At 51.0% G+C, this 115343-nt stretch carries 102 protein-coding genes, 1 tRNA gene and 2 pseudogenes (2 of these 105 running past the window's edge); 85 read left to right on the forward strand and 20 right to left on the reverse strand.

Going from position 1 to position 115343, the window contains the following annotated elements; all coding sequences use genetic code 11:
• The 3 genes from gyrA to BHK98_RS08435 all read left to right on the forward strand — a co-directional run.
• Window positions 1-1203 carry the 3' end of a DNA gyrase subunit A gene (gene gyrA, locus BHK98_RS08425; RefSeq protein WP_075713333.1) on the forward strand. It extends 1281 nt beyond the left edge of the window, so only the last 1203 of its 2484 coding nucleotides appear in the window; its start codon lies beyond the left edge, outside the window; the stop codon is at window positions 1201-1203.
• Between the two features lie 121 nt (window positions 1204-1324).
• Window positions 1325-1723 (forward strand): ATP-binding protein, encoded by a 399-nt coding sequence (locus tag BHK98_RS08430; protein WP_075713335.1) that lies wholly within the window; start codon window positions 1325-1327, stop codon window positions 1721-1723.
• Entirely contained in the window at window positions 1720-2460 is a 741-nt protein-coding gene (locus BHK98_RS08435; protein ID WP_075713337.1) for a SigB/SigF/SigG family RNA polymerase sigma factor, read from the forward strand. Before BHK98_RS08430 ends, BHK98_RS08435 begins: the two co-directional genes overlap by 4 nt.
• 58 nt (window positions 2461-2518) lie before the next feature.
• On the opposite strand, the gene BHK98_RS08440 is transcribed toward BHK98_RS08435, so the two are convergent.
• Together BHK98_RS08440 and BHK98_RS08445 are read right to left on the reverse strand one after the other, a co-directional pair.
• On the reverse strand, window positions 2519-3154 hold the full coding sequence (locus BHK98_RS08440; protein ID WP_075713339.1) for a DUF47 domain-containing protein: 636 nt from the start codon (window positions 3152-3154) through the stop codon (window positions 2519-2521).
• A 56-nt stretch (window positions 3155-3210) separates the two neighbouring features.
• The gene (locus BHK98_RS08445) at window positions 3211-4233 is read right to left on the reverse strand and encodes an inorganic phosphate transporter (protein ID WP_083628177.1); all 1023 of its coding nucleotides are present in this window, start codon (window positions 4231-4233) and stop codon (window positions 3211-3213) included.
• Window positions 4234-4548: 315 nt separating this feature from the next.
• Here BHK98_RS08445 and BHK98_RS08450 point away from each other — a divergent pair, with 315 nt between their 5' ends.
• On the forward strand, window positions 4549-4803 hold the full coding sequence (locus BHK98_RS08450; RefSeq protein WP_075713343.1) for a glutaredoxin family protein: 255 nt from the start codon (window positions 4549-4551) through the stop codon (window positions 4801-4803).
• Between the two features lie 89 nt (window positions 4804-4892).
• Here the strand turns inward: BHK98_RS08450 and BHK98_RS08455 are convergent, their stop codons facing one another.
• Both BHK98_RS08455 and BHK98_RS08460 read right to left on the reverse strand, forming a co-directional pair.
• On the reverse strand, window positions 4893-5450 hold the full coding sequence (locus BHK98_RS08455; RefSeq protein WP_075713345.1) for a hypothetical protein: 558 nt from the start codon (window positions 5448-5450) through the stop codon (window positions 4893-4895).
• 37 nt (window positions 5451-5487) lie between these two features.
• Window positions 5488-6039 (reverse strand): RNase H family protein, encoded by a 552-nt coding sequence (locus tag BHK98_RS08460; protein ID WP_075713347.1) that lies wholly within the window; start codon window positions 6037-6039, stop codon window positions 5488-5490.
• Window positions 6040-6176: 137 nt separating this feature from the next.
• Here BHK98_RS08460 and BHK98_RS08465 point away from each other — a divergent pair, with 137 nt between their 5' ends.
• The 14 genes from BHK98_RS08465 to BHK98_RS08530 all read left to right on the forward strand — a co-directional run bounded on the left by BHK98_RS08465 (window position 6177) and on the right by BHK98_RS08530 (window position 17263).
• Entirely contained in the window at window positions 6177-6977 is an 801-nt protein-coding gene (locus BHK98_RS08465) for an MBL fold metallo-hydrolase (RefSeq protein ID WP_075713349.1), read from the forward strand.
• 3 nt (window positions 6978-6980) lie between these two features.
• Entirely contained in the window at window positions 6981-7460 is a 480-nt protein-coding gene (gene rlmH, locus BHK98_RS08470; RefSeq protein ID WP_075713351.1) for a 23S rRNA (pseudouridine(1915)-N(3))-methyltransferase RlmH, read from the forward strand.
• 126 nt (window positions 7461-7586) lie between these two features.
• Window positions 7587-7961, forward strand: coding sequence for a hypothetical protein (locus BHK98_RS08475; protein WP_075713353.1), 375 nt, complete (start codon window positions 7587-7589; stop codon window positions 7959-7961).
• The gene (atpB, locus tag BHK98_RS08480) at window positions 7958-8743 is read left to right on the forward strand and encodes a F0F1 ATP synthase subunit A (RefSeq protein ID WP_075713355.1); all 786 of its coding nucleotides are present in this window, start codon (window positions 7958-7960) and stop codon (window positions 8741-8743) included. The genes BHK98_RS08475 and atpB overlap by 4 nt, the downstream gene beginning before the upstream one ends.
• Window positions 8744-8794: 51 nt before the next feature.
• A complete protein-coding gene (atpE, locus tag BHK98_RS08485; RefSeq protein ID WP_075713357.1) occupies window positions 8795-9016 on the forward strand; it encodes an ATP synthase F0 subunit C in 222 nt (73 codons plus the stop codon).
• A 36-nt stretch (window positions 9017-9052) separates the two neighbouring features.
• Window positions 9053-9562 carry a F0F1 ATP synthase subunit B gene (gene atpF / locus BHK98_RS08490; RefSeq protein ID WP_075713359.1) on the forward strand — a complete coding sequence of 170 codons (510 nt, stop codon included), beginning with the start codon at window positions 9053-9055 and terminating at the stop codon, window positions 9560-9562.
• A complete protein-coding gene (gene atpH, locus BHK98_RS08495; protein WP_075713361.1) occupies window positions 9553-10089 on the forward strand; it encodes an ATP synthase F1 subunit delta in 537 nt (178 codons plus the stop codon). The genes atpF and atpH overlap by 10 nt, the downstream gene beginning before the upstream one ends.
• A 12-nt stretch (window positions 10090-10101) precedes the next feature.
• On the forward strand, window positions 10102-11616 hold the full coding sequence (atpA, locus tag BHK98_RS08500; RefSeq protein WP_075713363.1) for a F0F1 ATP synthase subunit alpha: 1515 nt from the start codon (window positions 10102-10104) through the stop codon (window positions 11614-11616).
• A complete protein-coding gene (gene atpG / locus BHK98_RS08505; protein ID WP_075713365.1) occupies window positions 11609-12472 on the forward strand; it encodes an ATP synthase F1 subunit gamma in 864 nt (287 codons plus the stop codon). The genes atpA and atpG overlap by 8 nt, the downstream gene beginning before the upstream one ends.
• Before the next feature lie 17 nt (window positions 12473-12489).
• Entirely contained in the window at window positions 12490-13899 is a 1410-nt protein-coding gene (atpD, locus tag BHK98_RS08510) for a F0F1 ATP synthase subunit beta (protein ID WP_075713367.1), read from the forward strand.
• Window positions 13892-14152, forward strand: coding sequence for a hypothetical protein (locus BHK98_RS08515; protein WP_075713369.1), 261 nt, complete (start codon window positions 13892-13894; stop codon window positions 14150-14152). The genes atpD and BHK98_RS08515 overlap by 8 nt, the downstream gene beginning before the upstream one ends.
• Window positions 14149-15672 carry a Y-family DNA polymerase gene (locus tag BHK98_RS08520; RefSeq protein WP_075713371.1) on the forward strand — a complete coding sequence of 508 codons (1524 nt, stop codon included), beginning with the start codon at window positions 14149-14151 and terminating at the stop codon, window positions 15670-15672. Before BHK98_RS08515 ends, BHK98_RS08520 begins: the two co-directional genes overlap by 4 nt.
• Window positions 15669-15914 (forward strand): hypothetical protein, encoded by a 246-nt coding sequence (locus BHK98_RS08525; protein WP_075713373.1) that lies wholly within the window; start codon window positions 15669-15671, stop codon window positions 15912-15914. The genes BHK98_RS08520 and BHK98_RS08525 overlap by 4 nt, the downstream gene beginning before the upstream one ends.
• Window positions 15902-17263, forward strand: coding sequence for an MFS transporter (locus BHK98_RS08530; RefSeq protein WP_083628179.1), 1362 nt, complete (start codon window positions 15902-15904; stop codon window positions 17261-17263). The genes BHK98_RS08525 and BHK98_RS08530 overlap by 13 nt, the downstream gene beginning before the upstream one ends.
• 70 nt (window positions 17264-17333) lie before the next feature.
• Here BHK98_RS08530 and BHK98_RS08535 read toward each other — a convergent pair whose 3' ends face one another.
• A complete protein-coding gene (locus BHK98_RS08535) occupies window positions 17334-18137 on the reverse strand; it encodes a nucleotidyl transferase AbiEii/AbiGii toxin family protein (protein ID WP_075713377.1) in 804 nt (267 codons plus the stop codon).
• Window positions 18138-18680, reverse strand: a complete 543-nt coding sequence (locus tag BHK98_RS08540) for a type IV toxin-antitoxin system AbiEi family antitoxin domain-containing protein (protein WP_075713379.1) — start codon at window positions 18678-18680, stop codon at window positions 18138-18140.
• 602 nt (window positions 18681-19282) lie between these two features.
• Here BHK98_RS08540 and BHK98_RS08545 point away from each other — a divergent pair.
• The 3 genes from BHK98_RS08545 (at window position 19283) to BHK98_RS08555 (ending at window position 21914) form a co-directional block, all read left to right on the forward strand.
• A complete protein-coding gene (locus BHK98_RS08545; RefSeq protein WP_158024480.1) occupies window positions 19283-19975 on the forward strand; it encodes an ABC transporter permease in 693 nt (230 codons plus the stop codon).
• A gap of 298 nt (window positions 19976-20273) precedes the next feature.
• Window positions 20274-21239 (forward strand): hypothetical protein, encoded by a 966-nt coding sequence (locus tag BHK98_RS08550; protein WP_143404566.1) that lies wholly within the window; start codon window positions 20274-20276, stop codon window positions 21237-21239.
• Window positions 21240-21914, forward strand: a complete 675-nt coding sequence (locus BHK98_RS08555; protein ID WP_075713384.1) for an ABC transporter ATP-binding protein — start codon at window positions 21240-21242, stop codon at window positions 21912-21914.
• Between the two features lie 12 nt (window positions 21915-21926).
• Here BHK98_RS08555 and BHK98_RS08560 read toward each other — a convergent pair whose 3' ends face one another.
• Window positions 21927-22259 carry an ArsR/SmtB family transcription factor gene (locus tag BHK98_RS08560; protein WP_075713386.1) on the reverse strand — a complete coding sequence of 111 codons (333 nt, stop codon included), beginning with the start codon at window positions 22257-22259 and terminating at the stop codon, window positions 21927-21929.
• A gap of 143 nt (window positions 22260-22402) precedes the next feature.
• On the opposite strand from BHK98_RS08560, the gene BHK98_RS08565 reads away from it, so the two are divergent.
• The 10 genes from BHK98_RS08565 to buk all read left to right on the forward strand — a co-directional run bounded on the left by BHK98_RS08565 (window position 22403) and on the right by buk (window position 34762).
• Window positions 22403-23800 (forward strand): sigma-54 interaction domain-containing protein, encoded by a 1398-nt coding sequence (locus BHK98_RS08565; protein ID WP_075713388.1) that lies wholly within the window; start codon window positions 22403-22405, stop codon window positions 23798-23800.
• 306 nt (window positions 23801-24106) lie between these two features.
• Complete coding sequence (ord, locus tag BHK98_RS08570; RefSeq protein ID WP_075713390.1) at window positions 24107-25168, forward strand: 2,4-diaminopentanoate dehydrogenase; 1062 nt, start codon at window positions 24107-24109, stop codon at window positions 25166-25168.
• A gap of 172 nt (window positions 25169-25340) precedes the next feature.
• Window positions 25341-25640, forward strand: a complete 300-nt coding sequence (ortA, locus tag BHK98_RS08575; protein WP_075713392.1) for a 2-amino-4-oxopentanoate thiolase subunit OrtA — start codon at window positions 25341-25343, stop codon at window positions 25638-25640.
• Entirely contained in the window at window positions 25640-27046 is a 1407-nt protein-coding gene (ortB, locus tag BHK98_RS08580) for a 2-amino-4-oxopentanoate thiolase subunit OrtB (protein WP_075713394.1), read from the forward strand. The genes ortA and ortB overlap by 1 nt, the downstream gene beginning before the upstream one ends.
• A 123-nt stretch (window positions 27047-27169) precedes the next feature.
• Window positions 27170-27541: an ornithine aminomutase subunit alpha gene (locus BHK98_RS08585; protein WP_075713396.1), complete on the forward strand. Its 372-nt coding sequence runs from the start codon at window positions 27170-27172 to the stop codon at window positions 27539-27541.
• A 1-nt stretch (window position 27542) separates the two neighbouring features.
• Window positions 27543-29795: a D-ornithine 4,5-aminomutase subunit OraE gene (gene oraE / locus BHK98_RS08590; protein WP_075713398.1), complete on the forward strand. Its 2253-nt coding sequence runs from the start codon at window positions 27543-27545 to the stop codon at window positions 29793-29795.
• A 196-nt stretch (window positions 29796-29991) separates the two neighbouring features.
• Window positions 29992-31728 (forward strand): GlmL-related ornithine degradation protein, encoded by a 1737-nt coding sequence (locus BHK98_RS08595; RefSeq protein WP_083628181.1) that lies wholly within the window; start codon window positions 29992-29994, stop codon window positions 31726-31728.
• A 21-nt stretch (window positions 31729-31749) separates the two neighbouring features.
• On the forward strand, window positions 31750-32841 hold the full coding sequence (gene orr / locus BHK98_RS08600; RefSeq protein WP_075713400.1) for an ornithine racemase Orr: 1092 nt from the start codon (window positions 31750-31752) through the stop codon (window positions 32839-32841).
• Window positions 32828-33676 (forward strand): deoxyribonuclease IV, encoded by an 849-nt coding sequence (locus BHK98_RS08605; RefSeq protein ID WP_075713402.1) that lies wholly within the window; start codon window positions 32828-32830, stop codon window positions 33674-33676. Before orr ends, BHK98_RS08605 begins: the two co-directional genes overlap by 14 nt.
• Before the next feature lie 6 nt (window positions 33677-33682).
• Window positions 33683-34762 (forward strand): butyrate kinase, encoded by a 1080-nt coding sequence (gene buk, locus BHK98_RS08610; RefSeq protein WP_075713404.1) that lies wholly within the window; start codon window positions 33683-33685, stop codon window positions 34760-34762.
• Window positions 34763-35044: 282 nt separating this feature from the next.
• Here the strand turns inward: buk and BHK98_RS08615 are convergent, their stop codons facing one another.
• Window positions 35045-36679, reverse strand: coding sequence for a phosphohexomutase domain-containing protein (locus tag BHK98_RS08615; protein WP_075713406.1), 1635 nt, complete (start codon window positions 36677-36679; stop codon window positions 35045-35047).
• Window positions 36680-36943: 264 nt separating this feature from the next.
• Between BHK98_RS08615 and srtB the strand changes: the two genes are divergently transcribed.
• The 9 genes from srtB to BHK98_RS08655 all read left to right on the forward strand — a co-directional run bounded on the left by srtB (window position 36944) and on the right by BHK98_RS08655 (window position 43264).
• Complete coding sequence (gene srtB, locus BHK98_RS08620) at window positions 36944-37687, forward strand: class B sortase (RefSeq protein WP_075713408.1); 744 nt, start codon at window positions 36944-36946, stop codon at window positions 37685-37687.
• Window positions 37688-37698: 11 nt separating this feature from the next.
• Window positions 37699-38430 carry a LytR/AlgR family response regulator transcription factor gene (locus BHK98_RS08625; RefSeq protein WP_075713410.1) on the forward strand — a complete coding sequence of 244 codons (732 nt, stop codon included), beginning with the start codon at window positions 37699-37701 and terminating at the stop codon, window positions 38428-38430.
• Window positions 38405-39358 carry a hypothetical protein gene (locus BHK98_RS08630; protein WP_075713412.1) on the forward strand — a complete coding sequence of 318 codons (954 nt, stop codon included), beginning with the start codon at window positions 38405-38407 and terminating at the stop codon, window positions 39356-39358. Before BHK98_RS08625 ends, BHK98_RS08630 begins: the two co-directional genes overlap by 26 nt.
• Window positions 39355-39507 carry a hypothetical protein gene (locus BHK98_RS13535; RefSeq protein WP_158024481.1) on the forward strand — a complete coding sequence of 51 codons (153 nt, stop codon included), beginning with the start codon at window positions 39355-39357 and terminating at the stop codon, window positions 39505-39507. Before BHK98_RS08630 ends, BHK98_RS13535 begins: the two co-directional genes overlap by 4 nt.
• Window positions 39504-40859 carry a lectin-like domain-containing protein gene (locus tag BHK98_RS08635; protein WP_075713414.1) on the forward strand — a complete coding sequence of 452 codons (1356 nt, stop codon included), beginning with the start codon at window positions 39504-39506 and terminating at the stop codon, window positions 40857-40859. Before BHK98_RS13535 ends, BHK98_RS08635 begins: the two co-directional genes overlap by 4 nt.
• Window positions 40856-41620, forward strand: a complete 765-nt coding sequence (locus BHK98_RS08640) for a LytR/AlgR family response regulator transcription factor (RefSeq protein WP_075713416.1) — start codon at window positions 40856-40858, stop codon at window positions 41618-41620. Before BHK98_RS08635 ends, BHK98_RS08640 begins: the two co-directional genes overlap by 4 nt.
• Before the next feature lie 308 nt (window positions 41621-41928).
• On the forward strand, window positions 41929-42279 hold the full coding sequence (locus tag BHK98_RS08645) for a PaaI family thioesterase (RefSeq protein ID WP_158024482.1): 351 nt from the start codon (window positions 41929-41931) through the stop codon (window positions 42277-42279).
• Window positions 42280-42305: 26 nt separating this feature from the next.
• Window positions 42306-42860, forward strand: coding sequence for a phosphoribosyltransferase family protein (locus BHK98_RS08650; RefSeq protein WP_075713420.1), 555 nt, complete (start codon window positions 42306-42308; stop codon window positions 42858-42860).
• 328 nt (window positions 42861-43188) lie between these two features.
• Window positions 43189-43264, forward strand: a tRNA-Lys gene (locus tag BHK98_RS08655).
• A gap of 387 nt (window positions 43265-43651) precedes the next feature.
• On the opposite strand, the gene BHK98_RS08660 is transcribed toward BHK98_RS08655, so the two are convergent.
• Together BHK98_RS08660 and BHK98_RS08665 are read right to left on the reverse strand one after the other, a co-directional pair.
• Window positions 43652-44182: a GNAT family N-acetyltransferase gene (locus BHK98_RS08660; protein ID WP_075713422.1), complete on the reverse strand. Its 531-nt coding sequence runs from the start codon at window positions 44180-44182 to the stop codon at window positions 43652-43654.
• 33 nt (window positions 44183-44215) lie between these two features.
• Window positions 44216-44563 carry a VOC family protein gene (locus BHK98_RS08665; protein WP_075713424.1) on the reverse strand — a complete coding sequence of 116 codons (348 nt, stop codon included), beginning with the start codon at window positions 44561-44563 and terminating at the stop codon, window positions 44216-44218.
• A 328-nt stretch (window positions 44564-44891) separates the two neighbouring features.
• Here BHK98_RS08665 and BHK98_RS08670 point away from each other — a divergent pair, with 328 nt between their 5' ends.
• Together BHK98_RS08670 and BHK98_RS08675 are read left to right on the forward strand one after the other, a co-directional pair.
• Window positions 44892-45245, forward strand: coding sequence for a helix-turn-helix domain-containing protein (locus BHK98_RS08670; RefSeq protein WP_075713426.1), 354 nt, complete (start codon window positions 44892-44894; stop codon window positions 45243-45245).
• A complete protein-coding gene (locus BHK98_RS08675) occupies window positions 45235-45873 on the forward strand; it encodes a Fic/DOC family protein (RefSeq protein WP_075713427.1) in 639 nt (212 codons plus the stop codon). Before BHK98_RS08670 ends, BHK98_RS08675 begins: the two co-directional genes overlap by 11 nt.
• An 80-nt stretch (window positions 45874-45953) precedes the next feature.
• On the opposite strand, the gene BHK98_RS08680 is transcribed toward BHK98_RS08675, so the two are convergent.
• Together BHK98_RS08680 and BHK98_RS08685 are read right to left on the reverse strand one after the other, a co-directional pair.
• A complete protein-coding gene (locus BHK98_RS08680; RefSeq protein WP_075713429.1) occupies window positions 45954-46382 on the reverse strand; it encodes an N-terminal phage integrase SAM-like domain-containing protein in 429 nt (142 codons plus the stop codon).
• 35 nt (window positions 46383-46417) lie between these two features.
• A complete protein-coding gene (locus BHK98_RS08685) occupies window positions 46418-46864 on the reverse strand; it encodes a hypothetical protein (RefSeq protein WP_075713431.1) in 447 nt (148 codons plus the stop codon).
• Window positions 46865-47426: 562 nt separating this feature from the next.
• Between BHK98_RS08685 and BHK98_RS08690 the strand changes: the two genes are divergently transcribed.
• Complete coding sequence (locus BHK98_RS08690) at window positions 47427-49286, forward strand: IS1634 family transposase (RefSeq protein ID WP_075713433.1); 1860 nt, start codon at window positions 47427-47429, stop codon at window positions 49284-49286.
• Between the two features lie 274 nt (window positions 49287-49560).
• Here BHK98_RS08690 and BHK98_RS08695 read toward each other — a convergent pair whose 3' ends face one another.
• From BHK98_RS08695 to BHK98_RS08710, 4 genes are read right to left on the reverse strand one after another with little or no spacing between them, the layout of a single operon-like run.
• The gene (locus BHK98_RS08695) at window positions 49561-50049 is read right to left on the reverse strand and encodes a GNAT family N-acetyltransferase (protein WP_075713435.1); all 489 of its coding nucleotides are present in this window, start codon (window positions 50047-50049) and stop codon (window positions 49561-49563) included.
• A gap of 17 nt (window positions 50050-50066) precedes the next feature.
• Window positions 50067-51188: an aminotransferase class I/II-fold pyridoxal phosphate-dependent enzyme gene (locus BHK98_RS08700; protein ID WP_075713437.1), complete on the reverse strand. Its 1122-nt coding sequence runs from the start codon at window positions 51186-51188 to the stop codon at window positions 50067-50069.
• A gap of 29 nt (window positions 51189-51217) precedes the next feature.
• On the reverse strand, window positions 51218-52231 hold the full coding sequence (locus BHK98_RS08705) for an ornithine cyclodeaminase family protein (protein WP_075713439.1): 1014 nt from the start codon (window positions 52229-52231) through the stop codon (window positions 51218-51220).
• Window positions 52232-52251: 20 nt separating this feature from the next.
• On the reverse strand, window positions 52252-53373 hold the full coding sequence (locus tag BHK98_RS08710; RefSeq protein ID WP_075713441.1) for an aminotransferase: 1122 nt from the start codon (window positions 53371-53373) through the stop codon (window positions 52252-52254).
• Between the two features lie 172 nt (window positions 53374-53545).
• Between BHK98_RS08710 and BHK98_RS08715 the strand changes: the two genes are divergently transcribed.
• Complete coding sequence (locus BHK98_RS08715; protein WP_075713443.1) at window positions 53546-54691, forward strand: PucR family transcriptional regulator; 1146 nt, start codon at window positions 53546-53548, stop codon at window positions 54689-54691.
• 19 nt (window positions 54692-54710) lie between these two features.
• Here the strand turns inward: BHK98_RS08715 and BHK98_RS08720 are convergent, their stop codons facing one another.
• Window positions 54711-56150, reverse strand: coding sequence for a sigma-54 interaction domain-containing protein (locus BHK98_RS08720; RefSeq protein ID WP_083628192.1), 1440 nt, complete (start codon window positions 56148-56150; stop codon window positions 54711-54713).
• Between the two features lie 323 nt (window positions 56151-56473).
• Between BHK98_RS08720 and BHK98_RS08725 the strand changes: the two genes are divergently transcribed.
• From BHK98_RS08725 to BHK98_RS08755, 8 genes are all read left to right on the forward strand, one after another.
• Window positions 56474-57487: a ketopantoate reductase family protein gene (locus BHK98_RS08725; protein ID WP_075713445.1), complete on the forward strand. Its 1014-nt coding sequence runs from the start codon at window positions 56474-56476 to the stop codon at window positions 57485-57487.
• A gap of 21 nt (window positions 57488-57508) precedes the next feature.
• A complete protein-coding gene (locus tag BHK98_RS13540) occupies window positions 57509-57685 on the forward strand; it encodes a hypothetical protein (RefSeq protein ID WP_158024483.1) in 177 nt (58 codons plus the stop codon).
• Window positions 57682-59217, forward strand: coding sequence for a sodium:solute symporter family protein (locus BHK98_RS08730; protein ID WP_075713447.1), 1536 nt, complete (start codon window positions 57682-57684; stop codon window positions 59215-59217). Before BHK98_RS13540 ends, BHK98_RS08730 begins: the two co-directional genes overlap by 4 nt.
• Window positions 59218-59256: 39 nt before the next feature.
• Entirely contained in the window at window positions 59257-60426 is a 1170-nt protein-coding gene (locus BHK98_RS08735) for a leucine-rich repeat domain-containing protein (RefSeq protein ID WP_075713449.1), read from the forward strand.
• Window positions 60427-60439: 13 nt separating this feature from the next.
• A complete protein-coding gene (locus BHK98_RS08740; protein WP_075715103.1) occupies window positions 60440-61564 on the forward strand; it encodes a hydroxymethylglutaryl-CoA reductase, degradative in 1125 nt (374 codons plus the stop codon).
• A gap of 50 nt (window positions 61565-61614) precedes the next feature.
• Complete coding sequence (locus tag BHK98_RS08745) at window positions 61615-62460, forward strand: beta-keto acid cleavage family enzyme (protein ID WP_075713451.1); 846 nt, start codon at window positions 61615-61617, stop codon at window positions 62458-62460.
• 381 nt (window positions 62461-62841) lie between these two features.
• On the forward strand, window positions 62842-64140 hold the full coding sequence (locus BHK98_RS08750; RefSeq protein WP_075713453.1) for a GNAT family N-acetyltransferase: 1299 nt from the start codon (window positions 62842-62844) through the stop codon (window positions 64138-64140).
• Between the two features lie 33 nt (window positions 64141-64173).
• Window positions 64174-64701, forward strand: a complete 528-nt coding sequence (locus BHK98_RS08755) for a DUF2284 domain-containing protein (protein ID WP_075713455.1) — start codon at window positions 64174-64176, stop codon at window positions 64699-64701.
• 91 nt (window positions 64702-64792) lie between these two features.
• Here BHK98_RS08755 and BHK98_RS08760 read toward each other — a convergent pair whose 3' ends face one another.
• Entirely contained in the window at window positions 64793-65503 is a 711-nt protein-coding gene (locus BHK98_RS08760; protein ID WP_075713457.1) for an MT-A70 family methyltransferase, read from the reverse strand.
• Window positions 65442-66170: a BglII/BstYI family type II restriction endonuclease gene (locus tag BHK98_RS08765; protein WP_075713459.1), complete on the reverse strand. Its 729-nt coding sequence runs from the start codon at window positions 66168-66170 to the stop codon at window positions 65442-65444. The genes BHK98_RS08760 and BHK98_RS08765 overlap by 62 nt, the downstream gene beginning before the upstream one ends.
• Window positions 66171-66325: 155 nt before the next feature.
• On the opposite strand from BHK98_RS08765, the gene BHK98_RS08770 reads away from it, so the two are divergent.
• The 11 genes from BHK98_RS08770 to BHK98_RS08820 all read left to right on the forward strand — a co-directional run bounded on the left by BHK98_RS08770 (window position 66326) and on the right by BHK98_RS08820 (window position 77447).
• Entirely contained in the window at window positions 66326-66982 is a 657-nt protein-coding gene (locus BHK98_RS08770) for a cupin domain-containing protein (RefSeq protein ID WP_075713461.1), read from the forward strand.
• A gap of 89 nt (window positions 66983-67071) precedes the next feature.
• Window positions 67072-67254, forward strand: coding sequence for a ferredoxin (locus tag BHK98_RS08775; RefSeq protein ID WP_075713463.1), 183 nt, complete (start codon window positions 67072-67074; stop codon window positions 67252-67254).
• 129 nt (window positions 67255-67383) lie between these two features.
• Window positions 67384-68571, forward strand: a complete 1188-nt coding sequence (locus BHK98_RS08780; RefSeq protein ID WP_143404567.1) for a PucR family transcriptional regulator — start codon at window positions 67384-67386, stop codon at window positions 68569-68571.
• 150 nt (window positions 68572-68721) lie between these two features.
• Window positions 68722-70035 (forward strand): cytosine permease, encoded by a 1314-nt coding sequence (locus tag BHK98_RS08785; RefSeq protein ID WP_083628194.1) that lies wholly within the window; start codon window positions 68722-68724, stop codon window positions 70033-70035.
• 89 nt (window positions 70036-70124) lie between these two features.
• Window positions 70125-71156, forward strand: a complete 1032-nt coding sequence (locus BHK98_RS08790) for a 2,5-dihydroxypyridine 5,6-dioxygenase NicX family protein (RefSeq protein ID WP_245796863.1) — start codon at window positions 70125-70127, stop codon at window positions 71154-71156.
• 366 nt (window positions 71157-71522) lie between these two features.
• Entirely contained in the window at window positions 71523-72350 is an 828-nt protein-coding gene (locus BHK98_RS08795; protein WP_075713468.1) for an MIP/aquaporin family protein, read from the forward strand.
• The gene (locus BHK98_RS08800) at window positions 72350-73453 is read left to right on the forward strand and encodes a GTP-binding protein (RefSeq protein ID WP_075713470.1); all 1104 of its coding nucleotides are present in this window, start codon (window positions 72350-72352) and stop codon (window positions 73451-73453) included. The genes BHK98_RS08795 and BHK98_RS08800 overlap by 1 nt, the downstream gene beginning before the upstream one ends.
• Before the next feature lie 129 nt (window positions 73454-73582).
• On the forward strand, window positions 73583-74950 hold the full coding sequence (locus BHK98_RS08805; protein WP_075713472.1) for a uroporphyrinogen decarboxylase family protein: 1368 nt from the start codon (window positions 73583-73585) through the stop codon (window positions 74948-74950).
• 91 nt (window positions 74951-75041) lie between these two features.
• Window positions 75042-75965, forward strand: coding sequence for a CobW family GTP-binding protein (locus BHK98_RS08810; protein WP_075713474.1), 924 nt, complete (start codon window positions 75042-75044; stop codon window positions 75963-75965).
• Window positions 75962-76342, forward strand: a complete 381-nt coding sequence (locus tag BHK98_RS08815) for a PadR family transcriptional regulator (protein WP_075713476.1) — start codon at window positions 75962-75964, stop codon at window positions 76340-76342. Before BHK98_RS08810 ends, BHK98_RS08815 begins: the two co-directional genes overlap by 4 nt.
• 13 nt (window positions 76343-76355) lie before the next feature.
• Window positions 76356-77447, forward strand: coding sequence for an alanine/ornithine racemase family PLP-dependent enzyme (locus BHK98_RS08820; protein ID WP_075713478.1), 1092 nt, complete (start codon window positions 76356-76358; stop codon window positions 77445-77447).
• 58 nt (window positions 77448-77505) lie between these two features.
• Here the strand turns inward: BHK98_RS08820 and BHK98_RS08825 are convergent, their stop codons facing one another.
• Window positions 77506-78840 carry a helix-turn-helix domain-containing protein gene (locus BHK98_RS08825; protein ID WP_075713480.1) on the reverse strand — a complete coding sequence of 445 codons (1335 nt, stop codon included), beginning with the start codon at window positions 78838-78840 and terminating at the stop codon, window positions 77506-77508.
• Between the two features lie 100 nt (window positions 78841-78940).
• Here BHK98_RS08825 and BHK98_RS08830 point away from each other — a divergent pair, with 100 nt between their 5' ends.
• The 22 genes and pseudogenes from BHK98_RS08830 to BHK98_RS08945 form a co-directional block, all read left to right on the forward strand.
• Entirely contained in the window at window positions 78941-79825 is an 885-nt protein-coding gene (locus BHK98_RS08830) for a hypothetical protein (RefSeq protein ID WP_075713482.1), read from the forward strand.
• A gap of 125 nt (window positions 79826-79950) precedes the next feature.
• Entirely contained in the window at window positions 79951-80595 is a 645-nt protein-coding gene (locus BHK98_RS08835) for a cobalamin B12-binding domain-containing protein (protein WP_075713484.1), read from the forward strand.
• A gap of 34 nt (window positions 80596-80629) precedes the next feature.
• Window positions 80630-82114, forward strand: a pseudogene (gene mttB / locus BHK98_RS08840) ([trimethylamine--corrinoid protein] Co-methyltransferase).
• Window positions 82115-82148: 34 nt separating this feature from the next.
• Window positions 82149-83552 (forward strand): annotated as a pseudogene (mtbB, locus tag BHK98_RS08850) ([dimethylamine--corrinoid protein] Co-methyltransferase).
• Window positions 83553-83774: 222 nt separating this feature from the next.
• Window positions 83775-85223 (forward strand): Na+/H+ antiporter NhaC, encoded by a 1449-nt coding sequence (gene nhaC / locus BHK98_RS08860; protein ID WP_075713494.1) that lies wholly within the window; start codon window positions 83775-83777, stop codon window positions 85221-85223.
• A gap of 162 nt (window positions 85224-85385) precedes the next feature.
• Window positions 85386-86081 (forward strand): cobalamin B12-binding domain-containing protein, encoded by a 696-nt coding sequence (locus BHK98_RS08865; RefSeq protein WP_075713496.1) that lies wholly within the window; start codon window positions 85386-85388, stop codon window positions 86079-86081.
• Complete coding sequence (locus BHK98_RS08870) at window positions 86065-86787, forward strand: hypothetical protein (protein WP_075713498.1); 723 nt, start codon at window positions 86065-86067, stop codon at window positions 86785-86787. The genes BHK98_RS08865 and BHK98_RS08870 overlap by 17 nt, the downstream gene beginning before the upstream one ends.
• Window positions 86784-88610, forward strand: a complete 1827-nt coding sequence (locus BHK98_RS08875; protein ID WP_075713500.1) for an ASKHA domain-containing protein — start codon at window positions 86784-86786, stop codon at window positions 88608-88610. The genes BHK98_RS08870 and BHK98_RS08875 overlap by 4 nt, the downstream gene beginning before the upstream one ends.
• Before the next feature lies 1 nt (window position 88611).
• Window positions 88612-89628: a methylornithine synthase PylB gene (gene pylB / locus BHK98_RS08880; protein WP_075713502.1), complete on the forward strand. Its 1017-nt coding sequence runs from the start codon at window positions 88612-88614 to the stop codon at window positions 89626-89628.
• The gene (gene pylC / locus BHK98_RS08885) at window positions 89625-90755 is read left to right on the forward strand and encodes a 3-methylornithine--L-lysine ligase PylC (RefSeq protein ID WP_075713504.1); all 1131 of its coding nucleotides are present in this window, start codon (window positions 89625-89627) and stop codon (window positions 90753-90755) included. The genes pylB and pylC overlap by 4 nt, the downstream gene beginning before the upstream one ends.
• A 10-nt stretch (window positions 90756-90765) precedes the next feature.
• Window positions 90766-91608, forward strand: a complete 843-nt coding sequence (gene pylSc / locus BHK98_RS08890; protein ID WP_075713506.1) for a pyrrolysine--tRNA(Pyl) ligase large subunit — start codon at window positions 90766-90768, stop codon at window positions 91606-91608.
• Between the two features lie 40 nt (window positions 91609-91648).
• Window positions 91649-92458 carry a 3-methylornithyl-N6-L-lysine dehydrogenase PylD gene (pylD, locus tag BHK98_RS08895; protein ID WP_075713508.1) on the forward strand — a complete coding sequence of 270 codons (810 nt, stop codon included), beginning with the start codon at window positions 91649-91651 and terminating at the stop codon, window positions 92456-92458.
• Between the two features lie 108 nt (window positions 92459-92566).
• Window positions 92567-92893 (forward strand): pyrrolysine--tRNA(Pyl) ligase small subunit, encoded by a 327-nt coding sequence (gene pylSn / locus BHK98_RS08900; RefSeq protein WP_075713510.1) that lies wholly within the window; start codon window positions 92567-92569, stop codon window positions 92891-92893.
• A 309-nt stretch (window positions 92894-93202) separates the two neighbouring features.
• Complete coding sequence (locus tag BHK98_RS08905; RefSeq protein ID WP_075713512.1) at window positions 93203-94885, forward strand: hypothetical protein; 1683 nt, start codon at window positions 93203-93205, stop codon at window positions 94883-94885.
• A gap of 507 nt (window positions 94886-95392) precedes the next feature.
• Entirely contained in the window at window positions 95393-98173 is a 2781-nt protein-coding gene (locus BHK98_RS08910; RefSeq protein WP_075713514.1) for a hypothetical protein, read from the forward strand.
• Window positions 98174-98337: 164 nt separating this feature from the next.
• Complete coding sequence (locus BHK98_RS08915) at window positions 98338-98985, forward strand: MotA/TolQ/ExbB proton channel family protein (RefSeq protein ID WP_075713516.1); 648 nt, start codon at window positions 98338-98340, stop codon at window positions 98983-98985.
• The gene (locus BHK98_RS08920) at window positions 98972-99289 is read left to right on the forward strand and encodes a DUF2149 domain-containing protein (protein ID WP_075713518.1); all 318 of its coding nucleotides are present in this window, start codon (window positions 98972-98974) and stop codon (window positions 99287-99289) included. The genes BHK98_RS08915 and BHK98_RS08920 overlap by 14 nt, the downstream gene beginning before the upstream one ends.
• 30 nt (window positions 99290-99319) lie before the next feature.
• Entirely contained in the window at window positions 99320-101080 is a 1761-nt protein-coding gene (locus tag BHK98_RS08925) for a fibronectin type III domain-containing protein (RefSeq protein WP_075713520.1), read from the forward strand.
• Between the two features lie 30 nt (window positions 101081-101110).
• Window positions 101111-103519: a PQQ-binding-like beta-propeller repeat protein gene (locus BHK98_RS08930; RefSeq protein ID WP_143404568.1), complete on the forward strand. Its 2409-nt coding sequence runs from the start codon at window positions 101111-101113 to the stop codon at window positions 103517-103519.
• Between the two features lie 483 nt (window positions 103520-104002).
• Complete coding sequence (locus tag BHK98_RS08935; protein WP_158024484.1) at window positions 104003-108949, forward strand: InlB B-repeat-containing protein; 4947 nt, start codon at window positions 104003-104005, stop codon at window positions 108947-108949.
• A complete protein-coding gene (locus BHK98_RS08940; protein WP_075713526.1) occupies window positions 108950-114769 on the forward strand; it encodes a GLUG motif-containing protein in 5820 nt (1939 codons plus the stop codon).
• A 12-nt stretch (window positions 114770-114781) separates the two neighbouring features.
• Window positions 114782-115343, forward strand: partial view of a hypothetical protein gene (locus tag BHK98_RS08945; protein WP_075713528.1) — the beginning only. 1499 nt of this gene lie beyond the right edge of the window; 562 of the gene's 2061 nt are visible here — the first part of the coding sequence; the start codon lies at window positions 114782-114784; the stop codon falls past the right edge of the window.

Consider the following 115343-nt stretch of genomic DNA (forward strand, 5'->3'; position numbering starts at 1 on the left):
CTCGCCAGACTGCAGGGACTGGAACGCGAGAAAATCGAAAAGGAATACGAGGAGCTGATGGACCGCATCGCATACTATAAGGCGGTTCTTTCCGATGAAGGAATGCTGATGGGAGTCATCAAGGCTGAACTTCTTGAAATCAAAGACAAATGGAACGATAAGAGAAGAACCAGACTGGCTCCCGACGCCTCAGAATTCGAAGACGAGGATCTTATCGAGGAGGAGCAGGTCGCCGTTACGCTGACTCATCTCGGGTACATCAAGAGAGTGCCGGCGGACACCTACAAGGCGCAGCGCCGCGGCGGCAAGGGCATAATGGGAATCACCACGCGGGACAATGATTTTGTAAAAGACTTAATCATGACCTCCACTCACGATCAGCTGATGTTCTTCACCAACACAGGAAAAGCGCACAGAATGAAGGCTTTCCAGATTCCGGAAGCTTCCAGAACTGCCAAAGGCACGCCGGCAGTCAATTTCCTGAGTCTGATGCAGCGCGAGAGGATTACCTCCATCATTCCGGTAAAGAATTTCGAGGAAGAGAAATATCTTGTGGCTGTCACAAAGTTCGGTACTATCAAGAAAACAGCCATTTCGGAGTATAATACGAACCGTAGCAGCGGCATCATCGCCATCAAGCTGAAGGACGGCGATCAGCTGATCGATATCAAGCAGACGACAGGAAAAGACAATATTATCATCGTCACCCGGAAGGGTAAATGCATCTGCTTCTCCGAGGACGACGTGCGGCCGATGGGGCGCATCGCCGGCGGAGTGCGGGCTATCAAGCTGGAGAAGGACGACGAGGTGGTGTCCATGTCGCTGGTTCAGCCGGGGCAGGAGCTTCTGGTAGTCACGGAGAACGGCTACGGAAAACGGACGCCGGTGAAGGAATACAAAATTCAGGTCAGGGGAGGCAAGGGTCTTCTGACCTACGATAAGAGCAAATTCTCCAAGACCGGTTCACTGATCGGCGCTATGGTTGTCGATGAGGACGACGAGGTTCTTCTGATTAACTCCGATGGAATCATCATCCGCATACGTGCGGAAGAGGTTTCCGAGCTGGGAAGAGCGACCCAGGGAGTCAAGATCATGAAGGTCGAGGACGGAACCAGGATCGTCGCGATGGCGAAGGCGATCCGGGAAGAGGACGCGGAGAAACAGGCGGAGAAATCAGACGCCGGAGAACAGATAAAGATTTAATCCCGGAAAACAGGGTATAAAGGTTCTGAGCGAAAACATCGCTCAGAATTTTTATATCATGGCGCTTGCATCTTAGGAAAAGGTATATTAAGATGGTGATATAAGCCAGAAGGAGTCAAGGATGGATAATATCAAATTTATTATTCCCGGAAAGCCGGAGTACCTTACAATGGTGCGGCTCGCGATCAGTTCCATTGCCACGACGGCAGGGTTCGATCTGGAGGCGGTCGAGGACATGAAGACGGCGGTCAGTGAAGCGTGCAAGAACATTTCCTGTCACGGATACAGTGGATTTGCGGATAAATATGATGTAGAATGTAACGTGGAACAGGGAATGATCGAGATTACAGTAAGAGACGACTGTGATTCTCATTCCATCGCCAAGACGCATAAGCCGTGCGAGATGTGCCCCAGCGAGGGCGACCTCGGCATTTATGTGATTGAATCGCTGATGAACAAAGTAGAGTTTGGCAGGGGAGAGGATGAACGCAAGTTTATCAGAATGGTGAAGAAGGTATGACGGACAGGGATCAGTTTATCGAATATAAGAAGCATCCTACAATTGAATTAAGAAATAAAATCGTGGAGGATCATCTTTACATGGTAGATATTCTGATCCGCAAGTACCTGAACAAGGGCGTCGAGTATGACGATCTTTATCAGGTGGGCGCGCTGGCGCTGGTGCAGGCTGTAGAGCGTTTTGATCCGGATAAGGGTTATGAATTCAGCTCCTTCGCCACGCCGACAATTCTCGGGGAAATCAAGAAATATTTCCGGGACAAGCAGTGGAGTCTGAAGGTTCCCCGCCGCCTGAAGGAAATTTCGACCAAGGTTCAGGAGGTCAGAGACGATCTCTATCTGAAATATCACCGCAATCCCACAGCGGCGGAAATCGCGGAGGCTACCGGTTTTACCGAGGAGCAGATTATTGAAGCGATGGAAAGCTCGCAGGCGTACGGAACCTATTCGCTGGACAAGACATTTGACGATGCCGGAGAGGATGGGGAGAGTTCTTTCCTGGAGAGATACACAGGCTTTGACGACAAAGGCTTCGAGCGGGTGGAAACCGCGGAGATTATCAACAAGGTCATGAACGAGCTCAGCGATCAGAACCGGTATATTTTCCGGGAACGCTTTATTTACAACCGATCCCAGGCAGATATCGCCAAAACGCTCGGCGTCAGTCAGATGACGATTTCCCGTGCGGAACGCAATATCATCCGCCAGTTCCGGGACGAGCTCCACAGATCCTCATAAAAAGAATCGCCGAACCGCAGAGGAAGCGCGGACAGCGATTTTTTATTTTCTGATTCCTCTATTTGATGGATTTTATTTTCAGATCTCCCAGCCGGTCTGCGACTTTTCCTGTCTTGTTGGCCAGTGAGTTCAGATCGCGGCAGAATTCCCGGGAGGAAATGATGTCGCGGATGGAATCCTCGCCTTCGATTTCCCGGATGTTTTCCCAGAACAGCCGTTTAACCTTATTCTCATTCTTTTTTATCCGTATCATCCCCTTCCAGAACCGGTCGTCGTCGCTGCTGATCCAGGCGCGCACAGATTCCTCCAGAATATGAATGGAATCCCGGTTGATTTCAGCCATCTCAATATTCTTGGGGGTCGGCCGGTAATCGAAAAACTGAATGAAATCCTTCAGATCCTTGATTTCGTCTGTCAGGTCGTCGATGACCCGGGAAAGATTGAACAGATAGTGACGCGAGACCGGAGTGATAAAGGAGTTTTCCACATAATAGATAAGAGTTTCCCGTTTCCGGTCCGCAGTCTTCTCCGCTTCCTCGATACGGTCGGCAGTGTCAGGATCCAGCGTGTGCATGAACTGCACGAAAAGGTCGGCGCTCAGACTGCCCTGCGCGCACTGTCCCTTCAGCAGATCGTATACCTCAGTGTCCGAGCTGCTCCTGAAAAAACTCTTTTTCTTTATTTTCTCTGTCATGAACAAAACCTCCGGTTTCTGTGTTTTTCTGCGCTCCGTTTCGGTGAAGGTGCAGGTTATACGGGAATCAGTATCATCAGACGGATTACAGCCGCGCCGGTCAGTCCTGCCGCCGGAAGAGTCAGGAGCCATGCCAGTAGGATTTTGTACAGGATCTCCCAGTTCACCGACCGGGGACGGTCTTCGGTTCCGACGCCCATGACGGATCCGGTGATGACCTGCGTGGAACTGACGGGAAGTCCCGTTGCGTTGGCGATTTCCACCACGAGGATGGAGGAGAGCTGGGATACAAAGGCCCGGTCTGTGTTGACTTTCACGATGTCGCGCCCGACGGTGCGCATCATGTTGAAGCCGCCTGTCATGGCGCCGACGGCCAGTGCCAGACCGCAGAGGGCTGTAATCCCCGGCACCGGAAGATGAAGCGGCGTCAGTGTGTCCGACGGAGAGCCGCCGCCTGCGGCCAGAGCACCGAGGCAGATCACGCCGGCAACCTTTTGTGCCTCATTGCTTCCATACGATAAAGCCAGCAGAGCCGTGCTCACAATGTCCAGCGCGCGCACTCTCCGTGTCCAGACGATCGTTCCCCGCCGCAGGATGCGATTCTGAAGCTTCAGCAGCAGAAATCCCAGTGCGAAGCCTGCCAGAGGCGAGAGAATCATAGCGGCGACGACCCGCAGCATCACGCTGCTCCATATGACTGAATCCGCGCCGCAGATTGCCATGGAGCAGCCGATCATGGAGCCGATAAGCGAATGGGAAGCGCTGGAAGGAAGCCGTCCTGCCCAGGTAATCAGATTCCATACCATGCTTCCGAGGAAGGCGGACACGGCGAAGAGTGCAGCCTGTGTTCCACCGCCGGCAAGGATGTCACCGCTGTTCACAATTCCGTTTACCATGGTGCTCTGAACCGCGTTTCCGAGCAGGACGGATCCCAGCAGGCAGGCGAGACCGGCCAGCAGAATCGCGGAGCGGGGTTTCATGATCCGGGAGGTGACGGTGGTGGCGACGATGGTGCCTCCGTCGTGCATGCCGTTTACGTATGCAGTTGTAAGTCCGATGATAACCGTCATTACTAACATAATGATATATTACCACAGAAATCGGAAAACTGCGCGGTGTTTTCAGACCCGGGCGGACGCTGCGGCGCACAGTCCGTCGGCAGGGTGTCCCGGCAGAACACTCCGGCAGAAAAGGTCCGGCGGCGGATATGCATTGCGTAAACAGCCGGAGAGAAGGGTTGATGCAGAAAATATGGGTATAATATATCTATCCGCAGGTCGGTGGCGTCAGAGAGGCACTGTCCGGCAGAGCGCGGGTGAGGGGAAGAACGGAGCATAATCAAAGGACTCCGGTAAAGACAGTCTGCAAATATATTGCAGCAGAGAGGAAAAAATATGAAGCTGGAATTGTATAAATTTGAAGGATGCCCTTTTTGTATGAGGGTGATGAATGAAATCCGGGAGGAAGGAAGAAATGATGTGGAGCTCCACGATATCCATCAGAATGAGGTGGACCGGCAGCGTCTGATTCGCGACGGAGGCGTGGAGCAGGTTCCCTGTCTGTTCATCGACGGCAGGCCTCTGTACGAAAGTGCGGATATCATTGAATGGCTGCGGGCCAATCCCGCTTCTGCCGCTTCCCGCGGATAAGAGAGGAAAATCAGATTGGAGGCGGCGCAGAAAGCGTCGGACAGAAGCAAAAAAGCCGGTTCCCGTACTGCCCGGGGGCCGGCCGATGTTCAGCGTTTTTTTGACGCTGTTTTTTTCTTTTTGGTTTTCTTCCGCGACGTGCTGATGTTGTACTTCAGACGGACGCCCTGCAGCATGGCGATCACACTGAATATGGCGGCGATCAGCATCAGTGCCAGCCAGATTCTGTTATAGAATGTAAAGTCGTGGATTTTGTTATTCTCGTCCACATAGAACCGGATATGCTGAGTGATGGTATAAAGTCCCCAGTAGACGAAGGTGAATATGTTGCAGATCATGACTCCCTGAGAGCCGGAGATATACCGTTCCGACTGAATGCGGAAGTTTACGCCGCCCTCCTCGACTGTCTTCGGGTCAAGCGCTCTCATGTTGAGAAGGCAGATGAACGCGTAGGCGCAGCCTATCGCCGCGGAAAAGATAATGACATCCAGCCCGTAAAGGCTGTTCTTTTCCACGCCTTCCGCGGAGACCATGGGTCCCGTGAAGAAATTGACGAAAAAGAAAAATGCAATGACCAGAGCTCCGCTGATTCCGGTGGCCGCCAGTCCGATTTCATATTTTTTCAAAAGTTCTTTTCTCTGTTCCATAATCTGATTCCTCATATTCCGATTGATGCTGATAATTTTATGACTGTCTGATCTCGTCGATTCCGATATTCGCCAGCTCGTCCGCCCGGTTGTTCATTTCCGTGATATATAGGAAATCCTCGAAGCTGAAGCCGGTGCCGTTCCAACGGACGAATTTCTCGTATAGCCTGTCCATGTTGGTGGAGGGGTGATCGGGATTCACGTGCCCCTTGACCCGGTAGAAGCTTACGTCATGTCTGCGCACCAGCGCCAGAAGCGTCTGCCAGAGCTCCTGATTCTCGACAGGCTTTTTCTGGGAAGTTTTCCAGCCGTTCTTCTCCCAGTTCACGTACCATTTTTTCCGGAAGCAGTCCGCCACATAGGAGCTGTCTGTGAAGACCCGAACGGTCAGACCTTCCCGATTCAGCGCCGAAAAGGCGGAAATCACTGCCGTCAGTTCCATTCGGTTATTGGTGGTGTCCGCTTCACTGCCGTGAAGTTCTTTTCTGTGCTCTCCGAATTCCAGAACAGCGCCCCATCCTCCCAGATTCTTTTCGTTCTGGTTGCCGGCGCATCCCCCGTCGGAGTAAATGTTCAGTATCTGTGCCATAAATCTGTTACCTCGGTACTATTATGCCTTATTTTCCGGGAAACGTAAAGAGAATAACATCATCTTGCCATTTCTCGGTTTCGTGATATAATCTTATCAACTGAAACGACAATAAGACTGAGCAAGAAGGGAAATGAATGGGATTATCGTTCTGTTCTTTTGCCAGCGGCAGTTCGGGCAACTGTTATCTGGTGGAAAGTGAGAATACAGTAATATTAATTGATGTAGGGATCACGGGCAAGCGGATTCTGGCCGGGCTTGAGGAAAACGGTCTGGAGGCGGGAGACGTGGATGCAATCCTTCTGACGCATGAACACATCGACCACGTGCGGAGTATCCGGATGATCGGCCGCAAGGCAGGTCACGCGGAGGTTTACGCTTCCGAGGGAACGTTCGCGGGAATTGAGGAGAAGCTTCTGCCCAGGGGGCGCTGGAGTCCCGTTCCCGACGAGGAATTCGCCATCGGAGACATCGCGGTCAGAGCCTTCAGCCTTTCCCACGATGCAATTGAACCCACGGGATATACACTGCGGAGCGGCGGAAGGCAGGTGACGGTCGTTACGGACACCGGCGTCGTCACGGAAGAGATTTTCGAACAGATGAAGACTGCAGATCTTCTGGTGCTGGAGGCCAACCACGAGGTGAATATCCTGCGGATGGGATCCTACCCATATCCGCTGCAGCAGCGGATTCTGGGAGATGAGGGGCACCTCTCCAACGAGACGGCGGGCCGGGTTTTGTGCTCGCTCCTGGATCAGATGCATGGGGAAAGGATCCCCCGGGTCCTGCTGGCGCATCTTTCTCATGAGAACAACACTCCGCAGCAGGCGTATCTGACGGTGAAAAACATACTGTTCGAGAGGGATTACTTTGTTGACCGGGATGTGAAGCTGGCTGTGATCCGCCGGGATGAAACAAGTCCCCTGCTGGAGGTATAGAAAATGAATATAACGGTGATATGCATCGGCAGGCTGAAGGAAAGATACTGGCGGGAGGCCGTCGGCGAATACAGCAAGCGGCTGGGAAGCTACTGCGGTCTGCGGATTCTGGAGCTTAAGGAGGCGAGGCTGCCTGCCGGCGCAGGATCCGCGGAGGAAGAGGCTGTGAAGACTGCGGAGGGCGAGGAGATCCTCTCCCGGGTGAACAAAGATATGTTCGTCGTGTCTCTGGAGATCCGGGGCAGACGGATGAGCTCGGAAGCGCTGGCGGAAAAGCTTCAAAGTCTGGCACTGGAGGGACGCAGCGAAATTGCCTTTGTTATAGGAGGAAGCCTTGGACTGTCTGAAGCGGTGAGCCGGAGAGCGGACCTGAAGCTGTCCTTCTCTGATATGACCTTTCCGCATCAGATGATGCGCGTGATCCTGCTGGAGCAGATTTACCGATCCTTCCGGATTATCCGCGGTGAGCCCTATCACAAATGAAACCGGACCGGCGGAAAGCAGAGAAGGAAAAAAAAATGAAAAATACCTATAGAAAACAATGGAAATCGATAAAAGATCAATACTTGATTTTTTATCGATTTCGGAATATATTTATGTGATAAAGTTATGAACATGACGCAATTCAGGACAATAGAGAAAAAAGTATGCATAACCTGCGTGCTGTTCAGTATGATATGCGCGATCACCTTTTCTTTGGTGAAAGGGATCAGCAGCGCATTCTTCATCGGAATCGCGCTGGGAACCGTGCTGATGCTGCTGAATTTTCATCTTCTGGGAATTGTGGTCAGCAGATACTTTGACAGATCGGGGATGGGAATTCCCGTTATGTTATATGTGCTTCGGCTGCTCATTTACGCTGCGGGCGCTGTGTTCTGCTTCCGGGTGGGGATGACCTGCCTGCTGGCGTATGCGCTGGGCGTTCTGGGGCTTGTCGCGGGAGCACTGTTAAATTTTGGTAAAGGAGGAGGTAAGGATCAATGATTCAATTCAGTGAATTGGGTCCAAGGATCATCCTGTATTTCGGAAGCGGCGATAAGGTTTTCCTGACGGAAAGCACCTGCTTCGAGATCATCCTCGCCGTGATTCTGGCTGTCGTCGGAATCTGGCTGGGAAGCGGTCTGGAGAAGGTGCCCAAAGGGAAGCAGATCGTTGCGGAAGTCCTGGTCGGCTGGGTATACAATTTCGCTCAGCAGAATCTGGGAAAAGTCCGGGGTGAGAAATTCGCGCCCTATCTGGGATCACTGATCGTATGGCTTGTGTTCGCCAACAGTCTCGGACTTATCGGACTTAGGCCGATTACGGCGGATCTCAATGTGACGGCGGCGCTGGCAGTGATGTCATTCGTCCTGATCCAGGGATTTGCGATTAAGGAACTGGGCGTCAGGGGAAGAATCGACGAGCTGGGGGATCCCTACTATGCGATTCTGCCGATGAATGTGATCAGCGAACTGATTCTGCCGGTTACACTGGCTCTTCGACTGTTCGGAAACATCTTCGGCGGTATGGTGGTCGTCGATCTGTGGATGCACCTGATGGAATTCCTGAGCTACAAATTCTGTGCGGTTCCGATTCTGCGGTGCGTCACGGTTATTCCGCTGAATCTGTTCTTTGATATGTTTGAGCCTGTAATTCAGGCATACATATTCACCATTCTGACTGCGGTCAATCTGGAGGAAGGTATGTCCGGCATGCGGGAGGACACAGCAGAGAAGAGACGACTGAAGAGAGAGAAGAAGAAACAGAAGCTTATCAGAGAAGCCTGATGAAAAGGACTCAGGCAGACAAAACAACAGTATTTTAGGGAGGTAAAGAAAATGGGACTTATTGCAATCGGAGCAGGACTTGCTATGGGACTGGCGGCACTCGGCGTAGGCATCGGCCAGGGAATTCTGGCGAACGGAGCGATGCACGGAATGTCCAGGCAGCCGGAGATCGCCGGTAAAATCACCGGAAACATGATTCTGGCTATGGCGATCATGGAGACCGCGCTTGTTCTGTCCTTCGTTATCGCGATCATGCTTTACAGTAAGCTTTAATCAGGGGGAGAAATACAGAGAAAGGGGGAATAAAACATGCACGGGTATCAGGCGTTGTTTAATCTGAACTGGAACTTTCTGTTCTCGATCATAACGTTTATTGTTTTATTCTTGATCTTGAAGCATTTCTTCTTTGAAAAGGTCCATGACTTTATGATGAAGCGTCAGCAGGAGGTGGAGGATTCCCTGAATAACGCGGCGGAAACCAGCCGCATTGCCGACGCGAAGCTCGCCGACTACGAGGAGCGTATCGCCGGCGTGGAAACAGAGAGTCGCGCGATTATCAAGAAAGCCAGAGACGAAGCGAAGATCCAGGCGGACAGCATCATCGACGCCGCCAATGAGAAGGCCAAGGCCGCGATTACACGTTCCCAGGAGGAGATCCGGCGGGAGAAATTCAACGCCCGCAAGGAGCTTAAGGAAGAGGTGGGATCGCTGGCTGTTCTCGCCGCGGAGAAAATCATGGAACGGGAAATCGATGCGGACAGGCAGAAGGATATCGTTGACCGGATCATCGAGGAAGCTGAGGAGAAGACATGGAAATAGAAGTCGCAATGGTCTACGCCGAAGCGCTTTACGGTGCGGCGAAGGATCTCGGAGAGGTAGAAGAGATCCGGGACGAGATCACGCAGATCGACCAGATCCTCCGGAAAAGCAGAGACTTCTCGGAGCTTTTTCTGAATCCGGCAATTTCGGCTGCCGAAAAGAAGAACATACTGAAGAATGTGTTCGAAGGCCGCGTGCAGAAAGAGGTCCTGAATTTTATGTACATTCTGGTGGACAAAGGCAGGACGACAGGCTTCCATGAGATGGTCCGCCAGTACTGCAGACTGATGGACGATGCGGAAGGAATCAGTGAAGGCGTAATCTATTCCGCTTATCCTGTGACGGATGAGCAGCTTCAGAAATTTGAAGCGGAGACCAGCCGGTTGTTCCGCAGAAAGGTCCGTCTGCAAAACAGGGTGGACAAAAGTCTTCTGGGAGGCGTCCGGCTGTTTGTCGACGGGAAAATGATCGACGCGTCCGCGCAGCATAAGCTGGAACAGATGGCAAATAAGATCAGAGTATACTAAGGAGAATTTTCAATGAATTTAAAACCGGATGAAATAAGCGGTTTGATCAAAGACCAGATCAAGAATTACAGAAATGAAATGGAAATCTCCGATTTCGGCACTGTCATGCAGGTGGGCGACGGAATCGCCCGGGTCTACGGACTCAGCCACTGCATGTCCGGAGAGCTGCTGGAATTTCCGAATAATGTTTACGGAATGGCACTGAACCTGGAGGAGGACAACGTGGGCGTCGTCATCCTGGGTCCATACAGGGAAATCGGAGAAGGAGATATTGTAAAGCCGACCGGCCGGGTCGTTGAGGTTCCGGTGGGTGAGAATATGATTGGAAGAGTCGTGGATCCGCTGGGTCATCCCATTGACGGAAAGGGAGCCATTGAAACAGGCGAGACACGGCCCATCGAGTACCCCGCGCCGGGGGTGCTGCGCAGGCAGCCGGTCAAGGAGCCGCTGCAGACCGGAATCAAGGCGATCGACTCCATGATTCCTATCGGAAAGGGTCAGCGTGAGCTGATCATCGGCGACCGCCAGACCGGGAAAACGGCGCTTGCGGTAGACACGATTCTGAACCAGAAGGGGAAGGACGTTATCTGCGTTTACGTCGCGATCGGACAGAAGCAGTCCACCGTGGCGCAGCTGGTCAGCACACTGGAGCAGAAGGAAGCCATGAACTACACCATCGTGGTATCGGCGACCGCCAGCGCTGTCGCGCCGATGCAGTACATCGCGCCTTATGCCGGGTGTGCGATGGCGGAGTACTTTATGTATCAGGGAAAACATGTGCTGATTATCTACGACGATCTGTCCAAGCATGCGGTGGCGTACCGCGCCATGTCGCTGCTTCTGCGCAGACCGCCCGGGAGAGAGGCGTTCCCCGGAGATGTATTCTACCTTCATTCCAGACTTCTGGAGAGGGCCGCGAAGCTGTCGGAGGAGCTGGGAGGCGGATCGATTACGGCGCTGCCCATCATCGAGACTCAGGCGAACGACATTTCCGCATACATTCCGACGAATGTCATTTCCATCACCGACGGACAGATATTTCTGGAGACGGAACTGTTCTTCGCGGGACAGCGGCCGGCGATTAACGCCGGAATTTCCGTATCCCGTGTCGGCGGAAGCGCACAGATCAAGGCGATGAAGAGAGTTTCCAGCAAAATCAAGCTGATGCTGGCGCAGTACAGAGAGCTGCAGAACTTCTCACAGTTCGGCTCCGATATTGATGCGGATACAAAGAAGAGACTGGATCACGGACGTATTCTGATGGAGATCCTCAAGCAGGGACAGTACGGTCCGCTGGACGTCGCCGACCAGGTGATGATCATCTACGCCGCCTCCAACGGCATGCTGGATGATATCCCGGTAACCTCCGTCAAGGAGTTTGAACGGCAGTTCTACGTCTATATGGACGACCACTATCCGGAGGTCAAGAGAGAGATCCATACGACCGGCGACTTCTCTGAGGAATCGGAGAAGCTGATGCGGAAGGGAATTGAGGAATTCAAGAAAGTAGGGTTTATCAATGGCTGAACAGATGCAGGACATCAAACGCAGAATTAAAAGTATCAACAGCACAGAGCGGATCACCAACGCGATGAAGCTGGTTTCTGCGGCAAAGCTGCGTCGGGCCAAGGCGATTTACGAACACAGCAAGCTGTACCTGGATCGGATTATCGAATCCATCGATGAGGCCTTTGACAACGGACAGAAGGTTCCGAAGGAGCTGATTCTGGGCAGCCGGGAGATGAAAACGAGTTGTTATGTTATCATTACCAGCAGTACCGGGCTCTGCGGAAGCTTCAACGGAAACGTGATCCGGGAGGCGGAAGCGACGATCAGGAGAAAGGGCCGGGAGGCGGTTCTGGTGGACATCGGAAGCAAAGGCCGGGAATACTTTGAACGCAGGGGGTATGATGTGATTATCGAGCATGATCCTCCGGCGGACACCGTGGATTATGAAGAGGTGAAAAAGCTGGTCCGGCCTTTGTTCGAGAAGTATATGTCCGGAGAAATCGATGAGATTGTGCTGGTATACACGTCCTACGTCAACACCCTGAAGCAGGAGGTTGTCCGGAAACGGATCCTGCCGGTGGACATCAGCAAGCGGAGCGTGAAATCCTCGAACATTAATGTGATCGAGTATGAGCCTTCCGTGAATGAAGTGTTCCGCTACCTGGTTTCCAAGTACATGGAGATGACGCTGTACAGCGCGGTCATTGAATCGGCGACCTGCGAACATGCGGCGCGCCGTCAGGCGATGGAGAACGCCAACGACAACGCCAGCGATATGCTGAAGCTGCTGATGACGGAATACAACAGGGCGAGGCAGTCGCAGATCACCAACGAGATCATAGAAATCGTCTCAGGCTCTGAGGCACTGAATTAACAAGGAGGGAAGATAATTTGAATACAGGAATCATACATGAAATTATCGGACCGGTAGTCGATATCAAATTTGATCCGGATCATCTTCCGGAGCTGCTGAATGAAATACAGATCAGGCTGAACGACGATACCGTCATCGTAGCGGAGGTCGCACAGCACAAAGGAGACGATGAGGTCAGATGCATCGCGCTTTCTTCTACTGACGGTCTTGCCAGAGGGATGGAAGCCGTGGATACGGGCAATCCCATCGAGGTTCCGGTCGGCGATGAAGTCCTGGGACGGCTGTTCAATGTTCTGGGCGAGCCCATCGACGAGAAGGGACCGGTGGAAAGCAAGATGCGCAAACCGATTCACCGGCCTGCTCCGCGGTTCGAGGATCAGGATACGTCATCACAGATGTATGAGACCGGAATCAAGGTCATCGATCTGATCGCGCCGTATACCAAGGGCGGCAAGACCGGACTGTTCGGCGGCGCCGGCGTCGGGAAGACCGTTCTGATTCAGGAACTGATTAACAACATTGCGACGCAGCACGGCGGAATCTCCGTCTTTGCCGGCGTCGGAGAGCGCACCAGAGAGGGGAACGACCTCTATGGTGAGATGACGGAATCCGGCGTCATCAAGAAGACCGCGATGGTGTTCGGGCAGATGAACGAGCCGCCCGGGGCCAGAATGCGTGTGGCGCTTACCGGTCTGACCATGGCTGAGTATTTCCGCGATGAGGAAAAGCAGGACGTGCTTTTGTTCATCGATAATATTTTCCGTTTCACACAGGCGGGCTCCGAGGTTTCAGCGTTGCTGGGGCGTGTCCCCTCCGCGGTGGGATATCAGCCGACACTGGCCAATGAGATGGGTGCGCTGCAGGAGAGGATCACCTCCACAAAGGACGGTTCCATCACCTCCGTGCAGGCGGTTTATGTACCGGCAGACGACCTGACAGACCCGGCGCCGGCGACCACCTTTGCGCATCTGGACGCCACCACGGTACTGGATCGCTCCATCACAGAGCTGGGAATCTATCCGGCGGTGGACCCGCTGGCTTCTACGTCCCGTATTCTGGATCCGCTGATTGTCGGCGAGGAGCATTATGAAGTCGCCCGCCGGGTGCAGGAGGTTCTGCAGAAATACAAGGATCTGCAGGATATCATCGCGATTCTCGGCATGGACGAGCTGTCGGAGGATGACAAGCTCACAGTGTCCCGGGCCAGAAAGATTCAGCGTTTCCTGTCGCAGCCGTTCACGGTCGGTGAGCAGTTTACCGGAATCCCGGGAAAATACGTTCCCGTGGCCGAAACGGTCCGGGGCTTCCGCGAGATCCTCGACGGTGAGCACGACGATATTCCGGAGGAGCTCTTCCTCTTCGTCGGAGGCATCGATGAGGTCGTAGAGAAGTGGAACGAACAAAAGAAGGAGCAGAGCAATGGCTAGCACGAAACTGGAAATCCTGACGCCGCAGGACATGTTCTATTCCGGTGAAGTCGAAAGTCTGACGGTGCAGACCCTCAGCGGCGACGAGGGATATCTTCCCGGCCACGTGTGGTGCCGCAAGCTTCTGAAGGAGGACGGGAAGATCCGTTTTCGGGAGGCAGGATCCGCGGAAACAAAGACTGCATACATTAAAGGAGGTTTCGTTGAGATCCGTGATATCTTCACGGTGTATTCGGAGGATGCTTCTTATTGAAACGAACCTATATTGCGATTGATCTGAAATCGTTTTACGCCTCGGTGGAATGCCGGGAGCGCGGGCTTGATCCGCTGACCACGAATCTTGTGGTGGCGGACGCCGCCCGAACAGAGAAAACAATCTGCCTTGCCGTATCCCCCTCTCTGAAATCCATGGGAGTGCCGGGACGGGCAAGGCTGTTTGAGGTAATTTCCGTCATGAGGCAGGTCAACGCCCGCCGCCGTGCGGCGGCAGGCACCGGCCTGAAGGGGGAGTCTTCGGATATCGAAGAACTTGCTGCTGATCCTGCGCTGAAGGCGGGCTGGATTACGGCGGTTCCCCGCATGGCGCTGTACATGGAGTACAGCAGCCGCATTTATGATATCTATCTGAATTACGTTGCGGCGGAGGACATTCATGTCTATTCCATTGACGAGGTCCTCATGGACGTAACGGATTATCTTCCGCTCTACGGAATGACGCCGCATCAGCTCGCCCGGGCGATTATTGATGAGGTTCTCGCGCAGACCGGTATTACCGCGACAGTGGGAATCGGTCCGAATCTTTTTTTGTGCAAGATCGCCATGGATCTCGAGGCCAAGCACTGCCCGCCGGATGAAGACGGCGTGCGGATTGCAGAGCTGGATGAGATGAGCTACCGAAGAAGCCTGTGGGAGCATCAGCCCCTGACGGACTTCTGGCGGGTCGGTCCCGGCTACGCCCGCAAGCTGGCGTCTGTGGGGATTTATACCATGGGGGATGTGGCCCGCTGCTCTCTGGGCGCGCCCGGCGAGTTCTACAACGAGGATCTGCTGTACCGCCTGTTCGGCGTCAACGCGGAGCTTCTCATCGATCACGCGTGGGGATGGGAGCCCTGCACCATTGCGGATATCAAGGCGTACCGGCCGCGAACGGAGAGTGTCGGCGCCGGTCAGGTTCTGCAGTCTGCCTATGAGGGGGAAAAGGCGAGGCTTGTGGCCTGGGAGATGGCGGATCAGCTGGCGCTGGATCTGGTGTCCAGAGGCCTCACCACAGATCAGATCGTGCTCAATGTCGGCTACGATATTGAGAATCTCCAGAATCCGGTGCTTCGTGCGGCGTATAAGGGGCCGGTGACGACGGATCACTACGGGCGGCAGGTTCCGAAGGCGGCGCACGGAACCATCAGTCTCGGGGATGTGACCTCCTCCACAAAGGATATTCTGGAGGCGTCGATGACGCTTTACGACCGCATCGTGGATCCGCGGCTGCTGGTGCGGCGGATCACAATCACGGCGGGTCATGTGGCGCCGGAACCGGAGCAAACAGAGCCGCCGGCGCCGGAACCGGAGCAGCTGGACATGTTCACGGATTACGCCGCCAGAGAAGAGGAAGCGCGGCGGAGACAGGCGGAACGCAGCCGTGAGAAGAAGGTTCAGAAGACGATTCTGGAGATTAAGGGGAAATTCGGGAAAAACGCGATTCTCAAGGGTGCGAACCTGGAGGAGGGCGCTACGGCGCAGAGCCGGAACAAACAGATCGGAGGGCACAAGGCGTGAGCAGATACGACGACATTATCAGTCTTCCTCATCATGTGTCGAGCCGTCATCCACATATGTCCATGAAAGAGCGGGCGGCGCAGTTTTCACCTTTTGCGGCGCTGACGGGCTACGGGGATGCAGTGAGGGAAACGGCGAAGCAGCATATTCGGGAGACTGAAGAGAAGAACAGTAACAGTACGCTGATGGATGACGAATATGAGATTCATCTGGAGGATATGAAAGAATTATGGAACGACTGAGCATGAAGGATAAGCTGGGATACGGGTCGGCCTCGCTGGCGGACTCGCTCTCGTATAATTTCATTGCGACATATTTCATGTTCTTTCTGACGACCGCGGTGGGTATCCGGCCGGCGACGGCGGGAATGATCACGGTGATCGGAGCGGTCTGGAACGGTTTTATCAATCCGGTAATCGGGTATTTCGCCGATCATATCCGGACCTCACGGGGCCGCCGCCGGCCTCTGATTTTGTTTTCCTCGATACCGCTTGCGCTGACGCTGCTGTTCGCGTTCACAGACCTTCCCTTTGTTCCCGCGGAGGGAAAGCCGCTTTACTTCGGGATTCTGCTGATGCTGTTCTGGCTCAGCTATACCGGGTTTCTGGTGCCGTATCTGGCGCTGGCCTCGGAGTACACGACGGACTATGACCAGAGGACGATCCTGCGGTTCTTCGCATCTATGTTCAATATGGCGGGTGCGCTGGTCAATTTTCTGATTCCTTCGGTGGCGGTAGAATGGCTGCAGGATGCGGGCGTTCCGCTGTCCCTTGCATGGAGTCTGGTGGGAGGAATGATTGGTGCGGTCTGCTTCATTTCAATCCTTCTGACGTTTTTGTCTTCAGAGAAAAAGGATCCGCCCTGTGCGGATTCCGGCGATCGTCCCGGGTTTAAGCCCGCGGATGTTTTTCGGGAGTATGTTTCTCTGTTTACGCTGGGGCCCATCCGGCAGCTGATTGTCGCCAGCATTGCCACTCTGATCTGTTACAGCATCATGCTTGCGGATATGGTATATTTTCTGACATATAATATGAAGTGTACTGCGCTTCAGATGTCTTTATTCATGTCTCTGCGGGCGGTATTCGGGATTCTGCTGATTCCGCTGGTGGCAAGACTGACCGTCCGGTTCGATAAGAGGGGAGCGTTCGGGCTGCTTTCTGTAATAGGAATAGCCGGCATGGCGGTTCTGAGAATGACCGGCGTCGGGTCCACAGGCGGAATCATCTGCTATATGCTGATGGTTACTCTTTGTACGGCGATTTACTGGAGCCTGATGCCGTCGATGTATCTGGATGTCTGCGACTATGACAGGCTGAAGACGGGAAAGCGGCGGCAGGCCACAATTGTTTCGTTTCAGGGGCTGGTGGAGGCTGTGTCCGGAGGAATCGGCACCATGCTGCTGGGGTTTCTGTTACAAAATGCAGGGTTCGACGGCGGCGCGCCGGTACAGACAGCGTCCGCCTGCGAGTGGATATTCAACTGCACAACGGTAATTCCCGGCGCGTTCCTGGCAATCGCGATTATCGCCGTGTGGCGGTATCCGCTGACCCGCTCCGTTCATCGGGAAATTATGGAGAAAATCGGAGAGTAAGGCAGTCGGGCTTAGACTGAGTTGTCGGCAGAGAGGCTGGAGCGTTTCTGCCGACGGCATTTATATAAGGTTATATTCTTATTTTCCGAATGAAAGTCAAAACTTCTTCCAATGCGTCTTCGTTAGAAATATCGAGCCAGTTCTTACCTGATTTTTTAAGTTCAGTCAAGTAACTGGGATTTTTGAATATACGTTCGATGCGGATAGTAATGTCATTTGTGGTGTAAATATGTAGCGAGGAGTCGGCGAATATGTACTTTTTGATGCATTCAGAAAGCTGCTCTGTCTTTACGCGCTCACTCAGATAGCAGATATCAAAAACATCCTTGTATCTGGTGTTACGGGTCCCGAAACGCAACATGGATTTTAGTTTTTCTGTGATCATTTGAGCGGGAGAGTTTATAAGCAGACTAACGACATCATCCTGAAACCCTATATCGAAAGCATATTCATCCTGCTCAATCGAAAGGTCATTATGTACGCCGATATCCATTTTAAGTGATATGGTGGTTTCTTCCATATCGGTAAGGGATATGCTGATGCGTTTTCCCTTGTAATTCTGATGGTTCAGTTCGGTAATCGTCCCTATAAGTTTAATCGTGAGTCCATCAATGCAATTCAGTTTTTCCACAAACTTTCGGATGGATTCATCGGAGATGGAGTAACGGATAAAATCCAGGTCGAGATCCTGCGTAGCACGGCGGGAATTGCCGGAGATGCTTCTCATGACAACACCGCCCTTGATTGTCGCATTTCGTGCCATCCCACTGTCAGAGATTGCCTTCAGTGCAATATCCTGTCCGAGCTTCGACTGTGCATCGGATTCAGTGTAACCTTGTTCTTTTATCTTTTCGATTTCTTCATACAGGTTCATTTAAAGTACCTCCATTTGTATCATATCCATAAGTTTAGCCCCGTTTCGAAACATGCCCGCATAATCTTCAACCAAACCGAAGTCCATTTCAAAAGACAGCTTCCTGTAATTTTGGATGATTTCTTTATAGTAATCCATAGGTATCCTGGCACGGAAACGCATGAGTTCGATCAACATCCGTTCAGGACTGTAGATGCGTATGATTGAATTATTGTATTGGAGTTCCGTAATCCCGGCCTTAAAGATATCCTCCTTCATGAAAGACTGCCTGACGCGCGGATCTTTTATTCGTGTATCCGTTCTTCTGGTTGCAAGGTAATAATGTCCGGGAATCACATCCGTTAGCGAATGATAATAGAATGCGCTGTTTCCGGTACAGATGGCCTTAGGGTATTTTCGCATAATAATGTCTATCTCTGAAACGCTTCGTTTGGTGGAATAAATCCCCTTTTCTTTCATGAAAAGAGTTCCGTTTGCGAGTTCTTTTTTTAGTTTGTAGTCATTGCCATATCTGTCAATGCATTCCTGATAGGATAGGAGCATAGAGCACCTCCTTGAAGTAATCGTTCACATAAAATATACTCATGTGTATTTTTACTTAAATTATAGCAGATTTCAAAGAGAAATCAATAAAGATTTGCTGAATGTAATTTCAATATTTAATGCGTGTTCAGCCGTCGAATATGCTTGAAACAACAATAATATAAAGAGCGTATTCGACGACCCGCCGCAAAGGGAACCGAGGTCAGCATATTTGGAAATGTCTTAATATTGACAATGATATATATACACTGTACAATAAAGAGCAAAGTGTTGGAGTTCCGTAACAGAAGTACAATTATAATTGGGTATATCTCTAGACTATGCGAGGGATTTTCTACAAGTCGAAACTGATTTTTACAATTTTCGTTGCAGTCGCTGTGCTGTTTACACTGGCGGGTGTATCCTTTGTCGAGCAAAGAAAGAATGCGAAGCCGGTTACCTTTCTGTCGGGTCAGTTCGTAGTGTTTGAAATATATAATGCAGCAGATTTCACAGAGCAGGATTTGTTGCGGGTTATGGAGCGCAACTGTGGTGACAGAGGTTTTCTGTGTACAAAAAAGTATGCAGAGAAAAAAGGCTGTTCTGTGTATTTCAGTCCGGAGATGAGTTGCAGAATCGGAATTACAGAGGGCAGGAGTTTTTCGCGGAAGGATTTCGACGAAGAGAAAAATGTCGCTGTTGTGACCGGCGACCGGCAGAATCAGCCATCCCATATCTTTGTCAGCCAGAAAAGATATGATGTGATCGGGACCTATTCTCCACAAAGGGAGGGGCGGTCTTCCGACTGGTTTATTAATATGAATGCAGAAAATCTGAAGAATAAGAGAGTGTACGGCTATTATTTTTTCGATACCGACAGGAAGGATTGCCTTGGGACGGCAAAGAAAATTGCAAGAGCTGTGAAAGACATCTGTCCTGAAGCATCAGTGACTGTGGCAGGGGGAATGAGCAAAACCGGGAAGGCCATGCGACCGGAAAAGACAAATTATACAGATATGCTGGGTTTCCTTATCGTTACGGCGGTTCTTGTTTTGCTTAATTCCTTTTCAGCGTGTTATTACTGGCTTGAGACACGGAAAAAGGAAATTGCGGTTCGGAAGATGGCGGGAGCGCAAGGCAGGAATATCGTTACATGGTTATGCAGAGAATACATCATTATTCTGCTGCTGGCTTTTTTTGTCGGCGTGGCGCTGTCTGAATTATTCCTGCGAATCGCAATATACCTGCCTGTGGCACATTCCGTTGAAATGATGTTCGGAGCACATATCTCACTGTCGGGGCATTGTCCGGGATGATTCTGCTGGCGCTGATCGGTGCAGCTGTTATCGCTGCGACTCTGAAGCGGTTTGGCAGAAATACTATTGCGAGTAAATTATAGAAATGAGAAAACCCTTTTTTACATTCTTTTTGCAGGACATAAGACGAAACCTGCTTAATTATCTTGTCATTCTGATCCAGATCATTCTGGCTGCTGTGGTTTTGTGTTATGCGCTGACACTGGCCTATAACGGATGGATCGCAACAAAGAAGTTTGAAAAACTCAATGACAGGAACAGTATATATAAACTGTCTTCGGATCTCGAGGAATCAGAGATGGACGAGCTTACGAACAGTGAGGCAAAAGCCCATGCCCTGTACCGCCTTATTCGGGATATGTATGCATCAGACAGTCTGGAGTGCGTGACAGCCGATGACTCTATGGATTTTACCTTTGGAAAACATCGAAGAGAGTATGCCGGACTTCCTGAAAAATTACGGGTTCCGGGCGACCAGACTGTTTCGGTGGATATGGCGGTCGTCAGCAGCAATTTCTTCCGCTTTTTCGGGATAAAGGGCAAGTATGATATGAGTTCGGAGAGAAACCGACGTCCGCTGATACTGGGAAATGCTTTCAGAAAATATTATCGTGTTGGAGATGTCATTCATGATTCAGTTGATGATGAATATGTTGTAAAGGGTTTCCTTCCAAAAGGCGCATACTATGTGAATCCCTTTGAGAAGAACGAGCCTTTTTATCTGGATCGCTATTTTGTTGCATCTGTCTGCCCGCAGCGCGATGATGGCATTGGATCGTTCATCACAGTCATGAGCACCTTCGTTGTTGAAAAAAAGAAGGGTGCTCTTCACGGAATGATGAGTAGAGAAAGCATGCAGACGCTGGGTTTTCTCTACACGGAAAACTATACTGAAGAGATCCGGGAATCTGTTACTGATATTCTGAACAGTGTAATGACAATGGCATCAATTGCGATTATTATCCTTCTCTTTTGTTCCATAGGTCTCATTGCAAATTTGCTGCACTTTATGGAAAGCAGTATGAAGGAGTTTGCGGTTAATATGCTGTGCGGGGCACGGCTTAAAGATATTATCCTTCGTCTTACTGCGCAGGTTGGAAGTATGATTGTAATCGCAGGAGCTGTAACACTTCTCGTATGGAAATTTTCAGGACCTGCAGTGGCGACGCTCCTTACCCTGGCAGTTTATGCATTTATTGCGCTGGCTTATCCGGTCTGGCAACTGAAGAAAATCGAAATAATTGAAATCATAAGGAGAAAGTAAGTGACATACAGTATAGAAATTGATCAGATCTGTAAGACGTATCGCGGAGTGGGCTATGAGGTAAAAGCGCTCCGGAATGTATCGATGAAAATCAATACGGGAGAGATGACTGCAGTCGTGGGTACCTCTGGTTCCGGAAAAACAACGCTGCTGAATATTCTGGGGCTCATCGATTCACCGGATTCCGGGACATATCGGCTGGGAGACATCGATACAGGAGAGTGTACGGAAACTGAGCGTGCGGGCCTCAGAAATTCCAGACTGGGGTTTATTTTGCAGGAATTTGCGCTAATCGACCGATATACTGTGGAGCAGAATATAAAAATCCCCCTGCTTTACTCCAACGTTCCGAAAAGGGAGTGGAATATGAGAATCGATGCGATGCTGGATAAGCTGGGAATAGCAGAGAAGAAAAAAAGGCGGCCGGCAGAATTGTCGGGAGGGCAGAAGCAGCGGGTGGCAATCGCACGAGCACTGATCAGTCAGGGAGACGTGATATTGGCAGATGAACCGACAGGAGCGCTGGATTCCCGAACTTCATTAGAAATAATAGATCTGTTCCAGAGGATTAAAAGCGAAAATAAAACAATTGTTCTGGTAACGCATGATCACGATATTGCAGCCGAATGCGACAGAATTCTGCATATTGAAGACGGCAGATTATATGAAGATTGACGCCTCGGAGAGCTACAGCACGCTGAATTTCCGTGTTGCGTCGATGTATCTGGCGAGAACGCCCAGATTAGCGTAGAAGTAGGAGAATTTCTCGACCCGGCGGACCTCCACCAGCCCGGATCTGACAAGCCGCTTCATGTGCTGGGAGATTGTGGCCTGCGCATAGTCAAAAACCTGCACCAGATCCTTGGTGCAGACAGGCTGCATTTCCTTATTACAGTGCATGATGTAGCGGAACAGCGCCAGACGGACAGGGTGCGCCAGAGCATCTGAAACGGTTGCGATCAGCTCTGTATTTAATCCCTGAAGTTCCTCACTGACACCTTTGTCTCTTCTGATTCTCATGAATGAGCATACCTCCCCGGCGAAAAAACGCCATATAACAATATACAGGATTTCGGCGCCAATTTCAACCTCTCCGACGGGTGCAAAAATATTTGCATTCAAGCGGGAAATAGTGTAAAATACAGGTAGCGGAGGTATCAGGAATGGACGCAATGTGCTATAAAAAAATAATCGAGGAGCTGATCAGCCTGATCGACGAGGGCGTTTACATCGTGGACAGCGACGGCGTCGGTCTCTTCTATAATGAAGAGATGGCGGAAAATGAGAAGATTAACGTTACTGATGTTATCGGAAGGGATTTTCACACGGCATTCCCGGGAATCAAGCTCAATGAAAGCACCATGTACCAGGCCCTGCACAAAGGAATCGCCACGAGGAACAAGCAGCAGACCTATACTAACCTGTACGGGAAAGAGGTCACAACCGTCAACAGCACCGTACCGGTAGAGCTGGACGGCCAGCGTATCGCCGCGATTGAGGTGGCCCGTGACATCACCAATATCCGTTCCCTGAGCGACACCATTCTGCAGCTGCGGGAGGACAGAAATCCCCCGGAAAAGGCGGCCAAGGCCAGCATCAAACGCTACAACTTCAACGATTTGGTCGGAGAGAATCTGCGGTTCCGCAGGGTTGTGAACAGGGCGAAGCGGGCGGCCGGAAACAACGCCTCAGTGTTTATCTACGGCGAGACAGGAACAGGCAAGGAGCTCTTCGCACAAAGCATTCATTACGAGAGCCGCCGGAAGGACAAGCCCTTTCTGGCTCAGAACTGCGCGGCTCTGCCGGAATCCCTGCTGGAAGGAATTCTGTTCGGGACGGCCAGAGGCGGATTCACCGGAGCCGTTGATCGTGCGGGACTGTTTGAACAGGCCAACGGCGGAACGCTCCTGCTGGATGAGCTCAGTGCGATGCCCTATGATCTGCAGAGCAAGCTTCTGCGCGTGCTTCAGGAGGATTACATCCGCCGTGTCGGGGGGACAAAGGATATTCCCATCGACGTCCGCATCATCGCGACCGTCAATGAAGCGCCGGAAAAGCTGATTGCGGAGGGCCTTCTGCGGAAGGACCTCTATTACAGACTGAATGTTGTGGGAATTTCCATCCCTCCGCTGCGGGAGCGTAAGGATGACATTCCGATTCTGGTGGATTCCTTTCTGGAGAAATATAACAAAAAATATGACAAGCAGATCTGGATGGTGTCGGAGAACGCTCTCCAGAGACTCTGCGCCTACAACTACCCGGGAAATGTACGGGAGCTGGAGAACATCATCATCCAGTCTGTGGCCATGGCGGAGACGGAACACGTTCTGACGGAGCGTCTGCTGCAGATGCCGATTCACGTCGATGAGATCGGCCGGAGCGCGGAGAAGTGGGACGGACGCGCGCCCCTGAACGAATATATGGCAGAAATGGAGAAGATGATTATTCAGGGCGCGCTGATCGACGCCGACGGAAATGTGACGAAGGCCGCCGCGATGCTGCAGATCAAACGGCAGACACTCCAGCATAAACTGAAAAAGTACGGGCTGAGCACACAGTAGCAAAAATATTTGCGTTGTTTGCGCAAATATTTTTGCACAGAGCCGAAAAAAGATGACAAAAAATTACAGTATTTTTCTGATAATTCATAATTTCGAAAGATATATTGTGGTTTTAAGGGGTTTTTCCCTGTAAAATCACATTTTTTTGCATAAAATTCTTGAAGACTGTATTGTGTATACAAGATTTTCGTTGGCATAAGGCTTGCTTTGTACTATAGGCACGGGATTATTTCCCTATGGAGTGCCGGAAGGCAGGCCATTTCGGATAAGGTTAACTATTTGTTATGAAGAAAAGGAGAAAAGCAAATGAAAAATGTACAGGTAATCCTTTGGGGATTAGGCGCTATGGGCGGCGGAATCGGAAAAATGCTGGCAAAGAAAAAGGGCGTTGATATCGTTGGCGGAATCGACATCGGCGACAAGATCGGCAAAAATCTTTATGACGTCGTTCCCGGCATCGAGCAGGGCGACAGACCGGACGTTATCGTAGGAACTCCGGAAGACGTCATCAAGCCGGGCGCCGCAGACATCGTTGTCGTTTGCACAAACTCGTTCACAAAGGATGTTTATGAGAAGCTCGTTTTCGTTATGGAGCGCGGCATCAACGTGATCACCTCCGCAGAAGAAATGGCATATCCGCAGGCACAGGAGCCTGAACTGGCGAAGAAGCTGGATGAATGCGCCAAGAAGAACGGCGTAACCGTACTGGGAACAGGAATCAACCCGGGTCTCATCATGGACCTGCTGGTCATCCTCTGGACCGCGGCCTGCGAGGACGTGAACCACATCACCTCCAGAAGAGTCAACTCTCTGTCTCCGTTCGGACCTGCCGTTATGGAAGAGCAGGGTATCGGCATCTCTGTTGAGGACTTCAACAAGAGAAAAGCAGAAGGAACCATGGCCGGCCACGTCGGATTCGCGGAGTCCGTCGGCATGATGTGTGAAGCTCTGGGCTGGAAGCTGGATGAGTTCGGACAGGACATGGAGCCGATCGTTACAGATGTAGACAGAAAGTCTCCGTATGGATTCGCTCCTGCGGGCAGCGTTGCAGGCGTTGCCATGAAGGGCTGGGGAATCATCGACGGCGAGAGAAAGATCGATATGGATCACCCGCAGCAGATCGAGCCTGAGCAGGTCGGCGTACACACCGGCGACTATGTCATCCTGGACTCTGTACCGCCGGTCAACATGGCGAACAATCCGGAGATCGAGGGCGGCATCGGAACCATGGCGATGATCATGAACTGCATCCCGCACGTAATCAACGCGAACCCGGGTCTGAAGACCATGATCGACATCCCGGTTCCGCACGCAATTATGGGCGACTTCAGAGACCAGATCGACGAAGAGAAAAAACTGGTTAAATAAGAACCGCGGCGTCCCTGATCCGGCAGCGGCCGGAAAGAGCGGATACAGAGCCGATCCCATCGCCGGAAGACCCCGGCGATGGACGAACGGACGCGGATAAAACCAAAAAATACCTGAGCGGAACGGGAAGCCGTTTCCGCTCAGTCATTCATGAAAAAAGGAGAACCAAGCAATGGCAAAAAAAGGAGACTGGGTACGTATTCACAGTATCGTTCTCAAGGCCGAGGAGAGAACCGGAAAGATCCCGGAGGATACGCAGAAATGCGATCTGGAAATGTGGACAAAGGGGAGCCTCCTGGCTGACGCGGAGATCGGTGATACAGTAGAAGTAGAAACGGCTGTGGGCCGTATTGAGAAGGGCACGCTGATCGAGGTAGGTCCCTACTACACTCACAGCTATGGCAAATTTGTTCCCGAGATCATCGAGATCGACAAGCAGCTGCGTAAAATCACGAAAGGAGGGGACAAATAATGGCACTGGCGAAAGATTATGATTCCGTAATGGGAAGATCCAATGAAATTCAGAAGAAAGCGCTGGGTCTTGACTATGAGAAATATGAATCCGGTTCCATCGCCTTCGATTATGAAGCCCTGATGAAGGACACCGGATATACGCTGGACGAGATCACCAAGATTCAGTCCAGAACCGCAGTCGGAAACACGCCGCTCATCGAGCTGAGAAACATCAGCAAGCTGGCGAGAAAATATGCGAAGCCGGGTTACGGCGCAAGAATTTTTGCAAAGGATGAGGCCGCTAACGCTTCCGGAAGCTTCAAGGCCAGAAGAGCCGCCTGTGCGGTGGCGCACGCCAAGAAGCTGGGCTACAAGGGCGTTATCGCCGCAACCTCCGGAAACTACGGCGCGGCAGTCGCGTCCCAGGCGGCGATGCAGGGACTGGACTGCATTATCGTTCAGGAATGCTATGACTCCAACGGAGTCGGACAGCCGGAAATCGTGGAGAAGGCGAGAAAATGTGAAGCCTACGGAGCAGAGGTTATTCAGCTGACCGTAGGACCGGAGCTGTTCTACACCTTCCTGTCCGTTCTGGAGGACACCGGATATTTCAACGCGTCTTTGTACTCCCCCTTCGGCATCGCCGGAATTGAGACACTGGGTTATGAGATCGCGATGCAGTGCCGTGAGAGAGTCGGCAAGGATCCGGACATGGTGGTCTGCACCAACGCGGGCGGCGGAATGATGACCGGTACAGCGAGAGGTCTGCTGAAGGCAGGCGCTGTTGATACCAAAATGGTCGCGGCGTCCATCGACCTGACCGGACTGTCCATGGCCTCCGACAAGCAGTTCAACCTGAAGTCCTGCACCACCGGACATACCGGATTCGGCGTTCCTTACGCGACTGACCCGGATCACTCCGATGTTCCGAGGAGTGCGGCGAGACCGCTGCGTTACATGGATCGCTATGTAACAGTCAAGCAGGGCGAAGTTATGTATATGACAGAAGCGCTGGCTCAGCTGGAGGGCATCGAAAGAGGTCCTGCAGGCAACACTGCGCTGGCCGCGGCGTTCTCCCTGGCGCAGGAGCTGCCGGAAGACGCGGTTCTGGTCATCAGCGAGACAGAGTATACCGGAGCCGGAAAACACATCCAGCCGCAGCTGTCTTTCGCGAGAGACAATGGCATTGAAATCAAATTCGGAAATCCGACTGAGGAAGACAAGCCGGGCGTGAATGTCGTTCTGCCGGCAGATCCCGGTCTGATCCAGTGCCACGATGCGGATCTGCACCACTTCAGACAGTCCCTGATCAGAAAGGCTGTCAAGAAGGCGGGCGGCGTAACGCCGACAGACGAGGATCTTCAGTTCCTCGCAGAGGAGACCAAGACCGATGTTGCGTTCGTAAAGGAGACGCTGGGACTCTAATGGATATAAGGTCTGTTTCCGCCGGAAACGGCGGAGGCAGGCGTATATTGGAAGACCGACACTCATAACTGGGCGCCCGTTTCACCGACAGAGGGCGGGACCCAGGGAAAGGTAGAAAAGAGAATGATAAGAGAAGACGATTTTGAAAAAAGAAGAGTTGAAAAAGGTATCGCCGATCTTACAGACGAGCAGTTGTACGACAAGTTCTGGGAACTGTGCACGCAGGTTGTGGATCCGCTCATCGAGCTGGGCAGAAAGAACACGACTCCTTCCGTAGAGAGAGCCGTTCTTCTGCGTATGGGAGTATCCTCCCTTGACACACAGAAAATCGTAGAGGGCGCTATGGACAGAGGCCTTATGGGTCACGGCACCGGCCACATCGTCTACAGAATTTCCAAGGACAAGGGAATTTCTATCCGCGAAGCTTCACAGGCATTGGCTCAGGGTGAATACTGGGATGATGCAGTAGCTATTTTCGGCAAGGAGGAGAAGTAAGATGGCAGATATGGTACTGAATAAGAATGAGAAACTGGACGTAAGAGAAATCCTGAAGGATCTCGAAAACTACGCCCCGAGAAGACACGGCTGGCACTGGAGAGAGCCGGCTCCGAATCTTGAGATGGGACCCTTCACGTTCCACGACATGTCCAAGCCGCTGAAGCAGGGCATCGGCCTTCCGCCGGCGAAGTTCTTCGGCGACATCGATCCGCAGCCGCAGCCGGTCATCACCACAGAGATCGCTTCCGGAAGATTCGAGGACGATATCAGAAGAATGAGAATGGCGGCGTGGCACGGCGCTGACCATATCATGGTTATCCGCCACATGGGCCAGTCCCATATCGACGGCCTGATGGAAGGTACGCCTCAGGGAATCGGCGGCGTTCCGATCACCAGAAAACAGGTCAGATGCCAGAGAAAGGCTCTGGATCTCATCGAGGATGAGGTCGGCCGTCCGCTGAACTACCACTCCTACGTATCCGGAGTAGCCGGACCGGACGTTGCGGTCATGTTCGCGGAGGAGGGCATCAACGGAGCTCACCAGGATCCGCAGTACAACGTTCTGTACAGAGACATCAACTGCGTAAGATCCTTTGTTGACGCCTGCGAATCCAAGAAGGTTCTGGCATGGGCAGAGATCCTGCAGATCGACGGCGCACACAACGCGAACGCTACCGCCAGAGAAGCATGGAAGGTTATGCCGGAGCTGATCGTGCAGCACGCCATCAACTCCCTGTTCTCGGAGAAGGTCGGAATCAAGCCGGAGAACATCTCCCTGTCCACCGTACCTCCTGATGCGGCTCCTGCCCCGGCGATGTACCTCGACCTGCCTTACGCGGTCGCGCTGAGAGACATCTGCGGCAGATACAAAATGAGAGCTCAGCAGACCACCAAATACGTCTGCTCCTCCGTCAGAGAAGCGACGGTAACACACGTGATGAACATGGTCATCTCCAAGCTGACCAGCGCGGACATTCAGTCCACCATCACACCGGACGAAGGAAGAAACGTTCCCTGGCACATCTACAACATGGAAGCCATCGACAACGCCAAGCAGGCCTTCGTATACATGGACGGCTTCAACGAGCTGGTTGAGCTGAAGAAGGACGGACCGCTCCGTGAGATGGCGAGAGAAATCAAGGAAAGAGCGACACTGTTCATGGAGGAGATCGTCGAGGTCGGCGGTTACTTCAACGCAGTTGAGCAGGGATTCTTCGTGGATTCCGCGAAATACCCCGCCAGAAACGGCGACGGAATCGCCAGAAAGATCAAGGGCGGCGTAGGCTACGGATTCATCTTCCCGAGAGAGGATGACTACATGGCTCCTGTTACGGCGCACTTCGGATACAACAACGTGGAGCAGTACGGCGGCGACCCGGAGAACCCGAGCGCTCTGATCGGCGGCTGCACGTTCGAGGACAGAAGCAAGATCGTCTACATCGACGAGCTGGATGAAGTCGACAACGTCAACGTAAGACTTGAGAAGGTCAAGAAATATCTTGACGGTGAGGCAATCAAGCCTGAGATGGAATGGTGCGGAGACGGCGTCGTCATGCTGACCATGATGGTGCCGGCGAACGTGAGAACCGCAGAGGCCACCGGCCTGCAGATCGCAGAGAAGATGGGTCTGGATTCACCGGAGGTCATCTCCAAGGAAATCATGCACCCGGCCGAGGGTACGAGAATCGAGATCAAGGGCAAGCTGACCTTCGATGTCGATCCGAAGTCCCTGGTACTGCCTCCGCCGCCGCATCACCTGCCGGATGAGGTTCTGTACAAGGAATTCAAGGATCATCACATGAGAGTCGTCTGCGGAACCGTCGGCGACGACGAGCACTCCGTCGGACTCCGTGAGATCATCAACATCAAGCACGGCGGAATCGAGAAATGGGGAATCGAGGTTAACTACCTGGGTACCTCAGTACCGGTAGAGAAGCTGGTAGACGCGGCAGTCGAGCTGGATGCCGACGCGATCCTGGCCTCCACGATCATCTCTCATGACAACATCCACTACAAGAACATGAAGAGGATCAATGAGCTGGCCATCGAGAAGGGCATCCGCGACAAGGTCATCATCGCGGCAGGCGGAACACAGGTATCCCCGGAGGATGCACGCGCCACCGGAATCGATGAAGGCTTCGGAAGAGACTCCCACGGTATCGACGTAGCGACATACCTCTGCGAAGAGGCGATGAGACGCCGCGGCGAGCTGCCCCCGGGAGGACACCTGAAGGGCATCGACGAAGACTGATAACTGCGGCGCCGGCGGAAACGACGCGGCGCGGCGGGCAAGGCTTTGTACGAATACAGCAGAGACACCGGGGCGGGCATGAACCCGTCCCGGATTTTTTTAGAGCAGAGCTTTTACAGAAGCAGGCAAAGAGCAAGCAAACGGAGGAATCTGCGGGAAACCGGCAGATCATCAGGACATTGGAGGACAGAAGCAAATGAATGTAGACGTATTGGTAGCGGAAATCGGATCCACAACGACGGTGGTCAACGCATTCACAGATCTGGATACCGATCATCCGTGTTTCTGGGGACAGGGTCAGGCGCCGACCTCTGTACTCGACGGAGATGTGAGGGTCGGGCTTCAGGGCGCTGTCGACGACCTTTGTAAGAACAAAGGAATCAGCAGCATTGAATACGGACAGATGCTGGCGACTTCTTCCGCGGCCGGCGGACTGAAGATGACCGTGCACGGACTGGTTTATGATATGACGGCCAAGGCCGCGAAGGAAGCGGCGCTGGGTGCGGGCGGAATCATTCATTATGTGACCAGCGGGCGGCTGCGCCGAACCGACCTGAAAAAGATCCGGGAAATTCAGCCGAATCTGATTCTGATCGCGGGCGGCGTGGACTACGGCGAGCGGGATACCGCGCTGGACAATGCCGAGATGATCCGCGGCATGGGACTGAAGGTTCCGGTCATCTATGCGGGCAACATCGAGAATCAGGAGGAAATTAAACTGATTTTCGAGGACAGCGAGCAGGAACTGTATATCGTCGAGAATGTGTATCCGAAAATCGACGCACTGAATGTAGAGCCCTGCCGGAAGGTAATTCAGCAGGCCTTTGAGCAGCATATCACCCATGCACCGGGGATGGAACACGTCCGTGACATGGTCAGCGGTCCCATCATTCCTACGCCGGGCGCGGTGATGGAGTGTACAAAGGTGCTGTACGACTGCATCGGGGACTTAATTGTGCTGGACGTGGGCGGAGCGACCACGGACCTGCATTCCGTTGCAGTGGAATCGGACAAGGTCGCCAGAATCATGACCTCTCCGGAGCCGAAGGCCAAGCGCACGGTGGAAGGCGATCTGGGCGTCTTTGTAAACCGCTACAAAGTAATCGAATCCATCGGTGAGGAGAAACTGAGAGAGGAATGCGAGAATGAGCTCCATATCGACCTTGATAAGACACTGGAGACATACTACGCGATCCCGAAGAATGAGGATGAAATCAAGCTGGTTGAGAGGCTGACCCGCGAGGCTGTGTTCCGGGCGACGGAGCGGCACGCCGGACAGCTCCGGTATATCTACGGACCCTCCGGCCGAAGCACTGTGGCAGAGGGCAAAGATCTGACACAGGTCAAATACATTGTGGGAACCGGAGGTGCGCTGACACGGCTGCCTCACCGGGTGGAAATTATGGAAGAGATTCCGGGAGAGAATATCACCGGCATGAGGCTTTTCCCGACTGACCACGCAAAGGTTCTGGTGGACAATGATTACATCATGGCGTCTCTGGGAGTGCTGTCCAAGACCAACCGCGAGGCGGCGATTAAGCTGCTGGAAAAGAGCCTCGACTTCGAATTCCCGGAGAAGGTTGAGGACGAGATCTATAAGTCCTCAATCAAAGCGATGGAGGATGTTGAAGCCGAATACGAGGCGAAGAAGAAAAAGGAAGAGGAGTATGCGGAGCACATCCGGGAGATGGAGGAAATGGGCTACGACATGAGCGCATACAAGGAGGAGGAGCCCATCGGCGGCGCCAACGCCAGAGGCCCGGAAGGGAGTCATCACGATCCTGCCAAGGAAGACATCGAGGCTGGCGGCGGGCTGCAGCCCGGCTGGAACCGGGAGAAGCGGGAAGACGCCTCCAAACCCTGGAACAACTGCAACCGCGAGTGCGACATCTGCACCCACACCCACTGCCCAAACAACCAGAGCAGACGATGAGAATGAATGGAGAGTGAAACGATGTATCCGAAACTGGTAGTAGATCTGAAAAAACTGCAGGGCAATCTCGACGCTGTCGCGGAGATTACCAAGGACCGCGGAGGATGTTCTCTGATGATCGTCACCAAGGGACTCTGCGCCGATCCGGAAATGGCCGGACTGGTGGCGAGGGATCCGAAGGTGGATTATATGGCGGACTCCCGGGTGAAAAACCTGGCGAGCTACGCCGATATGGCGCGTGCCAACGGCAAGAAGACGGTGCTTCTGCGCATCCCGATGCACGATGAGGTGGAGGGCGTCATTCAATATGCGGACATCTCCTTCAACTCGGAGCTTTCCACCATCCGCCTGCTGAACGAGGAAGCGGGCAGAGCAGGAAAGGTCCACGACATCGTTCTGATGATCGATCTGGGTGATCTGCGGGAAGGTATATTCTTCCGCAACGAGGATCTCATCCGGGAAGCCGTGGAGGAGATCCTGCAGATGGAGCATATCAATCTGTACGGTATCGCTGTGAACCTGACGTGCTACGGAGCGATTATTCCGAAGTATGATAACCTTTCCCAGCTGGTTGAGATTGCGAGAAAGATTGAAGAAAAATATGATATCCGTCTGCAGATGGTGTCCGGCGGGAATTCCAGCTCGATTTATCTGATCGACAAAGGTGAATTGCCGGAGGGCATCAACAATCTGCGTCTTGGGGAAGCGTTCCTGCTGGGGAACGACACCGCCTACGAGACAGATCTCCCCGGCACGGTCGGCGATACGGTGACACTGCAGGCGCAGATCGTGGAGCTGAAGGAAAAGCCCTCACTGCCCATCGGCGAGGTCGGCGTGGACGCCTTCGGCCAGAAGCCGTACTATGAGGACCGCGGAATCATGAAGAGAGCGATTATCGCGGTCGGAAAGCAGGACACGGATCTGGACAGCATGACGCCGACGGATCCGCAGATTGAAATCATGGGAGGAAGCTCCGACCATACCATCCTGGACGTTACACACTGCGACAGAGACTACAAGGTCGGGGACGTCGTCACCTTTGAGCTGGGATACGGCGGTATGCTCAAGGTCGCGACCAGCCCCTATGTGGAGAGGGAATATGTCCGCGGGTAACAAAATATATCTCGGATGCCATCTGTCTTCGGCAGATGGCTTTGAAGTAATGGGAACAAACGCCGTGAGCATCGGCGCCAACACCTTCGCTTTTTTCACCCGGAACCCCAGAGGCGGAAAGGCGAAGGACATCGATCCGGAGGACGCGGCCGCTCTTCGGCGCATAATGAAAGAGCACGAGTTCGGCAGACTGGTGGCTCATGCGCCCTACACGCTGAATCCCTGCTCCGCGACTGCCCGTGTCCGCGAATTCGCCCATATGGTGATGGAGGATGATCTCCGGAGGATGGAATATCTTCCGGGAAATTATTACAATTTCCATCCCGGCAGCCACGTCGGACAGGGGACGGAAACGGGGATAAGGTTGATTTACAGCCTTCTTAATGATATTATATCTAAAGACCAGACAACCACGGTACTGCTGGAAACCATGGCAGGAAAGGGAAGCGAGGTCGGCAGCAGGTTCGAAGAGCTTGCGCAGATCATAGAGGGAATCCGCATTGACGAAAAGGTCGGCGTCTGCATGGACACCTGCCACGTCAGCGACGCGGGATACGATATTGTCAATGATCTGGACGGCGTGCTGGAAGAGTTCGACCGGATAATCGGACTGGAACGGCTGAAGGCACTGCACATCAACGACAGTATGAACCCGCCGGGTTCTCATAAGGACCGCCATGCGCGAATCGGAGAGGGAACTCTCGGACTGGAAGCCATACGCAAATTCATACATCATCCTGCTCTTGAGGGACTGCCCTGCATACTGGAAACACCGCAGGACAGTATCAGAGGATATGGAAAGGAAATCGCAGTTTTAAAGAGAAAAGGAGATTAGACAGACATGAATGCAAGTGAAGTAAAAGACATTTTGGTAATTAATCCTGGTTCGACCTCGACGAAAATCACGATCTACACCAAGCAGAACACAGAGATTCTGTATGAGAACAATATCGTGCATGATGAGCAGAAGATTCTGGAATTCCCGACAGTCGCCTCCCAGAAGAACTACAGAAAGGGAATCATTCTGGACGAGCTGAATGACAGAGGCTATGACCTGAAGAATCTGACGGCTGTTGTAGGAAGAGGCGGTATGCTGTTCGGCCTGAAGGGCGGCGGTTACAAAATCAATGACAAGATGTATAACGAGATGGCGAGCTCAAGACTCCCGCAGCACGCCTCCTCGCTGGGTGCGCTGCTGGCGTATTCCATCGCACAGCCTCTGGGGATCCCGTCGTTCATCTATGACTCCACCATGGGCTGCGACCTGCTGGATATCGCCAAGGTGACCGGAATTTCCGAAATCGAGAAGTACGGCGCCACACACCTGCTGAATTCCCGGGCGCAGGCGATTAAATACGCCAGATCCAGAGGAAAAGATTATAAGGAGATGAACTTCATCAACTGCCATATGGGCGGAGGCATCACCGCAAACGCTATGAAGGGCGGAAAGGTCATCGACACCGCGGCCTATGACGACGGTCCGATGGCGCCGGAACGCTCCGGCGGCGTGCCCCTGCTTTTGTTCAAGCAGCTGTGCTTTGACGGAAAGCATACAGAGGAGGACATGGAGAAGCTGATCGCAGGCAAGGGCGGCCTCTACTCCTATCTGGGCACAAAGGACGCCAGAGAAGTGGAAAAGATGATCGAGGAAGGCGACAGCTATGCGGCCATGGTCTATGAGGCGATGGGCTTCCAGGTGGCGAAGTCGATCGCGGGGCTGTCCTGCGCGCTGGAGGGCAAGGTTGACGTTATCATTCTGACCGGCGGCGTGGCGTATTCCAAGTGGCTGACCGAGAAGATCAAGAAGTACTGCGGACACATCGCGCCGATCGAGGTTATGCCCGGCGAGAGTGAGATGGAGGCGCTGGCGGCCGGAACACTGCGGATGCTGACGGGTGAAGAGGAGATCAAGGAGCTGTAGCGGCAGTTGTCTGTGAAATCCCCGTCGGCCGGACATCGGTCTGACGAGCGCTGACAAAGGCCGGCTGACCGCGCCTCGGGGGGCGCATCACAGTAGTTCATGGCGGATTTCCTACCACTCAGGCAAAAAAAGGCCACTTCCTCCGGAATCTGATTATACTGAAGGAGAAAGTGGTTAAGATAATAACATGAAAACCGGCAGGCATCGGGAAAATGCTTACCGGTTTTTTTCATGCGCGCTTGTCGAGCGCCTCACCAAAAAAGCGCGGCCCCGCAGAACCTTTTACAAGCCGGATGTGTCAAGTCCGTCGGTGTCTGCGAGACAGCCGGACAGCAGACGGCGTATCAGGCTGCAGCCGCCTGGTTCAGCGGATTCAATGTTCAGCGGCAGGATGGGATCGTGCAGCGATTTCCGAAGCAGGAACCATCCGCTGTATGCTCCGCGGTAAGCCACCCGGATTCCTTCATAGTTCGGCTGTACGATTTCCAGTGAGATCCCGGCGTCCCGGGCGGAGGCAGGATCAGAAGCCCAGCGCCGGACTGCCTCCAGCACACCGTCCGCACAGGCAGAGAAGTCCTCTGCTGTGATAGGCAGGCGCACCTCCTCGGATTCAGCCGGTTCAGACAGTGCGGCGATGACGGAGGAAATCCCCTGTCCCTTCCGCTTCAGGACAGCGGCGCGGATAACAATGCGGGTCGCCAGGAACGCACCGTCGTCCAGGAAATAGTTGTCCCGGTAGGCGGCGTGACCGCTGGTTTCGATGGCCAGCTGGGCATCTGTTCCTTCATTGTTCAGTTCTATGGCTTTGTTGATGACATTGCGGTAGCCGCGTCTGAAGCGCAGATGCTTCAGCCCGAGACTGCCCTCCAGATAGGTATGCAGCTCGTCGCTGGTGACGCTGTCGGTGACCACGGTGGTTCCGGGATGTTCGTCCGCGATCAGCGCCGCGGCCATGGCGACGATTCCGTTGCGGCTGATTTCGCAGCCCTTTTCATCCACAGCCGAGGAACGGTCCACATCGGTATCGAAGATAATGCCCAGGTCGCACCGGTGGGCAGTGACCGCGGCGCAGACAGATTTCATCGCATCTTTGTTCTCGGGATTCGGAGCGTGGTTCGGGAAGGTTCCGTCCGGATCCAGAAACTGACTGGCGGATACATCTGCACCCAGAGGCGCCAGAACGCGTCCCGCGTAGAAGCCGCCGGCGCCGTTTCCTGCGTCCACGCAGATCTTCAGCCCTTCCAGCGGACGGGGATTGCCGGAACCGGACGCAGTACCGGATGCGGCCGCTGCATCGGCACTGCCCGCAGCGGCAGGATCGCCCTTTGTTCCCGCGGCCTTCGCCACGCCCCTGCAGATAAGCTCCCGGAGATGCGCCGCATAGACCTCCATCAGATCCGCACCGGTCTGCGTCTGCGGGACCTGCGCGTTACCGGCTCCCGGCGGAAGCATTCCCAGAATCTGATCGCTCTCGGCGAAGACGATGATGTCTGTGATGTCGCCCTTGTTCAGACCTCCCTCAGCGCTGAAAAATTTCAGGCCGTTGCGGTTCCAGGGGAGGTGGCTCGCCGTGACCATAACCGCGCCGTCCGCCCGGAATTCATCGAAGACGGTGGACATGAACATCGCCGGAGTGGAGGCCAGTCCGCAGTTGAGGACCCGGACGCCGAAGGGAGACAGTGCGTCGCAGAAGGCGGCTGTCAGTGCTTCGCCGGAAAGGCGGGAGTCTCGTCCCACCGTGACGGTCATCTGAGAGGGGGTCTTGCCTGTCTGCTGTGTCAGCCAGTACAAAAAACCTTTTGCGAGTCTTCCCACAGCGGCGGGGGTGAGAGTGACCGGCTCGCCGGGGATCCCGTCCAGGGCGACGCCGCGTATGTCGCTGCCGTTCTGAAGTTTTCTGAAATCGTAATTGGACATTTTATTTTCTGTATTCCTTTCTCATCTTCTGTCTGATGCATGTTGAACTGGCTGCATGTGCCTGCCGCATTCCGCCCCGGCGGGGCGGAATGCCCGCGCTGCGGGAGGGTCGTCCGGCAGCGCGTAGGCGCGCCTCCGGGTTCCGGGGCGCGCCGGCAGGCACCGCAGATACTTTAATTATATTGAATTCCCGTGGTTCAGACAAGGAATTGTTGGCGAAAGGTCAGATTTATGTTAAAATATTGGCGAAGGAGTGTATCATCAATGACCGGAAAAGGGAAAAGAAGAAAAGGGGATCTGTTATTTGATGTTATCATCGTTATTCTGCTGTGCGTGATCGCATTCAGCCTGTTTAAAGTTGCTTCAATACTGAACGAGTATCAGAAGGGTACCCGCGAATATAAACAGATCGCAGAGGACGCGGATCTGAAGCTTGAGGAGAACCGTCTCCATGTCGACTGGAAGGCGCTGAAAAAGAAAAACAGCGACGTGAAGGCCTGGATCTATTCAAAGGGTACTGTCATCAACTATCCGGTGGTACAGGGCGATGACAACAGCTTTTATCTGCACCGGCTTCTGAATAAAGAATATAATTTCAAAGGCACGCTGTTCATCGATTACAGGGTGGCGAAGCCGTTCGACGATTTTAATACGATTATCTACGGACACCGGATGAAGGACGGCTCCATGTTCAAGCCGCTGGTGAAGTACCGGGAGGAGGATTACTACAGGAAGCATAAGGTGATGCAGCTGGCGACGCCGAAGCACCAGTACGATCTGGTGATTTTCGCCGCGGTTACGATTCCTGCCCGGAGCAGCATGTACAAATGCACCTTCGAGACCCGGAAGGAAAAGGAAGCGTACCTGGAAAAGATCCGGGAAAAGACGGTGCTGACGACAGACATACAGGTTTCTGCGGATGACAGGATCGTGATGATGAGCACCTGCACCTATGAATTTGACAATGCGAGGGTGGTCGTATACGGAAAGCTGATTGAGAAAGACTGAAGGGGTGGATCATGCGGATTGCGATTTGTGATGATGAAGTAACGGCGATCGAAGCGTATACGCGGGATCTTCAGCAGGTATGCCGGGATAATGATATCGAGGCGGATTTTACAAAATACAAAAGCGGAGACCAGCTCCTGTTCTTCACGGAGGACGTCGTCCGGGACACGGACATTCTGTTTCTGGACGTTGGGATGCCGGGAACTAACGGCATTGAAACCGCAAGGAAGCTGAGGGAGAACGGCTACGAGGGCGAGATCATCTTTCTCACATCGTCGCGGGAGGCCGTGTTCTACGCGTTTGACGTGAGAGCGACGAATTATCTGGTCAAGGAAATGGCGTCGGAAAAACGGCTGAGAGAGGTCTTTCTCCGCGCAGTGGAGAGCGCCCGGGAGAAAAGGAGCGAGTATCTGCTGCTGACCGGAATCGGAGAATACCGGAACATCAGAATCGACGAGATTCGCTATTTCGAGGTATCGCAGAAGATCGTCACCGTATACTACAGGGATACGAATTTTGAATTCGTGTCGACTATAGGGAAACTGGAAAATCTTCTGTTCTCCAGAGGCTTTGTGCGGATCTCCAGATCCTGCATCGTTGCGGCTCGTTATGTCGAGTCCTTCGCCTATGAAAAGGTCACGATGACGACCGGCGAAAGTCTTCCGGTCGGCCGTAAATATTATAAAGAACTGAAAAAGACGATGAAAGGCGGGCGCGATGAACGGCAGGATGAGCGGGAATAGAGGCAATGGCAGAGCCTGCGCACCACTGTCCGCATGTCGGTTTCTGCCCGCGTGTCGGTTCCTGCGTCTGCCGGCGGCGTTGGCGCATACGCTCTGCCGCATACCGGTTCCGGCGATCTGCTGCGCGCTGCTTCTGCTGATTTGCTGCACGGCGGTTCCGGCGTTCGCCGGAGACAGCTGCCCCGAAGGCGGTGAGCATGACTATGAGGTCAGGCTTGAAAAGCGCGCGACACAGACCCGCGACGGCCTGCGCCGGTACACCTGCCTGAAATGCGGCCGCACATATACGGAGCGGATACCGGCGATGGGGCATGTCTGGGGAGCATGGAAAACGGTGAAGAAGGAGACCTGCACGGCTGACGGCAGGGAGACGCGGACCTGCGTCAAGCATCAGGGACTGGTGCATGTACAAAGCAGAGTCGTCCCGGCGCTCGGGCACGACTGGAGCGCATGGAAGACGGTGCGTCCGGCTTCCCCCGGCAGAGCGGGGCTGGAGAAGAGGGTCTGCCGCAATAATCCGAAGGAGGTACAGTACCGGCAGAGTCCGGCGTTCGGAGCATCGGACGGCGCTGTCTCCGGTGCAGTGACGGGGAATCTGATGATTTCCGGCTCGTACTCGGAAAACGCCTCCGGCAGCAATGATTCAGGAGACGTATCAGATTCCGCCCGCGCGAAAGCGAAGCCCGGGGCGAAATCCGGAAGCGGCACGGCCGGCGGAAGCTCCGGAAGCGGCGCTTCGGACAGTGTGGGAGGAATGGGAGCCTCTAGCACCCGGAAGACGGTTCCCTTCGGCGCCGCAGACGCTGCGATTCTGGGAGCAAACGGCGCGGCGGTGCTGTTCTGGACGCTTCTGCTGCTGCCGCTGGTCCGGGTACTGTTCTGGGCGGCCGCTAAACGCAGGGAGAAGGAAGAGGAGGAATCCACATGATTCTGAGACGGGTGATCGGTCTGGTAATCCTCGCGGCGGTGATTGCGGCGGGCGCGGTTCTGTACCGGGTTCTGAGCCGCAGGGTCGCCGATATTGAAAGCGATCTGACGATTCGGGAGGAAAAGGATATCCGGGGTTTGAAGGAATGAAAAAGAGACTGCTGACCATTTTGATATGCTTTGCGGTATGCTTCGGAATGTACGGAGCGGTCTTTGTCATGCCCGGAGAAAACAGCCCGGTGCATGCGGGAACCGCCGCAGAGGGAACGGCCCGTACAGCATCCGCAGCAGAGGATACATCTCACACAGCGCCTGCTGCGGAGGGTATCGATTTTGCGGAATTTCAAATGACGGGCGGACTGGACACGGGCAGCGACAGTGAGAAAAACAAAGGTTTTTCGGACTGTGTCAGCACCGGTTCTTCCTCATCCTCCGCCCGCGATACGATTACGATTTCCAGACCGTCCGGCGCGGATCGGGTAAATTTTGTCTCCACCTCCACGAAAACCTTCGACTTCAGCCGGAGCTTCTCCTTCCGGGGAGCGGCGCGGATCTCTGAGGATCCGGACGGAATGGCCGTCGTGTTTCAGCCGGACAGGGATTACGCATATGAGGCGGGCGCCGGGCAGTACGGTTCATCGCTGTGCGTCTACCGGATTGAAAACGCAGCCCGCGGCGTGCGAAATGCTCTGGTTCTGGAATTCGACACCTATCTGACCGGCGACAACGGCACGGACGGGCAGACGGCGGTCCGCGATGCCGGTCAGCCGCATATGGCGCTGACAACGGTGGGTGCGGACGGGAAGGAAAACGATGACGGGGAGCATCCGGTCCGGGCGGTTCCCATCAGCAGCGGAACGATCAGTTTCTCGATGGACTGGGAGATTACCGATGCAGACAGCGGAACGGGATGCTGTACGGTGCGGTACGGAAGCGGGGACGGAGAGCGCACGATGCGCTATGAAAACTTTGATCCGAAGGCTGTATTCGGAACGTCCTCTGTGTATATGACGGTGGCAGGGTCGGTGAATTACGGGTACGACCAGCCGGACGGGGACTGGCAGCTCCGTCTCTTCGACTTCGCATACCGGAATCCGCCCGCGGATCCGCCGGAGCTTTCTGTGAAGGAGAGCAGCAGCCAGAGCAGCCGTTACGCAGAGGACAACAAAATATACAGGTATACGATCACGGTGGAGAACAAAGGCACGTCCGACGCCGTCGGCGTCTTTGTCCGCCGTTATATGCCGGAGTATACGAACTTCTATTCGACGGACAGCCCCGGGCACTACGGGTGCGTCGACGGCAGAGAGCATGTCAGCTGGTTTATCGGCAGGCTGAAGGCGGGGGAGCGTGTTCAGCTGACATTCCGGGCGGCGGTCAACAACTGCAGGCCGGACAAGCTCGTTATCCGGCATCGTGTGTATTATCAGATTCTGGGAAGTGAAACCCCGCCAATGATGAACACCGGCACAGATCCGGAGAAGGTTGCGGCAGACTTATGAAAATCGCACTCACAGGAGGAACCCCGGAGACGGCTTCCGCGCTTCGGGACGTAATTGGAAACTGGGCCTCGGACAACCTCCCCGAGACGGAAATATCGATATACAGGGGCGGAAACCAGATGCTCCGGCAGATGGTTCCGGGCAGGTACGATCTGACGTTTATCAGCTCCGTCATGCCTGATATGAGAGGCATCGAGCTCGTCGAAAAACTGTGGGAGAGAACTCCCGCGACGAGCTGTGTCTTTATTGCCTCGGATGAAAGTCTCATGCCGGAGGCTCTGAATTGTCACGCCTTCGACTACCTGGTCCGCCCGCTCGGGCAGGAGCAGATCTTTCAGGTGCTCAGCGACCTGCGGGAACGGCTTCCGCAGGCGGCCCCGTTCTTCCGCTATACCTGCGACCGCAGAGCCTGCCACATGATGTTCCACGATCTGATCTACGCCAGAAGCGACGGGCATTATATCGAGCTTCACAGCAGGTCGGAGGGGACGTGCAGGATCCGTATGACGATGAAGGAGCTGCAGGAGCGACTCCGCGGAGATGAACGGTTTTTCCTCATCAACAAAGGAATCCTTGTGAATATGGGACATATTCTGTCTATGTACGGCGGGTTCTGCGTGATGGACGACGCCAAAAGAAGCCTGCTCCCGATCAGCGTCCGGAGAAGCCCGCGGCTGAAGGAACAGTGGCATCGGTATATCTATCAGAGTCTGCGCAGGGAACGCAGCGACGGACCTCTGAGCAGGACGGTAGACTTCTGAACGCCGGCGGCAGAATGTCGAATGGACGCCGATGCCGGAAGCCGGTAACGCTGACGGCGGAGGCCGGTAATGCCGCCGGCCGAGGTCGGATGCACCGGCGGCGGAGCTTCGGAATACAGCCGGATCTGAAATATAGCTGAATATACAAAAAAAGACGCTGCGGCATGAAGCCGCGGCTCTTATTTTGTGATATAATGGGAAGGCGGTGAAAAATTTCCCCGCGGAAGGAGAGTGACACGATCCCACTGAAAGAGATTCAGCGAGTATTTGAGAACGACCAGTTTGCCACATCCAACGGCATGGAGATCATGGAGGCGGATATCAATTACAGCAAATGCAGGATGGTTATCCGGGAGGAGCACAAAAATGCCCGGGGCGCGGTGATGGGCGGCGCGATCTATACGCTGGCCGACTTCGCCTTCGCGGTGGCTGCAAATCCGGAGCATCCGGAAACGGTAACGCTGGACAGCAGTATTTCCTTCATGAACAGTACTCGAGGCAACGTGCTCTACGCAACGGCGCGCTGTGAGAAGGACGGCCGCCGCACCTGCTGCTTCAATATTGAGATTACTGACGACACAAGTACTCTGGTGGCGGCGGTGCGCTCTACAGGAATGCGTGTGGGCACAAAGCCTGTTGAAATTGACTACAATGAGTGAAAGATGTGAAAGAGAGGAATCTGAAAATGTTTTATGAAATGACAATCGCCGGCTGCAAGCGGCAGCTTCCCCTTTGTCCGGTCAACGACGAACTTTACATCGCGGCGTTTATTATGTTCAACGATGTGGAAGTCACCCGCGCCGCGGCGAAGGAGCTTCTGGCGAAGGCGCCGGAATTTGACGTGGTGGTCACGGCGGAGGCCAAGGGCATCCCTCTTGCCTACGAGATGGCGAGACAGGCGGGGAACAAAGATTATGTCGTCTGCCGCAAGGGCTTCAAGCTGTACATGCGCAATGTGATCGAGACCAGCGTGGATTCCATCACCACCGATCATCTGCAGAAGCTCTGCATCGACCAGGATGATGTGGAGACCCTGAAGGGCCGCAGAGTTCTGATTGTGGATGATGTGGTCAGCACCGGCGAATCGCTGAATTCCATCGAGGCTCTGCTGAAGCAGATTGATCTGACCATCGTCGGACGTATGTGCGTTCTGGCAGAGGGGGAGGCTGCAACCCGGGGCGATATCACTTACCTGAATGAGCTGCCGGTGTTCAATCCGGACGGCACCGTGAAAGAATAATTCTTCTCCGGAAGGTCTTTTTGCCGCAACCGCGAATTTACAGGTACTGCGGGTCAGCTGATGCGCGCTCAGCCGCTGAATATGCCTGAAATATCAATAATACACAGGGGCATATTCGGCGGCCTGCGCACTTTACCGGGAGCGATTTTGCCGAAGGCACATCAGCGCTGATCGTCGGAAATCCTGAAACCTGAGGGAGCTTCCTCCGGACAGTAATCGGAAACCCCGAAAAAACCCGAAAAACTGCGGATTTCAGGTTGACAAGGTCCGCGTAAAATGGTATTATATCAAATGTGCCAGACATCTGGCACAGAATTTCATAAAACGAGCACCATTAGCTCAGCTGGGAGAGCACCTGACTCTTAATCAGGGTGTCCAGGGTTCGAGCCCCTGATGGTGTACCAATAATGAAAAGAGTGCCATTCGGTACTCTTTTTCGTTATCCACATATAATCGCATCAGGGGCTCGAACCCGAAAGGGCATCGGCATAAATGAAAACGTCCGGCGGACGTTCGAATAGCCGATGGGTCAAGGAGACCGAATGGGGAGCCGCAGACCGGCAGACTTGCAGAGCAAGGATGCAAAGCCCCCTGATGGTGTACCAAAACGTTCCTATTCGAACTACTACTTCTATAAACGCGGGTTTGCGACGATAGTATGGTTTGACTAGGAGAGACAGAAGCGACATCAGAGTCGCTTTTTTCTGAAACAAAAGGGATCAGCTTCGTGAATACGTTACTGATCTCTATCATTTTCATTGTATTAATTCTCGGCTACAAACTGGAATTTGTCACGGTAATAGATACTTGAAAATCAATTTGTCATATTTTTTTCCATTAACTTCTAATGTGCTCTTTTCAGTGGAAGTATGCTTCATTCCCGCGTTTTGCATAGCTTTCATTGAACCGGTATTATCCGAAGCGCACCAGGCAGTTATTACTTCAATACCCTCTTGCGCTGTAAGGTATTTCAATACACCATCAAGTGCCTCTGTCGCAAACCCATTTCCCCACGAAGTCCGTTCTATGCTCATACCTATTTCGATTTGTTTCTTTTCTGAATCATAATCATATGCTCCAATCGTGCCAATGAGTTTTCCTTTATACTCAATAGCCCAACCATAAAAATCAGTGTTATTATAGCTGTCTATAAACCTCTGAACGGTTTCTTTTGACATTTCTTTCGTAGCATAGGGATTCCAGCCGGAATATTTATACATTTGAGGATCGCGCCCGAACTTATCATATAGAATCTGCGCATCGTCCAAATTATATCTGCGCAAAAGCAGCCGCTCTGTTGTAAACTCGTTTGTTCCTGTCATTCGTTCCTCCATGACATTCAGATTTATAGAGTACTAAATAAACTGTACAGTTACTCCGTTTGGATCTTCAACAAAAAAGAATTTCACATGTGGATTCGGTGAAATAATTGGTGTTGGATGTAGTCCTTTTGCTATGATTTCTTCGCGCTTCACTTCGACATCATCCACGTGGAACCCCATGGATATGCCAGCACCCTTATATGCTTTTTTCGGATCATCAATCAGCTCAACTTGAGTATCTCCCTTGTCTTTTGCAAGAAACACAATGTTACCACCAAACTGGCGAAAATCATCTTGGATATTTAAGCCTACAACATTTTCATAAAACTCAATAGAGTCTTCTAAACATCCAGTATAAATTGTTATATGTACCATTTTCATCGAAAGTATCCTCCTGCTTTAGCTTTATTATATAACAAATTCCGATTTATCAAATTAATCTTCAATAATGCGAACCCATGCTTTTTAATTCTTGGCTCTTCATCAGCATGTGTGGGTGACTGAAGTGCCGTGACCCTTGAAAACAATTGAAAAAGCATACAATTTCCTGTAGGATATTTTTTGCAACAAAACTCTCTTACGTAAAGGAATCTGTATGCTTATCAAAACAATACTCAAAAAAGCACTGAATGTCAAGCACACTGCCATCGATGTTTGCTTGACGGTTATATATTAAAAGTATATACTGTAAGTATATAGGAGGAACATGATGAACGCAATTAAAGAATTGAGAAATACTACAAATATGAGCCAGAATAAGTTTGCTTCATATCTGGGAATACCTGTAGCGAACATACAGCATTGGGAACAAGGTGTTACAACCCCGCCAAATTACCTTGTTTCTCTAATATCCCGTGTGATGATGTATGACGGATACATCAGGAAAGAACTTACGCCAACCGAAGTGGATGTATTAAGGCAGATGCAGGCCACACTTGCATTAGAGCAGCTTGACCTTGAGGAGAGGGATTTATTCGAAATCAGCAAGCTCGTTCAGGGAGAAGTGACGAGAGAAGAGTTCCAGAAGAGACTGAAGGAGAAATATCAGGCCAATGGTAGATAAATATGTTTATCCGGGAACAAACATATTGGTCAATAAGTTTAATTGCCGCGATGAGGAAAAACTCAAACGAATAGAGGCGCTTTCCACCGGCGGTAACTTGGCCTGGCTCCAATTGCATCCGGTTGAGGGTGATTTCGATTTTGAACATTTGAAAAGGATTCATCACTTCATTTTTCAGGATCTATATGGTTGGGCAGGGCAGATCAGAGATGTTGATATTGGGAAAAACAATCTGTTTTGCAGAGCCCGGTTTATAAACGACTATGCGGAAACTGTCTTCGGAGATTTTTATTTTTCCTGTGACAACAATAAAGATAACAGGGACAGTTTTATTGAGACACTGGCAGCTCACTATGCAGATCTGAACGCGCTTCATCCTTTCAGAGAGGGAAACGGGAGAGCACAAAGAGAATTTACAAGAGAATTATGCTTGAAATGCGGCTATGTGCTCGATTTGACGAAGACAAGGCACGAAGAGATGTTGTCCGCAAGTATCGATTCTTTCCAGAAAGCAGATAACACCGGCTTTATCACCATATTCCATAAATGCGTTATACCTGCAGAAGAATATGCGTATTATCAATCAAAATTGACAGCCTCATTGCTCATCCTATCTGAGGACGATTGATCAGAACGAAGAAGCCTGTTTTGGGTAGTTCCTTGGATAGGCCAGTTCGGGCAGTGCGGTCCGCCGTAAACGCCAACCGGCTAAAGCCGGGGCGTTCTGGCAGGGGACCTTCCGGGCGACTCGCGGAGCTCGTCGGGATAGATCCTTTCAGAAACCGTCCGATTAGCAAAGCGCTGCAATTGGATAGGCGTCAGCTCGGTGACTTTAAACTGTGCAAACTCCGGAAGAATATGGTCGCGAAAAATCTGTTCTGTGTTACGAAGCGTGCTCTCCTTCACGCCGATTTTATAGGATTCGATCCAGATATTGTATAACTGTTGAACGGTGATGTTTTTATTTCTTGTAGGGGAAATGCTTGTGACCGCTTCCGCATATGCGAGCTGCGCTTCCTTCTTTGCCTCGAATCCGGACTGCTGGATCCGGATCGGCTTTCCGGAGGTATCCAGTCCGACGTATGCGCGGAACCGGTAACGGATTTCTCCTCTTGCTTTGTATTTCTCGATCTTCATATATGTCTCCTTCTGGCGGAAGAGATATTTTTTCCCTATGTGTTTTCTTCTAAAATTTGTATCAGCAGGTCTATGTCTGTAGAGTACTCCGGCCGAATTCCATTCTCGTACCTGCGTAGGTATTCCTGACAGTCTTTAATGATTCTCTTTTCATTGCGGTTTAATATGGCGTATATAATTTTGTAATACATATCATCCATGCGGAATTTGTCGACCTTCGTCTTATCAACGGGGAACATTTTAATATAATGCAACCCGTGACGATGTCCGTCCTTCGTTGTCCCTCTTGGGGGTAGCGGAAAATACTGTTCTGTTGGCGCCGATGGCGAGATGTTAGATCGAAACGGAACGGCAAAGTCCAATCGCTTCCCGCGATAAATCAACTTAATGATCAAAGCGCATGGACGTTTAGCTTTATGCAGCATTTCCGGTTCAACCAGGTATTTTTTTAATTCCTGAGGCTTCAAAGATACGACTTTCATAAATCCTCCTAACAAAATGGGGCTTGCCATTTGGCAAGCCCCATACGAGTGACGAATATTCTACGCAGTTGCACCCCGTCCGTCGCGGAAGTTAAACATACGAGTGTATTATATTCTTACCGTAATACTCGGTTCGTATTAGTATTATACCAAAGGGATCGTTTTTTATCCAGTAGTTTTTGTAAATTTTTGTAACAAAATATGCTCAATAATGTTCAATAGTGTACAATATCGCGCCACAAGCATCTGTGTTACTCTACGCTCCTTAGCTGCTCCCACAAAAAGCCCTCTACGCATGGTAGAGGGTATCTTCTCAGTGAGCTTTCTTTTGATTTAACTCCTCATGCTCTACGAGGAGAATCTTCTGTACCCTCATTATATTTAATTTTGGATAGAAAAGCAACCTATTTCGGGAAAATATTTTCGGGTTTTCAACAGTTGAATAAAGAGTAGGTTTTCCAGATCCATTGTATTTCAACGTGCAACGGATTTTTTGTCAAATTTTTGATATTTTTAGTTGTATGGTGTTGTATTCTATGCTATTTTGTGATATTATGTAAGTATGAAACTAAACTATGACAGAAAATCAAAAGATCCTACCTACTTCATCCAGCAGGGTTTTCGCAACGGCAAGAAGACCTCGACCCGAAACGTAGCTCGGATCGGGAAACATTCGGAACTCCTGGCGATCACAGACGATCCTCTGACTTACGCCAAAGAACAGGTCGCCAAATACAATGAGGAGTGGAAAAAACAGAAGGTAACGATGGAAATGGTCATCAACTTCGATGAAAAAGTCAAAGCGACGGATGATCCCGCTTCTGCCTCTACCCTGCGCAATATCGGTTACTTCTATCTGCAGCAGATCTATCATGACCTGCAGATCCGTTCCTTCTTTCAGTCCGTCCTCAGGGAGCGTAAGATCGAATTCGATCCGGATCTGGTGAACCGGTTCCTGACCTATGCGCGCATACTTCATCCCGGCTCCAAGCTGGATACCTGCCGCCATCTGGACCGTTACTATGAGCAGCCCGATTTCGACTATCAGCATATCCTGCGGACCATGGATCTGATGCAGGAGAACTACGATGCCTATCTGGTTCATCTGTTTGAGCACAGCAACGACATCGTGAAGAGAAATACTTCCGTCTGCTACTATGACTGCACCAACTTCTACTTCGAGATCGAATCTCCCGATGATGACTACCTTGATCCGGTGACCGGAGAGATCATCAAAGGTTTCCGCAAGTATGGCTTCGGCAAGGAGCATCGTCCCAATCCTCTGGTAGAGATGGGACTGTTCATGGATTCTGACGGCATTCCTCTCTCCATGTGTCTGACTTCCGGATCAGATAACGAACAGACAACCGCCATCCCTCTGGAGAAGAAACTGACCGAGATGTTCGATGGCAAGCCCTTCATCTACTGTGCGGATGCGGGGCTGGGGTCCTACAATATCCGCAAGTTCAACTCCATGGGAGGGAGGGCTTTCGTTATCACCCAGTCCATCAAAAAACTGTCCGAGCGGTTGCAGCAGGCGGTTTTCAATGACTGTGACTATCGTCTGTTGTCCAATGACCGCCCGGTATCCCTGGAGAAGATGTTCTCCTTTGACCGCGAAGAACCGAAAAACCGCAGTCTTTATGATGACAAAGCCTACAAGATCGTCAACGCAGACAACCTGGTCGATCTGGATATGTACGAAGAGAAGCGTTACAAGAACGGCAAGGTGAAGCAGGTCAAGGTAAAAGGCGTGCTGGAGCAGAAACTGGTTATCACCTTCTCCCGAAAGATGAGGGAATACCAGCGATATATTCGCAATCGTCAAGTTGCAAGAGCGGAAGCCCTTCTGAAGAACCTTGACCCTGAGACCTACAAGAAAGGGCCTCACGATGTGACACGCTTTATCAAGCGTACTTCCAGAGGAAAAGCCGGAGAGAAAGCCGTTGACCGTTATGCGATCGACAGGAAACTCATCGCAGAGGAAGAAAAGTATGATGGTTTTTATGCCATCGCCACCAATCTGGATGATGAGGCAAAGACGATCGTAGAGATCAGTGCCCGGCGGCATAGGATCGAAAACTGTTTCCGTGTGATGAAGACCAGCTTCTTCGGTCGCCCGGTCTACCATCACAACCGGGAGCGCATCACCGCACACTTTATGATCTGCTACACATCGCTTCTGATCTACCGTCTGCTGGAGAAGAAGCTGGATGATGCCGGGGAGCACTTCACCACAGACAATATCATTGAGACCATCAAGAACATGGACGTTGCCAACGTGCAGGATATGTACTATATGGCGACCTATACCGGTTCCCGGGCACTGACCGCGATCAACGGGGTCCTTCCTCTGGATTTGGATCGGAAAAACTACCTGCCAAAGGATCTCAACAAGAAAATCAGAAAAATTTCAATGTGATATTCCCATACAACTTTTTGAAACACAACTAAACGGCGAGTTCCATCTCATTCCAATGGACCTCGCTGTTGGTGTCTTCTTTAACTGTTGAAAACGGGATATTATATCATGGATTGTCAATCACTATGTATAGGACACACACTATCACGAGACACAACCTCCGATTCACTTCACAAGATTTTTCGCGAAATCATTCTGTCTGCTGCATCATACGGCAGTTCGTCAGCAGCGCCGATTAAGCCCTGTCGGACTTAATCGGCAGACACGGTTTGGATTAATAGAATCTCCTGCGGACCACTTCAAATGTCCGGTTCGGATCTGTGGAGGTTCGTTCGATGCGTCCGGGAGCGCTCTTCACGGAGTCTCCTGTGAGGTGAAACCCGGCCTTTTCATAGACTGCTGCAGCACGGTCGTTGTCCGGATAGTGAATCAGTTCTACACAGCCGATGCTTGGGAATTCCTTCTTAAAAGCTTCGCAGCAGGCCTCAAGCGCCTGCACTCCATACCCTTTTCCCTGCTGGTTTTTGTCCACCATGATGCGGTGGAGGAACACGTAATCCGGATCTCCTTCTACGAAATAGTAGAGGACGAAGCCGACAGGGACGTCGCCGTCGTAGATTCCTTTGGGGATGAATTCTTTGTAGAGATAACATTCCGCAATGGAAAACAGGTTATCCTCAACGAAACCCTTCTGCTCATCCTCCATTTCAAGATCCGTTATTTCAATCAGATTATCTTTGGTTACCGGTTTTAATTTCAGCATTTTCCTACCTCCCGCCGTCAGGCGTTCTCTTCGATAAACTCATCGATCAGTTCCAGTCCCTCTTCCAGCCGGTCAGCGTGGGACAGTGTGATCCGGAAGGAATGGGGAACAAAGAAGCAGTCGCCGTGGCAGACCAGTACCCCCTTCTCATCCAGCAGACGGTCGCCGAATACCTGTGCATCCATATCGATGTCATAGTGTATCAGGTAAGTGGTGCCGTGCGCGTCGGCGTACTGCTTAAGATGCGGGTGGCCATCCAGCCAGCGGTCGATGATTTTTTTGTTGGCGTTAACGATGGAACGGCTGCGCTGAAAGATTTTGTCCGCATGCTCCAGCGCAACAGCGAAAATCCATTCATCGAAAACCCCGCCGCAAATAGAATCATAGGAACGGCGATTATAGATTCTCTTCCGCATTTCCGCATCAGGGCAGACAATCCAGCCGACTCTTACGCCGGCCATGGAATAGATTTTCGATGAGCTGCAGGTGACGATGGACTTCTCATACAGATCAGCGAAGGAGGGCATATATTCCTCATCCAGACCTCTGTACATTTCATCGCAGACAATCCAGGCGTCACAGCTCCTGGCGATCTCCACCAGCGTTTCCATCTCCCGGCGCGTCAGCAATGCTCCGGAGGGATTATTCGGGTTGGTGAACAAAATCGCCTTGGTGTCGGAGTCGACCTTCCGGCGGACCTCCTGCAGGTCCAGACGATATCCGGCCTCCGGCTGCAGATGCACATTCCGCACCTCCGCCCCCAGAGAACGAGGAATAGAATCGAACTGCTGATAGTTGGGCACAATGGAAATTACATTATCATCAGGCTCCACCAGGGTCATGACCACCGTGTTATTGGCGCCCGTTCCGCCGTGGACCAGAATCACCTCATCCGGCTCTACTGCCCTGTACAAACCGGACACGGCTTTTTTGCAGCGAGGAGTGCCGTCAAACCGCGGATAACCGAGATTCATCGTTTTCAGTTCCCGGAAGAAGTCCTCCATACTTTCCCCGGTAAGCCGGAACAGCTCTTCTACCGTCATGGGCTGCACACAGCTGCCGCCCAGATAAATTTTGTTCTTGTCACTGTCACAGGCAGGATTCAGCCAGTTTTCCAATACAAAGTTATCAATTTTCATGGTATTCCTCCTCGATGAGCAGACACTCTCTAGATTTCTGCAGTTGTACCGAGCTGCTTCTTCCGCGCCGATTCCACCGCTGTTTTTGCGGTGACCAGATCCAGGGCAGCCAGTCCGGTGGCGTCGAAGATCGTGATATCATCCGCAGATACTCTTCCTGGGACTTCTCCGATGAGAACCTGACCGATTTCCCCTGTTACTGTGTCCGGTGAAATAAGCCCCATCCTGGCCGGGATTTCCATTTCGCCCACGGCGCAGCACTGCTTAGCATCATCCGCAAAGGCTCTGGCGACTGTAAAGAGCTGAGGATCAATCTCCTCCTTACCCGTCATGTCGGCGCCGATACAGCTCAGATGCGTTCCCGGGCGGACCCAATCCTTCATGATCAGAGGCTTTGTGCTTCTGGTCACGGTAAGAATGACGTCGCTGACTTCTACCGATTTTTTCAGATCATCGCATGCCCGGAAGGCCACATGACCGCAATCGATATGCAATTCTTCCTTCAGTCTTTTTTCGATGGATTCCACATACCGGAAAGCGTTTTCCGGTGCATAGGGGTCGGCGACAATTACTTTCGTAATGCCGGGCAGCTTCAAAATGGACGCGCCCAGCAGATAGATGGACTGTAATCCTGCTCCGACCAGAAGAAGCGTTTCGCTGTCCGGACGTGCCAGGGCGGCGGCGCCGACAGCCGCCGCTGCGCCGGTGCGAAGGCTGGTGATATAGGAAGCATCCATTACGCCGATGGGCATGCCCGTTTTCGAGTCGAAGGCCATCAATACGCCGGTAAATACCGGCAGCCCCTTCTCTGCGTTTTCCGGGAAATTATTTAACAGCTTCGCACCGTGAATGGCGACTTCTCCGAATGCTCCTCCGGAGCGGATATCCATCAGCGCGCCGGTTTCAAACCGGTGCTCCACAAGAGGCCATGCCGCGACCTGTCCCCTGGCCTTGGCCCTGTACACCGCCTCTACGCCTTCGATGACATCGGGCAGTTCCAGAATACTTATGAGATCCTTTCTGCTCAGTACCTTGATTTCCATTGCTACTACCTCCTCGCTAATCATATTTCTTTAAGATATTCCCCGAACAGCTTCAGCCCCTCAGCCAGAAGCTCTGAGTCAAAGGCGTAGCCGATGCGCACGGCGCCTTCCATCTCAAAGCATTCGCCCGGAGTGAACATGACCCCCCTGGATTTAAGCAATCCGATGCAGAGATCCCGCGAGGGCATGTCTTTTTTGTAATAGACCAGTGCCGTTGTGCCGGCCACAGGCTTCTGATACCAGACTTCTTCGGTGGCGTTCACCCACTCATCCAGAATACGCCGGTTCTTCAGCAGAATCGCTCTGTTTCTGGCGTAAATCGCCTCTTTATTGGCCAGAGCAAGCGCCGCAAGTTTATCGTCGATTACCGGGCAGCTGATAGTGTCATAATCCCTTCTTTCCCTTGCCAGCCGCACCAGTTCTTTGTCGCGGGAGACAAACCAGCCGATACGCAGTCCCGCCAGAGAATAGATTTTGGACATACTGCCTACGCTGATTCCCTTCTCGTAGATATCGACGATGCTGGGCATATAGCTGCCGTCTTCGGAAATTCCGCGATACACCTCGTCACAAAGTACATAGGCGTCCACGCTTCGCGCGATTTCAGCGATTTTCTGCATTTCCTCTGCCGGAATCAGGGAACCGCTGGGATTATTCGGATTGTTGATGGTAATCATCTTTGTGTTCTCGTCCACAAGTGAACGGAGCTCCTCCAGATCCGGAAGGAATCGGTTCTCCGGGTTCAGTCTCAGCACGCGGACCTCCGCACCGATGGATTCCGGTATGGAATAGTGCTGCTGATAGGTCGGCATGACCGATACCATATTGTCTCCGGGCTCCAGCAGTGTCATAATGACCTGATGGTTCGCGCCGATTGCTCCGTGGAGGGGAACGATGTCCTCTGCATTCACATTCTCATAGAGCGACGCGATTCCGGCAAGCAGCTCCGGCGAGCCCTCAATATGACTGTAGGTCAGCCGGGTATCCGCCAGGTCCTTCATATATTCCCCGACATCCTCTCCTGAGAGCGCCAGAAGCTCCCGCACAGTCAATGAGTCGATACATGTTTCTGCCAGATTATACCTGCACCTGGTTTCCCAGTCGTTCATCCACTGTTCCACTTTAAAGGTTCTGATTTTCATGGCTCTTACCTCCGTGTTTACGCCCTTTGTGTTCTTTGCACCCTTTGTGTTCTTTGCACCTTTTGTGCCCTGTCTTTGTCTCTATTCTAACAAAGGTTTCCCCTGTAATTTATTGTAGCTTTCAATAAATTGATGTATAATGTTTGTAAAATATACAATGAGGAGGAGAACGATGGCACTGACGGTAAAAGATATATTAAAGCTGCCTTGCGCCGATTCCTTTGTGCTGGCGGCGGGTAAAGGAGGGCTGGAGAGACCGGTTCAATCTGCGGAGATTCTGGATTACGAGTTTGCTCCGGACGTAGCATACGACGCCGCAGGATCCTTCAATCCGGACAGTGTGGTGCTTTCCAGTCTGCTCTTCGCAAAGGACCGTCCGGAGCTGCTTCTGCCGGCCGTCAGAGAGCTTTCTGATCGCGGTTCTGCGGCCCTGATTTACAAGCAGGTTGTCTTCGAGACGCTTCCTCAGGAGGTTCTGGACTTCGCCGACAAAATGTCTTTCCCTGTTTTTTGTTATCGGGAAGGCACCTGGTTTGAAAATATTATCTTTGACATCATCTACGCCATACGGCAGGATGACTCGTCATTTCTTACCTCCGATGTGGTTGATCAGATGATTCGCGGAGATCTGGGAAAGGAATCCCAGTACCGGATCAGTCACGGTATTTCTTTGTTATTAAAGGAATTCAGCGCCGCGGTGTATCTTCGTCCGGGCAGCTCCGGAGAGCCGGACGTCGCACGCGTTGAAAACTCATTTTATCTGAGCAAGGGAATCAAAACGAAGGTGCTTCCGGTGCCTTATGATGACGGACTGTTCCTGCTGATGACTGCAAGACGGCCTGAACGTTCCGCCTTCGAGGCGGTATTCCGTGAGACTGCTGATGTGCTGGGTATTCCCCGCGGGAGGCTCAGCGTTGTCTGGAGTGGAATCCATCCTTCTCATGAGTGCTTCGGCGAGATTTTCCGGGAGGCCTATTATGGATGGCTCGCGGCTTCCATGACCGGCACGGCTTTTCGTTCTTATGCGGATATCGGCGTGTACCAGTTTCTGATTCCGTTGGCAGATTCGCCTGCCATGACGCGTTTCTCCGCACATTACGCGGAGGCTGTGAAGGCATATGAGGGGACCTGCGCCGCCTGGATTCAGCACGGCGGGGACGCTGCGGCGACGGCCGCGGAGCTGAGATGCCATGTAAACACAGTCCATTATCGTTTGTCCCGCATCAAGGAGCGCATCGGACATCCGGAGTATTCAGACAGCCAGCTGTTCCGGGATCTGTCCATCGCGTATGTGGCGCTGGTGAACCGGAAAGGTTGAAAGGCGTCCGAGGCTCCGGTCATTTGCCGGAGAGAATATCATATTTCCGAAGCTTATCGTAGAGAAGGCTTCGGGAGATGCCGAGGGCTTTCGCCGCTTTCGTCCGGTTTCCGGCGCTCTGTCTGAGGGCAGAGAGGATCTGCTCCTTTTCATAGCGCTCTTTTCCGGCAAAGTAATTTCTTTCTTTGGACAAATCAGAGGACGAATGCTGTTCTGAACTGTGAGTTTCCGCTGCGGGGGTCTCACAGATTTTCTCGCGGATAAAGTTAAAATCGGATTTCTGAAGGATATCGCTGTCTGACATGATACAGGCCCGTTCGATGAAGTGCTTCAGCTCCCGCACATTGCCGGGCCAGCTGTAGGAAGACAGATAGCTGATCGCAGCGTCGGAAATTCCTTTGTAATGAAGATGATACTTGCGGTTAATCTCCTCAATGATTGATTCACAAAGCAGCGGGATATCTTCCGGCCGTTCTCTCAGCGGAGGGATTCTGAGCTCAATCACGTTGATCCGATAGAGGAGGTCCTCGCGGAATTTCTTTTCTTTCACCATCTGGTAAAGATCCTGATTGCTGCAGCATATCACCTGAATGTCCAGCGGGATCGGATGAATCGAGCCGATCCGCTCCACCTCATATTCCTGAAGGACACGCAGAAGCTTGGACTGTGCGTCCAGAGAGAGCTCCTCCACTTCATCCAGCAGAACTGTGCCGTGATTGGCCTCCTCGAATTTCCCCGCCTTTCCGGTCTTGTTGGCGCCGGAGAAGGTGCCGGAAACATAGCCGAACAGTTCGGATTCAACCAGGTCCTTGGGGATCGCGGCACAGTTGATTTTTACAAAGGGTTTGTCGCGACGGTTGCTGACGTTATGAATCGTTGTGGCGAAGACTTCCTTCCCTGTTCCGGTTTCTCCGGTGAGGAGAATCGGCAGAGCGGTGTTGCTGATCCGGAACAGAACATTTTTCAGTTCTGTTATTTTGTCAGAAATCCCCACAATGGAATCAAAAATATCCGGCGCGTTGTTCAGTCCGTGCAGCCGTCTGTTCAGCAGAAGATTGGATTCCTCCAGTTTCCGTACCCGCTCCTGAAGGTTGCGGATCTGCTCTGCGCTGTTGAAGGAACTGGAGGTCGCGACGCCCTGAACCTCTCCGTGGCTGTTGATGACCGGCAGGCGACTGTATACGATCTGACGGCCGTCTTCAAGCTGAAAAAGCTCATCGAAGGCAGGAGATGCGGTATTGATCGCGTCATACAGCTGAGTGTTCGGGATCAGCTCTTCGATCTGCATTCCGATGATATCGTCCTTTTTCTTTCCGAAAAATTCAGCGTAATTGTCATTGATATATATGATCCTCCCGTTTTTGTTCAGCAAAACCTGAAAGTAAAGAGAATCGAATATCTGAAAACAGAGTTCATGAGTGTTCTCATAGATGTTGTCGGACCGGATGAATTTTTTCATGGTGAGCACCTTCTGAAATGTACAAAATAACGGACGAAACTGTCTTGTTTATACAACAATATTATAGCGGTTCTTTCAGGCTGAGTCAATGTGAGAATAGTCAAATGTTAAAAATATGTCAGTTTTTATGACGCGAATATTTGGCACAGCTTTTGCGATTTTATATTCATCATAAATAGTGGAGCCTATTAAGTCCCCTCGGACTTAACGGGTGCTGGCGATAGCCTGCCGGCAGTGCCGCGGCGCGCAATCCACTGGCAAATATCTCCCGGCCGGGGTTATTGAAAAAAGCAGTTATTATTTTTAGAATAGGAGACAATGAAATGAGAGTCGCAATTATGGGCGCCGGCTCCCTGGGAACTATCCTGGGAGCATACGTCGCCAGAGCAGGTTTTGATGTCGTTCTGATCGATCCGTATAAGGAGCATGTAGACGCGCTGAATGAAAAGGGCGCGCATGTGACAGGAACTGTTGATTTCGTTCAGCCGGTCCGGGCGATTACACCGGATGAAATGACCGGAATATATGATGTGGTCATCTATATGGCGAAGCAGACCTTTAATGATGTCGCAATTCCTGAGATTCAGGCACATATTGATGAAAAGAGTACAGTATGTGTGTGCCAGAACGGAATTCCTGAATACGCGGTAAGTGCGGTAATCGGATCCGGAAGAGTCGTCGGCGCACCGGTGGGCTGGGGTGCTACATTTCAGGGACCGGGCTGCTCCGCACTGACAACAGAGGAGGGCCGGCTTAACTTCACCCTGGGTTCTCTGGACGGCCCGATCAATGATCATGTTCACGCTGTCAAGCCGATTCTGGAATCCATGGGAGAAGTCGTTGTATCGGAAAATCTGATCGGACTGAGATGGACCAAACTTCTGATGAACGCTACGTTCAGCGGTCTGTCCACGGCACTGGGTACGACCTTCGGAGGGGTTCTGGATGATGACACGGCGATGAAGCTGATACTGAAGACCGGAAAAGAATGTCTGGATGCGGCCGCGAATGCGGGAATTACAGTGGAGCCCTATGAGGAATATGATTTCTATCAGGCGTTTAAGCGGGGGAATGAGAGGACAAATGAGGAGTCCATCCGTCTGATTCGTGAGATTTGGCAACCCCATTACAAGCTGACTGCCAGTATGGCTCAGGATCTCATGAAAGGACGTAAATGTGAAATTTATGCGATCAACGGCGTTGTATGCGATACCGGAAGAAAATACGGAGTTCCCACTCCGGTAAATGACCGCATCGTTGAAGTTGTATCTGGAATCCAGGACGGCAAATACGAATATTCCCCTGAGAATATCCGGTATTTTCAGGATCTGATTTAACTGCGGAAAGGAGAAGAAGCTATGTCAATGTTACCATTTGTTCTGTGGGCACTGACACTGGTGATCGGGCTGATCATCTATGTCGCAGTGGCGTGTACGATCGAAAAGACAGGGTTGAAGCGTCTCGGAGCGACGGGACATCTGTTTACCTGTAATCCCGGAGAAGATAAAGAGGAAGCAGGAGGTGAGTCACAGTGAACATCTATCTGATTGTATTCATCATATACTTTATGATCATTATTGTGACATCGTTGATCGGATCCAAAAAGGCTGAATCGATGGAAGACTTTGCGGTCGGAGGAAACAAAATGGGTCTGATCCTCGGGATCGGAACGTCCATGGCCACCTGGCTGTCCGTCGCGTCGGTCATGGGCGTGCCGGGAAACATCTATTCGAGAGGCGTGTGCGCGATTTCCGGCTGGATCGCAGGGTGGTTTCTGGCGACAGCACTGATGCCGATCGTCGCTTACAAAGTAAGGAGACCTGCGGTTCCGTGCAGGACATTCCCGGAACTGGTGAATCTGAGATATGATCCGGGAAGAGAGAAAAGTCCGATCCGTATCTTTGTAGCACTCGTTGAGCTGGTAGGATATTTCATTTTCTCGTTCATCCAGATTCAGGGATTTGGAATCGTGCTGTCCAGTATTACAGGTCTCAGCTACAATATCTGCTGCATCGCGTTTATGATTATTCTGGTGTTCACCTGCATGGGTGGATTTGAATCAGTGGCGAGAACTGATACCGCTAATGCGATTCTGATTCTGATCGGAGTTATTGCCGGTGCGATCACGGTAATGAATCTGACCGGAGGCTGGGGAAACATTGTGGATAACTTCGTTACGACGACGGCTCCGGCAGTCGAGGGCGAACCGGCGCTTCAGGCCGGCGTGCTTGGAACGCCATGGGGAATATTCGGATCCAGCGTAATCATTTCAACACTTCTGGCAAACGCGTTCGGATCTGTAGTTGCACCGCACTGGGTTGCCCGGTTCATGGCGCCGAGAAATGCGAAGACAGCGGCGCTGCAGATGTTCTGCGTGCTGCTTCTGCTGGTACCGGTATTTGTCTGCCTGGTGATTATCGGAATGGGAGGAAAGATGATCATTCCGACTCTGCCGAAGGGCGTTACCACGGATTATATGTTTCCGCAGCTGATTATGAAGTATCTGAATCCGGTGTTAGGTTCGCTTGCTCTCACCGCGATCTGCGCCGCCGCGGTATCCACCGCCAATTCTATGCTGCTGCACTGCTCCACGTCGCTGGTGTATGATATCAAACGCGTGATTCAGGGCAAAGAGGCTTCCGATGAAAATGATGAGAAGACGAAGAGAGAACTCCGCATGTGGATTCTTCTTCTCGGCGTTCTGGCCGTGCTCGGAGCGATTGCACAGTTTTCACTGCTCGCACAGGGATTCACCTACGTTTACGGTGCGTTCGGTTCGATGTTCTTCGCCCTTATTCTGCTGGGACTGTTCATGAAAAGGATGAACCGTCCGGCCGCGTGGGTGTCCATGATCGTCGGACTCGTGATGTATCTCTACTGCACGATCTGCGGAGCACCGTTCGGACTTCCGACGTTTATCGTTTCCGCCGGTCTGTCCGTGATTTCCGCTCTCATTGTGATGAGTGTGACAAAGAAACCGCCGCTTGAAGCGTATGAGGCGTATTTTGCGGATGAGGTCAGCGAGAGTACGCTGGCGACGATTCACAGAATACGCAAGGATGCGTGAAAAGCTTTTGAAGAAAATTCAGATGCGGAGGACTGTATTATGATACTGGACAGCAAAGAAATCTATGTCGAACCGGATATTCCGAAGGGAACAGAGATTCTGAAGGATGTCGGGATCTCTTCGGAGGGGATTGAGCGGGGAGAACGCGGTCTCCGAATTCCGGAAGGAATCAGAAAAATTGACTGCAACGCATTTCAGCAGTACAACACGGGAGCGGTCGTGTCCAATATTATGAATGTCCTTTCAAGACACAATGCTGAGGTCAGGGAATGGATGAAAAAACTGCGTCGGAAGAATCTTGTGAAGATCACATTTCCTGAAGAGGCGGGGGATTCAGTTTCCGGGCGTGCGGAATTCCTCGTGAAAAAGGAAGAGCGTGTCAGGCTTCTGAAACTGGATCTCCCGGCAAGTCTGGCTGAGGCTGAAGCGGGGGCGTTTCCTGTTCTTCTGGAGCAGATTGACGTATCGGAACAGAATCCGAATTTCACTTCTGTGGATGGCGTAATGTTTTCAAAGGATCGTAAAACTCTTCTGCGGTATCCGGGACTCCGATCGCAGGAATATCAGATTCCGGAGGGCACGGAATGCATAGCGGAAGGGGCGTTTTCCGGAGCTGTTCTGAAAAGACTGGAGCTGCCCTCCACGCTGCGGCGCATTGAAAACCAGGCCTTTCGTGCAGTATACGGTCTGGAGGATGTGGTCTGCAAATCGCAGTCCGTCTCGATGGGAACATCGGTCTTTCGCGACAGTGTCCTGAAAAGTACAGACTGGTGGGTCTGGGAGGAAATCCCGAAGGCGACGTTCCTGAACTGTGCACTTTTGGAAATTGCAATACCGGAAGGAGTAACGGAAATACGGGATTACGCGTTTGCGGGATGCCGGCGCGTGAAGAGAATTATAATACCGTCTTCCGTCGAGATTATCGACAGGCACAGCTTCGAGGAAGGGAACGGATTCAGTGCGGAGGTGCAGCTGCCCCGGAATTTGTTCCGCTACGCATACCGGTTTCCGCCGCTCACCGAGATTAACGGAAAGCCGCAGAGAGAAATCTGGAAGAGCCTGTCTCCAGAGGAACGTCGCGAGGAACCTGATGTTCTGAGCACCCACAGGGAAAGTCTGAAGCGGCAGCTCAGCAAACTGCGCTTTATGAATCTTACGGCTAAACGAAAAATGAAAGCGGAGCTCGAGCTTTTAAGTGAAATTGGATGAAAGGATCAGCAGCATGAATAAAAAATTCGATATGATGAGTATAGAAGAACGCAGAGCGTATATTCTCGAAACGGCTGTTCTGGATGAGGAAGACCTTGAAATTCTGAAGAATGGCGGTCTTACAACGGAAATGGCGGATTCGATGGTTGAAAATGTTATCGGAACATATTCGCTTCCCTTCAGCGCTGTCCCGGGATTTGTTATTAACGGAAAAGAAATGACGATTCCAATGGTGGGCGAGGAACCCTATGTCACCCAGTCGACAATGCACGGCGCGGAACTTGCTGCGAGAAACGGCGGGTTCACCGCGATCGCATCAGAGTCCGTTATGGTCGGTCAGATTCAGATGACGGGCATTGCAAATCCGAAAACCTCCGGACTCGGGATTCTCCGGGCAAAGGAGGAGATCGTCAGAGCTGCGAACGATTGTGATCCTGTTCTTCTGAAGTTCGGAGGCGGATGCAGGGACGTTGAGGTCCGTATTGTGGAATCTATACAGGGACCGATGGTCGTTGTACATCTGCTGATTGATGTGCGTGACGCAATGGGAGCGCAGACGATCAACAGGATGGTTGAGGCTGCGGCACCTGTTATCGAGAGGATTACCGGTGGGAAAGCAAATGTAAAGGTTGTGTCAAACAATGCGGTTTATCGCATTGCCCGCGCGTCCGTCACAATCAGAAAGGAAGATCTGGGCGGTGAGGAATTTGTGGACAGATTCGTTTCCGCATATGCTTTTGCAGATGCAGATCCGTTTCGCGCTGTTACAAATAACAAAGGAGTCATGAACGGAATGATTCCGGTAGTTGTTGCGACAGGCAATGATACTCGTGCCGTCGAGAGCGGGGTGCATTCTTATGCTGCCCGTACAGGGAGGTATCGCCCGATCACAGTGTGGGAGAAGAATGCGGACGGAAACCTGGAAGGCATGATTGAGACGCCTATGGTCGTTGGAACTGTCGGGGGAACCAGCAGATTTCATCCCGCGGCACGGACATCTCTGAAGATGATGGGAATTACAAAGGCGAAGGAGCTGGAAGAGGTCATTGTCAGTGTCGGTCTGGCCGCGAATCTGGGGGTCCTGTACTCGCTGGTTACAGTTGGGCTGTTCGGCGACTTTGATGATGCAAGAAAATAGAACAGAAGTTTAAAGAATCAATATAGATAAGATAACGGGAGGTAATTAAAATGGCAAAGAAAAAAACTATTATAACGGCCGCAGTCACCGGGGCGTGGCCCAAGAAAGAGAATAATCCGAATGTACCGATGACACCGGAGGAAATCTGTGAGGATGTCTACGCGTGCTGGAAAGCCGGCGCTGCAGTCGCACATCTCCATATGAGAGATGATGAAGGAAACGGAACGATGGATCATGAGAAATTCAGAAAGACTGTCGATCTGATTCATACAGAACATCCGGATTGTGATATCATCCTGAATCTGACGACATCAGGAGATATCTATGCCGATGACGATATCCGCGTGCAGCATGTCAGAGAGCTGAAACCGGAAATGGCGTCGTATGACTGCGGCTCTATGAACTGGCTGAACGCCAGTCTGTTTATCAACAGTCCTGAGTTCCTGGAGAAATGCGGGAAACTGTTTCAGGAGACCGATACGAAGCCGGAAGTGGAGGCGTTTGACCCGGGAATGATCGCCAACGCCGCTTATTACGTCAAGAAAGGGATTCTGAAAGCCCCCCTGCATTTTCAGTTCTGTATGGGATGTGCCAATGGAATCCCGGGATCGCTTAAAAACCTGCTGTTCATGAAAGAGACCATGGATCAGTTGTGCCCCGGTTCCACCTGGTCGGCATTCGGAGTAGGACACTCTGCAATGGAAGTGATGTATGCGACGATCGCACTTGGCGGGAATATCCGAGTCGGGATGGAGGATAATGTAATGTATGCGAAAGGGCAGCTTGCTGAGAGCAATGCACAGTTTGTTGCCAGAGCGAAGCGTGTCATCGAAGAATACGGCAATGAAGCCGCATCGCCGGCAGAGGCCAGAGAGATCCTCGGGCTGGGGAAATAAGCCATATGACGAAGACCTCCGAACCGTATAAACAATTCATACCGGTCCGGAGGTCTTCGTGCGATTACTGTTCTGGCTGTCCGGAATACTCAGCAAACCGCCGTTTTAGAATCCACAACTCTACAACTCCTCAACTACGCTCATAACTCTGCTATTGTACGGCAATGATATTATTGATATAATATTCAGAGAGAAGTTAATGCGCGCTCAGCCATCGAATATGCTTGAAATATCAGAGATACAGGGGCGTATTCGGTGCCTGCCGGCGCACACTGCCACTGGACTGTGCGCCGCGGCGCTGCCGTCAGCGCCACGTTAAGTCCGGCGGGGACTTAACGGGCAGGTACCGGCTGGTTTTGAGGAGAATGTGGAGGAATCGATATGCTGAAAATCAGAGAGCTCGTATCCTCAGATATTGAGCGATACCTGGATGTTTATCTGAACGCCTATCCGGCGTTTAAAACGCTGGATGCGGAGTGCAGGGCCCGGCAGAGGGAGAGAAATCTGCGCAATATGGAACTTTCCGATGTGGACTATATCGGAATGTTTGACGGGGAGGAACTCGTCGCGGCGATGAAGCTGGTGCATTTTCAGATGAACCTGTACGGGAATGTGGTTCCGGCGCTGGGGCTCATGTCGCTCGCGGTTCATCCGCTGCATAAGAAAAAGGGCCTTGCTCTGAAAATGGTTCAGTATTATGAAGCGCGTGCGGTTGAACTGAAGGCGTCCGTGGCCCCGCTGCTGCCCTTTAACATGACGTTTTACAGGAGTATGGGTTACGGGCTCGGGAGCAGGCGCTCGCTGTATCATATCCCGACAGCGAATCTCCCCAAGGGAGAGATTTCCGCTGACCTTCGTTTTGTCAGCGCGCAGGAGCTGGACACGCTCGTCGCCTGCTATAATGAGAAGGTGGAGAGTACGCACGGGATGATCCGGAAAACCGGAGAGGAACTGGGTGATATGAGGGCCGATACCGCTTCCATCCGGCTCGGCGCATATGACGGGCAGAGGATGACCGGCTACCTGATCTACAGGTTCGAGGACGCCAGTGAAACGAACTTTACGCAGAATCGCATTGTGGCAGATGAACTGATCTGCCTGGACGCGGAGACGCTGGAAAGCTTTCTGGAGTACCTGCGGCGTCAGGCGGATCTGGCCCAGTCCGTTGTGCTGACCTCAGGCTGCGACGATTTCTATCATGTCCTGGCAGATCCCCAGGATTTGTCCATGGAATATCTTCCTTACGGGTATCTTCAGGTCTGCAGATCCTTCATCGGGTATATGTACAAGATCGTGGACTACCCTGAATTTTTCCGCGTGACGGGAAACCGGCCCACGGGCGCGGGATCGGTGACTGCGCGTATCGAATATCCGGATGCGTTCGCGAAGGAAGAGCGGTTCCTGCTGCTCGATATCGGAGGGGAGCGCGGCGGCTGGCAGCTTCTTGCATGCGGAACAGCGGGGTCGCCGGATGACGTCCGCGACGGAAGCGAAGGGCCTGTCCCGGAGCTTACGCTCAGATGCAGAGAATGCGACCTGAACGCGCTGCTGATGAACTCGGCGCGCCTTATGCCGCTGATAGACCTGGGCGTTGTCCGGACGGACAACACAGACGCGGCTCGCCGCATGGATATGATTTTGTACTACAGCAGCAAACCCTACAGCAACACGGATTTCTGACGACGGGAGACCGGGAAAGGATGGCAGGCAGAGATGAATTATTCGCTTGAGAGGTTTGAGAAAGAGACCGATATAGTGAGCTACATCGACGGATATGTGGATGTGGAGGAGTTTCTTCCGCGCTGCATGGAATGCGGCTCCTACGGCCGGGTATGGTCGTGTCCGCCTTTTCAGTTTGATCCGATGGAGCTGTGGCGGTCGTACCGGCGGATTCTGATTCAGGGGTACCGTCTTTCCTTTGGGGAGGACAGAACAAAGGAAACAATGACGGAGGCTTTGTGGAAGGTCAAGGAGCAGCTGTCGGAGGAGCTTTTTGTGCAGGAGCGGGAGAACCCGGAAAGTCTGGCTCTCTCTGCAGGCGATTGTCAGCTCTGCGGGGACTGTACGAGGCCGGAGGGAGCGCCCTGCCGGAACAAAGAGAGGATGCGGTATTCCATCGAATCCCTGGGCGGGAATGTGGGGAAGACGCTCTCGGAGCTCTGCGGGATCCAGCTCGAATGGATCCGCGGAGATTGCCTTCCGTCGCATTTTGTCCTGTGCGGAGCGCTCCTGAAAAAGTGAAGGGGACGGCGCTTCAGGCGACACTTCAGCTTCAGACGGCACCCCTCTGCGAGATCTGTATATTCGTCTGATTCATGGCTTCTCCCCTGCTTCATTGAACCTCCTCCTGCTCTGCGGAATTATACTTTGTTTCTGCAGCCTTATTGTCAGAGACGGCGTGACCGGCCCCGGCGACTGTGTGGTTCGCATAGGTATTCCAGGTCGGTTCGTAATCCTCGTTTGCCTGATTTCCCCACATGTCCCAGCCGTCACGAACACCGCGGGCGAACAGTTCGATGCGCGGCCCCTGACTGCAGGCCTCAATAATCGGAATGATTTCGTCGGGTTTTCTGCTGTGCTCCCGCTTGATCGTCCGGATCAGGTTAACCTGAGAGCGGGCGGGCTGGAGAGTTCTGTTCGGGGAGCTTTTTTTCTTTATGCCGAACAAAAGCAGTTCTGTTACATTTCTGAAGTAAAAGCCGACGCCTCTGCCGTCCGGCCAGCCGTCCTTTCGAACCTTTTCCCAGACGATGTTCGCTTTGTACTCAAAGCCCCACGCGTCCATGACCTCGAGCCCCTCCGGCAGGAGGGCGTTCGGTACCCACAGATATAAATGAGCCTTTTCATCGCAGATTTCCGGAACCGGAAGCTCCTTGATGTCCTTTAGGGTCATGGTTTCATATCTTTTCAGACGTTTATGTTCAGGAGCCACTTTTCCGGTCCGGTTCTGAAACTGCCACGGGGGATCAGCGTAAATGGTGTTATACTTCTTCTCTCCTGCGAACGTCAGCAAGTTCTCCGCGGTATCTGTCAATTCTGTCATATCCTTCAACACATTCCTTTCTTATTCCGACTGCCAGAATCGGACAGCCTCCGTTTCTGCGGGAATCAAGTCTGTATAAGAGTTTGCCCATCCAGGTGGTACTTGCTCCGTATTTTCTGAGCAGCGGTTTTCCCTGATCGTCTGTAGCCGATCTGAAAATTTCATTCAGGTCTTCAGACCGTGTCACGATTACCCCTACGTCGATCAGACCGCAGTCGAAATATGTCCGCATCGCGAGCAGATCCCGATCGAAGGTCTGATCTTTGCTGTTCCATTCCAGATCAAAGGCAACTCTGTTCTTCAAAAAGTCGATATTATGTCCGTCGATATACCCCTCAATCACGGTTTCCTCGAAGGGTTCAGAGGAGAAGCGGCCCCGTCGCTGTGTCGTCTGGCGGGGGTATTTCTTCACTGTCAGATCCCCGCTGATTCTGATTTCTCTCCAGCCGTAAGGATATAAGATATCGTCAAACTTTTTCGGAATAGGAGATTCGTTTCCGCCGGATCTTCTGATGTCTGCCAGCGACAGTGAGAGCCGGCTGAGGCAGTCCGTCAGCTCTGACCATTCCTCGGGAAAAGCATAATTCAATATTTCCAGAGCGTGACCGTAATTGTGGAACTCGAAACGACGCCCCAGCTCCGGACGAATCAGTCTTTCTGTCTCCATGTTTAACCTCCATGTGCCGCAGGTACGCGTGACCGGCCCCGGCATATATGCCATATTATACCATGCCGGCGGAAAAAAGTGAAATCGTATCATTTGTTACGGAAGCATCTGTGGTAATATAGTAATGTAAGCTCAGGAAGGAGGAAGGGATCAGTATGAATGGTACATTTTCAGTCGCCGGAGAGCATCCGCCGCGGACGGGCATGACGATCTCCACTGTCTCGGGACTGCGGGGACCGGCAGAGGTTACCTTTTTCTCCCTGGGTGCCGGAACAGATATCAGCGCAGAGGCATACCCTGTTCCGAGACTGTATGTCGGCGCGGGAGGAAAGACGGATTTCTCTCTGGGGAACAAAGGAAACATGGCGCATACGGCGGTCTGCGAGGGTGAACTGCTGGCAGCGCCGGCGGACACCCTCTGCGGAATGGCGTCAGAGGGCGGATCAGTGTATACGGAAATCGTTCCGGGAAAGGAGTTTACGATGAATCAGGCAGTGAAACCGGGAGAGGTATTGAAACTGGCGGATCTTGTGCCGTATGAGGACGGCAGTATCGTCAATCTGGATGTGGCGTCCGGGGAAACCATGAAATTTGTAGTCATGGCCTTCGATGAAGGAACCTCGCTCGCGCCTCACAGCGCGCCGGGCGACGCACTGGTTTTCGCACTGGAGGGAAAGGGCGTTATCGGCTATGAAGGGAAGGAATATCCGATCCGCGCCGGTGAGAACTTCCGGTTCGCGAAAGGCGGCATGCACAGCGTGACGGCTGACGGCAGATTCAAGATGGCGCTGCTTCTGATGCTGGAGCGGTAGCCGAAAGGCAGAGTGCGATATTGCCGGATAAACTATGATAACGCGGCGCCGGGAAAAGGCGTCTGTGTAATAAACAGGAGGTATTAACGATGAAGTACAAAGTAAATGACGGATGTATCGGATGTGGAGTCTGTGAGGCGACCTGCCCTGAGGTGTTCACACTGGTTGACGGCGTAGCTGTGGCGAGCAAGGACCCGGTGCCGGCGGAGTGTGAGGACAGCGCCGCTGAGGCATGTGAAAACTGCCCGGTGGGCGTGATTGAAGAGGCGTAGAACGTCTGAAAACGGAGAGCACGGGTCGGATTTCCACGACCCGTGCTCTTCCGATATCCGGATATCCGATGCGCTGTCATCGGCGCCGCGGATTGCCGCAGTCTTGAGGAGGGAACAGGAACAGACAATATGGATATTATGTATGTAAGTCTTCGGGACATTCTCGAGAATCCGGTCTTCAGGGAGGCGGAGGTTCTGTGCGGAGCGGAAGGCCTCGACCGTACGGTCGGCCGCGTTTCCGTGTTTGACTGCACCTATGAGGAATCGGTGACCGACCCCAATATACTGAGCGACGGCGACCTGTATATCACCTGCCTGGAGCAGTTCAACGACTCAGTCCGCCAGACCCCGCAGGAATTCTTCCGGCTGCTCATCGAGCAGAAAAGCGCGGGTCTCTTCGTGGTGGGCGAGCACGGACTGGGCAATCTGACGGAGGATATCACCGCGCTTTGTGATGAAAAGAATTTCCCGGTGATTCACGTACCCATCGAGATGCCCTACGCGCTGATTATGGACACCGTCAATCAGTATATTCTGTTCGACAACACCAATGCGCTGAACGCCCTGAAGCTCGGGAGGATCCGGTACGCTCGGGAGCAGACGGCGGCAGACCTGGAGATCCTGAACAGCATCAAGCCGGGGATCGGCCGCTTCCTTGCGGTCAGTTACGTCAGCGGCGAGTTTGATTCAGAACTCTCGAGGCTGCAGCTGTACAAGCACTTTCTGAAAGAGCCCGGCGATTTCTTTGTTCTCAATCAGACACAGAAAATCTTTCTGTTCAGCGGAGAAACAAAGGAAGCGCTGCAGCGTCACCGCCGGATCATGATGGAGCGAATACTGGAAAATATGCCGGGAGCCTTTGTGGGCCAGAGCCGCGTGATGATGCGGCGTGATGTGCGAGAAGCCCTGGAGGAGGCCGGAAAATCGCTGATCATCGCGGAGAAGCTGGGGGTACAAAATCAGGTTTACGATCCTCTGAACACCATGCAGCTGCTGCTGATCCTGCGGGATTCACGGGCGGCAGTAGATTTTTATGAGGCGTATGTGGAGCGGATCCGGGAAGGCGGAATCTCCCGGGAAAATCTGCAGGAAACGCTTCGGACCGTCGAGGTGTACGCCGCGCAGCAGGGGAATTACAGAAGAGCGGCGGAAGTGCTGGAGCAGCATGAGAACACCGTCCGTTACAGAGTGAACAAAGTAAGAACCGCTCTGGGGATGTCGGAGGATCCGGTGAAGTTTAATGAAACTGTTGCAATTGCCGTGAAAATCCGGGCGCTGATCGGAGCCGGGCTGGACGGAGCGATGCCGGAGGAGTGAGCCGCGGCCGAACCGTAGATTGAAATAATTACAAAATATAACGGATAAATTTAAAATTAAAACAAGGAATTTCATCATCCGATGCGATATAATACGGTAACGCGCTAAAGCGGTGCGTCTTTTGTAATATCGTAAATCGGAGGTTTTGTAATGGATAAAGTGAAAAAGGCCGGAGGCGGCATGGAAACCACAACTCTGGCTGAGGTTCCCATGGAGGAGCGGAAAAGCTGGATCGATGTCGCCATGATTCAGGCCGGAATTATGATCTGCGTTCCCAGTCTGATGCTGGGGGGCATGCTTGTGGAGGCGATGTCCTTTAAGAATGCGATTATTTCCGGCATGATCGGTTATGTTATCGTGGCGGTTCTGTTCTGCCTTATGGGAGTCATCGGCAGTGATATCGGCCGTCCGACCTGCGTCACGGCGATTGCGGGTTTCGGCAGGAAGGGAACGCGGTATATCATCAGCACGCTGATTTTCATCTCGATGATCGGCTGGTTTGCAGTGCAGACCAGTGTCTGCGGGAACGCATTCTCCAGTCTGATCAAATCGTCCGCAGGGGAGGACTTCCCGCCCCAGGCCAGTATGGCGATATGGGGGCTCATCATGCTGGTCACCGCGGTTTACGGAATCAATGCGCTGGACTGGCTGAACAGAATTTCCGTTCCCGCTCTCTTTGTGATTACCATTGCGGGCACGGTTCTGGCGGTTAACAAGTACGGCACGGGGAATCTGTTCAACGACCCGGACAAACCGGGCATGACGATTGTCGGCGGAATTGTGCTGACTGTCAGTTTCATGGCGGCGGGATGCCTGGCGGCTTCGGACATCACGCGTTTTCAGCGCACGAGGAGGGATACGGTTCTCTCCAGCGTTCTGGGCGTTTCTCCGGCGGGAATTCTGATGGTCGTTCTGGGGGCGGTTATGACCCGGGTCGCGCAGCAGTATGACCTGACGCAGGTCTTTGTTATGGTAGGGCTGCCGATTCTGGGCATGATCGTTCTGATTGCGGCAACCTGGACCACCAATACCACCAACGCCTATTCGGGCGGTATCAATGCGGTTCTGATGCTGCGCCTGGCAGACGACCGGCGCTGGCTGGCGACGATGGTTTCCGGCGTTCTGGGAACGGTATGCGCTCTGCTGGGGCTGGCGGATCACTTCGAAGCGTTCCTGTATATCCTCGGCGATCTGCTGCTGCCGACCATGGGCGTTATTCTGGCGGACTACTGGATTCTGGGACGGGGAAAGCCGGAAAATTTCCATATGCCGCAGGGCTTTAACTGGCTCGGCATCGTTTCCTGGCTGGCAGGCTATGCGGTGATCCGGCTGATTCCGCAGGGGATTCCGTTCGCACAGGGAATTCTTGCCGCGGGACTGCTCTATATTATTCTGACAAAGCTTATCGGGCGGCCGCAGGATAAGCCCGGGTACGTTGACGCTGAGCTGACGGATCGGCTGTAGAGGCGGATCCGGGAACAAAGGAAGAATCGGGCGGAAAAGCAGAATGCTCCGCCCGAGACAGAAGACAACAGTAATAGGAGGAAATGAAAATGTTTAAGTATGAGCTGCAGAATGCGGCGGACTGCCTCGTAAAGGATATGTTCCGGGTAAAGAAGGGGGAAACCGTGGTGATTACGGCGGATACCTGCTCTTATGAGGATGTGGTGGACGCGGTGGCCTCCAGTGCGGCGGCTGCCGGCGCGAAGCTGCTGGTCATTAATATGCCGACGCCGGGAGGCGTAGGGAAGGCGGCTGATCCGGATCTGCCGGTGGAGGCGCTCTCTGCGGTTCTGACGAAGGCGGACGTCTGGATGGAATTCAATCATCAGTGGCTGCTGTACTCCACTCCCTTTGAAAATGCGATGAGGGACAATAAAAGCCTGCGTTATATGTGTCTGGTTGATATTGATGCGGCGGTTTTCACCCGTATTATCGGTTCAGTCGATCTGGAGCAGCTTAAGAAGTTCATGATCGCGGCGAGAGAAAAGCATCTGGGCGCGAAGGTGATGAGAGTGACTACGCCGGCGGGCACGGATGTATCCTTTGAGATTGACCCCGGACACCTGATGCAGCTGGACTACGGCGACGCTTCAGCGCCGGGAATGTGGATGGCACCGGGACAGTTCAACATCGTTCCGCGGTTCGGAACCGTTAACGGAAGAATTGTCTTTGACGGTACAGTAACGCCGCCCTTCGGCAAACAGTTGTCGGAGAATATTTCTCTTACAGTGGAAAACGGCGTGATTCAGAAGGTAGAGGGCGGAAGAGAAGCCGTTCAATATGAGAGCTGGCTGAAGAGCTTCGAGGATCCGGGTATGTTCAAGATGGCGCATATCGCCTACGGCTTCAATCCCGGAGCGATTCTCACCGGAAATGTGGTAGAGGATGAACGCGTCTGGGGCTGTACCGAGTGGGGCATCGGCTACGTCAGCCCGCTGGATGCGCCTCCGGCCGGTCAGGACGCCGCGTCCCATACCGACGGAATCTGTCTGAACACCAGCGTGTGGCTGGACGGCGAGCCGTTCATGGAGGAGGGACGGATCGTTGATCCGGAGCTGAAAGCACTGTCGCCGGTTAAATAGAATCGGGCCGTAGCGCCGGGAGGGTTATCGCCTCCCGGTTTTGTTATATCATCATTTTACAAGAAACATTAGTGCTTTTTTGTTGAATTTAAAGAGAAAGACAAGGGAAAACTTTATTGAAATTCAGGTGAACGGCCATATGCCATTGAAATAATAAGCATCAGGTTATAGTGTAAATGTCCACAATAAGAGGTTCTATAATAGGAGAGCGTAAGAGGTAAATAGAGTTACGGAGGGCAAGAGAAGTAAAAAAATATCTGTAATTATTCCTAATTTCTCACAAAAAATATACTAATTTAGTAGAGTAAGTCCCATTATGATATAAGTGAAATGCAAGAGTTTTCCTGTAAAGAGGAGGTAGTTGTAATGAAAAATCAGGAAGCTTTTTTAGGAGAATTTATTGGGACATACTTGTTGGTATTATTTGGAACGGGAGCAGTAGCAGTATCTACGCTGTTTGAACAGTATGATGGGATTCTGCCTGTTGCATTAGTGTGGGGTATCGCGGTGACCCTCGGAATTTATACAACTAGAAATTTGTGTTGCGCTCACTTCAATCCGGCGGTATCTATTGCTATGGTTGCATCGAGACGTATGTCAGCGCGAAAGCTGCCTGTCTATCTGTCAGCACAATTTACAGGGGCGTTGGCTGCGGCGTTTACAATCTATGGTGTATTCGCAAACAATATCGCGACCTATGAATCAGCGAATCATATTATTCGCGGAACCCAAGCTTCTCGGATGAGTGCGAAGATGTTCGGAGAGTACTATTATTTTGGGGGAGAGCAAACAGTTTCCATGCCATTGGCCATGGTAGCGGAAGGCTTGGGAACATTTCTGCTGATTTTGATGATCTTTGTGCTGACAGAAGGATGCAATACGGGTAAACCGGGGAATGACCTGTCACCGATGTTCATTGGACTTTCACTGTGCATGGTTATTTGTTTATTCGCACCATTAACTCAGGCGGGATTTAATCCTGCCAGAGATTTCAGCCCGCGTATCGTGGCATTTGTTTTCGGTTGGGGGGAGGCAGCATTTCCTGATGCGAAAGGCGGATTCTTCTTCGTCTATATGTTTGCACCAGTAGTGGGTGGAATATTAGCAGGAATGTTGTTTACAAAGGTTATTGAGCCGACCATGGATCGTAAACTGACAGATTGCAGTTGCTGCGACAGAGAGGAGGTATTGTAATGAAAAGTAAGATTATGTTGATTGGAGGATTTCTTGGGGCGGGTAAGACAACGATGTTGTCCGCATTGGCTTCGGTATTGGAACATCGGAATTACCGTTATGGCCTCATTACTAATGATCAGGCCGCCGGTTTGGTAGACACAGCATTTTTAACTGCCATGGGGAATGAAACGAGAGAGGTGAGTGGCAGTTGTTTTTGCTGTAATTTCCCAGGATTTGAGTCAGCACTGGCAGAACTTCGGATGGGAGGATGCAATGTGATTCTGGCGGAACCTGTGGGAAGTTGTACGGATTTATCCGCAACCATTCTGCAGCCGCTAAAGGAGCAATATACAAATATGTATGAAATCGCACCGCTTGCTGTTTTGGCGGATCCAATGCGTCTGCAGGCATTATGCTCTGGAGAACATATGGAACTTCATGAAAGTTCCATATACATTATGAAAAAGCAGATGGAGGAAGCAGATATTCTTGTGATTAATAAATGTGATTTGCTGAGTGAAGAGAAGAGACTTGAATTACAGAAGACAGCGAGTCTGAAATTTCCCCGCGCAAAAGTGTTGTTGGCTTCAGCGGAAAAGGGTGAAGGTCTAGAGCAATTGGCAGATGAATTACTGTCAGATGAATCTGCCGGAAAGACTCTGGCCTGTGTGGATTACAATATTTATGCGGAAGGGGAGGCTGTTCTTGGATGGCTGAATCTTGTGACTCAGATTAAATCCGATAGAGAAACTGATTGGAGTGATTTTCTTGAAGTGTATATGAAGGATTTGAAGAGGATGTTTGTCGAGAAGGCTGCGGCAGTAGGACATTTGAAACTCCTGCTGTCAGGAAAAGATGAGAATTCGTGGCTTTTGGGGAATTTGGTGGGAAACGATCGAAACATTTCGTTGCGTGGAAAGGCGCCAGTCTGTCGTGAAGTGATTTTGACGGTTAATGCACGTGTTCAGATGATGCCGGAGCAACTGGCAGACAGTGTGATAAGCCTGCTTGAAGCTGCGGAAGTTCAAAATTCCGTCAAAATCACACATGAAATTTTGCGGCAAGAATGCCTCAGTCCCGGACGTCCTGAGCCAACCTATCACTATGAGGAGGTGCTGTAGAAATTCAAGATGCAGATAAAAAATGTAGTATTTTACTGAAATATTATTCTATTTTTCCCGGAATGGTACTTGTATAATTGAGTCACGGAAATAGTCTAAGCTGGTGATTAAGAAAAACCGGAGGAAATTATGGGAAAAGATCTTGTATTGAAAGCATTATGTCATGAAAAAACAGATTCTGTACCTTGGGTACCATTTGCAGGAGTTCACGCTGGACAACTGAAGGGATACACAGCTACGGAAATGCTGACTAACGCGGATCATATTGTAGAGTCGCTGAAAGAAGTTAAGAAATTATATATGCCGGATGGCTTGCCGGTACTGTTCGACTTACAGGTGGAAGCGGAGATTATTGGTTGCGAATTGATGTGGGCGGATTATAATCCTCCATCAGTTAAGTCTCATCCGCTGGCTGAAGAAAAGACGCTTCCGTGTTCCTGCAAGATTCCGGCGAAGGATTCTGGAAGAATGCCAGTTATTTTGGAAGCTATGGGTAGAGTAAAGCACGAAATTGGAGATGACACCGCATTGTTTGGACTGATATGTGGGCCGTTCACTTTAGCTTCTCATTTAAGAGGAACGAATCTCTTTATGGACATGATGTCTGATAAAGAGTATGTAAAGGATTTGATGGCGTTCTGCGGACAGGTTTCCATTGCCATGGCAGGGATGTATATTGATGCTGGCATGGATGTGATTGCTGTGGTTGATCCGTTGATCAGTCAGGTGTCTCCAAAGATGATTGACGGTTTGCTGAAGGATACCTTTGTTGGGGTGTTTGATTACATACGGAGCAGAGACCGGCTGAGTTCTTTCTTTGTATGTGGGAACGCAACAAAACAGATAGAAGTAATGTGTCAGTGCGAACCAGACGGAATTGCGGTCGATGAGAATGTTGATCTGGTTGAGGCAAAAAAGATCACAGACAAATACGGAATATCCATCAGTGGGAACATTCCACTGACAACAGTTATGCTTCACGGCACGCAGCAGGATAACATTAAGTGTGTTCTGGATGAGTTGGACAGCATTGAAGATAAGACGGGTTTGATTGTCAGTCCGGGATGCGATATGCCATATGCGACACCGCGCGAGAATACAATTGCCTGTGCGCAGGCAGTCAAAAATCCGGATACATCGCGTAAACTTGTAGAGAACTATTCCAGTTCTTTTGACGATATCGAGGTTGAGATCCCGGATTATGCGGCATCGAAAAAAGTTATTATCGAGTTGTTTCTGTTGGATCCAGATCAATGTGCAGCATGCACTTATATGCAGGCATCTGTTTTAGACAATTTCGATGCGATTCGTGATATTGCTGAGTACAGGATATATAAATACTTTATCAAGGAAGACATCGCCAGAACCAGAAAAATGGGAATCGCTAATCTTCCAACGATGTGTATCGATGGAGAACAGAAATTCATTTCAATTATTCCGAACAGAGATGAATTGATTGCAGCAGTAAAGGAAGCTGCCGACAGGAAACAAGACTGAGCATCTTGCATATTTTGACCCGGACGGCAAATTACCGTCCGGGTGTTGTTTATGAATACCTGCGCCGCAGTCAGGAGAGGTTTAGAAAAATATGATAAAACTGATTTTATTGACAGGCTTTCTGGGAGCCGGAAAGACAACATTACTTCAGGGTATTTTAGATACTTACACGGACGAGAAGGTTGGTGTCGTGGTCAATGATTTTGGAAAAGTTAATATTGATGCTCGCCTCGTGGAAAGGCAAGGGATTCGGTTGTCTGAACTTCAGAACGGCTCTGTCTTTTGCTCCTGCATTAAAGACAAATTTGTAGACACTTTGATTGCGATGAGCCGGATGAATATTGACTACCTTTTTGTTGAAGCCTCAGGATTGGCAGATCCTGCCGGAATGATTCGCATTTTGGAAGGAATAAAACTGAAACTGTTTCAGCCATATGATTATCGGGGTGCAGTGTGTGTCATTGATGGCGAAAGTTTTTCAGAGCTTTTCGAAATCCTGCCGGCTATTAACTATCAGATGGAGTTTTGCAGTGCGGTTATTGTGAATAAAGCAGACCGTATTGACGAAAAGACCTTGTCAGGTATTTTGGAAACAGTGCATTCTAACAATGGAGACGCAGTAATCTACACAACCAGCTATTGTCGATTGGATTATCGTGAGTTGGTGGAGAATCTGTTTCTGCGGAATAGACCGGATAGGGAGAGCACAAATAACAAGGAGAGAAGACCGGTGACCTGCGTGTTGAAAGCTGAGAAGAGTGTGGAAGAAACATCGCTTCGAAGGCTGGTGGAGATTCTGTCGGAAAGTTGTTATCGAATCAAAGGGTTTGCCAGAACGAATCGGGCGCAGGTGAAGATCAGTGCGGTAGGGAAAAATATTGAATGGACGGATTGGAGTGCTTCGTTGTTAGATGCCACAGAAATCGTCGTAATATCCGCAGTGGGTATCGGCATCATTAGCTTGATTGTCCACAATATTGAAAACTGTGGATTGAAGGGGGTGTTGCATCTATGAACAGTTTTTTTGAGCCAAATTGCTCTTGTCAGGGAAAATATTTGGACAAGATGCTGCAACCTGCAATACTTCAAATTCTTTATGACGAAGATTTGCACGGATTTATGATCATCAAAAAACTCAGTGATAATGCTATGTTTAACGGGATGGAGCCAGATAGAACCGGCGTTTATCGATATCTAAGGAAGATGGAAACTTCTGGATTGCTGACGGCACGAAGAGACGAAGAACGGGGAAAAGCTCGTATAATCTATTCAATTACAGAGGAGGGAAAGCAGTGTCTGGATAATTGGTCTATGGTCTTGAAGCAGTATATTGTGTCCATGGTGTCTTTTGTGAAGGCGCTGGACGATACTTTGCAGCGAAACAGAGGATGAAAGGAGAAAACAAATGGTAGATCAAAAATACCCGAGAGTCGAAATTAATCTTACTTATTTGAAAGAGAATGTGCAGGAAATTGTAAGTCGATGCAGAACTCTCGGAATTGATATAGCGGGGGTCATCAAAGGAACCACAGGACTTCCGCGATGCGCGCAGGCCTTTGCGGATGGTGGAGTGAAGATGATTGCCAGTTCCCGCTTGGAACAGATTGAGGACGCAAAATGCGCAGGTATTGATCTTCCGATGATGATGCTGAGGGTTCCTATGATCAGTGAGGCTAAAGAAGTTGTACGGTTGACGGACATCAGTTTGAACAGTGAGATTACCGTACTGAAAGAACTGAATAAACAAGCGGTTGCCCAGAAGAAAAAACATCGAGTGATTCTTATGGCCGATCTGGGAGATTTAAGAGAAGGTTTTTGGGACAAAGATGAAATGGTAAGAACTGCAATTCAGGTAGAGGAAAAGTTCACGAATCTGGAGTTAGCCGGTGTTGGAACTAACTTGGGCTGTTACGGTTCCATTGAGGCGACAGCAGATAAACTGGACGAGTTAGTGTCTATTGCAGAAAAAATTGAAGAGAAAATTGGACGTGAGTTGACATATATCTCAGGCGGAGCAACGACAAGTCTTCCAAGGATCATTGATGGAGATATGCCCAAGAGAATTAATTTGCTCCGTGTTGGCGAAGGCATTCTTCTGGCCAGAGACCTGGATATATTCTATGGCTATGATATGAGTTATATGCATCAGGATGTCTATACATTAAAAGCAGAGGTAATTGAAGTGAAAGATAAGCCGTCTCATCCGGTGGGAAAAATCTCGATCGATGCGTTTGGACACAGGCCTGTCTACGTGGATCGTGGTATTCGGCGGCGTGCCCTGGTAGGGATTGGAAAAGTAGACTATGGCGGGATAAATGAAATCTTCCCCAGGGATAAAGGCGTGAAGGTTATCGGAGCCTCCAGCGATCATACAATCTTGGATATCCAGGAAGCGGAACGCGATTTCAAACCCGGCGACATTGTGGAGTTCGGAATTAATTATGCTTCTATGGTTTATGTGACAAATTGCAGGAATGTGCAGATTGTTTATCGGTAGATGAGAACATTGCAATAAGAGCATGGAGAACTGAATTAGTCTTGTCTTCTTCATGCTCTTATCTGACAGAATTACAGGCTGTCTGATTAGTCTGCAAACCGGTTCCGTCGTGGGCTTTAGTATAGGAGTTTCGATATTGTTTAGGAGTGAGTCCGGCTTCTCTTTTAAACACCTTGGTGAAATAGCTTTGATCATCGAATCCGATAGACATAGAAATATCCAAGATGTTCAGGTTGGTAGTGATCAGAAGTTCACATGCCTTGGCAACTTTCAGAGAATTAACGTACTGTGTGAACGGCTTCCCCATCTCGTTTTTGAACAGGGTGGAAAAATAAGAGCCGTTGACATGCAGTTCCTCTTCAATCATTTGAAGAGTGATGCGGTTCAGATAATTCATGTTGATGAACTGTAGCGCCTTAGAGATAATCTGGGAATCACCGCCATAAACAGAACTGATCATGTTATTCGAGATGAGGCGAATGAGGTGCACAGCAATTTCAGTAAGGTGATCCAGATTATCGGCTTCACTGATTTGATTGATGACATCCAGATCGGTGTCCAGTATTTCATTCAGGTTAGATTGTTTACGACTAGAGAGTCGAATAACGATAGCAAAAAGCCAAAGTGTTTTGTCCTTGATTCCGTGCAGATCGCCAGCTTCCAAAATGGAAAAACTGGTGAGCATTTTGCGCAGATCCTCCTCTGCTTCGGCGGCACGTCCGTCCAGAACATGTTCCACCAGTGTTTTTTCAAGATCGTAAGGATAAGAGAAAGCGGAATGTTCTTTTTTATATTTCTGAATGTCAATGTTAATATTGCTGAAGTTGTTATACTGATTACGCAGTTTATCGTAATCAGTATTGGCGGAAGCAACAGCAGCGACAATAGAGTTATATAGAAGGAGCGCAATTTCCGAAACCTGTTTCGGTTGGTAGGTCTGCATGTTGGAGGCGATCATTTCTGCCAGATTTACAGTCTGACTATTGAGGTTGTTCAGTTCTTGGAATTTGTTGATGGTGCTTGTTCGCAGTTCGCCCATTACAATGGGACCGGCGATAACATATCCAATAAAAACGCCGTCAATAATCAGGGACGAAGCAATGTTTGTCAATCCTGATTTGCACAGGAAAATATAAGGCTCGCCCAACCGGGTAGTGAACTGCCCGGCAGATGCGAGAGCAGCCCGACACAAACCGGTACAATCAGTATATGCGCTGAAAATTCGACAGATCTTTTGTTTTGGCAGATATTCTGCCTGAATGTGGTCGTCGTCGCTGAAATATGTAACCGGAATACCGGTAATATCCGAGAAAGAGCGGAGAGATTCATCAAGGTAGTTGGACAATTCTGTGGTATTTGGCTTGTCACGGGATGGAATTACAAAGTTGTTCATACATTTGCCTTTTTCTAAAAAAAACACAAAACGAATAAAAATATATTACCAAAACTAGTATAACACAAAATATTCGGAAATGGAAGAGAGGAGAGAAGAGATGTCAAGCAGTGAATTGACTCGCAGCGAAATGCGTAGAGCCATGGCTGATCCTGTCGTATTTCAAGCACTGTCGAGTAGGGATATGCTGACCGTAATGGTTCGTGATATTGAAAGAAATGGCTATATTCAAAAAGAGAATTACAATACTTGGATGAAAAGGAACGATCGTGATCATGTGACGCAGGAAGAGCGGTTCGATCAGATTTTGTATCTGCTACAGTCAACAGCTCCGGGAAAGTCCATGAAAGCCTTTGCGGATACTGGATTATTAGAATTTTGTCTGCCGAAATGTTTCCCCGTGAAAAGAGTTGTTAAACGGCGGGATTTACAGGATATGACAGAGAATTTCCGTAGGGCGGGAAAGACTTTGACGATACGCTTGGCGGTTTTCTTTTATCCGTTTGATATTTATGCGGTAGAAGATACTATGAAAGAATCTCGGATTGATGAAGAAATGATTCAGTGGATTGTTGGCGCACTTAAAGATATTGGTGACTATTTGCTGATTCGTGAGAATGCTTATTTGAAAAGGTTTATTTATGAAAATGGATGGGAGTACTTTCACTTTGTAAATGAGTTTGCGAAAACGATGAAGGATGTCTATGATTTTCCGGAATACAAAGCCTTGTCCAAGGACTCTATTTTATCGGATATTCGCGTGAGAAATGAACCGATCTTTCCGAAGGATCTTGTTGTGGATGAAGAAGACCTTATAAACAGCAGTATTCCAGAGAGTGATTGCGTTGAGATTATGGAAGCGTTGACAGAACATTGTCATTCGAATCCCAGAGATAATGATTATCAGAAGTTGATAAAACTGGCAAAAAAATATCATAAGAGGAAGTTCAGCCGAATGATGCGTAGGATTCATTGGATTCGATGAATGTGAGAAGAGTAAAAAAAATACTAGTATTTCCAAAAAGCCTTACATCTAAATTTGTCAGAAAACGGTTACTATTTAAGTAGTACAAATCGTAATCATTCATTATTGTGACGGAGGTAATGACTATGAGCAAAGAAGCAATTTGGGAGGCTGCAAAACAATCTATTGTTGAGGCTGATGAAGACATGGCGATGAAAGCGCTGGCCGATGCGGAAGCGGAAGGCCTGGATCTGGTTGACTTGCTGGGGACCGGGTATTCTGCGGGAATGCAGGAACTTGGCGATCAGTTCGGAAGAGGTGAAATCTTTTTACCGGAACTAATCTTCGCAACAGAGGTTATGAAAGTTGTGAGTGCTGAAATCGAAGGTAAAATGGACATGTCAGCAGTACAAAACAACGGTGTATTGGTCATCGGCACCGTAGAAGGCGATGTGCATGATATAGGTAAGGGGATTGTAGCATCTCTGGTTAAGACGAATGGTGTCGAAGTGCACGATCTTGGAAGGGAAGTGCCTGCGCAGAAATTCGTCGATGCAGCCATCGAATATAATGCGGATTTTGTAGGGAGTAGTGCACTGCTGACTACCACTATGACTGTACAGAAGGACATCGAAGAAGCTCTTAAAGAAGCCGGGGTGCGCGATAAGGTGAAGACCATGATAGGAGGAGCCCCTGTTACGACCAGATGGGCGGATAAAATTGGTGCAGATGCATATTGTGAGGATGCGTCAGATACCGTGAACTTTATTCTTGATTGGATGAAGAAATAAATGGTGTTTCAAGATAGCATTTTAGGAGGCAGCAATGAAAAAGTTTACCCATGAGGAGGATATTTACGGGTATTGTGTGCTACGTAATGAAGATCTTGATGCGATTCATGAGGCCACATTGGAGCTGATGGAAGACTACGGCCTTCAGATTCACGGCAAAGAGGCTCTGGATATCTATGCCGGAGCAGGCTGTGAGGTGGACTATGAAAATGATCGCGTCAGATTTCCGCGAAATCTTGTCAACGATTCAATTGAAGCATGTCCATCGGAATTTACCCTTTGTGGAAGAGACCCTAAGAATGACACCGTTGTAGGTGGCAAGCGTGTAGCATATAAAAACTTTGGGACGGGTGTATTTATTGTAGATCCGTATACGCATAAGCTCAGAGAGTCTACAAAGCAGGACTTATGTGATGTCGCAAGATTTTGTGATGCTATGGAGGCTGTAGATGTGTTCTCCATAGCTGTAACAGCGGGAGATGTTAACCAAAAGGTTAGAGCTCTGCATGAGGCAGAGGCTGTGCTGAATAACTTAACAAAGAATTTCGCGCATGATCTGGAAGGGGTCAAAAATACCAAAAGATTCATTGATATGGCGGCCATCATCCAGGGCGGATACGATAAATTAAGGGAGCGTCCGATTATTACTATGGGCGCTTGCCCGAACAGTCCTCTGGAGATAAATGAAAATGAGACCAGCATCATTAAATTATCTGCAGACTATGGATTGCCGATAGATATTTTGTCTATGGGGTTGTGCGGTGGAACCACACCGGCAACATTGGCGGGAACACTGGTCTGTACTAATGCGGAAATTCTGGGAGGAATTGTACTCGCGCAAATCATTAATAAAGGTAACCCTATTTTATATGGTACATCAACAACCATTATGGACATGAAGACCGCCCAGTCGCCGGTTGGAGCACCAGAGCATGCAATGTGTGGAGCGGCTGTCGGTCAGATAGGACATTACTATGGAATCCCTACAAATGTAGGCGGAACGTAGGGGGACAGCAAATGTTTTGATGAGCAGCTTGGTCATGAAAAAACAATGACATGTATGCTCCCCGCAATTACAGGAAGTAATGTAATTTACGGAATGGGAATGCTGGAGATGGGTATGACGATGAGTTACGAGCAGCTTCTTATGGACCAGGAGTTTGTGAAGATGACGAGGAGGATTCTTCAGGGTATTCCGGTTAATAAGGATACACTCGCTCTGGATGTAATCAAGGCAGTTGGACCGGCTGGAAATTATCTGGCTCAGAAGCATACAATGAAGTACATGAGATCCGAACTTTCTACAACTAATCTCATCAACAGAAGAATGCGTGAGAATTGGGAAAAACACGGTTCGAAGACGATGGATCAGGTCGCTAACGAGCAGGCCGTTGAAATTTTGGAAAATTACAAAGTAAAACCGCTTCCGGATGATGTTCGTAAGAAGATTCACGATATCGTGGTCGAAGGAGAAGAAGAGGCGGAAGAACTTGCTGCATTCCAACGGAAAAAGAGATGATTATATGTAAACGAAAAAGAGAGGAGGCATTTGTATGGGTGAGAGAAAATATTTTACCCGAATGGGCGATGGATCGCCGGTCTATATGACTGAAGAAGAAATCCGGGCTGACATGAAGGAAGGTATGGAAGATGCTGTTTCCAGAGGAAAGATTGATCCGCTGTCAGAAGAAGACTTTGAAAAACTCTATCGCATTATTACTATGGACGGAACCGTCGTCGGCGTTGAGCCGGGAAAACAGATTGTCTTAACAAATGATTCTGGCGGCTACAAAATTAACGTCAAGAGCATGCTTCCCGTCGCGAAAGAGACGGAAGTCCTGATTTATGAGCGTGTTTTGGGCTGTGATTCAGTTGATATCGGAAATACCGACTACAACTATAAGACTGCAAAGGGAGTGGCAAAGAGAGAGGCCAGCATTTTGAAACAAGCTTTAAACACCAGTACTATGCCACTGTTCTTTGGAGGAATGCCAGATTTGGGCTTTTATACAGAACCGGACGGCCCCTGTGGAAACTGGGCGACGCTTTTGCCGGATGGAAAAATAAAAGAGGCTCTTGCGGCACAGGAGCAGGCGGTAGATTACAGCGTAAAGGATATCGTTTATGTTGCTGAACAGGCATATGATGTTGGTGCTGACGGAATTAACCTTGATACCTGCGGAGCGGCAGGAGATGCTGACTTTCTGGCTGCGTTGAAGGCAACCGAGGAGATCAAGAAAAGATTTCCGGAATTAGGAGTCGAAATCGGTATGGCAGGCGAGTTCGTGCTGGGGATGCACGGGAAACTGAAGTATGAGGGAGAGCGCCTGGCTGGTATGTATCCTCACAAACAGGTTAAGATGGCAGAGAAAGCGGGTGCCAGTATCTTCGGGGTTGTGGTTAACACTAATTGCAATAAAACTTTTCCGTGGAATATTGCACGGGTGATCACCTTTGTCAAAGCCTGTACAGATGTGGCGGAAATCCCGGTTCACGCTGATGTTGGTATGGGCGTGTGCGGAACGCCGATGACCGAAAACATGCCTAGCGATATGCTTTCCCGAGCTGATAAGGCATTGGTTGAGATCGGGAAAATTGACGGGTTCTAGGTAGGCGTAGGTGACCCTATAGGGGCAGAAGCTACACATTCTATCTGTGCTGGTATGGGTGGTGTGCGTACTGCCGGAGATCTGGTTTTGCGCATGGAACTCGCCGAGAAAATGAAGATCGACCAGGCGAAAGAATATGTGGCGGATAAATTGGGAGTTACAGTTGAGGAGTTGCATGATGTTGTCGTGATGACGGATGTTCGCACTGATTTGGGTCTTGGACTTGCTCATGTTGAGCCGTGTGCCGAGGAAAATAACGGAATGGCAGCAAAGTTCCGTATTTCGGAAGTTTTGGGAATTAAAATTAATTCTGTGGAGAGATTCAAGGAAAGAGCCGGGCTTAAATAACCAGTCAAATTTAAAGTTCCTCAATAATTAAAAACCCTTATAAACAAGGAAGTCAAGCCATATAGCCGGCGGGCAAGGAGTCAGCAGGCTATATGGCGGGAAGCTCCTTGTTACTAAAGGGCATGAGAACTTTTACAATTGAATGAGTGAATAACCTAGGTTTGGTCTATTATGGAAAGGAGATATGGTACCGATGAGAATTACGGTATCATAGAGTGAGTTATGGGTAGAAGAATTCCTTTATGGCAAGTGCTCATAGTCATTGCGTTTATGGTCGCATCTCTGATGTATACGATAGTAATCGCGAAGGGCTACATGCACTGCGCCCTTATATTTTCCGGCGCGTTTGCGGCAATTGTCGCTGTTTTGAACGGATACAAATGGTCTTATCTGGAGAAAGGTATTATTCGTAATATCAATAGTTCAATGCAGGCTCTGCTGATTCTTCTTACGGTTGGAATGCTGATCGGTACATGGATTGCGGGTGGAGTTATTCAGGCGATGATTTACTACGGATTGATGATTCTTAAGCCATCAATTTTCCTGCCTGCGGTATGTGTTATTTGTTCTATTGTTTCCCTGGCAACAGGCTCTGCATGGACTACAGCAGGTACCGTTGGGATTGCTTTTATTGGCATTGGCTCTGCCTTGAATGTACCCATTGCAATGACAGGAGGTGCCATCATTTCGGGAGCATATTTTGGCGATAAGATGTCACCGCTTTCAGATACAACAAACCTGGCGCCAGCAATGGCAGGAGCAACTTTGTTTGATCACGTCAGACACATGGTCTACACTGTCGCGCCTTCCTGGATCGGCGCAGTCATCATATATGCTTTTATCGGCGCGAAGCATTCTTCAGGAGATGCTGGGGCAAGCATGAAGTCCGTTGTGGAACTGCAGACGGTATTGAAGGAGAATTTCTATATTTCACCAGTTCTGCTCATTCCGGCGGTATGCGTTATTCTGCTGATTGTGTTTAAAGTGCCGGCTATGCCGGGCCTGTATGCAGGTGTTTGGCTTGGCGCGATCTGTGCGATGATATGGCAGGGTGATAACTTCGGAAACCTATTGGGAAACATCATGTATTCCGGTTATACCAGTGAAACAGGGAATGAATTTGTCGATAGTCTGTTGACCAGAGGCGGATTGTCAGCAATGTTTTACTCTGCAGTTCTGGTACTGTGTGCGATGGTTATTGCCGGTATATTGGATGTTGCGGACATGTTGAATATTGTCTGTGAGAAGGTACTTCGATTTGCGAAATCCAGAGGTTCGTTGGTTTTTATCACATTAGTGACCTGTATTTTATGCAATATTCTATGTGCGGATCAGTATGTATCAATAGTACTTCCGGGGCGGATGTATAAGGAAGAATTTGAGAACAGGCATTTGAAAAATAAAAATCTGTCAAGATGTTTAGAAGATGCCGGAACTGTGACTTCTGCATTGATTCCGTGGACAACGTGCGGTGCATATATGTCCAGTACTCTTGGAATTTCAGCGGCGGTTTATGCTCCGTATGCTTTCATGAACCTGATCAATCCCTTTGTGTCATTGTTTTATGGTATTACAGGGATCACAATGGAGAGGATGTCAGATGAGGAATATGAGGAATGCATGAGAAGACGAGAGGCGGAAAAGAAGGCTTTAGCAGATAAACTTGCTTGAATTTACGGAGTTAAAAAAGTGACATTAGCAGAAGGCAAATATCAAAGTTGCCTTCTGCATTATATATTATTCTGTAGTATGTGCAATTGTGTTATAATGCACATAGAGTTCAGAACGAAGATTTGTTATTTCTGTTAGGGATCACCGTAATGGGGGTTCAGTATGGATAAAGAACAACTATTTCAAGCGGCAGCTCAATCCATTGTTGACGCAGATGAAAGCAGGGCGATGCATCTCCTGGAAGAATCCAAGCGGGAAGGGTTTGACTTGCTTGAAGTGTTAATGGACGGTTTTGGCGCGGGGAATGAGGTTCTCGGAGAGAGGTTCGATAAAGGAGTTATTTCTTTGCCGGAACTGATATATGCTGCTGAAGTAATGAAGAACATCACGGCTAAGATTCTGGAAGTTCTGGATGAAGACCAGAGGGAAAGGATAGTATCGGATCGAGGTACCATCGTTTTAGCTACAGTAGCGGGAGACGTTCATGATATTGGAAAGGGAATCGTAGCATCTACACTTCGTACAGCAGGGTTTAAAGTTGTTGATCTGGGATGTGAAGTCAAAGTGGAAACAATTCTGGATGCTGCAGAGAAGTATGATGCGGATATAATCGGTACCAGCGCCCTTTTAACATCGACACTGCCGGAGCAAAAAAAACTGGAGAAGCTCCTTGTGGAACGGGGTGAAAAAGAACGCTTTATTACTATGGTAGGAGGCGCCCCCTGTACTACGCGGTGGGCGCGAAAAATTGGTGCGGATGGATATAGTGAAAATGCATTGGATGCGGTTCGGGTCGCTTTGGAATTAATTGAAAGAAGAAAAAGCAGGCAGGAGGATAGCCATGAGCAGACTGATTGAATTTAGCGAATCGGAGGCTTGTTTGCCGGCTGAAAAAAGATTTATACAGAACTGTCAATTTGATTTAAGTAAACCTAAACATCGCCGCATGATGGAAATGGCGCGGAAAGTTCGAGAGGATGGTATCGATGGGATTAAGATACGTGCCAAGGTGTCCTTTTGCGAACCTGAGAACTTCCATGACGGAAGGATTACGATGGGAAAAGAAACTGTTACGTGCAATTTCTTTTCGCAGATCTCGGACGATAGGGTGAAGGGAATCTACTTGTATATGCTTACTGTGGGAGAGTGCTATTTTTCCAGCGAAGAAAATATTATGGACTTTCTCTATGCAGATATTTGGGGATCCAGTTATGTGGATGTGAGTACAGATTTACTGATTGAACGTATTAAATGTGATATGTCGAGACGATATGAAAATGAAGAAGAACTGTGGCTGACTCCAGAGTTTGGGCCGGGATATTTCGGCATGCCGGTCAGTGAGACACATAAGTTTTATTCGATTTTAAATGGAGATGAGATTGGGTGCGTGGTCAAAGACAGCGGACTTATCATTCCGCAGAAATCCTGTACGGGATTATTCTTTGTGTTATCTGGGAAGGAACTTGACGTAGAACCGGAATGCCTGCATTGCGCAGGCACTGGAAGCGGATGCGCATTTTGCGCCGTTCGAGGAAGAGGGATTTCAAGAGAGGATACAATATGAAGGTTAAAGTTACGTTTATGCCTCAGAATATTTCCATTGATGTTGAAGAAGGCGGAACTGTCCTGGAAGCCGCGATTTTAGCCGGTGTGGATATAGATGGAAACTGCAGCGGCACAGGGATCTGCGGAAAATGTAAAGTGCGAATTGACTCAGGTGATTTGACGCAATGTAGTGATCCTTATGGGAAGTTGACAGAAAGCGAAAAAAAAAGGGGATTCCGTTTAGCGTGTACACATAGGCTTCTCAAGGATAGTGTAGTGTATACGACAGATTCAAGAGCGACTGCAGAGCGCAAGCGCAAACTGATACATCTTCCGGAAGGTTTTAAACCCGAGCCGACTCTGCGTAAAGAATACATCACGGTGAAAGCAACGACACTTTCAGAAGCTAAAAGTGATGATCGTCGAGTTCGGGAGGCGTTGGGAGAGAAAGACATTAGTTTTGAAGTTGAAACGCTGCGCAGCATCGCTGTAATTCTTCGGGAACAAAATGATCTGACAATCACATTGAGGAACGGAAGAATCATTGATGCAGAGTCCGGAGATCATTCGAGAGAATGTTACGGTCTTGCTATAGATGTAGGAACGACAACTGTAGTAGTTATGGTCTGGAATTTAATTACGGGAGAATTGAAAGGTGTGGATGCGTTTACAAATCCACAGGCAAATCATGGGGCAGATGTAATTTCAAGAATTACATATGTCATGAAAAACCGAACCGAAAATCTTGAAAAGCTTCGTTCAGCTCTTATCGACCGTATTAACCTGTCGGTGTATGAATTCAGTTTTTTGTATGGTATAAAACCACAGAACATTTATGAAGTTGTAGTTGTCGGTAATACAACAATGAGTACGATCTTTGCCGGAATGGATCCCAGTCAGCTGTCCACAGCGCCTTTTGCGCCGATATTTGAAAATGGAGTTGCTGGAGATGCTTCTCGGTTTGGAATCACGGCAGCTGATCATGCAAAGCTTTATATTTCGGCGAATATCGCAGGACATGTTGGGTCCGATATTACTGCTGGGATAATAACTACAGATTTGACGGATTTTAATGAGGGACGTTTGTTTATCGACATTGGAACAAACGGAGAGATTGTAATGACAGGGAATGGAAAGGCTGTCGCCTGTTCCACTGCGGCCGGACCGGCTTTTGAAGGAAGCTCTATCGAATGCGGCATGAGAGCGGCTAATGGGGCGATAGAACGTATAGACCTTTCCATGGATGGTGTTGCGTTTCGCACTGTAGGGAGCATCGCGCCGGTGGGAATTTGCGGTTCAGGGATCTTCGACGCAGTAGGAGAACTGGTTAGAGTCGGGATTGTGGATTCCTCAGGACGGATCTTATCCGCCGATAAGTTAGAAAAAAAGAAGGTTCCAGAGGCGTTAATCAGTCAGATTCGCACAGTAGAAGGGGTGTCGGATTTTTGCCTGTACAAGGGGCGCCACGGAGAAAAGGATGTTTACATCACCCAAAAAGATATTCGCGAGGTGCAGCTGGCGAAAGCCGCGATAGCAGCCGGTATACGGATTCTCATGAAGAAAGTTGGGATCACTGAGCAGGAAATTAAACAGATTATCATTGCCGGGGCTTTTGGAAACTACATTCGAGCTGAAAGTGCAATCCGTATTGGAATTCTTCCCGATATTGACAGATTGAGAATCCACTCTGCGGGAAACGCCGCCGGAAGTGGGGCATCAATGATGTTGTTATCACCGGAATATCGGCAAAGGGTGGAGAAGACAGCTCGGCGTATCCGTCACGTACAATTGGCAACAGAACCGAATTTTCAGGACGCATATATGGAAGCAATGAGGTTTTAGTATGAACGGAGTTCATTATACCAAGAATGATATCATACATATTTTGAAAAGTGACGATCCCGCAGAGACGAATGAACTTTTTATTCGTGCTCGGAAGATGCGAGAGCAAGTGTGCGGCGATCGGATTTTTGCTTATGGATTTGTATATTTTTCAACGTATTGCAGGAACGATTGTAACTTCTGCTTTTTTCGCAATTCTAATGATATTGAGAGGTATCGGAAATCGAAAAACGAAGCGCTGGCCTTATCCAAAGCGCTGATTGATTCTGGAGTCAACGCAATTGACTTGACCACGGGAGAGGATCCTCTCTACCATAATGAGGATTTTAAAACATTTTGTGAAATCATATCAGAGATTAAACATACTTATAACGTTCCTGTTATGGCTTCGCCGGGGGTGGTGGACCATGCCACTATAAATGCGCTGCGAGATGCAGGAGCAGATTGGTATGCTTTGTATCAGGAGACTCATAACAGAGACCTCTTCAAAAAACTTCGTAAAGGCCAGAGCTACGATGAGCGAATGGAGACGAAATTATATGCAAAAGAACAGGGTATGCTTATTGAGGAAGGAATTTTGGCCGGTGTTGGTGAGAGCGCAGAGGATATAGCGGATTCACTTCTGACAATGGGGAAAATTGGAGCACGTCAGGTTCGAATTATGAGTTTTGTTCCTCAGAAAGGAAGTCCGATGGAGAATATTCAGACTCCAGATCGCGAGGAAGAGTTAAAGGTGATTGCGCTCATGCGATGCCTATATCCCGAAGCATTGATTCCGGCGTCTCTGGATGTAGATGGGATTGATGGTCTGAAGGAACGTATTCAGGCTGGTGCGAACCTGATAACATCAATTATTCCGCCCGAGTCGGGATTGATGGGAGTAGCCAACAGCACCATGGATGTGGATAACGGAGGCCGTACTATCCATGAGGCTGCACAGATTCTGAATGATATGGGTCTCCGTATAGCGACAAAAGAAGAGTATATTCATTATATGAATGAGGTGCTGAGAAAATGAAAGTTGGAATTATCGGCGGAAAACTGCAGGGGATAGAGGCTTGTTATTTAGCCAGAGAGGCAGGTTATAAGATAGTTCTTTTAGATAGTAATGTAAATGCACAGGCGTCTACACTTGCAGATAAATTCCTTTGTTGTGATATAAATAAAATGTCGAAGGCTGAGAAAAAAACACTGACTGAATGTGATTTAATTCTTCCTGCTTGTGAAAATACGGAAGTTCTGGCTGCCGCAAGAGATCTTGCGATTGAGGAAAACGTTCCTATTGCCTTTGATTTTGACGCTTATAGAATTTCATCTTCTAAGGTGAAATCAGATCTGCTTTTTGCAGATAATGGGATTCTTGCGCCGGTTTATTATCCTAATGGAAATCCGCCATATATCATAAAACCTTCTGGAGAAAGTGGATCTCATGGCATCCTTTATTGTGAGAGCCGCGGCGAGACGGATATGTTTTTGAAAGGAATTCCGGATTCGGGGGAGTGGATTGCTCAGGAGTATATTGAAGGGCCGTCCTATTCTATCGAGGTTATCGGTGACGGACGGGAGTGGCGTACTTTTACAGTTACAAAAATCCATACGGATGATACTTTCGACTGCTGTAAGGTTACGGCTCCCTGCCCGGAATTACCAGAGAGATTACATCAGAAATTTGCGGAGATTGGTCAACTTCTGGGAGCTATAGTAGGACTGCGTGGGATCATGGATGTGGAGGTCATCGAGAAAGATGGTCAACTGTATGTGTTAGAAATTGACGCCCGAATTCCCAGTCAGACTCCAATTGCGGTGTACTACGCTTCCGGTGTAAATCTGCTGGAAGTCTTGGTACAAAGTACTTTAACGGGGAAATTGCCGGGAGACTGCGGGCAGAAGATAAACCGGCATGTCACATATGAACACTACATGCTTTCAAGAGGGCAGGTTATCCAGGCAGGAGAGCATATCATGAATGATGCTGGTCCACTGACAGTAGTGAGGGGGCTTTTCGGTGCAGATTATGTTGTGACAGATTACAAGTCCGGCTGTGAAGAGTTTCGTGGAATCTTTATTAATTCGGATGAAAATCTGCAGAAACTGGAAGAAAAAAGAGCACATGTTTTGCGGCAATTGCAAAAGATGGCAGATTAGGAAGGCACGTATGGAAAAACTTACGATAACACAGCAGAAGCGTATCACAGAACTCAACGGTGATATAATGCTCTTGAAGAAGGAGTTTGAAACAAAAGAAGAGAGGGATAAATTCTTTCGCGAAGCGGAAAAGGAACTGGTACAAAAGAGCAGAAACAATCTGAAGCAACTGCTGAACGAAAAGCATGTTCCGACGACCGTATCTGGCGGACGCATCCTGGAGGAATGGCTGACGAGTGAAGGATTTACAAAGGTTATTACGCCTACGATGATCTCACGGGAGATGTTAGCGGGCATGACTATAGATCAGGAGCATAAACTTTTTGATCAGGTATTTTGGCTGGACCAGAAGAAATGTTTGAGGCCGATGCTGGCTCCTAATTTATATGTAGTGATGAGGGAACTTCGCAGAATTACCAATGAGGCTGTAAAAATCTATGAAATTGGCTCTTGCTTTCGTAAAGAATCTCAAGGTGCACAGCATCTTAATGAGTTTACTATGCTGAACTGTGTTGAATTGGCAGAGATTGAAGAAGGCGGGCAGTTGGAGGAGTTGAAACGACTGGCTAAAAAATCTATGGAGGTGCTGGAGATTCCGAAATCCCGTTATGAGTTAGTGATAGAAAAATCTACGGTGTATGGGCACACAATGGATATCGAAGTTAATGGGTTAGAGGTGGCATCCGGGTCCTATGGCCCTCACGCTCTTGATGCGAATTGGGGCATTTTTGACACTTGGGTTGGCTTCGGATTTGGTATTGAGCGTCTGATTATGGCGATGTCTGGAAGCAGAACTATAAAAAGGTTTGGGAAAAGCATTATTTTCCTGGATGGCGAGCCATTGAATATTTGACAGAACGTTGAAGAAGACATAAAATAAGGAGGTGGCGGCGGTGACCCGTTTAACCACAGAATGGATTAGTGATATAGAAGCTGGTATGGGGGAATATAGCGCAGGTCTCCAGAGAAAAATTGGAATGACCTTAATGGAATTTTCCAGATGGGTATGTGGTCTTGATGAACAGGCTTTTCAGCAGATGCAGAAGAGGTACAGAGTTGGTGTAGTTCCTGTTACACAAGGTCAGGGACTTATCAGAGGCTTTAGTGAGGCGCTTTGTGCAATTTCCCGCAACATTGGATTTGATACCGAAATTTCACAAAAGACGGATGTGGACGGAATTTATGACTGCATTCACCGTAATCGAAAAATACTGCTTTGCGCGGATGACGAGCGATATATAGCGCTGAATGCAGAAAAAGGAATTATCGGCGAGAATGACCAAGGAACAGCATTGGGGTATATTCGAGCGCTGGATGCTATGCTGACCTGTAACGGACGTAGTTTGAAGGATGAGAATTTACTCGTAATCGGATGTGGTCGTGTAGGTAAAATTGCTTGTTCAATATTGAAATCGGAAGGTATAGAGTTTGGTCTCTATGATCGAGTCCGTCCGATAGAGAAGCACGGAGCAACCTATATTCTATCTGATCCGAAAGAGATTGCGGGGTATTCTGCTGTTTTGGACTTCACTAACGAGGGGGAGTGGCTGACTGCGAAGATGCTGGCAGAGAATGTATTTTACGCCAGCCCCGGAGTGCCGTATTCACCGGATGCAGAGGCAGCTGAAAAGATTGAGGCACAGAGTATCCATGATATGCTCGAAATTGGAACAGCTATCATGCTGGGAACAGTGATGAAATGATTTCAATTTGACGTGGGGTGCGGATCGTATGGATCGCATGGACTCTAAATCCATGAAGCCGGGTGAGACTCCCGGGCACCTCGCCAATTTTCGTTAAGGGGAGAGTGTATGTCAGACAATACGAAGAGATTTTATCGTAAGAATGTTGAACTTTTTGCGTTGATCGATAAAATGAAACTTTGGCCTGCAAGAAGTGGTGTGCTTCACGGAATTAAAACGATTGAATACAACGGAAGTTATGCCACTGTGACAACACATTGTAACTGTGTTTTTCGTATACACGATTCCAGGAACTCTCGGGCAGCACGTTGGCTTAGAAATAAATGGGCGATGAGTCCGTGTCCGAGGTGCAGAATACCGGAATGGAAACTCGAAAAGTATTCCCGGACATTTTTTGAATCTCATTACGGAAGCGATTTGAAGCACAAAAAATGAAGGGAAAAAGATTTTCATTGTGTCGAAAGGTACAATGAACTTTGTGCCTTGTAATGTTCTAATTGCAGGAGGTTTCATTGCGTTTGGATTTGCAATTCTTTGTGCTGGAGCAAATTCAATTTTCAGGAGAACTGTGTTAGATTCGTCTACATTTACTGAACCTTTCCAAAAATAAAAAATCCTAAATTTCCTCTTGCTATTCCATATATATCGCAGTATAATAGCCGGTGGTTATCGTAAGGTTATTCTTGCGATAATGATGTGCTATTAAAGAAAGTTGTATTTGCGAAATGCCTTAAGGAGGAAAGGATGAAGTTTATATCTAAGAGGCGGGAAGTGCGTTGCGCACTTGCTCTTGTTGCGCTGGTTTTTTGTATGTATATGCCGTTTGGAGTCGTCGCGTATGCGGACGATGCGCCAGGGGCATCAGAGTTGTATTCCCATGTTCTCGGTGACGCGGTCAGCTACGGCATCGTTACTGAAACCCTCAAACTGAATGGTGATGCACAGACAAATGTTGCGGCCAAGAAGGTTGTTCCGGTTTCCGGACAGACCGGCAACGATCTCACCAACGATGTTTCCCAGGGCTTCCTCATCGGCTCTGTAGATACCTCGACCAATCATCCTTTTCACATAAAGGGGCATGCAGCTCTTATTCATTGCGCTCCGGAAAGCAAAGAGCATATCATCCATGAGAGCAAGGATATAATTTCGTACTGTACGGACAACTGCGATGAGAGGCAGATTAATGAGAAAATCGACGAGATGATGAACCACGTCTCAAAGTCCTCTCGTGAGCTCTCCGGCAATGCGGCGAATGCGAAGATTGAATATAACCCTTATTCGCAGAGGTATGCTCTGGATCTTTCAGACAAAGCCGACGGAATTTACTATGTTGATGTTGACAAAGATACATATGAGAAAAGCATGAGTGAATCAGAGAAGCTTCAGATTCAAAAAAAATCGTCCCAGACGGTCGTGTTCAATGTAGCGGCATCCGGAAATCTGAAAATGCAGAAATACAGTATAAACGGTCAGGGCGCAGATTCGCTGAATGACAAACTGAATAATAATTCGAGTTCCAGCGAGGTCACCCGCAGCATTATCTGGAATTTCACCGGAGACGGCTCAATCAGCATGGTGGGATCGGTCAGCGGCGTCTTGCTTGCCCATGATTTTGATATCACGACATATTCCACAGGATCCGGCTGGATCGCGTCCAGAAGTGTGACCATCGGCAGCGGAGAGTGGCATAATACATATAACCGGCTTCTGCCTCCGGCCGAGATTCTTGCAAAAAAGGACAAGCCCTCTGCCGGTAACAAAAATGAATCAACAGAGAAACCGGATCCATCTGGGGAGACGAAGCCTCCCAGTCATACAGAAACAGGCGGTGGAGATTTCCCTGTTTACGATGAAAAAGAGCCGAATCAGCCGACCGACGGCGACAAAGACAAGCCCTCGGATTCAGGCGACCAGCCGACTTCCGGTGGCAAAGACAAGCCCTCGGTTTCAGGCGACCAGCCGACTTCCGGTGACAAAGACAAGCCCTCGGATTCAGGTGACAAATCGACTTCCGGCGACAAAGACAAGCCCTCGGATTCAGGTGACAAACCGACTGCCGGCGACAAAGAGAAAACCGACAGTACAGGTGACCAGCCCAGTCAGAAAGAATCCGGAGGCGGAGAAGTTCCGACCTACGGCGATAAAACGTCGGATAACCCGGAACAGCCGACTGACGGCGACAAAGAAAAAATCGAAAACACCGGCAGCAAAACCAAGCCTGCCGATTCAGACAATCCGTCCGGTACCAAAAACAAGAGTACGGCGAAGCACAGCGGGCAGACCGCCGAAACCGCACACAGCTCCGATGTGCCGGATACCGGCGACCATTCGGAACTTCTGTTCCATTTCCTGGTGCTGACCGGTGCAGCCGCGGGATGCGTGATCATCCTCATGAAGCGCCGCAGAGATTCGATGAACGCAGACTGAGGCATGACTGAACTCCGCGGATTACCCGGGGCATATTCCGGAATACGGAAATATCAGGCGGAAAGTGAAACCGACGGGTGAAAGCTCTGCAATTCAGCAATATTGAAACATCAGGATACCCGTTCTGTCAGGAAGGCAGGGCGGGTATTTTATTTAACTGATTCCGGATTATTGCGGTTTTCAGTTGAGAAGATTATTGCGGTTTTTCAGTTGAGCGTGTTGCATCCGGACGGCGGCTGTGATATACTGGAAGACGGTTGAGAAAACTAGAAGTGAATAACATGTTCAGGAACGTGGCTAACGGAAAAAGGTGTGAACCCCTTACTGTTTCTCAGCAACCGTGATTTTCCGCAGAGACGGAAATAAGTCGGGAGACGAGTCGGGTTTCGATGTATGAACTCTGAGGCAGTATCAAGCATCAACGAAATGTATAAAGCGGGAGAGTTCCGCTTTTTTGTTTTTTTAAGGACGGCTGCGTTGGGCCGTCTTTTGTTATATGAGGAAAGTATGAGAAGGAATAATCGCAGTAAATCGAGAAAAACAGGAATAGCTCTGCTTGCGGCGGCAATGCTCCTGTCGCAGATTGTGATGCCGGGGACGGAGCTCTTTGCCGCGGAGGGAGACGGCACTGCCGGAGAGACGGCCGGCGTGCAGACGGTCCGTGAGAGCGAAGAGAATTCTGCGGCGTCCGGGACAACAGAGAAGCGAGAGTCCGCAGAATCGGGGACAACAAAGGAAAAAGCGAAGGAAAGCGGTGCGCCGCCGGCGGATGCGGCGGGCTCGGAGAAATCAGAGAAAAACGAGACAGCCGGTTCCGCGGGAGAACAGAGCCGGTCGGACAGGCCTTTGTCAGAGCAGAAAAACGAGGAGAAGGAACGGCGGCGGATTGTTATCCGGGCAGCTGACCGGCAGGGGAAGCCGATAGAGCAGGCGAAGATTCTGATGGAGCGTTCGCTGGACGCCAGAACCTGGAGCGTGGTCAGTCCCGATGCAGCCAGCTCCGGCAGGCAGTACACCCTGGATGTGAAGGATAAAAGGGAAAATCTCTTTGTGACGTACCGCTTCAGCGTGATGGCCCGGGGCTACACTCCGCACGAGGGACAGAAATTCACGTTTCAGAGAAAAAATCAGTATTTCGACCCGGCGGAGGATGCGGATCCTGTGGAAATCACCGTCCGGATGTTTTCAGCGGAGGCAACCCTGAACGCGGCGAAGGATAAGGCGATTCAGGAGCTTCTTCACTACAGAGAAAAGGACGGATACAGAGAGGCTGAGCAGGAGCAGCTGCGGCAGCAGATTGACGCGGGAATTGAAAAGATCCGGGAGGCGGCGTCTGTCGGCGAGATTGATTACGCCCTGAAGACTGCGAAGGAGCGGATCGACCGCATCAAAACCCGGACGCAGTATGAGAACGAGGAAGCGCGGGGTCGGATTTATTTCCGCTCGGAAGACGGAAAGACCGTAGTGCGTCCCGACAAATACGGAATGGTGACCCTGACCACGGTGGACAGCGGAACCTTTCATATAGGGCGGGCGGACGGCACAGACTACGCCAACGACGACAATGAGACAGACTGGGACTGCACCTGGCAGTACACGGATCCGGATCACGGCGACATCGCGTGGAACGTCATCATCGGGGCCTATGGACAGTATCAGGGGAAATTCGTGGGAAGCTACGACGCCTCGGTGACGCTGCGGGATACAGGACAAAAGATAAATTTCAAGGTGCGCGTCACAGACGGGCATATCGACAGGCTTCGGGCCGTCATAGACGGGGAAGATGCGTCCGGAGCAGAGATTCATGTGATGGGCAGCGAGAAGAAAAAGGCCGTGATTGAGGGCAGACTGTACGGAACAGACCGCTGGGTCTCAATTCCCGCGCATGCGCTGAAATACACCCCCGGAGGCTCGACGAGCGTGAATCACGCCACGGCCGTGTTTCGTACCTGGGGAACAAAGGGGAGCATCACTTACAGTCTGGTCTCCCGGCCTTCAGTGAAGGTACGGGTTGGGATCCGGGCGACCGTCGTGCATCCGACCGGGATTGAAGTCACCGTGCCGAAGGAGGCGTATGTAGACGACTGGGACGGCGCGTTTGACCGGTTTGTCGGGATCCGAGAGGGGGACAGGCCGGGCGAGTACCGGGTCAGAGTCTATCCGGAGAACGCCTCGAATCCCTCCGTCAGATGGACCGACCTGACGCCGGATATTGCGGAATTTCATGAGAAACACGCCGCGGGAATCGTTCCCCGGAAGGCGGGAGTCGCGAAATTCCGTGTCACCTGCGTGGACAACCCGTCGGTGAGCAAAGTGGTCAGCATCCGCTTCAAATATATGAAGCCTCTGAAAACCGCCGTTTCGGATAAATCCGTCTACTACGCCAGAGTCGGCGACAGCCCCCTCCGTCTTCACATCATAACCAACGGAGAGTGGAACAGCGTCAGGGGCGCTTCCGAACAGCGATTCCACTGGACATACAGTACGGGAGGAGTCGCCGCGGTGAAGGATTCGGTCCGGTATGACCCAAGCAGTGTGACGATTCCGCGGTGGGTCGAGCATTCCATCACGATTCTCGGTGAAGGTACGGTGTATGTGACCGGAAAACCCTATGATACGACAGGCGGCTGTAAGCCGGTGCGGTTCAAGGTGGTTGTCTCGGATGACATCGACCGCGACCGGGAGGCGGCAGAACGCGTGGAGCGGATGATTAACGCTATCGGCGAGGTGACGCTGGAGAAGAAGGGTCAGATTCAGGGTGCACGGGCGGCGTATAACGCGCTGACCCGGACACAGAAAGGCCTGGTCGACGATAAGGTCTACGCCAGACTGGTCGCAGCGGAGCTGCGGCTTCGTCAGCTGGAGCGTCAGCAGGCCGGCGGAGACTCACCGGAGAACGGCGGACCCGGCGGCGGAACACAGCCGGGGACGCCCGGAGGAGGGGATTCCGGCGAAAGCACAGTCACTCCGGGAGGAGGAGAGACAAAGCCTGATCCGACGGCAGAGAGCGGAACAAAGGCCGATGCGAGGACGCCCAGAGCGTCGGTTAAGCCGGCTAAGGCGACGCTTCGGCCGGCCGCCGACAGAAGGTCTGAAAAGACGGGGCAGAACGCTGCGTCAGCCCGTGTTTTCCGGGAGGTGGAAATCCGGAAAACCCCGAAGAAAACCGTCAATACAGTGCAGAAGCTCAGCCCGATGCTGTCGATGCTTCTGCTGCTGGCTCTGGCGGGAACCTTCGGGGGAGGGGCCCTGCGCAGATACGCGCTGTACCGCCGCGAACGGAGCTGAGCGGCCGGATTGCCGCGCCGCCGGTCGCCGGTCGCCGTCAGTGAATCGGCCGAACAATACCGGCAGGCAGCCGATGGATGTGCGCCCGGCGATGAAAATAACATAAAACAAGTGCTGAGAATGCGGAGCAGAAATGCTCCTGAGAACCTTACGGAGAGAAAAGAATGATATCAAGTACAACAACGAATATTCTGAGAGCTGTGATTTCAGAGCTTCAGACACCGGTGGTTGCAGTTCTGCTGGTGCTGATGGCGGTGACGGTGGTCATGACGGGGAGCTTCATCTGTGAATTTTTTACGGAGCATCGGAAGCTTTCCGAAAAGATCCCGGAGCTGATAGAGCGAATCAACCGCGCGGAGTTCAGCGAGCTTCCCGGACTGATTGAAGAAAGCGGACTGCTGAAGCGCCAGAAGGCAGCGGTTCGGAAACTGCTTCAGGAGCAGAGCATGACCCGAACGAGCCGGGAGGCTTATGCGGCACAGCTTTTGTTCGATGAGGAGGAGCATTTCCACAGATATATCCGCTGGCCGGAGGCGATCCTCCGGCTGGGACCGATGTTCGGACTGCTGGGGACACTGATTCCGCTGGGCCCCGGGCTGATGGCGCTGGGAAAAGGAGATACCATGGCGCTTTCCAGATCGCTTCTGGTTGCCTTTGATACGACGGCCGCCGGCGTAATCATCGCCGCAGTTGCCTTTGTAATCTTCCAGATCCGCAGACACTGGTACCGATCCTATGCTCAGGGACTGGAGTCTGTGATGGAGGTTGTTCTGGAAAAGGAAGAGCCGGAGGTGGCACATGCTGAGAGATAGAAAACGCCTTTCGCGCCGTTTCGACGCAGAAGAGAGCCCTAATCCGCTGGACAGCCTTTCCAATCTGTCTGACGTCATGCTGGTGTTTGCCTGCGGGCTGATGGTCGCGCTGATTATCAATCTGAAGGTGGATGTGTCCCGTCTGGACCAGGCAGTGATTCAGTACAAGGACACCAGCAGCAAGACGACGGTGGAGAAATCCGGCGGAAAGGGAATGGAGAAGATGGGAACCGTCTACAAAGATCCGAAGACGGGGAAAACCTATATTGTTGACCAGAAGAAGGAGCAGAAAGAGAACAGATAAAATTTGAGTTATGCAGCGAAGGAGGTAAAAATGTTGCACAGAAGAAAATGGTACACCGGAATTATCCTGGCGGCGCTTGCAGCGCTTCTCGTCATCGCGGCGGCAGCCGTTACCGACCGCGCCTATGCGGACGAGCCGGAAAAGTGCAGAGTGAAAATCGTCGTTCTGGATAAATCCACCGGAGAAGAGATTAAGGATGCGACGCCGATGGTGTATCACGACTATTATGTAGAGAGTGAGGATACTGATGTTGTTGAGCCTGTTAAACAAAACACAGACGGCACCTTCGACATAGAAATGGAGGACTGGGCATACAGATACAAGGCAGTTGCGAAAAACTATAAGTATAAACGCAGCGCATACGGGGGGAATGATGAGTATGGAGACTGGATTGAATTCGACGGAAAAACCCAGGATGACCAGGGAAACTGGACGCTGACGCTGAAGGTTGAGCTGACGCCGCAGACAGAGGCGGAGCGTCTGAATGAGCTCAGAACAGAATCTAAAAAGGCACTGTCAGACTATAAAAAGGCTTCCGACTATGAGGCGGAAGATCAGGAAACGCTGAAAACACTGATTCAGACATATTCTGATAAAATCGACGATGCGAAGACCGAGGACGCTATCAAACAGGCGCTGGCAGAAGGAAAAGGAGAGATTGACAAGCTGGTCACGGCGCAGGCGAAGAACAACGACCGCTATGCGTCGAAGCTCATGTTCACCGACCGGAACGGAAAGACAACCCCGCTGCTGACCGGAGAAAAGGGACAGTATGAAGCGAGTCTTTCCCTGCTGGATAAAGGCGGCGTATTCTCTGTAGAGGGGGATCCTGCAGCGCGCTGGACAGTGAAAAAAGGACTGTGGATTCAGAGCATGATGATGAATCACAGCGTCGAGTATGTTACAGAACGCACCGGCTCTTTCCTGACCACTTCTATCCCCGGCGACACGGAATTTGTGGATGCGGAAATCAGTGATGCAAGCGTAACGCTGGGCGATGGGAGCAAGGTCACTTTCACGCTGAAGATTTCCACGAAGGAGGAGGACAAGACTGCCGCGGTAGCTGCTGTGAAAGAGAAAATCGGCGGCATCGGAGAGGTGACCCTGGAGAGCGGCGACGCGATCCGGCAGGCCAGAACCGATTATGACGGGCTTCTGAAGTCACTGCAGAAGAAGGTAGACAATTACAGTGTTCTGACCGCCGCAGAGGAGAAGCTGGAAGAGCTGAAGAAAGCTAAGGAGGAAACTGAGGCAAAGCAGGCGAAGGCAGTCGACGAGAAAATCGAGGCAATCGGTGAGGTGACGCTTGACAGTGAAAATGCGGTTGCCGAAGCCAGAAAGGCCTATGACGCTCTGAGTGACGGAGCGAAGGAAAAGGTTACCCGGTACGAAGACCTGACCGCTGCAGAAAAGAAGCTGGATGGGCTGAAGAAAGCCAAAGAGAAGGAAGAAGCCGAGGCCAAAGCCAAGGCGGAGGCTGAAGCAAAGGCCAAGGCGGAAGCCGAGAGAAAGGCGAAGCTGCCGGGAAAGGTAAGCCTGAAGGTAAAGAGCGGAAAGAGAAAAGCCGTTCTGTCCTGGAAGAAAACGTCGAAGGCGAAGGGCTATGTGGTTTATCGCAGCACAAAGAAAAACGGAACCTATAAGAAGATTCGGACACTGAAAAACGCGAAAACGCTGAAATACACCAATACAAAGCTGAAAAAGGGCAGAACCTACTACTACAAGGTCTGCGCATACAATTCAACAGGAAAAGGACCGGTGTCCTCTCCGAAAAAAGTGAAGGTGAAATAATCTCATATGAGACAGAACCAGGAAAAGAAAGTGAAAAGAAGAATTAGAGTGAGCATCGCTGCCGCGGCGATGCTCGCGTTCCTGCTTGCGGGCGCCTGTGCATTCGCCGGCAGCAGCTCCGAAAGCGACTGGACCTGTTTTCAGAACAGTGAAAACAATAATGGCGTGACAGCCCGGGCGGCTGCACCGGACGCCGCCCATGCTGTCTCCCTGTGGGGCGATGTGAAAATGGGAACCCGTTCCGTAACTCCTCCCCTGATCGTCGGCGAGGATCTCTTTGTCGCCAGCGAGAAGACCGTCTACCGGATTGACCGGAGGACGGGAAACGTAAGAAAGAAGGCAGAAGCTCTACACGGCGACGTGGGTTTTGCAATGCACCCCATGGTTTACGCTGACGGGACGCTTTATGCGGTGACCGATGCGGGCAGCGAGGGAACCATGATTGAGGCAGTGGATGGCAAAACCCTGCAGCCCCGCTGGCACAGCAGGGGATATACCGGCCTTGGCCTGACCCAGCTGACCTACCGGAAAATCAACGGGAAGGGTTACCTCTATACGGGAACCGGAGTTTATGACGGAAAAAATCGTCAGCACTACGATGAAGCGAAAGCAGGCAGCGCGGACAACGGCATCCTGCGGTGGTTTTTCTGCGTTTCTGCAGAAGACGGAAAGACCGTATGGAGCATCAAGGATGCAGAGAGAGGCTTCTACTGGGCGGGAGCCTGCGTCACTGACCGGTATATAGTGTTCGGCTCAGACAACGGAGATCCGGGCGGGCTTGATACGGACGGCTCTGTCATCCGCTCGCTGGATCCTCTGACCGGTAAGGAAATCAGCCGTGTTGAGGGTCTGAAGGGAGACTTCCGCAGTGCCATCGTCCGTGACGGGGATTTCCTGTATGCCGGCACCATGGGAGGCCGTTTCTATCGTATTCACATCGGCGAGGACGGAACTCTCGCACAGCCTTCTGCATCCGGCGATGAGAACGGAGACTTCAGCTGCGTCGATCTGGGAGAATCGATCCGCGGCGCTGCGGTAGTGTACAAAGGAAGAGCCTATGTCGGCGTTTCCAACAAAAATACGGGAAACAACCGATATGTCGTTCTGGACAGCAGCAGGGCGCTGAATGAAAAATCGGAGATTTACAGCGTGCCTGTGGCGGGAACGCCGACCGGCGCACCGCTCCTTTCAGTTCCTGAAGGGGATCCCTCCGGAGCGCGGTATCTCTATTTCACCTGCAACGTGGAGCCGGGAGGGATCTGGTGCATCCGTGACGTTCCCGGGCAGACAGAGGCGGGAGCCGCCGAACAGGTCTTTGTTCCGGAGGGAGCGCAGGCGCAGTTCTGCATCAGCCCTCTGGCTGTCAGCAGGGACGGGATTCTCTACTACAAAAATGACAGCGGCTACATCATGGCGATCGCGCCCCGGCTCCTGTCCGGCGTGAAGCTGACGACAGATAAAGGTAAGCCGCTTTCCGTGCCCTTCCAGCCGGGAATGCGGGACTATCAGGTCGTCGCCGACGATACGGCAGCTTCTGTGAAGCTGGCTGTCAGCGGAAGAGACGGGGAGACTTCCTGCAGCCTGTCAGTGAACGGAGAGGAGCAGGGCGAGACCATGACAGCGAAGCTGGGAGACGCCGCGGAGACAAAGATCCGGCTGCGGGTGAAGAGGGGCGCTGTGTGCGTGGACTACCACTTCACTGTCGTGCGGGTGACCGAGAAGGATGCGGAGCTGAGTGTTTTGTCGCTGACGGAGGATGGCCGTTACGATGACAACCTTCTGGGCGAGCTCATACGGGGACAGGATCGGTACCAGACGAAGCAGCTGGAGAACGGGAAGGACACATACAGCCTCTGGGTGCTCCCCCTGCATTCTGAAGCGGAGGTGCGTGTGTACGCGCGGGAGAATGTCCGGGATCCCGAAAAGGGCGGACTGCTGAAGGCCGGCAGCGAACTGGATTACAGCTGGCGGGATGAGATGGACGATTCTCAGAAGTATGTAATCGGTTCAGCCGACCTGAATAAGAATACAGTCGTGAACGTTCGCGTCACCTCAAAGGACAAAAGCACGACTCGGGATTATCTGGTGACACTGAACAGGGGGAAATCCGGAACGGATGAGCCCAAGCCCCGGCCGGAGGTGAAGAAGCCCGCTCCGCCGGCGAAGGTGAAAAGCGTCAGCTGCAAGGCGGGCAGGAAGAAGCTCACCCTGAAGTGGAAAAAGGCTTCCCGCGCAACAGGTTATGAGATTACTGTGGCGAAGGACCGGAAATTCCGGAAAGGAAAGAAGAAGCTCCGTGTTGACCGCCCGAAAAAACTCAGCAAGACGATTCGTCAGAAAAAAGGAACCGTATACGTCCGCATGCGCGCTTACGCCCGGTCCGGCGGCAAGACTGCATACGGCCCGTACAGCAAAACCGTGCGCGTAAAGGTCCGGTAGCCGCCGTATTTCAGTGAATCCCGGACAGCCAATCAATCCCGGAGCGCCCTCTCCGGGATTGATTGGCTGTGAAATGTGTGATAGAATGGTTCTTAGATCAGGGGGGTCGTTACAGATCCCATAATTGAATAATGAATGAGTGTAACTAACGGAACGAGGTGAGAATCCTCCACTGATACAGCAACCGTGATCGTTCATAACAGCCGGCCTGCAGAGATGGCAGAGAGAACGTCAGTCGGGAGACGAGTTGCAGCTCTGATTTGAGACCTCTGTTTTAGTGAACAATCAGACAGTAAGAGGAATCCATCGCAGATGGCGCCGCATATTAGAACGGTATGCGGTTGTCGGGATGAGGCACTCTTCTTTTTCATTTCAACGGTATGCGGCTGTCAGATACAGGCGACAGACGCGCGGGAATGGGAACGGCGAACGGGGGTCACAGGTGTGGCGCCCTTTTTTCGCGCCGGAAAGAGAGGAAGATGTATGTTGAAAACCGGTAAACGCGTCAGCATGATTTTGTTGTCGCTTTTTATTGTGCTTACGATGATCCCAGCGATGCCGGTCATGGCAGAGGACGGAGGATCGGCTGAGATGACAGTCTCAGATTTCTTTACGGATCTGAATGGGATAGTGAAGGTTACAGAACCGACGGACTATCCGTATACGATAACAGATATCGATGGAACCAAATGGTTGAAAGGCTGTACCTCTCAGTCAGGGACGATTAAGAAATCCCAAAGCGCAACGCTGACTTTTGTATTTACAAAGGCGGCGACACTGACGTTTGACTATAAGATGGATACAAATTCATCTTCCGGACTGGTGGTCAAAAATGGAAACACTTCTCTGTATACCTGTTCAAGTTGGGGAGCAAAGGTGACTGGAGTCAACGGGATCAAAGAAGGCAGTGCCTCCGTACAGGCGAATGCAGGCGATACTGTTACTGTGGCTTACCGCCAGGGAAACTCTTCTTCAAGAAATAGCTGCATGTATCTGAAGAATTTCAAAGCATCGCTGCCATCTCAGGTCACGTTCCATGGGAACAACGGAACGGATGAGACGAAGTCTCAAACTTTCTATGGGACAGGAACGCTGGATTCCAACTCGTTCTCTTATGACGGTCATATTTTCAAAGGCTGGGCAGATTCCGCGGACGGAGAAGTAAAATATGCTGACAAAGCATCCGTAAACATCCAGGCGGATACCGATCTGTATGCTGTCTGGGCGTCGGTCTATGCCGCGACATTCACACTTTCTCCGGAGGATGCGCAGTTCAGCCTCTATAGTGATTCAGAATACAAGATGCAGTTGTCTCCAGATACAGAGAGTGCACGGAGATATACACTGGAGAACGGTACCTACTACTGGAAAGCCTCAGTCTTTGGCTACGCCGGGAAGAGCGGGAGAATTGAAATCGGCGGCGCAGCAGTGAATACAGTCGTTTCTCTTGTGGCGAACAAAAAAATATCGGCGTCCTTCAGCTATGACGGTGACGCAACCTCTATCGAGGGAGGTTCTCTGACTGTGAAGACCGGAGAACAGGTGATGACTGCAAAGGATGGCAGCAACGGACTTGTCTATGAACTTCCGACGGGCTATAAATATACCTATACGTTTAAGAGCAGGAATTATACAAAGCAGACTGGAGAGATCGATCTGACCGGTGATGTGACAGAGGCTGGAAAGTCGTTTACGATTCCCCTTTCAGTCAAGACGGCCTGGGGCGGGTCCGATGATATCGAAGAACCGCAGAAAAATGAAAAAGGCGTTTATCAGATATCGACAGGAGCAGAACTGGCATGGCTGGCGCAGGAGGTGAATGCGGGACGCGGCACAGGCTATGATGCGGTATTGAGCAGGGATATCGATCTCGGGAATGAGGCGTGGACACCGATCGGCTCCGATAAAGGCAAGTATGCCGGTACATTTGACGGAAACGGAAAAACGATATCGAATCTGAACGTAGAGGCAAAGACTTATAATCAGGGGCTGTTCGGTTATGTGAACGGCGGAACCATCAGAAATCTTACGGTGAAAGGTACTGTGACCGGCGCAGGAAGCAGCAATTCCGGGGGAGTTGGCGGCATAGTCGGCACATTGAACAGCACATATTCCTCTGCAGCCCTGATAGAAAACTGTGTGAGTTATGTTGCTGTTACCGGTGGAAATAATGTGGGCGGTATCGTCGGTATTTTCAACGGTTCTTCGGATAAGACGGTCAGGCACTGTGCGAACTTCGGACAGATCAGCGGAGCCAACAGTATCGGAGGAATTGGTGGCCATGCTTACGGAAAGGGAAGAATCGAGGCCTGCTATAACCGCGGAACTATTACAGCAGCGGTCAGTAAAGCGGCCGGGATCATCGGTTATCTGAACGACAGGAATGCAGTTGTTTCAGACTGTTATACCACCGGCGCAGTATCAGGCGGCGCAGATTCCCACCCGTTTGCAGGATTAAAGTCATCAGGTACTGTTACGAACTGTTACTATCTCGACAGCCTGGGCACGGACACCAATGCGGCTCCCATCAGCGAAGAAAATCTGAGAAACCTGAAATTCGCCACCCCGATTCCGGATTTCTGCCGGGATATGGAGCAACCCGTCAATGACGGTTATCCGATTCTGTCGGTTCAGGATACAACGCCAAAGTATGAACTGACCGTTCTGCTGGATCCCGGGGATACGGAACTGTCACTGCAGGATAAGGATGGTGGAATATGTGTGGGAGCCCCCGGAGATAACAAGGTTACATTCCAACTGCGGGACGGAGCCTATAACTACACGGCGAGTGCATTCGGCAAGGTGACAAAAAAGGGAACAATTACCATCGCAGGAGAGGCAAAAACAGAGAAAGTGACGCTTGAGGATGCTCCGGGGAAGACAGTGTCCTTTGATATCACCTGCTCTGACGGAGCGACGGATGTGACTCCTGTCATCACGGTCAGAACCGGCGACCGCATGATAAAGGCGGATGCGGGCAACTCGTACAGGCTGCCTTATGGTGAGTATACATATACCGTTAAAGCAAAGAACTACAAAAAAGTGAGCGGGACGATCACCATTGGTGCAGACAGCGCGTCAAGTATTCCGGTAGTTCTGGAATATTCCAGAAGCTGGGACGGCGAAACGATCGCTGAGGACAGTGAAATCGCAGGTTCGGGCTCAAAAGAGGATCCATATCTGATTTCAAACGGCGAGCAGCTGGCATGGCTGGCAGCCAGGGTTAATGCCGGAAACAAATATAACGGAAAATATTTTAAGCAGACAGAGGATATTGATCTGGGCGATAACAACTGGACGCCTGTGGGAAAGTCATACAGCTATATATTTGCCGGTAATTATGACGGAAACGGCAGGACTGTTTCGGGTCTGAGCATTGAGGGAACTTCGGATTACAACGCTCTGTTCGGTATGGTTAAAGGCGATGCCAAAGAGCATGCGACGATTCGGAATCTTACAGTAAAGGGCTCGGTATCTACTTCAGGCAGATATGCTGCGGGGATCGCAGGATACGCAGTCTGCCTGGATATTGAAAACTGCCGCAATGAAGCGAATATCACCACTTCCAGTGAAAGCAGTGCCATGAATAGCGGCGGAATCATCGGTTATATGTATGGTACAGTGTCTGTGTCAAAGTGCTCCAACTCCGGAACGATTACCGGAACCGGAGGGGAACAGCTGGGCGGTATTGCCGGAGCTGCAACAGCAAGCAAGTCGATCATCAGCGAATGCTTTAACACAGGAAAGATCCTCGGCAAAAACCGGGTCGGCGGTATTGCCGGGTATTTCAGTGGCGCAAATTCAAAGCTGTCCCATGTATATAACACTGGAGATGTCAGCGGCGTATCCATTGTTGGAGGGATTGCCGGGGGAATCTTTGCAACCGCAGAATGCGGGTATTCTTTGGGAACGGCGACCGGGACGTCTGATACGGGAAAATGTGTCGGAAAAGCAGGCAGCAGTTACCTGCCGTCTGAATTCTACTTTGTTGGAACGGAGGACGATACCGGCGCCGGCGGCATCACTGCTGACGCTCTGAGGGCGAAGGCTGCCGGTTTTAATGAGGCGGCAGGAGAGGAAATCTGGAAGAGCTCACCGGAATATTTCAATGAAGGATATCCGGTGTTCAGCTGGCAGGAGATCAAGGACCCTGTCACAGATAAGACGACACTGAACGATGATATAGCGGCCGCGGAAAACTATCTGAAAGAGATCAGCGGCGGATCTTATGCAGATGCTGCGAAAATTCTTTCAGATGCGGTGAATGCCGCCAGAGCCGCGTCGGAAGATACTAAACTTACGCAGAATAAAGTGGATGCGGCTGATAAGGCTCTGCGGGATGCGATTGCCAGAGCAAAGGCTGCAGTTGCCGTAATCGACAGAGATGTGGCGGCAGGCAGAAAAACAGAGGCGGATGCGGCGAAGGCTTCCGCAGACCGTGCGAAAAAGGCAGCGGACGCCAGCAGGAAAGCGGCAGAGGAAGCGATGAAGACGCCCGGTGAGGATGCTGTGAAAGCAGCGGAGCAGGCTAAAAAAGATGCAGAAACTGCGGCAGAGGCGGCAAGGAAATCTGCAGATGCGGCGGATGCCGCAGTGAAGGCTGCCGAAAAGGCTGCGGCCTCTGCAACGAAAGAGGGAAAGGAGGCCGCAGATACGGCACTGGCAGAAGCGAAGGCAGCAGCGGTCGCATCGGCCAAAGCCATGACAGTTGCCGGGAAGGCACAGGAAGAAGCCGATGAGCTCGTTCAGAAAGCCAGAGCGGACAAGGAGGCGGCAGAGCATGCTTCCGCAGGGGATAACGAAGACGCTGATATCGATGCAATCACGCCGGGCAATAAGACGGCAGACAGCGCGGCGGCAAGCAAGAATATCTCAGGCATAAGTGCCTCGGGAATCAGTATAACCGCACAGCTGAAGAGCAAGGCGATGAAGGTGAAGTTCAGAAAGGTCAAAGGCGCGACGAACTACCGGATCGCATACAGGAAGGCGGGTGAAAAACGATGGACATACGCCTGGACGGCCGGGAAAAACACCTGCAGCATCAGCAAGATGAGGAATAACGGCCTTTATGAGTTCAGGCTGGCTGTCTACCAGAAGAATGGAGACACGTGGCAGAGAAGTACCTGGTCCAGAGTGAATTACAGAATGTACGCCGGCACGAAGGCGAGTGTCAGGACGGGAAAGCGCTCTGCAACCGTCAGAGTCAAAAAAGTGAGCAAAGCCACCGGATATCAGGTGATATATTCTTCGAAGAGGAGTATGGCCGGCGGGAAAACGAAAAACTTCGCAGGCGGGAAGAAAACAAGTCTGAAAATCCGCGGACTGAAGAAGGGGAGAACATACTATATTCAGGTAAGCCCTGTTAGAAAGTATAAGGGGCACATATATCTGGGAATTCAAACCGGGACGAAGAAGGTCAGGGTAAAGTAAATGAGTAATGAGAAAAGAATGATACTGTTTCGGTGTGTATCGGCAGGAATCATCGCGGCGTTTGCCGCGGTGATTCTTGCGCTGATGGCGACTGCGGCATGTGCTGCATCTGCTCCGGAACAGAAGGATGGAATTTATCAGATCGGAACACCACAGGAACTCTGCTGGTTCGCAGATCTGGTTAACGGAGAACTGAAGGACGGCACGGCGCAGCAGTCGTCAGCCCGAGCCGTCCTGACAGCGGATATAGATCTGAGCGGGACGAAGTATACGCCAATAGGCAAGGATCTTGACAACCCGTTTGAGGGAACATTTGACGGACAGAAGCATCAGATCAGTGGGCTCGTACTGAAAGAAAACGGGAGAATACTGGGGCTTTTCGGTGTCCTCAATGCGGCGCAGATCCGCAATGTGACGGTGTCGGGAGAGATCAGCGGGGATTCGTATGCTATTGGAGGAATCGCCGGAAAGGCTTCCGGCAAAACGACGATTACCTGCTGCGGAAACCTTGCCAACGTAAATGGAACAGGATCTTCCAGCAACACGGGCGGTATACTGGGAACATCCGATAACGGGATTACGATTAAAGACTGTTTCAACCGGGGAGCGGTGACTTCAGCGCACCGGGCTTCCGGCATCACACCGGAGATGTCCTTCGGGACACTGGAGAACTGCTATAATACGGCGTCTATCAGCGGAAACATTGCTTCAGGAGTCGGAAATGCCAGAAGCAACACCTATAAGAACTGCTATAATGCGGGTAAGATCACCGGTTCACAGACAGCTGTCTCTATCGGTTCCAGCAAATATGCAGCTTATGAGAACTGCTATTATTGTGCCGATATGGCGGCGGGTGATACAGAAGAACTTGGGAAACTGAAACCGTCATCTGATATGAAGAAGGCGGCATTCGTGGAGACTCTGGGAAAGGAGCACTGGCAGATGGATCGCGGAGCACAGGTGAACGGCGGATATCCGCTGCTCGCCTGGGAAACTCCGGAGAATGTCGGCAACATAACCCTTGAAACTCCCGTGGGACTGAAATGGAGCATTGGGGAACCGGACAGCGACAAATATGATTTTGTGACCCGGAGTGCAAAAGCCTGCTGGAACGCCGTGGACGGAGCCTCCGCTTATACCCTTCGTGTCTACACGACGGAAGATCGATCCCATGCACTCATTGAGAAAAGCGGAATCGAGAATACAGAATATGATCTCACAAAGGCGCTGGGCGGGATGAAGAGCAGTGGCCGCAGGAATTATGTCTTTACCGTTACGGCGGAGGGTGATGGCAGTATCTATCAGGACAGTGAAGAATCTCAGGCGAGCGGGGATGGCTATGAGTTCGATCCTGCAACTTATGTAGACTGCCCTGGGGGACTGGTATGGAATAAAGCGTCCCGCATCGCTGAGTGGAAGGCCGTGAAGAGCGCTGACTTTTATGTCGTGACGCTCTACGAGGATGGAAAGAAAAAGGTCGAATTTACTATTGGCAGAGAACTTCTGGACAAAGATTCAGAGAAGCTCAGTATGCACTTTCTCAGCAGCATGGCTGCAGACGGCGACTATTATTTCACTGTGCGTGCCGGTTTCACCATAGACGACAGCGGAAGTGAGTATGATGGCAAGACCTGTGTCAGTGCACTGTCCAGAAGCGAGTCAGGACATTTCGATGCAGAAGAGAGCGAGACAGTGGAGATTTCCTCTGTCGACGACTGGATGAAGATCGTCAACACCACCGCCAAAGGAACCGGATACCAGACAGATGCAGATGCGCAGAATGCGGCATGGTCACGTAACTATAAACTGATGGCGGATATAGATTTCAGCAGACTGACAGCGGAGCAGCAGAACCAGGAGAAATCCTGGGGTAATATCAATGCCATGTTCAACGGAAAATTCGATGGAAACGGTCACAAAATCACGGGATTGACTCTGAGCAACGGGGACGGAGGGCTGTTTCGGTACATTGGGCCTTCCGGTGAGGTAAAGAATGTGGTCGTGGAGAATCCAAATGTGCTGTTCAGCGACAATGCGGCGGTTCTGTGCTACTACAACTACGGCAGCATGGAAAACTGCACGGTCAGAAACGCAAACATCACAGCGGATACCGGTGCCATTATAGGAGGTATGGTGAGCCGAAATTTCGGAACCATAGAAAAAAGCTGTGTGCAGGGCGGTAGCCTGACAGCGAACAGCCAGACCGCCAACGGACATGCAGGCTTTGTTGGTAACAACTTTGGCGTGATCAGACAGTGTTGGACGAGCATGAACGTTCGCACGCAGAGTTACTGCGCAGGTGGGTTCGCAGGCTGGGCAGACAGCAGCGGCGGAAGGACGGGTTCCTTTGAGGACTGCTTTGCACTGGGAAGTGTGACGGCCACGAGGGGTTGGAACGGCGGATTTATCGGGCGGATCAATTCCGGCGGAGTCACGTTCAGAAACTGTTATGCAGCAAACCGTGTCAGCTCTGCGGACAGACCGGAACGGGCCTATGGATTCGCGGGTTCCATGAGCGGAGAAGCGGCGAAGGATATTGTGGGGAGTTCAGGCTTTGACGAGGAAATCCCGGCAGAGAATTTTAAAAACTGTTATTTCGTAACGGATCTGACCGCCTCTGACAATCCGAAAGGCGGTGCGAAGGGCGTCAGCCTGGACACGATGAAGACGGCAGGCTTTGCCACGACGATGGGCGATTCCTGGACGAGAGAGGACGATCGTAACAGCGGACTTCCGTACCTGACAGATGTGGCGGCGCCGACGGATCAGATAACAAAAGATATTACGGTGAAGATGGCGATTGCACTCTACGACAAAAGCCAGTATGACTTTGTCCAGGATGGAAAAACGCTGAGTGTCACACTGCCAAGTACCGGTAATACCAGACTGATCGATGTTATGAACGCGGCGCAGAAGCAGGGACTTCTGACTTACGATTACACTGTATCCCCGGCCTATGGCAGCTTCATTGAGTCAATCAACGACAACAGGATGCTTCCGCCAAATGGCTGGATGTTTACGGTGAATGACGAGATTTCTATCGTTTCTGCGACGCTTGCATCTATTCATGATGGGGACTGCGTTTTGTGGTATCAGGGTACGATGCAGAATCTCTTCAAGGCACCTGCCTGGGCAGATATCACAGGTGAGAAACCGGTGAAAAAGGTAATTTCAGTTTCTACAGCGGCAGAACTTGTCGCACTCTGTGACGACAACGCAGATCTGACGGCAAATTACAGACTGACCAGGGATATCGATCTGTCCGGCATGGACTTTCAGGGAATCGGATCCAAAACACACCCTTTCAGCGGCAGCTTTGACGGCGACGGTTATACCGTCTCGAATATGACGATTCGCAAGCCGGAGACCAATAATGTGGGCTTTTTCAATTTCATCCGGGGCGCCACAGTGAAGAATGTCACGCTTAGGAATGCAGATGTGACCGGTAAATATTCGGTGGGCGCACTCGTGGGAGTGGCTGCGGTCAAAGTCAGCTCAGTGGATATCGCATCTAATGTCGGGAATACTATTGGAAATTGCAGAGCATACGGCCGGGTGACATCGACGAATACAGACCTTTCGGGAAGCTCCAACGGCTCCTACACAGGCGGTCTCATCGGATTCAATGATGGGGACAGTGACGCTAAAACCGGACTCAGTGTACTCAGTTCAGTTGACAGCTGTATCGCTGATGTGGATGTGACGGCCGGAGCCATCTATGCCGGCGGCCTGGCAGGCGGGAATTTTGGGTATATTACCGACAGCAAAGCCAGAGGAAATGTCAGCGGCGCATCTTGTACAGGAGGTTTTGTCGGAGGGAACAACGGAAAAATCTACGACTGCAGCGCAACTGGTGACGTTATCGGGAAAAAGAGCACGGGAGGTTTTGTCGGCAACAATTATGATACGATCATGCGCAGCTATTGCACCGGATCGGTAAATGGCGATGGAGAGGAACTCGGTGGATTTGCCGGATCCGGCAGCGGTGTAATCAAAAAATGCGCCAGTGCAGGAACGCTGACGACGACGTCGGGAAGCTCCTATAGAGGCGGGTTTATCGGTAACTATCAGGGCACACTGGCAGGACTGAAGAAAGACATTACATTTTCGGAAAACTACGGCTGGAGCACGGCGCCTGACGGCGGCGAATATAATGTCGTGGGTAACAAAACGAAGGGGAACAGTGATGCGGAGCAGGCGGCGCTGGATACGGCGAAGATTACGGACTGGCCTGCACTGCAGAAGATATTCCTGGAACTTTATGATGTCAGGCTGGGCGACCATGGCGGCATCGATGACCCTGCGGAGACAGTGATCGACAAAGATAAGCTGTCTGATGCCATCTACAGAAATATGACAGCTGAGCATTCCACGGACGATCTGTCCTGCTGGAAAATCGGCGATATTGCAGTCTATGAGAAACTGACCGGTAGAAAAGGCGGTATTACAGATGAGCAGAGGCAGGCCTTTATCGATCAGGCGGCTTCTCATGCGCAGAAATCCGATGTGTCGGCAGTCGTTCTTGCCAAAGACATCCTTGGACTCACAGCTATGGGGGCAGATCCGAGGAAAGTGGTTCTTGCCGGTGAAAGCAGCGATACTGCGCTGAATCTGGTCAGCGTTCTGAAGAACAGAGTTTCCATCGAAGGATTCGGGGAACTGTCCATATATACGCAGCCGTATGTACTTCTGGCACTTTCACAGAACAAAAAAGATCTGACCGCGGCGGAACGAGATTCCATGATTGGAACGATAATTGCCCGGCAGAGATCCAATGGAGGTTTCGGCGGGGCTGATGCGGATGGTCCGGTGATCATGGCTCTTGCCATGTGGCGGGAAGAAAGCGATGCAGCACGGGAAGCTATTCAGAAGGCGATTTCCCGGGAGTATGTCACGTCGATGATGGATGACAATGGCGCCGTCTCCTATAACGGAACAGCCAGTGCAGAATCAACGGCACAGATGATCGTCGGCATCTGCGCAGCAGGTCGTGATCCCGAGGACTATGTCAGAGGCGACTGCAGTCTGACAGACGGACTGTTATCTTTCGTAAACGACAGTCACGACGGTTTCGTTCATAAGGACGGGAATCCTCGGATTGCAACGGAACAGGGATTTCGCGGCCTGTTGTCCTGCAGACTTGTGAAAGAGGGAGGTATCCTCTACAATTTCCGAGAGATGAGTCTGAGCCCTGCGGTCTCCGGTGTGAAGAGAGATGGGAGTTCTCCGGATACAAAGCCCGGATCGGCGGAGACAGGCGACGGGGACAAAAAGCTGGCGGCTCCGTCTGTCAGAGCGCAGAATTCCGGAAAGGGAATTCTCCTGATATGGAAGAAAGTCCCGAAAGCATCGGAATATCAGATCCTGAAACGAAGCGGTGCATCGGCAAAATGGAAGGTGATAAAAACCGTGAAGTCCGGCAGTGCGATACGATGGACGGACAGAAAGGCGAAGAATGGGGGGAACTGCTTATATCGCGTGAGAGCTTTGTCAGAGGAAAAGAAGGCAACATCATCGACTGTCAGAATGGTTCGTCTCACCGGAACGAGGATTACGAGGACAGGACACGCCGGAAAGAGAACCGTAAGTCTGCGCTGGAAGAAGAATGGCAAGTGCAGCGGTTACCAGATTCGGTATGCCTTCTCGGGAAAATTCCAGAAGAGCAGGAACGTCACAGTGAAAGGAAAGAAGAACGTAAGACGGACGTTGAGACATCTGAAGAAGAGACGTGTATACGTACAGGTTCGCTCCTATATAAAGAAAGACGGAAAGAAGTATTATTCAGTCTGGAGTAAGACGAAGAAGATCAGCGTAAGATAACAGGGAGAGAGAATGAAAAATAAAATATTGAAACAATTTATGACTGGCGCGATCACCATCGCTCTCGTGGTGTCAGGCATAATGCTGCCGGCACAGGCCATGGCGGCAACGTCGGCAGCCACTGCGTCTGCCGCCTCCACAAAGGGAGATTTCCCCAAGCAGGTAGATCCGGCCTCTGTTACAGATTTGCCTGCGCAGAGAGCGAAGAGCAGTCGTCTGGCAGACAGTGATGAGCTTCTTACCGGATACATGAAGCAGCAGATGGGGCTTGACGATGACGACAATAATCGCCGGATAACACGCGGGAGCAGACTTACAGGGCAAGAACGCATCGTCTATAATAAACTGAAGGAACGAATCCGGAAGGTTGCGGCAGGAGAGGTGTCCTCTACGATCGTGTCGATTCCTCTTTCAGATCTGGGGATACAGAGCCGGTACTCCGCAGCGGATCTCGGTCTGGATACGATTTTCGATGCAGAGAAACCGGGAAAAGTCAGCGAAGCCGCACGGCAGGCGGTGAATGCGCAATTTACAGTAAACCTGTACACGGTGCTGACCGCGATCCTGGGGGATT

The sequence above is a fragment of the Hornefia porci genome (assembly GCF_001940235.1).
Lineage (GTDB): Bacteria > Bacillota > Clostridia > Peptostreptococcales > Anaerovoracaceae > Aminicella > Aminicella porci.

What these genes read in the sequence shown, in the direction of transcription:
- BHK98_RS08440 (WP_075713339.1), bottom strand. Translation starts at nt 3,154, where the DNA reads ATGACAGAGAAAATAAAGAAAAAGAGTTTTTTCAGGAGCAGCTCGGAC.
- BHK98_RS08700 (WP_075713437.1), bottom strand. Translation starts at nt 51,188, where the DNA reads ATGAAAATTGATAACTTTGTATTGGAAAACTGGCTGAATCCTGCCTGT.
- BHK98_RS08665 (WP_075713424.1), bottom strand. Translation starts at nt 44,563, where the DNA reads ATGAAAATGGTACATATAACAATTTATACTGGATGTTTAGAAGACTCT.
- BHK98_RS08870 (WP_075713498.1), top strand. Translation starts at nt 86,065, where the DNA reads ATGAGCAGACTGATTGAATTTAGCGAATCGGAGGCTTGTTTGCCGGCT.
- BHK98_RS08875 (WP_075713500.1), top strand. Translation starts at nt 86,784, where the DNA reads ATGAAGGTTAAAGTTACGTTTATGCCTCAGAATATTTCCATTGATGTT.
- orr (WP_075713400.1), top strand. Translation starts at nt 31,750, where the DNA reads ATGTATCCGAAACTGGTAGTAGATCTGAAAAAACTGCAGGGCAATCTC.
- BHK98_RS08445 (WP_083628177.1), bottom strand. Translation starts at nt 4,233, where the DNA reads ATGTTAGTAATGACGGTTATCATCGGACTTACAACTGCATACGTAAAC.
- buk (WP_075713404.1), top strand. Translation starts at nt 33,683, where the DNA reads ATGAATGCAAGTGAAGTAAAAGACATTTTGGTAATTAATCCTGGTTCG.
- BHK98_RS08865 (WP_075713496.1), top strand. Translation starts at nt 85,386, where the DNA reads ATGGATAAAGAACAACTATTTCAAGCGGCAGCTCAATCCATTGTTGAC.
- atpH (WP_075713361.1), top strand. Translation starts at nt 9,553, where the DNA reads ATGGAAATAGAAGTCGCAATGGTCTACGCCGAAGCGCTTTACGGTGCG.
- BHK98_RS08830 (WP_075713482.1), top strand. Translation starts at nt 78,941, where the DNA reads ATGTCAAGCAGTGAATTGACTCGCAGCGAAATGCGTAGAGCCATGGCT.
- BHK98_RS08670 (WP_075713426.1), top strand. Translation starts at nt 44,892, where the DNA reads ATGAACGCAATTAAAGAATTGAGAAATACTACAAATATGAGCCAGAAT.
- BHK98_RS08710 (WP_075713441.1), bottom strand. Translation starts at nt 53,373, where the DNA reads ATGAAAATCAGAACCTTTAAAGTGGAACAGTGGATGAACGACTGGGAA.
- pylB (WP_075713502.1), top strand. Translation starts at nt 88,612, where the DNA reads ATGAACGGAGTTCATTATACCAAGAATGATATCATACATATTTTGAAA.
- pylSc (WP_075713506.1), top strand. Translation starts at nt 90,766, where the DNA reads ATGGAAAAACTTACGATAACACAGCAGAAGCGTATCACAGAACTCAAC.
- BHK98_RS08905 (WP_075713512.1), top strand. Translation starts at nt 93,203, where the DNA reads ATGAAGTTTATATCTAAGAGGCGGGAAGTGCGTTGCGCACTTGCTCTT.
- BHK98_RS08790 (WP_245796863.1), top strand. Translation starts at nt 70,125, where the DNA reads ATGTTTAAGTATGAGCTGCAGAATGCGGCGGACTGCCTCGTAAAGGAT.
- BHK98_RS08915 (WP_075713516.1), top strand. Translation starts at nt 98,338, where the DNA reads ATGATATCAAGTACAACAACGAATATTCTGAGAGCTGTGATTTCAGAG.
- BHK98_RS13535 (WP_158024481.1), top strand. Translation starts at nt 39,355, where the DNA reads ATGATTCTGAGACGGGTGATCGGTCTGGTAATCCTCGCGGCGGTGATT.
- atpF (WP_075713359.1), top strand. Translation starts at nt 9,053, where the DNA reads ATGCACGGGTATCAGGCGTTGTTTAATCTGAACTGGAACTTTCTGTTC.
- BHK98_RS08935 (WP_158024484.1), top strand. Translation starts at nt 104,003, where the DNA reads ATGTTGAAAACCGGTAAACGCGTCAGCATGATTTTGTTGTCGCTTTTT.
- BHK98_RS08780 (WP_143404567.1), top strand. Translation starts at nt 67,384, where the DNA reads ATGGATATTATGTATGTAAGTCTTCGGGACATTCTCGAGAATCCGGTC.
- BHK98_RS08920 (WP_075713518.1), top strand. Translation starts at nt 98,972, where the DNA reads ATGCTGAGAGATAGAAAACGCCTTTCGCGCCGTTTCGACGCAGAAGAG.
- BHK98_RS08910 (WP_075713514.1), top strand. Translation starts at nt 95,393, where the DNA reads ATGAGAAGGAATAATCGCAGTAAATCGAGAAAAACAGGAATAGCTCTG.
- ortB (WP_075713394.1), top strand. Translation starts at nt 25,640, where the DNA reads ATGGCACTGGCGAAAGATTATGATTCCGTAATGGGAAGATCCAATGAA.
- BHK98_RS08435 (WP_075713337.1), top strand. Translation starts at nt 1,720, where the DNA reads ATGACGGACAGGGATCAGTTTATCGAATATAAGAAGCATCCTACAATT.
- atpE (WP_075713357.1), top strand. Translation starts at nt 8,795, where the DNA reads ATGGGACTTATTGCAATCGGAGCAGGACTTGCTATGGGACTGGCGGCA.
- BHK98_RS08455 (WP_075713345.1), bottom strand. Translation starts at nt 5,450, where the DNA reads ATGGAACAGAGAAAAGAACTTTTGAAAAAATATGAAATCGGACTGGCG.
- atpB (WP_075713355.1), top strand. Translation starts at nt 7,958, where the DNA reads ATGATTCAATTCAGTGAATTGGGTCCAAGGATCATCCTGTATTTCGGA.
- ord (WP_075713390.1), top strand. Translation starts at nt 24,107, where the DNA reads ATGAAAAATGTACAGGTAATCCTTTGGGGATTAGGCGCTATGGGCGGC.
- BHK98_RS08925 (WP_075713520.1), top strand. Translation starts at nt 99,320, where the DNA reads ATGTTGCACAGAAGAAAATGGTACACCGGAATTATCCTGGCGGCGCTT.
- nhaC (WP_075713494.1), top strand. Translation starts at nt 83,775, where the DNA reads ATGGGTAGAAGAATTCCTTTATGGCAAGTGCTCATAGTCATTGCGTTT.
- BHK98_RS08705 (WP_075713439.1), bottom strand. Translation starts at nt 52,231, where the DNA reads ATGGAAATCAAGGTACTGAGCAGAAAGGATCTCATAAGTATTCTGGAA.
- BHK98_RS08785 (WP_083628194.1), top strand. Translation starts at nt 68,722, where the DNA reads ATGGATAAAGTGAAAAAGGCCGGAGGCGGCATGGAAACCACAACTCTG.
- BHK98_RS08535 (WP_075713377.1), bottom strand. Translation starts at nt 18,137, where the DNA reads ATGAACCTGTATGAAGAAATCGAAAAGATAAAAGAACAAGGTTACACT.
- BHK98_RS08460 (WP_075713347.1), bottom strand. Translation starts at nt 6,039, where the DNA reads ATGGCACAGATACTGAACATTTACTCCGACGGGGGATGCGCCGGCAAC.
- BHK98_RS08820 (WP_075713478.1), top strand. Translation starts at nt 76,356, where the DNA reads ATGGTAGATCAAAAATACCCGAGAGTCGAAATTAATCTTACTTATTTG.
- ortA (WP_075713392.1), top strand. Translation starts at nt 25,341, where the DNA reads ATGGCAAAAAAAGGAGACTGGGTACGTATTCACAGTATCGTTCTCAAG.
- BHK98_RS08755 (WP_075713455.1), top strand. Translation starts at nt 64,174, where the DNA reads ATGAATTATTCGCTTGAGAGGTTTGAGAAAGAGACCGATATAGTGAGC.
- oraE (WP_075713398.1), top strand. Translation starts at nt 27,543, where the DNA reads ATGGCAGATATGGTACTGAATAAGAATGAGAAACTGGACGTAAGAGAA.
- BHK98_RS08630 (WP_075713412.1), top strand. Translation starts at nt 38,405, where the DNA reads ATGAACGGCAGGATGAGCGGGAATAGAGGCAATGGCAGAGCCTGCGCA.
- BHK98_RS08750 (WP_075713453.1), top strand. Translation starts at nt 62,842, where the DNA reads ATGCTGAAAATCAGAGAGCTCGTATCCTCAGATATTGAGCGATACCTG.
- BHK98_RS08760 (WP_075713457.1), bottom strand. Translation starts at nt 65,503, where the DNA reads ATGACAGAATTGACAGATACCGCGGAGAACTTGCTGACGTTCGCAGGA.
- BHK98_RS08450 (WP_075713343.1), top strand. Translation starts at nt 4,549, where the DNA reads ATGAAGCTGGAATTGTATAAATTTGAAGGATGCCCTTTTTGTATGAGG.
- BHK98_RS08550 (WP_143404566.1), top strand. Translation starts at nt 20,274, where the DNA reads ATGGACGAGCTTACGAACAGTGAGGCAAAAGCCCATGCCCTGTACCGC.
- BHK98_RS08625 (WP_075713410.1), top strand. Translation starts at nt 37,699, where the DNA reads ATGCGGATTGCGATTTGTGATGATGAAGTAACGGCGATCGAAGCGTAT.
- BHK98_RS08645 (WP_158024482.1), top strand. Translation starts at nt 41,929, where the DNA reads ATGGAGGCGGATATCAATTACAGCAAATGCAGGATGGTTATCCGGGAG.
- BHK98_RS08565 (WP_075713388.1), top strand. Translation starts at nt 22,403, where the DNA reads ATGGACGCAATGTGCTATAAAAAAATAATCGAGGAGCTGATCAGCCTG.
- BHK98_RS08660 (WP_075713422.1), bottom strand. Translation starts at nt 44,182, where the DNA reads ATGACAGGAACAAACGAGTTTACAACAGAGCGGCTGCTTTTGCGCAGA.
- BHK98_RS08835 (WP_075713484.1), top strand. Translation starts at nt 79,951, where the DNA reads ATGAGCAAAGAAGCAATTTGGGAGGCTGCAAAACAATCTATTGTTGAG.
- BHK98_RS08740 (WP_075715103.1), top strand. Translation starts at nt 60,440, where the DNA reads ATGAATAAAAAATTCGATATGATGAGTATAGAAGAACGCAGAGCGTAT.
- BHK98_RS08560 (WP_075713386.1), bottom strand. Translation starts at nt 22,259, where the DNA reads ATGAGAATCAGAAGAGACAAAGGTGTCAGTGAGGAACTTCAGGGATTA.
- BHK98_RS08475 (WP_075713353.1), top strand. Translation starts at nt 7,587, where the DNA reads ATGAACATGACGCAATTCAGGACAATAGAGAAAAAAGTATGCATAACC.
- BHK98_RS08815 (WP_075713476.1), top strand. Translation starts at nt 75,962, where the DNA reads ATGAACAGTTTTTTTGAGCCAAATTGCTCTTGTCAGGGAAAATATTTG.
- BHK98_RS08715 (WP_075713443.1), top strand. Translation starts at nt 53,546, where the DNA reads ATGGCACTGACGGTAAAAGATATATTAAAGCTGCCTTGCGCCGATTCC.
- BHK98_RS08585 (WP_075713396.1), top strand. Translation starts at nt 27,170, where the DNA reads ATGATAAGAGAAGACGATTTTGAAAAAAGAAGAGTTGAAAAAGGTATC.
- BHK98_RS08825 (WP_075713480.1), bottom strand. Translation starts at nt 78,840, where the DNA reads ATGAACAACTTTGTAATTCCATCCCGTGACAAGCCAAATACCACAGAA.
- BHK98_RS08810 (WP_075713474.1), top strand. Translation starts at nt 75,042, where the DNA reads ATGATAAAACTGATTTTATTGACAGGCTTTCTGGGAGCCGGAAAGACA.
- srtB (WP_075713408.1), top strand. Translation starts at nt 36,944, where the DNA reads ATGACCGGAAAAGGGAAAAGAAGAAAAGGGGATCTGTTATTTGATGTT.
- BHK98_RS08615 (WP_075713406.1), bottom strand. Translation starts at nt 36,679, where the DNA reads ATGTCCAATTACGATTTCAGAAAACTTCAGAACGGCAGCGACATACGC.
- BHK98_RS08745 (WP_075713451.1), top strand. Translation starts at nt 61,615, where the DNA reads ATGGCAAAGAAAAAAACTATTATAACGGCCGCAGTCACCGGGGCGTGG.
- BHK98_RS08635 (WP_075713414.1), top strand. Translation starts at nt 39,504, where the DNA reads ATGAAAAAGAGACTGCTGACCATTTTGATATGCTTTGCGGTATGCTTC.
- BHK98_RS08540 (WP_075713379.1), bottom strand. Translation starts at nt 18,680, where the DNA reads ATGCTCCTATCCTATCAGGAATGCATTGACAGATATGGCAATGACTAC.
- BHK98_RS08800 (WP_075713470.1), top strand. Translation starts at nt 72,350, where the DNA reads ATGAAAAGTAAGATTATGTTGATTGGAGGATTTCTTGGGGCGGGTAAG.
- BHK98_RS08675 (WP_075713427.1), top strand. Translation starts at nt 45,235, where the DNA reads ATGGTAGATAAATATGTTTATCCGGGAACAAACATATTGGTCAATAAG.
- BHK98_RS08940 (WP_075713526.1), top strand. Translation starts at nt 108,950, where the DNA reads ATGAGTAATGAGAAAAGAATGATACTGTTTCGGTGTGTATCGGCAGGA.
- BHK98_RS13540 (WP_158024483.1), top strand. Translation starts at nt 57,509, where the DNA reads ATGTCAATGTTACCATTTGTTCTGTGGGCACTGACACTGGTGATCGGG.
- BHK98_RS08695 (WP_075713435.1), bottom strand. Translation starts at nt 50,049, where the DNA reads ATGCTGAAATTAAAACCGGTAACCAAAGATAATCTGATTGAAATAACG.
- BHK98_RS08725 (WP_075713445.1), top strand. Translation starts at nt 56,474, where the DNA reads ATGAGAGTCGCAATTATGGGCGCCGGCTCCCTGGGAACTATCCTGGGA.
- BHK98_RS08775 (WP_075713463.1), top strand. Translation starts at nt 67,072, where the DNA reads ATGAAGTACAAAGTAAATGACGGATGTATCGGATGTGGAGTCTGTGAG.
- BHK98_RS08640 (WP_075713416.1), top strand. Translation starts at nt 40,856, where the DNA reads ATGAAAATCGCACTCACAGGAGGAACCCCGGAGACGGCTTCCGCGCTT.
- BHK98_RS08605 (WP_075713402.1), top strand. Translation starts at nt 32,828, where the DNA reads ATGTCCGCGGGTAACAAAATATATCTCGGATGCCATCTGTCTTCGGCA.
- BHK98_RS08690 (WP_075713433.1), top strand. Translation starts at nt 47,427, where the DNA reads ATGAAACTAAACTATGACAGAAAATCAAAAGATCCTACCTACTTCATC.
- atpA (WP_075713363.1), top strand. Translation starts at nt 10,102, where the DNA reads ATGAATTTAAAACCGGATGAAATAAGCGGTTTGATCAAAGACCAGATC.
- BHK98_RS08515 (WP_075713369.1), top strand. Translation starts at nt 13,892, where the DNA reads ATGGCTAGCACGAAACTGGAAATCCTGACGCCGCAGGACATGTTCTAT.
- pylC (WP_075713504.1), top strand. Translation starts at nt 89,625, where the DNA reads ATGAAAGTTGGAATTATCGGCGGAAAACTGCAGGGGATAGAGGCTTGT.
- BHK98_RS08685 (WP_075713431.1), bottom strand. Translation starts at nt 46,864, where the DNA reads ATGAAAGTCGTATCTTTGAAGCCTCAGGAATTAAAAAAATACCTGGTT.
- BHK98_RS08795 (WP_075713468.1), top strand. Translation starts at nt 71,523, where the DNA reads ATGAAAAATCAGGAAGCTTTTTTAGGAGAATTTATTGGGACATACTTG.
- BHK98_RS08765 (WP_075713459.1), bottom strand. Translation starts at nt 66,170, where the DNA reads ATGGAGACAGAAAGACTGATTCGTCCGGAGCTGGGGCGTCGTTTCGAG.
- BHK98_RS08530 (WP_083628179.1), top strand. Translation starts at nt 15,902, where the DNA reads ATGGAACGACTGAGCATGAAGGATAAGCTGGGATACGGGTCGGCCTCG.
- BHK98_RS08770 (WP_075713461.1), top strand. Translation starts at nt 66,326, where the DNA reads ATGAATGGTACATTTTCAGTCGCCGGAGAGCATCCGCCGCGGACGGGC.
- atpG (WP_075713365.1), top strand. Translation starts at nt 11,609, where the DNA reads ATGGCTGAACAGATGCAGGACATCAAACGCAGAATTAAAAGTATCAAC.
- BHK98_RS08595 (WP_083628181.1), top strand. Translation starts at nt 29,992, where the DNA reads ATGAATGTAGACGTATTGGTAGCGGAAATCGGATCCACAACGACGGTG.
- rlmH (WP_075713351.1), top strand. Translation starts at nt 6,981, where the DNA reads ATGAATATAACGGTGATATGCATCGGCAGGCTGAAGGAAAGATACTGG.
- BHK98_RS08720 (WP_083628192.1), bottom strand. Translation starts at nt 56,150, where the DNA reads ATGAAAAAATTCATCCGGTCCGACAACATCTATGAGAACACTCATGAA.
- BHK98_RS08650 (WP_075713420.1), top strand. Translation starts at nt 42,306, where the DNA reads ATGTTTTATGAAATGACAATCGCCGGCTGCAAGCGGCAGCTTCCCCTT.
- BHK98_RS08465 (WP_075713349.1), top strand. Translation starts at nt 6,177, where the DNA reads ATGGGATTATCGTTCTGTTCTTTTGCCAGCGGCAGTTCGGGCAACTGT.
- pylSn (WP_075713510.1), top strand. Translation starts at nt 92,567, where the DNA reads ATGTCAGACAATACGAAGAGATTTTATCGTAAGAATGTTGAACTTTTT.
- BHK98_RS08805 (WP_075713472.1), top strand. Translation starts at nt 73,583, where the DNA reads ATGGGAAAAGATCTTGTATTGAAAGCATTATGTCATGAAAAAACAGAT.
- BHK98_RS08735 (WP_075713449.1), top strand. Translation starts at nt 59,257, where the DNA reads ATGATACTGGACAGCAAAGAAATCTATGTCGAACCGGATATTCCGAAG.
- BHK98_RS08430 (WP_075713335.1), top strand. Translation starts at nt 1,325, where the DNA reads ATGGATAATATCAAATTTATTATTCCCGGAAAGCCGGAGTACCTTACA.
- BHK98_RS08680 (WP_075713429.1), bottom strand. Translation starts at nt 46,382, where the DNA reads ATGAAGATCGAGAAATACAAAGCAAGAGGAGAAATCCGTTACCGGTTC.
- BHK98_RS08545 (WP_158024480.1), top strand. Translation starts at nt 19,283, where the DNA reads ATGAGTTGCAGAATCGGAATTACAGAGGGCAGGAGTTTTTCGCGGAAG.